This is a genomic window from Bacillus cereus group sp. BceL062, assembly GCF_051780025.1.
Taxonomy (GTDB): Bacteria; Bacillota; Bacilli; order Bacillales; family Bacillaceae_G; genus Bacillus_A; species Bacillus_A toyonensis.
Genome location: NZ_JBPWGY010000004.1, coordinates 115,343 through 230,685, shown reverse-complemented (window position 1 = coordinate 230,685; position 115,343 = coordinate 115,343). Strand labels below are relative to the sequence as shown.

Below are 115,343 nucleotides of genomic sequence, written 5' to 3'. Positions count from 1 at the left end.
GTTCATTCATAAAGATTTGCGAATTATTGTTTCGCTCCAAATTATATTCAGAAACGGAATCCACAATACTTTCTGTAGTTTTTAATAGTACGTTTAAGTAATATTGATTTTTTAAAAGAATCATTTTTACATTCTCTTCTAATTCAACTAAGTTTTTTTGTATTTTTTCCATTTTTTCAATTTCTTCATGGGAAAAATACGAAAATAATGCACTCACGCGAGATGGCTCAACGCCCTTTTCTTTACAAAACTGAACAACCATTTCTTCAAATGCGCTCGATAATCCTTTTAAACCATCAATGTACTGCAATTGCTCTACTTGCAACTTTTGAACTGCATTTACATTTTTATGTTTTAAATTCTCATATATTTGTTCTCCAAGCGTTTGAATGTTTTCATATGCTTTTTGAATAATAACGAGCTTCTCATATAATTGCATGTACATATAGCTTCCTTCCTTTTACAAGACTAAATTTACAATTAAACCGTGGATTTCTCCAATTTGATTTAACATTTCTAAATGTCCAGTTTTTGTATTAATTAAGTTCATCACATCTTCTAATTCATTTAATCCCATTTCTGCTTGTTTTACAATCGTCATTTTCTGTGAATATCCGTAACGCGGATGACGAGACATAACGTCTTTATATTGCAATACATTATCTACGTAAAAATTCAAAAATGATTTCACTGTATTTTTGTATTCCATGACATTATCAAGCGTTAATTCCATTTCAATTTTCTCTTTTATTTCTCCAATATTATCGACAAACGCTTCCATTTGTTCTAGCAATTTATCTTTTTTCGGATCTGCATGCAAATTATCCGAAAATGCAAGTCCTGTCCTGACATTTGCTTCTTTCGGCATTTGAGTAGCAGGCGGTATATGCGATAAAATTGGATTATGCGAGATAGAACGTAGCATATATATCACCTATTTATTTTTTTATTTCTTCCTAAACTTAATCGTAAAATCCAGTTATTTATAATTATACTCTGAACAGTAATATTTTGCAGTTATTTTTTATAAAAGATATGTTACAATTTAGCATGAGGTGGCACAATTCTATGAATATTTTTCTTTGTGGTTCAAATCAATTAACAGCATTAGATCAAGATGAAATTAAAAAATTTCTAACTGACTATGCTCACAAACATAAAATTTACATATTATGTTATAAATCTATCGAAAATGAAGTTCTTCGTTTTTTCATTGAAAACGAAAGACTCGCTCAAAATTTATGCCTTTACACGCTACAACCGTTACAAGCATTAACAGATGAATTTCAAGAAGTCGTTCATTACTTAAAAAAACACGGAGCCGAGTATGTTGCTTTTGATCATCCTTCCGACTCCATTTATCGATCAGATTTTATGTTTTTTGTAAAACAAATTATTGAAGATACCGATTTAGTTCTCTGTTTTTATAACGGGGACAAACATACATCTGTCATTCCCATTGACGTTGCAAAAGAAGCAGGTATTGATGCTGTTATTTATGATTTACCGGGTTTACATGAAAAACAGATGAAAAAAAGCTTTGAACAAAAAATTCGTATGATGTAAAGGGGGAGGCACAATATCGTTATTGTGCCCATTGTAAATATGATAATTGAACAAGATTATGATCATTTTATCGCGAGTTTTAAACAACAATACAATATGGATATCGCTTCGTATAAACAGGATAGAATGCGCCGTAGAATCGATGCTTTCATTTCAAGAAAAGGATTTGACAACTACGCAAATTTCTTAAATCATTTACGTGCTGATCAAAATTTATTTTTAAGTTTTATTGACTATATTACAATTAACGTTTCAGAGTTTTTCAGAAATAAAGAACGTTGGCAAACGTTAGAGACGAAAGCACTGCCAAAATTACTTGAACAAAATAACGGGAAATTAAAAGTATGGAGTGCTGCTTGCGCTGCTGGTGAAGAACCATATACACTCTCTTTAATTTTATCGAAACATCTTTCTCCATTTCGCTATGAAATTCAAGCAACAGATCTTGATTTTCATATTTTAGAAACTGCGAAACGCGGTCAATATACAGAACGTTCTTTAAAAGAATTACCTATCGATTTGAAAGAGCGTCATTTCACAAAAGAGAATGATACATATTCATTGCATCAAAACATTAAGCAAAACGTTTCGTTCAAACAACACGACCTCTTAATGCAGTCATTCGATACAAATTACGATTTAATTATATGTCGTAATGTAATGATATACTTTACAGAAGAAGCAAGAGTAAAGCTTTATGAAAAGTTTAGTCGTTCTTTACGAAAAGGCGGTGTACTATTTGTTGGTAGTACAGAACAAATTTTAACACCCGAACGTTACAACCTTCAGCGGTTTGATACATTCTTCTATGAAAAAATATAAAGTGAAACTTTAATCAGCACATACCAATCGGGCTTTTACGGGATTAAAAAGGTCGTCACAATGAAGTGACGACCTTTTTATATAACTCGAATTAAAATGATACCAACAATCCATATAAAAAGAAAAAGAAACGTCATAGACCATTTATGTTCTTGCATTGTATGTTTCAACGCCTGTGACAATTGTGTCATATTCATTTCTGCGAGCGCCCTCCATACACTGACATCCCGATCTTTTGCCGTGCGGTCTGTAACGCTAATTAAAATGGTTTCGTTAGACAATTTCGTTATATAAGCAGTAATAACCGTTACCATTAAATTTATATTTCCTTCTGAAGAATCACTCTCCACTCTAGAGATAAGTGCACTTACATCTAATAACGGAATATGTACCTTTCTACCAAATGATAGTTGTACTTCAGCGAAATCATACGTTCCATCTAATAAAGGAAGATCTTTTATATGCGCCTGCTTGACAAGTCCTTGTAAACTTCTAATTACTTGTTCAAATATTTTTTCTGTTTGCTTACCTTCTCCAGATAACGTATGTAACTTTTTAAAGAGTTGTAACACTGTATCCATCTCTTTAGAAAGTATTTCCTTCATAATCTTTCCATCGCCTAAACTTGCAAGTAAAATGCCTATTTCATTATTTTTCGAAATGATTTTAGACTGCCCACTAAACACTAAATTACTATGCTTTCGTTCTTTCTGAATTTCATGTTCCGAAATAGCTGCAGGCTGTTTTAATGGTTGTAGCGTCTTATTTTCAACTGTCGTACGGTTAATTTCCATTTAAATGCCTCCACTACTACGAAATGATTAGCCCCATTCTTTATTACTCTTTAAAACTAAAAATAGTACAAATAAACCTGACATAATAGTAAACACATTAGAAGCTTGTACTCCTTGTTCACTTCTTTCTTCTTTCTTATCTTCTGGCTCTGTTTTCTTTTTCGAAACGTCTTGCTTGTCATTTTTACCTGTTTTCTCTTTTTGAGCCTTTACATTACTTACTTCCTTATTATCTGCCAATGGGTCTTTTATAACGTGAGGGAATTCCTCTTTCTCTTTCAATGTTTCTTGTATAAACTCATTTACTTTCTCGTCTTGCTTCGGAATTTGAACAACTGGAAGTTTTTCTTCTGGAAGCACGATCTCTACTTTCGAATCTTCTTGCTTACTAATTTCTTGCTTACTAATTTCTTTCTTATCTTCTACTTTATTTTCATTCTCTTGCTCTTCTGTTTTTTTATCATCTTCCATTTTTTGTCCCAAAACAGAAACGATATATTCACTTTCCGCAACAAGTTTATTGCCTGCAGCATCCACTATTTCTACAAATAGTTTATACTGTCCATTTGGCAAGGCATCAGTTAGTTCAAATACTTTTTGCCAATCCATGTCACGCTTGTTGTAGTCTAATAAAAAGGGAATTTCTTTATCATCTTTCCCTTTTAATGTAACGCGCACTTCTTTCACAGCAGATTCTACATCGGCAGCTTTCACTCGTATATGTATAGAATCTCCCTGTTTCCGTTCAATTAAGTTCTCTTTTGCTTCATCAATAGTAACTTTATGTAACTTCGGCAATTCTTTATCTATAGTTGGTGTTTCATTTCCAATACGAACGAGCGGGACTTTCACTTCATTTTCTATGAGCTCTTCCTTCTCATTTTCTTTGTAACTTTGAACGAGATGAAGATTCCAATCACCTTGTAAATCAAAACTCTCGACTTTATAGTTAGCAATCCATCGCTTCGTTTCTTCATCATACTCAAAAGATAGCATTCTTTCTTGTGCATACTGCTCGCCATTTCTTTGTAACTGCAATATACCTTTCATACTTTGAATGTCTTTCTCGTTTGGTTCTACAGTAATCCGCATTTCTTCGCCAACTTTTAGCTCTGGCTTATTTACTGTAATAACACCTTGATCCGTTTCTATCTTTCTTTCGCTCTTTTGTTCATTCGTCACTTCTTTTTGTTCATCTTCACCTTGATTTATTTCTACTTGCTCTGGCTGTTCTTGAAGTTTCTTATTTTCTTCTATTACTTCCAATTTATTTATTTTTTGCTCTGGCTCAATTTGTTCTTCCGCCTGACTTTGCAGGGGGAAGAACAAGCACACATGTATACATAGCCAACTCATTAGAAAAAACTTTACGTTTTTCATCTACTCGTTCAAACTCCTATTTCAACGCCTTATAGCGATTTCGTCACTTTTACTCCGAAAAACCCATCTACATTTACAAGTTCACCATATGCCACTAATACATCATTCACATAAATTCGAATCGGTTCATCAATATCTTCATCTAGTACAACCGCTTCATTTTCTTGTAAACTTAATATATCTTGAATGGTTTTCACAGTACTTCCAAATACAAATTTCACATTCATTTCTACATTTTGTAGAATGGATGTATCCATATATACTGGTTCAATCTGTTTTACTTCTTTAAATTCAATAGGTTGTACAACTGGTGCCGCAATTTCTTCCTCTTCAATTTCTTCCGGGGTAATCTCTTCTTGCTCTTCCACCATTGGATACAGAAGTCTTCTTACCATTTCTTTCGCTTCGGAAATGGGTAAAATTTGATACATTTTCGATTGAAGAAGATCGCCAATTTCAAGATTGAACGTAATTTGAACGAGTTCGTCCACTTCCATTGACTCTCCCAAGTATTCCATTTCTTCTTTTAACGTTACAAATTTGACATTTGGCGGCGTCATGTCCATTTTTTCTTGAAACATTTCCGACATCGCTGTTGCAGCATGCCCCATCATTTGGTTCATGATCTCTTTAATACCGCTTAGTTCTAATTCACTAAGCTCTTTTTCAGGATCAACTTCCCCTGTTCCCATCATCATTAAATCTACCATTGTTAAGGCAACATCTTTCGTAAATACGAATACGTTCTCATTCTTTAGCCCTTCAACAAAGTCGACATTTAAAATGACAAATGGCACTGGTACTCCATCATAATGACGAACATTAATCGCCTCTACATTTGGTGTACTAATCGTGACTGGCTGATTTAAAAGCGTTGATAATACCGTTGAAGCTGAACCGATTGAAATGTTCGCAATTTCACCGAGTACATCTTTCTCTTCTTGTGTTAAATACTCTTTTTCAACATGTTCCTCTACAATCTCAGTTTCAACCAGTTCCGCCGGTTCATCTCTTTCTTCTACTTCACCAGATAATTGTAGTAATTTATTTATCATTCGTTTCGCATGTTCCACCGAAACAATTTGTACAAGTTTAGAGTTTACAAGATTATCTATTTTTAGATCAAACGATACTTTAACTATTGTGTTATTTCCAGTTATTTCAGAGATTTTCTCCATCTCTTCTGATAGCTTTACGACTTTAATTGTCGGCGGAGACATATCTACTGTATCTTGAAAGAATTCCGACATAGATGTAGCTGCGAATCCCATCATTTGATTCATCGCTTCTTGTACAGCACTTAGCTCTAATTCACCAAGTTCTTTTCCTTCTTCCACTTCACCTGTCCCCATCATCATTAAATCAGCAATTGATAATGCAACATCTTGCTTAAGAACAAGAAGGTTTTCCATATCTAATCCTTTTGTAAAATGAATATTTAACACAACATGTGGAACTTCAACATCACTTGTATCATATAAATCTACCAATTCTACACGAGGAGCAGTAATGTTTACTTGCCTATTTAAAATTGTTGATAATACAGTCGAAGCTGAACCAAATGATATATTTGCGATTTCGCCAAGAATATCGCATTCTTGAGGTGTTAAATGCTCATTTTCTTTTTCTAGCACAATTGTGCTCGTTTCCCCGTTTGTGTGTTGCTCAGGCATTTTCCCTGCCTCCTCATTTCTGTTTTTCTATCAAATGATATAAAGTGACACTTTAATCATTGGGACTTCTATCCATTCCTCACTGATTATTAACCCGCAACTAGCAGGATAAACTCTCAACTTATTACACTCATTATATTTTAACAAACTGATTATACAAATCGTTACTCTGTATTTATTTCCAGTTATATAATTATTTTTATACATTCATAATAATTAACCAAAAAGCTCCCCAATTGTATACAAGTGGGGAGCTTTCCTTCATTCCTATTATAAACCTTCTGGGTTTAAAATGAGGACCACTCGTCCATCACCGAGAATCGTCGCACCAGAGAAATAGTTAGAACTCTCTGCAAAGAAGTCACCTAATGACTTTAAGACGATTTCTCTTTGACCGATAATTGTGTTTACAATAAGCCCATAGCTACGATGTGTATTACGAACAATTAACACAGGAACCATTTGACCATCATATGACGCAAACGCCTCATCTACTGTTTTTTCACCAAATACTGTACTTAAATGTTTCACTTCAATAATTTGGTTACGATAATTTAACACATCTTTTCCTTGTAAGGATTGGATGTCTTCTCTCTTAATTCGAATTGCTTCCACAATATTTCCAAGAGGTAAAGCATAACGCTTATCGTTCGTTTGAACAAGCATAGATTGAATAATAGACAAAGTTAACGGAAGTTCAATTCTGAATGTACTTCCCTTTCCTTCCTCAGAATCAATAATTAAATGCCCACCTAAACTATGAATCGTATGTTTTACAACATCTAATCCAACACCACGCCCAGAAAGATCCGATACAACTTCAGCTGTACTAAAGCCTGGTTGGAATATAAGATCAAACACTTCACGATCTGTTAATCTATTCGCATCTGCTTCTGTTACAACACCATTTTTAATCGCTTTTTCTAATACTTTCCCTTTATTAATACCGTTTCCATCATCCGTAATTTGAATAACGACATGATTTCCACTATGAAACGCCTCTAATTTAATCGTTCCTGTCTCATTTTTACCTGCATCACGTCGTTTTTCAACAGTCTCAACACCGTGATCAATTGCATTTCGAATTAAATGAACAAGCGGATCACCGATTTCATCAATTACAATTTTATCAACTTCAGTAGTTTCTCCTGTAATTTGTAAATCGATTTTTTTACCTAAATCTTTCGCTAACATTCGTACCATACGTGGGAAACGATTGAAGACCGTTTCAATTGGAACCATGCGCATGTTTAAAAGTACATTTTGAATATCTTTTGAAATATCTCCTAATCGATTTAAATGCTCAATTAATTCCTTGTTTTGAATCGTTTGTGCCAATTCATCAATGCGCCCACGCTCAATTACACTTTCTTCAAACATATTCATTAATGTTTCGATTTTCTCTAATTGAACACGAATGGAGCGATTCTCCACTTTAGCATTTTTCGTTTTTACTGTGCTTTTAGCTGGTGTAGTATTAGCTGGTTGTTTCGGTGCTTCTACAGGTGATACAACCTGCGCAACTGCAGAAGATTGTATCATTTTCTCTATTTGCACAGCTTCTTGTGATGTATGTCCTTGCTTCACTTCTACTTTCTCAATTTCAGAAATATGAAGCACTACTTGTTTCAATTCTTCTACATTATAATCACTATCCATAAATACGGTGAACTCAAATCCGAAAGCATCCGCTTCAATTTCTTCAATACTCGGAACAGTTTTTTGTATATTACCTACATTTTGCAATGCTTCTATACACATAATGGCACGTACTGCTTTTAAAATAGCTTGCTGTTCTACCGTTATATGTACTTCATGCGAAACTCCACCATCGTTACCTATATGATCTTGCTCTATATGTTCTGTAGGCGTTACTACATTACCGTGCAATAATGCTTCTAATTTCTGTTTAGTAGAAACTACATCAATATTACCCATTCCGCCTTGTTGTACATCTGCAACCATCTTCTCTAAATTATCAATGCACTCAAAAATCACATCAATAATATCCGCATTGACCACGATATTCCCATGACGGATTTCATCTAACACATTTTCCATCTTATGCGTTAAATCCGCCATTTCCGCAAATTCCATACTTGCAGACATACCTTTAAATGTATGGGCTGAGCGGAATATTTCTCCTACAACATCCATATCAGCTGGATTTTGTTCTAAAGTTAGCACATTTTCATTTAGCGATTGTAAATGTTCTTCTGATTCCTCAAAAAATATATTCAATAGATCTGTTTGCATTTTAATCCCCTACCTGTCTAACAAACATTTCATTTATGTATAACAATTTAGTGTTTTAAAAAGAGAAAAAAGGGGGCCACACGTGTATCCTCTATCACTGTTTTGATTCCTTGTGGCACCCCTTTTATATTAGCTATTTGCTACTTTTGTTAAAGCTTCGATTACACGATCCGCTTGGAATGGCTTTACAATAAAGTCTTTCGCCCCACCCTTAATTGCATCTAATACCATACCTTGTTGTCCCATTGCCGAACAAATAACAACCTTTGCACTTGAATCAATTTTAATGATTTCTTTTAATGCTTCAAGTCCGTCCATTTCTGGCATAGTAATATCTAATGTTACAATATCAGGTTGAAGTTCTTTATACTTTTGAATTGCTTCTACTCCATTCTCCGCCTCACCGATAATTTCAAATTCAGAATTACTTTTTAATAAGTTTTTAATCATCGTTCGCATGAACATCGCATCGTCTACAACTAAAATTTTATGTGCCATTCTTTTTGATTCTCTCCTTCTATGTATAAATATATCTTAATATTTCACCTTATCATTCTCACTCATTATACAAAATAAAATGATAAAATTTAATATTTTTTTAAAAGAATTTTCGTATTTTTATTATTTTATTATTAAAATAACAATATACTATTCTTTTATATAAATAACAACGCGACGATTTTTCTCCCAGTTTTGCGGTGAATCATTTGGTACAACTGGCTTTGTGTCTGCATATCCTACCGCAGCTAACCTCTTATCGTCCACATTATACACTTCGATTAAGTGGTGAATCATATTAGCTGCTCGTGCTGAAGATAACTCCCAGTTAGAAGGGAATTTCTCATTATGAATAGGTCTACTATCTGTATGTCCTTCCACAACGATTGGATTTGGTACTGATTGGAAAAACCCGACTAATTGACTCATTATCTCTTTTGCTTCTGGTTTAACGTTCGCATCACCCGTATCAAATATTAAATTATCTACGATAACGACACTTACCCCTGTATCTTCTCGATATACATTCACTTGACTAATACCGTTATTATCTACATATGCTTTTAACTTTTTATATAATTCATCCATTCTCTTTTTTGAGATCATTTTTTCATCATTTTTTTCATGTGTTATATCTGGTATTGTATTTTCCATTACTTTTGCATCTACTTGCTCCGCATCGCTAAACTTTTCAAGCATCTTTGACAATTTTACTGCATCCTGCTTTGATGTAGCAACTAGTAATACAAAGAAAGTTAATAATAACATCGTTAAATCTGTAAAAGTCGTCATCCAACGAGGCGATCCCTTTTGCGGTCGTTTTATCATCATACCACTCCTTGCAATATTAGGCTGCTCGTTTTTCTTTTTTTATCTTCGTTTCGTACACATACGTATCAAGTTTCAACTTTAATTTAGAAGGAATTTGCCCACGATACAATTCTGAAATTGCTTCAATTACAAACTTCTTCTCTGTATATAAATCCTCAATACCACGATACACCTTTTCCGCAAGAGGTATTGCAATCATATTCGCAAGTACTGATCCATATAATGTCGTTAGCATCGCCACTGCCATTCCTGTACCAATTTGTGATGTATCTTGCAGATTTTGAAGCATAATGATAAGACCAATTAAAGTCCCTATCATACCCCAAGCTGGAGCGAAATCACCAATTTTATCTAATAATGTTGCCCCTTTTCTTAGCTCATACACTTCTGTTTCTATATCTTTCATTAACACTTCTTTTAATTCATCTTCATCGTAGCCACTTAACATTAAACGAATCCCCTTTTGAATAAAAGGGTTGTCTACTTGTTCTCCATCAACTTCTAAAGAAAGTAAACCGTTCTTTTTAGACTTTTTCGAAAAATCAACGAACAAATCCGTTAACTGTTCTAAATCTTCTTCTCTTCTATGTAAAACAGTAAAAATACTTTTCGTATATTTTTTTATTTCTCCAAATCGATACGCCACAACAATTGTCGCTGCCGTTCCCCCTATGACAATTAAAATAGATGGAATATCTAAGAAGTTTTTAAAAGCTTTTATTCCACCGCCACTAAGTACGATCGCCGCTATTACAATAGCGAAGCCTACTATAATGCCCATTGGACTAGAAATATCAAACTTCCTTTTTTTTCTTTCTGGTCTAGCAAATACTTGTTTTTCGTCTCCCATATTCCTGCCCTTTCCTTTTCATTTTTATAAAACATTTTTTTATTTTAATAATGCGTTTTCACATATAACGTTCATTATACGCTTATCATCTATTTATCGCAATATACTCATAAAATTGACACATTTCATTTCCATATTAGAATTATGGTATGGAAATAAGAGGAGGATCACGATGGAACATAACATTTTACAAGTCATTGCATTAGCAGAAAAACTAAAATACGAAATGCGACATAGCTGGCTTTCTAACGGACGCCAAGAAAGTGTTGCCGAACATACATGGCGCATGTCTCTAATGGCCATTTTAGTTGAGCCTTATTTAGATCAAAAAGTAAATATTGAAAAGTTACTTAAAATGGTTATTATTCACGACCTAGTCGAAGCTGAAGCTGGCGATATCCCTGCTTTTGATACAATGAATAGTCACGAATTACAATTACAAAAACAAAAAAATGAACTTGAAGCAATTTTAAATATTAAACAAACATTAAAAGGTTCTCTCGGTGAGGAATTATATAATTTATGGATGGAGTTTGAAGCGAAAGAAACGTACGAAGCAAAAGTTGCTAATGCGCTTGATAAATTGGAAGTCAAAATTCAGCATAACGAGGCTGACATTAATACGTGGCTACCAATTGAACATAAAATGACATTCCAAGTCGCAAAACATACAAACTTTGACTCTTTCCTATCTAAATTACAAAAAATTATTGAACAAGATGGAGAAAAGAAATTATTAGCTGCTGGCATTGACGTTGAAGCTTGTAAGAAATAATGAAATAAGACACTCTACTAGAGTGTCTTATTTCATTATTGTTGATACTGCCTGCTTGTAAATCAGCTGTTGCTTTCCATCTACTAACATTAAAACTGTAAATTTGTCTACGCCAGCAACTTCTCCGACTATTCTCACACCACTCTTTAAGAAAACTGTAACAGTACCTTTTTCTTCTTTTATTTGCTTATAAAGCTCATCTTGTAAATGTTCCAATAACGTTTCTCCCCTTTCTTCCGTGGAATATCTTAATATAAAAAACTATAAATTATTCATTTATGGACCTTATCTTTTACATTCATAAACTTATTAATTAGTATATCTAAATCTCGGCTAAATAACAAAACTTTATCATGATCCAATCCGTGTCTCGCAACTAGTTGAATTAACTCTTTCTTTTTGTTTTCTATTTTATTTTGTAATCGTCCCATCTCCATCTCTAAACTAAAACTCCCTTTTCCCATAATATTACTTGTAAAATTATAGTACATATTCCTTCATAAAAAAATATAAAAATGGTTTTTTTTACAATTTTTACGTTTTTAACATACTCTTAATCCGTAAACGCTTTATTTAGTAAGATTTCCCGCACATGTAATATAGAAAAACCTGAATCACACAGACATTTGTCTAATTCAAATACAGACTGGCTCCTTTTCCACATGAAAAACATATTGTATATAGTAGTCCATGAATTATATAGATTAATTTACAAAAAGGAGGAAAACACATGAGCTATGGTGGTAGTTGTGCTGGTTTCGGCGGTGGATTTGCTTTGCTTATCGTACTATTCATCCTTCTAATCATTATCGGATGTAGCTGCTGGGGTGGCGGCGGATACGGATATTAATCATCCTATCCTTACCAAATGAATTAAAAACTATACGAAAACAGCTCATATTTGAGCTGTTTTTTCATACTTTCGTATGAATTTATATCCCTCTTATTTCTGATTTGATCTAACAAAATATCGTTTACTATGAAATAAGAAACATTTTTACTAAGGGGGATTACAGTGATTAAAGGTCTTTATGAGGCACATTTACCCGTCCGTAACTTAGAAGTATCAATACCTTTTTATGAATCACTAGGGCTAAAATTATATAAAAGAGGTGACGATATTGCTTTCTTTTGGATTAAAGAAAATGAGAGTTGGCTCGGACTTTGGGAAGGAACAGAATACAAAGTTACTTATCACCCATCTTTGCGACATATTGCCTTCCAAGTAAGCTTGCTTGATTTAGAAAATGCAATACATTGGCTAAGTCAAAAAGGAATTTCAGCAAGAAAAGACTTTGGAATGGAGCCAATTGAACCGATCGTTTTTCCAGAATTGGCACACGCCTCCGTATACTTTAACGATCCTGATGAAAATAGTTTAGAATTGATTGCACAATTACCTGTTGAACTTTCTGCAGCAGAGAACATGTATTTAAGTGAATGGAAAAGACAAGTTCAAGCATCATTAATACATAAGGATTAATCTTTTATGTCAGTTTCTTATTCCACACTGCTTAAAACAAATACAAACTTTAGAAAGCTGTTTTATGGCCAAACATTAAGTGTACTGGGAGATTGGTTTCATACTGTAGCTTTATTAACATTCGTTTATAGCGTAACAGAATCTCCGTTTATTATCGCACTAACTTTTATGAGTAAAGGGTTACCTCAACTTCTTCTTAGTCCTTTTATTGGAGGGTTTGTGGATCGATTTCCAACAAAGAAGATTATGATTTCCACCGATGTTTTAAGAGGAGTTATTGTACTCACTTACTTATTAGCAACCTATAAGATTGAAATTATTTTCGTAGCTAATATATGTTTGTCGGTCCTCTCTTGCTTATTTGAGCCTGCTAAACAATCAACTTTAAAAATGATTATTAGGCAAAAACATTTAGTAACTGCAAATACACTTTCTAGTACAGTTAATGGCTTTATGTCAATTATGGGCGCCTCATTAGGTGGGATTATCGCCCAGGCTTTAAGTATAGAAATCGCTTTTATCATTAATAGCCTATCATACTTTGTTTCCGCTTTAATCATTTATAAGTTGAATATCCCTTCTTACAAAAAATTTAACATAAAAAAGTCATTTTTTGTGGATATAAAAGATGGATACACGTACATATTACAGAAAAAAATTATATTAGCATTAATTCTTGTCGGAGTTTCATGGGGGATTATTGGTGGTGCTTATCAACTTCTTTTAACAATTCATGCCGAAAGAATCTTCCATTCTAATATTGGAATTTTATATACTGTTCAAGGATTAGGTCTTATTATTGGTAGTCTATTCGTTAATCTATATGTATGTAAAAATAAGGAGACAATGAAAAAAGCATTTGGCTTGGCGTACTTACTACAAGGATTTTTCTTTCTCGGATTCGTTCTATCCAATCAGCTTATTATCGGTATTATTACTTTACTCTGCATGCGTATCGCAGGGGGCATTATCGTCCCTTTAGACACAACCTTATTACAAATGTATACCGAAGAAAACATGATTGGTAAAGTTTTTTCATTTCATTATTCCATATATGGTTCTCTCATTCAGCTATCTATGTTTATTACAGGCTGGCTTTTAGAAACCCTTTCTCCGCAAGTAATTGGTTGCCTGTTAGCTATATGTTGTATTTTTGTTAGTTTTATATGGCTTTTCTTATTTTATCGCGGGAAGCTTAGTGAAGATCCTACCGATACTATATAGCTCACTGCTAATTTTTATTTACTCTCATTTGTTATTGTTATATAACAATCAAATTAAATAAAATACAAGTCATTTCATTTCATGAAAAGGCCCTTTACTTGAACACCGTTTGAGAGGAAATCAAATATTTATGTTAAAATAAAAGTAAGATTGTGAAAGATTGCACTTATTCTATAGGCTCCAAACAGCTACATTCGATTTTCGTAGTAATAAAATAATTGAATTTGATTAAATAGGAGGGCTATTTTGGAGATTACATTAATTTTCATATGTATAATATTGGTGGCTTCTGTTTTGCAAGCCAGTACAGGTTTTGGCTTTTCTATAATGGCAACACCTTTCTTACTCATGTTATTTCTACCGCAAGAAGCTATACAAATAAACATTATTTTATCATTAATTATTTCAATATCACTCATTTGGAAAATAAGAATGGACGTTGATTTTATTTTACTGAAACGGTTTATTTTTGGAAGTATAGCCGGTGTACCTTTTGGAATTTTAATCTTCATTTCCGTTAACATAAACACTTTTAAATTAACAATTAGCATCCTACTCTTACTATTAACATTGTTGCTAATATGCAATGTTAAAGTTAGATCAACACCGTTTAGAGATTTCGTAGTTGGTGGATTATCAGGACTTTTAACGACGAGTATCGGTATGCCCGGACCTCCTTTGTTACTTTACTTTACAGGAACTGATACTGAAAAAGAGAAGTTGAGAGCAACTACTTTGGCTTTTTATCTGTTTATATATTTCATTAGTCTACTAACTCAAATACTCTTTACTGGAACGGACATAACAATTTGGAAATCAAGTTTTTATGCAATTCCAATTGTATTTTTAGGTTTGTTTATAGGTCAAATTATTTTCAAATGGCTTAATCAACAAGTTTTTAAAATATTTACATATATCCTTTTGAGCTGTACAGGTATTTATCTTCTTATTGATAGTTTGCATTTGTTATAGAAAATGCTTTAGATTGCGCAATAACAGCTTGGTTTAAATGAAATTATTGTTGTATTTTTAAGCTACAAAATCATCCGATAAAAAGCGGCTATTATGCCGCCTTTTACATTAAATATTTTATAAAGCAAAGACCTGAACTTACTATCACGAGTATATTAAAGAATAAGAAAAAACCTTTTTCGAAATCTGTATACTTTTCTACTTTTACTCCGCGTTTTTCCAACTCCATAATAATCATCGCAACTTCATGTGCATACGCAATACTTCCAAACTGTATATAATTGTTATTATATTTAATCTCAAAAACGTTTTTCATTTTTTTATGTTGCGAAATAGATTGTATATCTCCTATTGGCATGCTATGTTCATTTGTTTTTCCGAAATAACAATCTAACCCTTTCATTATCATTCTTTTATTCGTTAAAACGATATAATAATAAAAAGTAGCTCCTACGTAATATATATTCGGTATAACTTTGTTATTTGCCATATATCCTTCATCTACTAATAGTTCCTTCTGAATTTCTTCACCAGCTTGTAATTCGTTGCGAATTGATTCTTCTAACATTTGTAAAGTTAATTTTTTTAATAACTCTCCATTTCTCACATAATACTTATCTATATTTATAGACTCATTCGCTTCTTTCTCTAAACGTGTAATTTCTTCTTCTGAATATTGGAGCTCATTTAGCATCGATAATAATCTTTTATCCATATTACACACTCCCTTTCCACAGTTTTTGAAGTTTTTTCTTTCCACGAGAGATTCGATTGTATATATAGTCAGCCGTTACTTTTAATTCTTTTGCAATATCGTCAATGGAATATCCATCAATATACCTCTTTAAAAAGATATATCGATCCTTTGTATTTAAATCTTGTACGATTTCCATAATCTCTTCTTCTTGTTCTATTTCATACTTATCATGGATACCTGCATCTATTTCTACGTCTTTATCAATTTTATTCTCTTTATATACTTTCTTTTTATATTCCAATGCCTTTAATTTAGTAATACCAATCATCCAAGATTTTAAGTTGCCCTTTTCTATATCAAATTGTTCGATTTGAAACCAAATGATAGTAAATACATTATTATAACAATCATCCACATATTGTTTTTCAATAGGGGTACTTAATGATTTATGAATAATGTACAAAACTAATTTTCCATATTGATCAATCACTTCTTTCAAAGCATCTTAATCGCGTTTTTTCATTGCTATAATTAAATCCTCTTCAGAATCGAAAATCATAAACATCATCCTTCCTCAGTTCCCCTTTAGCAACTGCTTTTACTTACTATTGGCATTTCATTCTCATTTTCTATCACTTTTGTAAAAATTTATTAATTTTTATTTTCACTTTATATAATAACAAATAAAAAACCGAAGTTAAAAAAGTGAATCCCACTTTCTCAGCTTCGGTTTTACAAGTAATGTTATAACGTAAACTAACGTCTCAGGTTTGTCTTTTTACTCATTTTTTATTTAACCCTTTCTCACTTAAAAACTCTTTCATATGCATTCTTTTCTCTTTGGACATAAATGAGCTCATTGATTCCGTCCATGTTATGTTTTTTTGATTTGATGATCTTTCTTTGTAATATGCGCTCATCGTTTCATCATATTCGTTTAATAATTCATCATATTTCTTTTCATCATATCCATTTTCATGAAGAATTGCTGCTACCGGTAAACGTGGTTTCACTCCATGTTCTTCATCTGGCACACCGACTGTCATTCCAAACACAGGATATACTTTATCCGGTAAATGAAGCAATTCACTCACTTCTTTCGGGTTATTACGAATACCACCAATATAACAAATACCGTATCCTAATGATTCCACTGCTAGTGCTAAGTTTTGCGCAAAAAGTGAAGCATCTACCGTTGCAACGATAAAATCTTCCACCCCTTCATGCTTTATCTCTGTACCATGCTTTTCACACGCCATTTCAAGTCGCTTTAAGTCTGCACAACAAACAAAGAATGCTGCACACTCTTTCACGTGACGATTTCCAGATAGTTCTGCTAGTTTAGCCTTTAGGTCTTGATCGGTTACATATACAACAGAATAGGCCTGTACAAAATGCGAGGAAGCGGCATGCTGCGCAGCTTGAACCATTCTTTCTACTACATCTTTCGGAATGGATTCTTCTTTATATTTACGAACTGAAACGTGTTGCTCCATTTTATGTATGATCTCATTCATGAAAAACACTCCTTTTTTCTCTTCATAATGAAAAATTAACATATCTTTTTCAATATTCACAACTTATAAGCACAAAAAGAGCAATTCTTTTTGAATTGCTCTTTTTAAAATGTCTATCGATACGGTAAATGAAATTATATCAACGATAATTTAAATATATCAACGATTCCTTGCACTATATCAACGATTTTTCGAATATATCGACGATTCGACAAGAAATATCGATTTACCGACAAATAACGACAAAATTACCCCAATTTATTTCTTGTCTTATTACGCTGCTTTCAAAACTTTAATACCTTTTACGATATTCCAAATGAAGTAGTAAATTCCTACAAGAATGAATACTGCATATGTTATAGCCATCCCAATTCCCGCGCCATCAGATTGATCGAAGCCTAAACCGTATACGCCTGATACTGCTAATCCAGCAAATAAGATTGCGTACGGAAAAACATGTGACCAAAATGCTTTTTTCGCGTGATATTTCACTTCATCTTCCGCAACGAAGTACACGATAATTGGCAGTAAAAATGGTGCAAAAAAGATACTAAAGTAACATAGTGAAGATAGAATATTATTTCCTTTCATCCGATTCACCTCTAAATAGTTTTTGTTATCTTCATTATGTCAGGAATCTACTCCAGAAACTATCGCTTTACCTTTCATGAACATGACATATTTGTAAGATTTCCCTCAAAAAATCCCGCCTGGAATGCTGGCGGGATCACTTTCACTATATTCGATTCATAAACCAATATTGCGTAATCGCTAAATATTCTCGGACATTTGATGAAATGATAATGGGCTTCGGTGTTTTGGCAGGAAGCCCTTCTAATTGCAAACCTTGTTTTGCTGCTATTTTTTTCGCTCTAAACATATGGAAATCGTTCGTTACAATCATACCTTTTTTCATATTGGCTGGAATTAACGGTTTTGAGAATGTAATATTCTCATCTGTACTCGTTGATTTATCCTCCATTATAATACGGTCTTCTGCAATATTTTGTTTCATTAATCCTTGTTTCATCGCTAATGCTTCTGAAATATCTTCACCTTTTCCTTGTCCGCCAGATACGATAGCGATTGTTTTCTCATGTGATTTTAAATATTCAGCTGCTTTATCAATACGATATTGTAATGAGTACGATGGTTTCGTCCCATTTACTTTCGAGCCTAATACAATGATATAATCAGCATCGTCGGTAGCTTTCATATGCCCATGCTTATAAATGTTATATTGTAAAAAAACCGCGTACACAGCGCAAACCGTTATAATTGCTATAATATACTTAATTATTTTCTTCTTTCTCATATCCATATACTCCTATGTTCTTTGCTTCTTTCATCATAATATCCATTTATTCGTTTGTATACAGACAAATTCCAAATAACCCTTATTTATCCTCTAAAAGGTAATATTTCTATTATTTTTGGGAATAGTAAGTACAACTTCGCACGAAGGAGTGTCCCTATTGCTTCTCTTTTTATGTAACGTATCATTCTTTTTTATTTTATTTTTACTATCGCTTAAGTTACTTGGTAAATCTGCATTGGCACAACTAACTCCTCATGATTTTGGGGCTATTATCTTTTTATCTTATTTAGCTTTTCAAGCCATACCAGTCGCTGGTGCTTTACAAGCATTTCTCGGTATGGTCGTTATTACATGTTTGCACTTACTTCTTACAAAATTAAGCTTACTCAACAAACTAAATCGTTTCATTCTCGGACACCCCATTATTTTAATTAAACATGGTGATATTATTTTTGAGAACTTACAAAAAAGTAGATATCCGATACCCGAATTGCTTTCTAACCTTCGCGTCGCCGGATATCCAAGTGTTCATGAAATTGAATACGCTATTTTAGAAGCGAATGGAGCCATTAGCATTTTACCAAAGCGAGAACTTGTACCATTGACTCCAAAGGATATGAATATACATGTTAAGTATGCTGGATTACCAATAGCCCTTATTGTCGATTCTCAAATTCAATACGATAACTTAAAGTTGATCCATAAAGACGAAAAGTGGTTATATAAAGAGTTAAAAGAAAAAGGCATCACAAATATTAAAAATGTGGCTTTTGCGTCTGTTCAAGAAACGGATGGATCTTTTGCGATTAGTTTAAAAGAATGAAAAAATCCCCTTACTTGCTCAAGGGGATTTTCTTCATTATATTGGTTCTTTCTTTCCTGCCATATGTAATGGAACAGGATGTTTCATACGATTCATCGTAAATACGATAATTGCTGTCAATACTTCCGCAACCGGCATAACGAGCCAAATTCCGTTTATTCCAAATAACTTTGGCATAATCCATAACAACGGAATAATAAATAGTAACCCTCGGCTCATTATAATAAGTACTGATTTCTTCGTTTGTCGCACTGATTGGAAGTACTCTCCATACACAATGTTGTAGCCTAAAAATACGTATTGGATAAAGAACAAGCTAATACCTGTTAACGTTAACTCCAATAGTTCTGGCGATTGGACATCAAATAGACCAATGATATATTTCCCGAAGAATAATCCGACAATTATCGCAATGCCTCCGAGTACAACCGCAATCTTCACAGCAAACTGTAATCCTTCACGCAATCTTTCTGATAAATTTGCACCGTAATGGAAACTTGCGATTGGTTGTAATGCTGCTCCAACACCAAAGAATAATAGTAATGCCATCGCATGAATGCTATTCACCATTGCATAGGAAGCGACTCCTACTTCTCCTGCATATTGAACGAATGCGATGTTAAAACCAATCGTTACGATTGCTACTGTACTTTCTGCTGTAAAACTCGGGAAACCAATCACCATTATTTGTTTAACCGTATCCCATTCAAAATGGAATTTCGTCCACTTTAAAATACTACTCTTTCTAAAGAAGTGAGTTAATAATACAAGGAAACCAATTGCTGCCGAAAGAATAGTCGCTGAAGCAGCACCTGTTACACCCCATCCAAAGATGAAAATAAAGATATAGTCAAACACTATGTTTAATACAGCCGTTACAACAAGACCTGCCATTGCTAAATTAGGATTTCCATCATTTCGTATAAATGTACTTAAAATATTTTCTAACACGTATATCATTCCAAATGTTAATAACACGTGTAAATAGTCTAACGCATACGGTAAAATCACTTCATTTGCACCGAATAAGTATGCTAAATCTTCTATTCTCCATACGCAAATAGCCGCTAAAACGCCTACGATAATAACTGCTACAGTCATAGATTGCGTAAAAATAGACCTTGCTCTTTCAAGTTTATTTTCGCCTAGTGCAATCGAATATAATGTTGCTCCGCCCATTCCAATCCATAATGAAATGGAGAAGAAAATCGAAAATGCTGGAATAGCGACGTTTACTCCCGCTAAACCGTTCGCTCCAACTCCCCTACTAATCATGACCGCGTCAATCACAATATTAACTGACATTAATACCATTCCGAGAACTGCTGGTATTAAATATGAAATAAATAAACTTTTTATCGGTTTTTCTCTTAATTTTTCTGTTGCTTCCATACTAATATGCTCCTTTTTTCAACGCTCTGTTCACAGTTTAAACCTTCAAGTAACTTGAAGGTCAAGAGAGAATTTAAAAATAGGTAACTTAATTATCGTCATTGATGCCGATTTGTAATTAGTACGAGTCTTACACCTTATTTCATTGTTTTTTCATTATAGGGATTTGAATTTCCGTTACTTGCTCCTCTGGATTTTCTGTTACAGACCAATCAATTAATGCAATCTCAATCGAGTCTCCACTCACTTCATATCCCTCTTGAGAGATGTATTTCATTAACTCCTTGTATGTTTCATCTGTTTCTTCATATGGTCCATGATGATAAGCACACGCAAATTTACCTGCTTTAATTTCATCTGAACTATGTACTTGAAAAGGCATATAATCCAAAAGAATAAAAACACTATTGTATGATTGAAATTCATTTTGAATTAATGCTTTTTTGGCAACCGTTACACCGATATCTCCAGAGAATAAGCTATTATCTATTTGTTTCATATTTTTCTGCAACGAATGGATATAATACTCAAACATATCATCTGTTGTATTTGGTGCAACCGCAATCGCTGTAATCTTTCGCTGCGGGATTTCTTTAACTATGATTTTTTCAGCTTTTACTTTCGTCGCTTCCTTAATTACATAAATTCTATGTTCCATTTTTGCTAAAGCATACTCAATTTCTCTTTGCTTCTTTAACATCATTTCTTGTTGCTTTTCAAGTAAATTAAGCGCATAAGATGGGTTCCGCTCATCAATATATTTCTTAATTTCCTTTAACGGAATATTTAACTGTCGTAAAAATTTAATCGTATCTAACAGTGAAAACTGATCAATTGTGTAATAACGATAATTCGTTTGCGGATCGACAATAGACGGGTGAAAAATTCCTTTTTCATCATAATACCTTAATGTAGATTCTGCGATATTATGCATTTTTGCCATTTCTCCAATTGTAAAGCGTTTGTTTATTAACATATTCCATTCTCCAATTCATTAAAAATGTTTCCTTATTTCTTCTTATTATATATTGATTCCCTCTATACCTAAATCGAATCTCATCATGAAAATCTGCTATTTTTTCATTGATTTTTTATAAATTTTATTATATATTGATTACAGGTTCAAATTACAAGTTCAAAAGAACTTGTAATCAGACCCTTTGTTTAATGGGTTTTACATATTTTCATTAGGCAAATTCCGAGAAATCGTTTAATAAAAATACAAAGTGATAAGGAGAGGATCAAATGGAATTCGAATTTTTCTTTCAAATTGCACTTATTTTATTAAGTACAAAGCTTGCTGGTGACCTTAGTGTTAGATTAGGTCAACCTTCTGTACTCGGTAAATTAATTGTCGGTATCGTTATCGGTCCAGCTGTATTAGGTTGGATTGAAAACTCAGAACTTCTAACACAATTAAGTAATGTTGGTGTTATTCTTTTAATGTTTATGGCTGGACTTGAAACAGACTTAGAAGAATTAAATGCAAATCGTAACTCTTCTTTAGCAGTTGCACTCGGAGGTATCATTCTTCCATTCGTAGGTGGTTATGTTTCCGGTCTTGTTATGGGAATGGAACAAGGGAATGCTGTATTTTTAGGATTACTTCTATGTGCGACAAGTGTTAGTATTTCCGTTCAAACACTTCGCGATTTAGGTAAGATGAAAACACGTGAAAGTACAACGATGCTTGGAGCAGCTGTATTTGATGACATTCTTGTTGTTATTTTATTAGCATTCGCAATGAGCTTCTTAGGTACAGACGATGTTAACTTAGCAATGGTTATCTTGAAGAAGGTCGTATTCTTCGCTTCTATTATTTTAATCGGATGGAAAGGTGTTCCAGCGATTATGCGTTGGTTATCACCACTACGCGTATCTGAGTCTATCGTGAGCGCGGCTCTTATTATCTGTTTCTCATTCGCATATTTCGGCGAATTATTAGGAATTGCTGGTATTATCGGTGCTTTCGCAGCTGGTATCGCAATTTCTCAAACGAACTACAAACATGAAGTAGAAAAGAAAGTAGAACCGATTGCTTACGCAATGTTCGTTCCAGTATTCTTTGTTAGTATCGGTATGAATATTACATTTGAGGGTATTGGTAATCAAATTTGGTTCATCTTAGCATTAACAGTTATCGCTGTCTTCACAAAACTAATCGGTTGTGGATTTGGTGCACGCATGACTGGATTTGATGCAAAGTCTTCTGCAATTATCGGTGCTGGAATGGTTTCACGTGGTGAAGTTGCACTTATCATCGCAGGAACAGGTCTTTCTTCTGGACTATTAGCACAAGATTACTTTACAGCTATCGTTATTGTCGTTATTTTAACTACAATGATTACACCACCAATGTTAAAATACACTTTTGGTGCCAAAGATAAAGCAATGAAAGCAAGTAAATAAGTTTACTATAATAAAAGGAGATTACTATTTTATAAAATAGTAATCTCCTTTTTCATTTTCCCTTTAAACAATCTCATTCGTCTTTAACCATTTTTCAAAAATAGTCCTTGCTTCTTCATCATCAATATTATCACGAAATGAATATACTTTAATGCCATAGTCATCGATATATTCACCTAGCTTCATTTCCTCCACTTTCTTATAAAAATCGTCTACCTCATAGTGCGGAATATAAGCATCCCAAACTGGTTCCTTTATTCTTTTGTACGCTGTCACTTCTAAATCATATCCATCTTCATAATATCCGATGTGATAATGTTGACTAGGATCATATTTCTCCATTCATATCCCCTCCCTTTAAAAAACTACCATATTTCACGTAATAAACAAAAGCGAGCCTTATATTACAGCTCACTTTTGCTCTTTTATTTGATTAAATACGCTCCATCGCTGTCTTCAACGTACCAACAACGAAAGCAATTTCTTCACTTGAAATAACAAGAGGCGGCGCTAATGTTAAAACATTATTATACCCTGCTGTTGTCATACCGTTTCGTCCTATAATTAAACCTTTTTCTTTACAAGCATTTACAACAGTCGCGATTTTGTCGTTATCAATCGGTTCTTTCTTCTCTTTATCATTTACAAGTTCAATTCCTACTAATAGACCTTTCCCTCTAATATTTCCAACTAGCGGATGTTCCCCGATTTCTTCTTTTAATTGCTCTAATAAAAGTGAGCCCATTTGTGCAGAGCGTCCAATTAAATCTTCATTTTCCATAATCTCTAAGTTTTTAAGTGCTAATGCACAAGCCGCCGGGTTTCCACCAAATGTATTAATATGGCGGAAAAATTCATATTCCCCAGTTCCTTTAAATGCTTCATAAATTTCTTTTTTCACAGCTGTTGCTGATAATGGTAAGTATGCACTCGTAATACCTTTCGCCATCGTAACGATATCAGGCTTAACATCATAGTTCATAAATCCAAATGCTTTTCCTGTACGCCCGAAACCACAAATCACTTCATCACTAATGAGTAGCGCACCGTGTTTTTGACATGTTTCATGAACAGCTTTCATATAGTCTTGTGGTGGCATTAAAATACCTCCGCCTGTAATGATCGGCTCCATAATAAATGCGGCTATCGTTTCACTTAATTCCCATGTCATAACACGATCTACTTCTTTCACACACTCTACATCATAAATATTTTGTGATTCCATTTCTGGCATACGATAACAATCTGGCGGTGTTACGTGTAAAAATCCTGAGGCAAAAGGCTCATATTGATATCTACGCTGCGCTTGTCCCGTCGCTGCCATTGTCGCCATTGTATTTCCATGATATCCTCGGTAACGTGACATAAATTTATAACGATGTGGTTCACCTTTATGTGCATAGTATTGCCTTGCTATTTTAAAAGCTGTTTCATTCGCTTCTGACCCACTATTTGAGAAGAAAATAACATATTCTCCTCCAAGCCACTCATTTAACTTTTCAGCAAGCTTTATTGCTGGCTCATGTGATTGCGACATCGGAAAGTACGATAATGTTTGTAATTGTTCATAAGCCGCTTCTGCGAGTTCTTTTCTTCCGTACCCACTATTCACACACCAAAGACCACTCATACCATCTAAATATCTTTTTCCATGTATATCTTCAACCCAGCACCCTTCTGCTTTTGCCCCTACCATTGTACTACTTGGACTAAAGGGACGCATGCCGTGCCAAACATATTGCTCATCTTTTGCTAATAATTCGTCAGTTTGTTTCGTTTTCATCATTTCTTCCACCTTCCATAACAACTTATTTTTCACAAAAGCTGCGCTGGTGCCATGATGATTTAAATTTCTCCCTGCTTATTTTCATTCCACAAAATTATGACAAATCCTACTTACAACACAGTAATATTTATCCCGCATTAACGGGCAGTAAAACTCCCACCCCAAAATTCAGCTGGAGCAAAGAAGTTAGGTGGGAGATTAACTGCCCGTAAAAGCCCGATTGGTGCGGGCTAATAATCAGTGAGCATGACCCCCCCCTACTGATTAAAGTTTCACTTTATAAGAAAATGACAAAAGAAAAAGAGCTTTTCTTTTAATACGAAAAGCTCCTCTTTTTTAATGTGAAGATGCGTCGCTAATACCATGACCAGTATTCGATTTCACAAGAATTTCATCAAACTTCGCTACATCTTCTTTCTTACTAGAGAAAATAGTTCCTAAATATGCTGCTAGGAAACCAAGCGGAATCGAAATAATGCCAGGTGTCGTATATGGGAATAAGGCTTCTCCAACAAAAATAGCTTTTCCAGCTACAGGGTTCCAGACGTTTGGACTTAACGCTACAAGAACAATTGCTGATACGAGTCCAACGACCATACCAGAAATGGCACCCGTTGTATTAAAACGCTTCCAATAGATTGTAAATAATATAACTGGTAAGTTTGCACTAGCCGCGACTGCAAATGCTAATGAAACTAAAAATGCTACGTTTAAGGTTTGCGCAAATAACGCAAGTATAATAGATACTACAGCTACTCCAATCGAAGCATAACGAGCCATTGACACTTGCTCTTTTTCCGTAGACTTTCCTTTACGGATAATCTCGTTATAAAAATCATGCGCAAATGCTGATGCTGCTGTTAATACAAGTCCTGCTACTACAGCTAAAATGGTTGCAAAGGCAATGGCTGATACGAAAGCAAATAAGAAGTCCCCACCTAATGCTTTAGCTAATAAAGGTGCTGCCATATTACCAGCAGGATTTGCTTTAATAATCGCCTCATTTCCTACAAACGCTGCTGCTCCAAATCCTAAGAAAATTGTCATAATATAAAATGCGCCAATTAACCATGTCGCATACACAACAGATTGACGTGCCGTTTTTGCATCTCGCACTGTAAAAAAGCGCACAAGAATATGTGGTAATCCAGCTGTACCAAGTACTAGTCCTAAATTTAAAGAAAGTGTATCAAGACCATCTTTATACTTTACTCCTGGATTTAAAAACGAATCTTTTAATGGCGTAGCTGTTTTCATTTGAGCAAACATTTCAGTCACACTAAAATTAAATTTTGCAAAAACGATAACAGAAATAATAAATGTACCAGCCATTAGTAATACAGCTTTAACAATTTGTACCCAACTCGTAGCAGTCATACCACCAAAAATAACATACACTGTCATTAATGTGCCAACGATTAAAACTGCTGTCGTATATTCTATTCCTAATAATAATTTAATAAGTGCACCCGCACCGACTAATTGGGCAATCATATAAAAAATTGAAATTGTCATCGTATTCAGGGCAGCAATACCGCGAACTTTTTTCGCATCAAAACGCGCTGCAATCATATCCGCCAATGTGTACTTCCCTAAATTTCTAAGCGGTTCTGCAACTAGGTATAATACGACTAAATACGCAACTAAAAATCCAATACTATAAAAAAATCCATCAAATCCAGTTAACGCTATCGCTCCAGCAATACCGAGGAATGACGCAGCAGACATATAATCCCCAGCGATGGCCAGACCATTTTGCCAACCCGTTAATCCCCCTCCAGCCGTATAAAACTCACTCGCATTTTTCGTTTTTTTCGATGCAAAATAGGTTATGACGAGCGTACCAAGAACAATAATTAAAAATAGTGCAAACGCAGTAGTATTCAAATTCAACTCCTCCCTTTTTGCATATCTTGTAGAATTTTCCGCGAAATTTCATCAAAGGATTGAGCTTTCTTACTATAAATCATACATAATGACCATGTCATAATAAATTGCGCAAAAGCAAATACCCATGCCCATGTCACATCACCGAATGCTGGTGTATTAAGCACTTTCGAATACGATGTTAAAATAGGTAGCGCAATAAAAAAACTGAAAAAGAAAATACTCATTGGAACGATAAACTTCTTCTTCGTATTTAATAACAATTGAAATTCTTCTGACTGAACAACCTCTGTATAATTCACTTCATTTTGCAACTTACGTGCTGACGTATCATCTCGTTTCATACCCTACTCCCCTCTCCAACTCGAAATACACTTCCCCTTCGAATACACAAAGACTAAATTTTATAAATATTCAGAAACTTATTTTCATTTTAGACAATCCATACATTCCTGCAAAGATTTTTCGGTAGACATTTTTCGTCAATTTTCTCTAAATTTTTAATATACTTTTTCACAATAAAGTGCAACTTAAATCCGTATGGGTTTCGTACACCCCACACCGATTATTAGCCCGATTCTAACAAATACCTGTACACATTTTTTCCTCTTCTAAATTACGAGCTGTTTCGCTTAATTCAACGTCTTTTCCATCTTTAAGCGTTCCAAATATAAAATCGAATACTGGATTTGAAACACCAAATCAAAACTTTTCGTTTTTATAATGGTGTAATATATGCTGTTTTTTTAGCCACCTTCCAAACTTAGTGACGGGACGAATCGGCTTATGTGCAATATAATGTTTCCATTCATAAACAAGGAGCATGATAATCATTCCGATTCCAAATGAAAGTGTAACGGTAACACTTTTTGTAATACTATATGATATAAGTAAATATATAGTAAAGCTAGGTACACTAAACCATACAGGCAAAAATAAAAGTTTCAAATCATCTGGGTATACGTGATGATCATAATGTAATCTTCTTAACATTTTTAATAAAAATACGTTTTTAGGCGGCTTTAAATGGAATAAAAAACGATGGGTCATATATTCGTTAAGCGTATTAAAAACAATACCAAACAGACACGCTAACATACCGATCCATGTGAAAAATTGCATTTTTAAAATAATGATGAAAATAAATAAAATACTATACATAATAACAATATCATGCTGTAAAAAGAACTCTTTCCCTACTCTCTTCATCTTACTTCCCCTTTTTCAAAAAAAACAGCCGCAACGTATCGTTACGACTATTTCTTTTCTATTCACTTTACAAATTTGCCCGCTGTTCTATTGTCGAGAAAAAATTGTTTGTTCCAAATATATTTTGCTTCGGAATAATGTGTTCTACTGCAAACACTGTTACTTCTCCCCTTTGTACCTCTCCAATAATGAGTCCAAATACTTCATGATTTACTGCAAACGTTGGTTGTTTCGTTTGTAGCAATCTGGCTGCAGTATTAAATACCGCTTCATATAATGGATCCCTATCAGTAATTTCTTTTCGGATTTTTGGTGCTAACGTAATAATAATTTCTTTTCCGTCAATAGTGGTTCGATACATAAAAATCTCCCCTTCAATCTTATGTGAACAACTGTAAAGCTTTGTATGCAAAATGGATAGAATATCCTACTAAAATAATACCTGCTCCGGCTGTTATGTAGCCAAGTGCTTTCTGTTTTAATAAAGTCCTTCCAAAATGTACAGAAAAAGCAATATTTAAATTCCATAAAATAATACCAACAATAATGCATAGACTGTACAAGAAAGCTTCTTGTTTCGTTACCTTCGTAAGCAATGAGCTAAGTGTGCTTCCATATATACCAAACCAAAAAACAAGATTTAATGGATTGGATATAGCAATTAAAAATCCTGCCATAAACGATTGTTTAAGGCCACCTACCTCTTCTTTTTTATATTCCATATTCGAGTGGGAAATTCCTTGTTTTACACTTTGAAATCCTAAATAAAATAATAAAAAAAACCCCGTGCAATACATAAGAGCTTGTACGTATGTATACATAAACACAGAAGATAAACCGAAATAAATGAGAAGCATAAACAAAACATCTGCAGTCATTCCACCAATTCCAACAACCCACGCATGCCAAAACCCGCGTTCAATTCCTCGTTTTAACATTTCAATATTAATTGGACCTACTGGTGCCGCTAATGAAATACCTAATACAATTTGCTGTATAATTGCTCCAAACATCGCTCTATCCTTTCTACTTCCTTTACTATTAAGTAATGATGTAACCTTTAAAAATAGACTAGCTTTCATAATAAAATACCCTTTTTTATCCAAAATATACAAAAGAGCCATCTAGATGATGGCTCTTATTTCTCTACCTTATGATGAAAAGGACATTTCCCTTTTATTGGCTCAATATCGTCTCCAATAAAATATTGTTTCCATTCTCGATGGTCAAGATCACCGTAATGACTAATGTTAGGATGTTTCGGCAGCTGATCCCACTTTTCAACTCGTTCACGAACCATTTGCCTTGAATAGGCCCCTTTAGGACGATCACCTTCTAATCCATCGAAAATGGTACGTGGCTGAAACCCAATAACGAGTGAATTCCCTAAATGCCTAGTCTTTCTCTGTTTATAAGCGGGTGCATTCCCAAATGCAAATATCGGTTCACCACCGAATGAAAATTCCCATAAATAATGATCTGGATCTTCAGGAATTTGCTGCGGCCATGTTTGATTATCATGTTCATGTAAATACTGTAGTACTTTCCAAAAGTAATCACGATAACATTCAAGTGATTGTTCTTCCCATTCTGGTTCCACAAAAAGAAAAAATCCTCTTCTTACAATTGGACGCTCTTTCATTAATTCTAAAAAAGATAACATTGTATGTGGCAAATGACTCCAATCATTATGAGAAAGAAATGAATAACGAAGTTCATTCTTTTTCAATGCTGTTAAACCGAAATAACATGGGAAAGTTGCTTCTAACACGATGCTTGAAAAATTTTGAAATTCTTTTGCAACCCAATTCGGTATATCCGTTCTCATTCTCATTCCTTCATTATCTAATAAGTACGACTCGTTCATTCTTTCACCTCATTATGTATAGCATTCAATAAAGAATATTACATAACCAGCCTGTCCTATACCTTTTTGAACATTTGACCAGAAAATTATTTAAAAATACAAAAAAATAAAATCGCTTACTTGACTAATTTCTACCAATTCGTGTATATTTAAATTAATCATTTAGCAGAATATTCAAGATTATAGCATTTTTAGTTTATATTATCTTTTCAAATGAATTTCACTAAATGAAAAAAGCAAATGTTTTTAGGAGGAATTGTAACATGCAAGGAAAAGTAAAATGGTTTAACAACGAAAAAGGTTTTGGATTTATCGAAATGGACGGCGCTGACGATGTATTCGTACATTTCTCTGCTATTCAAGGTGACGGCTACAAAGCTTTAGAAGAAGGTCAAGAAGTATCTTTCGATATCACTGAAGGAAACCGTGGACCTCAAGCTGCTAACGTAGTAAAACTTTAATCCAACATATGACAGGAGGTTACCTTACTTGGTAACCTCCTTTGTTATTCCTTTGTATATTTCCGTTTTACAGAGCGAAAACTATGTGAAATGCGCAATTCACAAAGGAGGCAATTACAATGGGTTCAGAAGTAAATGATTTTGAAGAAGTGAAATTCCGTGTAGAAACAGCACAAAAAATGGTAGGTTCTGCAACAATATCAATGGATCCAGACACACTGGAGCATGCCACTACTGCAGTAGAAGCAGCTCGCTCTCAACTTGAGATTATGAAATCTGTTGCAACAGATTTAGATGAGCCATTTTTAATGAATGAGGAAAAGAAATTAAGTAAGTGCGAGCATCAATTACATGAAGCGAAGCACTAAAAAAACATCCAGAGAGTTTTCTCTGGATGTTTTTTATGACAACTGTTCTCCATATTTTTTCAACGTTTCTCCAACTGTACATTGCCTAATACAAAATGAATGGGCATAATATTTACTATTCGTTTTCCGATTATGTTCTCGCAAAAAACATCCTTCACAATACGTTTCTAATAAGTCATTTACCTCTGTAATGAGTTGCTTTTTATCCACCTTTGCACCTCTCTATTCGGTTATTTCTTTATGACTATCAATGACTGTCCCTTCTAATGCTTGCGTTGCTAATTGATGTGCTTCTTTATTTTGTTTTCTAGATATTGGCTCACATACAAGCTTTAATTTCATTTGCTTCGCCTTTCGTTCAATTTGATCTAAGTAATGATTTAAATGCTCATCATAGCAAGGCCATTCTCCAGCCAATTGCTGCAGTACAACTTGAGAGTCTCCACGAAGCGTAACTGCTTCATACTTAATCCCTAATTCTTCGAGTATATTTATACCGTATAATAATGATGCATATTCGGCTTCATTATTATCATATATACCTTCTATATATGCGTTGCGGCGAATTCGGTAGTTTGTATTTCCTTTTTTATAATACACACATATACCTACTCCAGCTTCTTTCGTCTGAAGATCATACCCACCATCAAAATAAACATGTATTTCTTGAATCTCTTCCTCCACTTGTTTACTCAGCTTCTTCATTTCTTTTAATGACCATTCTGCATCCATTTCATCGTAAAATAAAAGTTCTTTCGCTCTTCCTGTTTTCTCAAAATCCTCCGCAAATTGAAGTACTTCCTCTATGTTCATATAATCTGTCGTTAATTCCGTCTGCAATCCGCGTTTTGTTTTATATAACCAATGAATTTTATATTTCATGCTAAATTCCCCTTATATAAGAATTCTTATTTATATTTTATTATATTTTATCAAGAGTCACAGTATTATATTCAATATAATCACATACAAAAAGAGCTATCCCTATAGGAATAGCTTTTTCATCTATTACATAAATCTTTCAAATTGTACTCGCTTATTAATCCAGTACATTACAGGCATACCAATCGCCATTACTACGAATTCACCTGCTGCACATGTTAACCAAGTCCACATAAATGGTAAATCAAATGCAAGATGAAGTTCAATTGCAATCATAAACATTGTAATCGTAAAGATAACTGTATTAAAAATCATACGAGCCCAAACACCTTTAATGAATCGCATAGAAATAATCGTTGCAACTAATGCAAGAATAGATTGCCCTACTCCAAATACTAAATCATAAGCGACCATAGGTGAGAAAAAGAGATTCGTTAAAAATACACCTAATACAATTCCGTAACTTGCTTTCTTATTAAATACAACGAGATGATTAAACATCTCTGAAATACGAAACTGTACACCTGTAAAGCCAAATGGCTGAATAAGCATAGAAACAGCAATATATAATGCCGCTATAATACCATTACCGACTATTGTTCTTATATTCATGACAAAATCTCCTTAGTTTTTTTACGTGGGATGGTTTCGAACCACGTTATTCGTTTTTTAAGCAACAAGATTATATTTTACGCATTAGACACTCTTTCGTCAATAGATTCCTATCATCAACTACCTTTTTTCTTTTAGACAACGTATAATGAAACATATGAAAGATTTAGGAGGTTTCACTTCATGACAGCAACAATACAAAATGAAAAAGTGATCGTTTCCATTTCTGACAAAGGTGCAGAATTGCAAAGCGTTCGCTTAAAAGAAGATAACACAGAATATTTATGGCAAGGTGATTCTACTTATTGGGGACGTCGCGCACCAATTTTATTCCCAATTGTCGGCCGATTAGTAGATAATACATACTACGTAGATGGTAAACCATATTCTTTAACTCAACACGGTTTCGCTCGTGATCTTACGTTCTCTGTAAAAGAACAAAGTGAAACAAAAATCACTTATATCGTTACTAGTAATGAAGAAACATTAAAAAAATATCCTTACGAATTTGAACTACTCATTTCTTATGAGGTAGAAGAACAAAATATACATGTTACATATGAAGTAAACAATCCTGCTTCAAAAGAGATGTTCTTCTCAATCGGAGCGCACCCTGGATTCAACTTCCCACTATTAGACGGCGAATCATTTACAGATTATCATCTATCATTTAACGGTTCTGAACGCTTAGAAACAAGTGTATTAGAAGGACCTTATCTTTCAAGTAAAAAACAATTAATCGCTGAAAATACGAATGAATTGCCACTTACATACGATTTATTCAAAAATGATGCACTTATTTTTGAAAATATGAATACGAATGAAATTTCTATTCGTTCTCATAAACATAATAAATTTGTAAAAGTAGAATTTGCAGGATTTCCATTTGTCGGCGTATGGACACCAGGAGATAACGCACCTTTCTTATGTATTGAACCCTGGTATGGAATCGCTGATGAAATAAATCCAGCAAAAGATTTCAAAGAAAAAAAAGGAATTCAATCTTTACAAGCGAACGAAACATTTACATGCCGTTATAGCATCACAATCGGATAAGTACTCTATCCCCTACTTCAAAGAAACATTTAAGTAGGGGATAATCTTATAATTTGGAGGTTTCTCATTTTGATTGAAGTGTATATTGATGGTGCATCAAAAGGAAATCCTGGTCCTTCTGGTGCGGGAGTATTTATTAAAGGCATACAGCCACCTGTACAATTATCATTACCACTTGGAACAATGTCCAATCATGAAGCGGAATATCATGCTTTACTTGCAGCATTAAAGTATTGCACGGAGCATAATTATAACATTGTCTCTTTTCGTACAGATTCGCAACTTGTCGAGCGAGCTGTTGAAAAAGAATACGCAAAAAATAAAATGTTTGCACCACTATTAGAGGAAGCACTACAGTACATAAAAAGTTTCGATCTCTTTTTTATTAAATGGATTCCAAGTAGTCAAAATAAAGTCGCTGATGAATTAGCTAGAAAAGCTATCTTACAAAATTAACGGGGGTATGAGTGTGAAAAAAGAGTGGCTTGCTCCTCTCGCTTTATTATTTGTCTCTTTTATTTGGGGAGCTACGTTTGTTGTCGTTCAAAATGCTATGTCTTTCGTTGGTCCATTTACTTTTAATGGCCTTCGCTTTTTATTCGCCGGAATTATTTTATTATTTGTTCAAATGATTTTCTCACAAAAAACTTCGAAACAAGATATAAAGCAGAGTAGTTTTGCCGGATTAATTGTTGGATTCTTTTTATGCGTTGGCTATTTATTACAAACATTCGGCTTACTCTATACAACTTCTTCAAAAGCAGGTTTCTTAACAGGACTAAGCATTGTTATGGTTCCAATCTTATCTTTTATCTTTTTAAAACAAAAGGCTACCATTTTCGTCGTACTCGGTATCACTGTGGCAACAGCCGGTTTATATTTATTAACAGCTGCTGATTCTTTTCGATTAAATATAGGAGATATACTTGTTCTCGGTTGCGCAATCGCATTCGCTGCCCATATTCTCATTAACGGTTTCTATTCTAAGAAAATATCACCTTTATTACTAAGCACATCCCAAGTATTAACTGTTGGTATATTTTCTTCTATTTGCGCTTTTTTATATGAAGATTGGGAAATTTTTTTTTCAATATCGCTATGGACGAATCATTCCTTTTTATTCGCCCTATTTCTAACTTCCTTATTTGCGACATCCATTGCTTTTTTCATTCAAACATCGGCTCAGAAACATACTTCTCCAACGAGAGTAGCAATTATTTTCGCAATGGAGCCCGTTTTTGCTGCATTAACAGGTGTTCTCGTTGCTAACGAACAACTTTCTATGTCTGCTATTTTCGGATGTCTATGTATTTTTCTAGGCATGATTTTTGTTGAACTACCTTCCAAAACAAAAAAAGAAGCGCAGGCCGCGTGAAGTTACGCTTGTAACTTCCGCATAAAAGCCTTAGCGCTTTTTTTATCTGTAATTTCTTCTTCTTTCAATCGTTCTAATAACGCAACAAAATAACTGCCATCAAACTGTAATTGATGTTTAATTGTCGCTTCTATTGCTGCGTTCACAATTCCATCAGATGCACCAGTATATCCTTGCCCGAACATAATAAACCCTTGTGCTTCCTCTGATAATTTAAATCCTTTCGTATGTAAGAATGAAAGATAATCTTCTACTGTTTGCATGATATTCCCACCTACTCAAAAATTCTCCACTTCCTATCATACATGTTTTTACACACTATGAGAATGAAATTTCTTTGACAACTTTGTAAATCAATTGTTTACTTCGCTTGCAATAGAGGATTTCCTAACAATCTGAAGGAATATGTACAGTGGAACTTATTTCATATTAAAGGGGAGACACGATGAAACAAGCACTATTAATTATCGATGCTCAACAAGAATTAATTGATGGAAATGAGCAAGAAAATGAAGTTTTTCGTAAAACTGAGTTATTAGCTACACTAAATACAGCTGTACAGAAAGCAATTGATTCAAATGCCCTTATTGTTTTCGTAAGAGATATCGATGTTGCTTCTGGTAGCGGCGTGGGATTTGAAGTACATAATCAAATTCAAGTACCTCAGTCTGCAATCCTTATTAATAAAGCAGCAACGAATTCATTCTATGGCACTTCTTTACTTGAACTTTTAAAAGAAGAAAAAATTAATCATATTGTGATAGGTGGATGTAAAACTGAACATTGTATTGACACAGCTGTTAGGACAGCAACTGTACAAGGATTTGACGTTACATTAATTAAAAACGGTCATTCCACAACTGATTCTAACATATTGTCTGCAGAGCAAATTATTGGTCATCACAATAAAATTTTACACGGTCATTATAACGTTGATCATTTTTCTATGGTGAGAGATATCGAGGAAGATCTCTTCCAACCAACTCACGACCAATATCGTGATTAATAAACAAAGAATCCTTCATTCAGAAGGATTCTTTGTTACCCAAAAATTTGTGCTGCAATACTATATAGTTCTCCATTTCTTTTCAAAAATTGATCACTATTTTTCATCATAATTGGTGGTGTATTCACCTTTTTAAAACCAGTAACCTCTAATTCTTTCATAAAATCTTTCTTTCCTTCTGGTACATCTATTCTTAATTTCCCATTATGCCCTTTTGCTAAATAATGAACAATATTTATTGCCATCTCATCATTTTTAGCAACTACCGGTCCTAATATTTTATTTTCCGGCGTTTGTATACTCAAACCATATCCTATTATATTTTGTTCCTTATCCTTCACAACAGTGCACTGTTCACTTTGCATCATTCTTTTCTTTAAAAACTCTTTTCTATTTGTTCCGAACGCATATTCATCTATTTTTATTATTTCTTCTAAATTACCTTCTTCATAATCCATCATATATTCTTCATTTCTTGCACATTTATGATTCGGATTGTACGAGTTACATATGTATTTAGAAACATAGCTTGCCACCCTAAATCCTAGCTTTTCGTATAAATGCTTCCCCTCATCCGTTGCAATAAGCATAATTGGTGTTCGAGCTGATACGCTATTCATGCATGAATGCGTTATCGCCTTTCCAATTCCTCTTCCCTTATAATCTGGATGTACAATTACCATTCCGATAGACGCTACTTTCTCCCCATATAATATTATTGCCGCGCTAGCAATAAGTTTCTTTCTCTCATTCCACACACCGTATACAATGCCTGCGTTAAAAATCGTCTCAATTTCTTCTCTGCTATAATCCCAACCAATATAAGAAGATAACGCAACAATATCGTCTATTTTTTCTTTTCTAATACGCTCCACTCTCATTTCCAATTCAATCATTCTCCATCTCCTTATCTAGACATTTAAATCATTATTACTAAATCAACTTGTACATGTTTCCCTTTATTTGTCACACACATATCCTATTTTGACCAAGACTATATTGTAAATGAGGTGACAACATGCCCATTACGAATCGATTTTCTACCACCACTAACGGCGCACTCGCTATTACAGGAAACACTTTAGGCTTAAGTAAAATTAGTAACCAAAACCGTGCTGGTACAATCGGGGCAATTGGTGCATTCGCAACTACGAATACTGCTTTACAAGTAACTACTTTTCCTGCTGGTACAACGTTAAACTATACACAAAATAGTTCTACCGCTATTTTAAATATCCCTGCTGGCAGTACGATTCTTTACGCAGAACTCGTTTGGGGTGGAAACTATTTATCTCGTGATCAAAACATTACGAGTGTATTGGGAAATCCAGTTTCTTTCACAACACCTGTGTCAACACACTCCATTACTCCTTCAGCTGTTACAGCTTCAAATCAAACTTTCGTTTCTGGATCTGTCACATTTGGATTTTATACACGATCAGCAGATGTAACGTCACTCGTTCAAGCCGCTGGATCTGGATCTTATACAACAGGTTCTGTCCCTGGACTTGTAGATCCTATAGATGCTTCTAATGGAACAATCAATTCGGCTGGATGGACGCTTATCGTCGCTTATCAAAATGGGACATTACCTGCAAGAAACTTAACCATTTACGTAGCTGGTAACCGTGTTTCTGCAGAAACTGGTAGTGCCGATGTTTCTGTTTCAGGATTTTTAACACCTTCAGGAGGACCTGTAAGCGGGAGGTTATTTTTAAGCTCTACCGAAGGAGATGCTGATTTAACCGGGGATCAAGCTTTATTCGGACCAAATTTCAGTTCATTAAATGCTTTATCTGGACCAAACAATGCTATAAATAATTTCTTCGGTTCTCAAATTAATAATGCCGCAGGGAACTTAGATACAACGGGGACATTTGGAACGCGAAATCAAAGCGCTTCTACAAGTACAAATATCTCCGCAGGAAGGCAAGGTTGGGATATTACTTCCATCGATATTTCCTCTTATTTAACAAACTCACAAGTTTCCGCCGCAATCCGTTTAACTACTAACGGAGATGCATATATGTTAAATACAGTCGGTTTACAAATTAATATAAATTCACCTAACATACAAGCAACAAAAACTGTGAATAAAAGTGTTGCTGCCATTGGAGATATTCTCACTTATACCGTTACTATCCCTAACACCGGACTTCTTCCCGCCAATAACGTTATTTTTATAGATAGTCTCCCTAATGGGACTTCCTTTATACCTGGCACTGTAACGGTAGATAACGTACCACAAACTAATGCAAATCCTGCCGCTGGTATATCTCTTGGAACAATTAACAATAGTGCCTCTCGTACAGTAACTTTCCAAGCGACTGTCGTTTCTCTTCCAAATCAAAACCCGATTTCTAACACTGCGAATATTACATTTCAATATACACCAATTGCCGGGGGAACGACTTTTAACGGTCTTGCAACAAGTAACTCTGCAGGAACACAAATTAACCTCGCAGATATTAATGGCACAAAATCAGCTAACAAACTTTTTACCGATATTGGTGAAACATTAACTTACAGTATTGCCTTAGCTAATGTAGGAAATATCGCTGCAACGAACGTTATATATACGGATCCGATTCCTAACGGGACTACTTTCATTCCAGGGAGCGTAACTGTTAACGGGGTTACTCAAGCGGGAGCAAATCCGGCTAATGGTATATCAATTGGATCGATTGCTGCAAATTCCACTACTACTATTTCATTTCAAGTATTCGTTCCTTCTATCCCTCAAACAAATCCAATATTAAATAGTGGTACAACAACATATCAATACATTCCTGTACCAAATCAACCGGCAGTAAGTGGGACTGATACGACCAATATCGTATCTACTCAAGTGAATAACGCTACTGTAACTATGGCAAAAGCAGTGGATAAAAATTTTGCAGATATTGGTGATACACTAACGTACACCGTTTCCTTTACAGGTACAGGTAATACGAATGCGAACAATGTTATTTTTACAGATGTCATTCCTACAGGAACAACTTTTGTCCTAAACAGTTTAACAATAGATGGCACGACACAAGTTGGAGCAAATCCGGCTAACGGTGTGAATATAGGATCCATCCCAACTGGCACAACCAAAAATGTTTCATTTCAAGTAGTAGTAAGTGCAATACCCGCATCAAATGTCGTATCTAACGGATCAAGCGCTTCTTATCAGTACACCGTCAACCCTAGCCAATCACCCGTTACAAAAAATATTTCCTCTAATCTTGTTTCCACTCAAATTAACAATGCGAATTTAACATTAACAAAATCAACAAACAAACAATTTGCTACAATTGGCGAAACGATAAGTTATACAATCCTTATTACAAACAGTGGAAATACGGCGGCTAATAACGTTCAACTAACAGATCCACTTCCAAATGGAACGATTTTAACATTAGGTTCTGTAACGCTCAATGGCGTTTTACAAAATGTAGATTCTCTCGTTGCTTTACCTATCGGCACAATTCCTGGCGGTGCTACTTTCACCTTATCCTTCCAAGTAACAGTCATTAACATTACTGCACAAAACCCTATCATTAATAATGCTTTCGCCTCTTATATTTACACTGTAAATCCAATCCTACCACCAACTTCAAAAACTGCAAATTCTAATTCTGTTACATCAACAATTAGACTAGCAAACCTTCATGCTAATAAATCTGTAAGTCAAACGTTTGCCGAAGTTGGAGATGTATTAACTTATACCTTTTCTCTTACAAACGATGGAAATGTTGCCGCGAATAATGTATTACTATCCGATTCAATTGCGAATGGTACTGCCTTTGTACCGAACAGTGTTATAGTTAACGGTGTTTCTCAACCGGGCGCAACACCAGCTAGCATCACTATTGGTACCATCAATGCTAATGCTACAATTACAGCTTCATTCCAAGTATTAATAACTAGCATTCCAAACCCAAATCCTATTTCGAATAGTGCCTCCATTTCCTATAACTTTATCGTTGATCCAAACGCTTCACCTGTAAGTAAAAATACAACTTCAACCACTACATTTACTCAAGTAAACGATGCAAATGTCATTTCAGCAAAAACAGTAGATCGAGAGTTCGCTACCGTAGGGGATATATTAACTTATACCGTTATTTTGACAAATGCAGGAAGTGTTTCTGCTGATAGTCCAACTTTCGTAGATACAAATCCAGATGGCACTACCTTTATTCCAAACACTTTCCTTATTAACGGTGTACTTCAAAATAATGCAGATCCAAATATAGGTGTTCCGTTACCTGCCATTCCTGCTAACGGCTCACTTACCGTCTCTTATCAAGTAACTGTCACCTCTTTACCAACACAAAATCCAACAATAAATTCATCTAGTACACAATATAGCTTTATTCTAAATCCGGGCGATCCACCAACTATAGAAACATCTTTAAGTAACACTGTAAGTACACAAATTAATGTAGCAAATGTAATTATTTTCAAAGATGTAGACTTAACTATCGCAGATGTTGGGCAACCAATCACATATACAATTGCCTTAGCTAATCCTGGAAATACTCCAGCGAATAGTGTAGTTGTTACCGATATACTTCCTCCTGGTACGACTCTCGTACCAAATAGTATTTTTATAGGTGGTGCTTTACAGCTAGGTGCGGATCCAAGTGTTGGTCTTCAAGTTGGTACTATTCCAGCAGGTGGTATTACAACAATTGTCTTCCAAATTAGTGCAAATAGTTTACCTTTACCAAATCCAGTTCAAAACAGCGCTGCACTTCAATATAGCTTTATCGCCGATCCAAATTTACCTGCTGTTGTAAGAAACGCTACTAGTAATATAGTAACTACACAAATTAATACTGCTAATATTGTTGCTACGAAGCTAACAAGCACAAATTTTGCTGATGTTGGTGATGTCATATTATATGCAACTATTTTAACGAATAACGGGAATATCCCTGCTTCTAACATAATGTTTACAGATATCATTCCAGCTGGTACCATCTTCCTTCCTAATACTGTAACGATTAACGGTGTCCCTATAGCTAATGCAAACCCTGCTAATGGCATTCTAATTGGTACGATAGGAGCGAATTCATCACGTACTGTTTCATTCCAAGTTTCTGTACCAACTATTCCTAGTACAAATCCGATAACGAATCAATCGAGCACTACATTCCAATACACGTACGATCCATCCAAACCAGTTGTAATGCAGATGGTTGCTTCTAACACTGTACAGACAACTATTAATAATGCAACGATTACCGCTGCAAAATCTGCAGATAAACAGTTTGCGAACGTAAATGATATTATTACGTACACGACTACCTTAACGAATGGCGGGAACACACTTGCATCAAATGTAGTATTTACAGATGTCATTCCAAGCGGGACGTCATTTATTCCAAATAGTGTAACAGTAAATGGTACGACACTCCCTAATGTAAATCCAGCAAGCGGAATTGCAATTGATTCAATAAACCCGAATACAAATACAATCATCTCGTTCCAAGTGCAAGTAAATTCTATCCCGAATCCGAATCCAATCCCGAATCAAAGTAATACAGCGTACCAATATGTCGTAAATCCTAGCTTACCTCCAGCATCCGCCAATGCGTTAAGTAACGTAATAACAACTCAAATTAATAACGCTACTATTGTCGCTACTAAGTCTGTGAATACACCAACAGCTGCAATTGGTGATATCGTTACCTATACGATTGCAGTAACAAATACAGGTAATACCCCTGCTAGTGCGACTGTTTTAACGGATGGGCTTGGCGCAGGAGCTTCATTTATCCAAAACTCCGTAACTATCAATAATGTTCCACAACCAGGATTAGATCCATCACTTGGTATTCACTTGGCAGATATTTCGCCAGGAGATACTGTATTCATTACTTTTCAAGCACAAATTTTAGCGATACCACCTAGTGGCACATTAACAAATAATGCTCTTGTAAATTATGAATATACCGTGAATCCAAACCAATCTCCTGCTGTTGGTAGCACAATTACAAATACGACGGTTACCCCAATTATTGATGCTACTCTATCTATAAACAAAACTGTCAATTCAACATTTGCTACTATTGGAGATACACTTACTTTCACTTCAACCATTACTAATTCCGGTAATACTACCGCAAACAATGTTATTTTTACAGATTTAATTCCAAATGGAACAACTTTTATTCCAAATAGTTTTACGATAAATGGAACAACCATTCCTAATGCAAATCCACAAAATGGCATCAATATTGGTAACATGAATTCAAATGCATCTGTTACACTCAGTTTTCAAGTAAACATTACAACACTTCCAAACCCTAATCCAATCCCGAACAAATCATCGCTTCAATATAGCTTTATTGTAGATATAAATGAACCGCCAGTTTCACGAACAGTTAAATCTAATAAAACTTTTACACAAGTAAATACTGCTTCTGTTATCGCAACAAAAACTGCAAGCAGTGCTTTTGCTGCTGTTGAAGATACAATTACGTATACAACTACCCTTACCAATAGCGGAAATACTACCGCAAACACACCTGTTTTTATCGATATATTACCACCCGAACTTTCATTCGTTCCTGATAGCGTACAAATTAATACCATCCCACAACTTGGATTTAGACCAGATAGCGGGATTTCTTTAGACTCAATTCCAGTTGGAGGAACGACAACAATTAGCTTTCAAGCTATCGTTGGCTCAATTCCAGCTACTAACCCAACGTTGAACCAATCTAGCACAACATACTCAATCATTGTTGATCCTACCCAGCCGCCGGTGACAGAAACAGCTACAAGTAATCCAACTTTAGTTCAAATTAACGAAGCGATTATTCAAGCAAAGAAAAGTGTAGATCGACTATTTTCTGACGTAGCACCTGGAAATTCATTTTTAACGTATACTGTTTTATTAGAGAATATAGGAAACACAACTGCTACGAATATCATTTTTACAGATCCGATTCCAAATAACGCAGTATTTATAGAAGATAGCGTTCGAGTAGGCGGAGTTTTATTACCTGGGGTAAATCCAGCGAATGGGATACCGATTGGGGATATTATTGCAGGAGATTTTATAAACGTTACCTTCCGTGTGCAAGTAGTTAGCATTCCAAATCCAATTTTCACAATTGGACCAGGCGGACCAAACTCACCGGTTGTCAACGGCGCTTCCATTAATTATCAATTTATGACAGGACCTAATTTACCACTTGTTTCACGAAGTACGACATCTAATTCTGTTTCGACACAAATAAATTCTGGGGAAATTGTGGCAATCAAATCTGTAGATAAAACTTTCGCTACGATTGGCGATACAATTTCTTATACAATTACATTAAGTAACCCTGGAAATGTCACTTCACAAAATATAATTTTCACGGATACTTTACCTGATGGAACGACATTCATATCTGGCACTCTTACAAACGATTCTGGTACACAGCAAATCGGAAATCCAGGTAACGGGATTCAGATTGGAAATATAAACCCAAGTGGAACGGCCATTATTGCTCTCAACGTACTTGTTACAAACATTCCAAGTATAAATCCAATTTCTAATTTTAGTTCTGTACAATTTGCACATGTAGTCGATCCTAGCCAACCTGCCGTAACACAAACGAATATATCTAATGCTGTTTCGACAACAATTAATAGTGCGATATTAACAACCCAAAAAAGTGCTGATAAATCTATCATTTCTGTTGGAGATACGATTACGTATACAACTACTATTACAAATACAGGAAATACGGTAGCAACGAATATAACGTTCACGAGCGCAATTCCAGCTAACACTACCTTTATACCAAACTCAGTCACAATAAATGGGATTCAGCAATCTGGTGCGCAACCAGCACTTGGAGTAAATATAACCAATATCGCTTCTGGTGAAACCGTAACCGTTACTTTCCAAGTAAATGTTATTTCTGTACCACCTTCAGGTTCAATTATGGGTAATGATACCATTTTATATTCTTATATTGTTGATCCAAACGGGACTCCTGTTACCACTTCTACTTCAACGAATATTGCTACAAACCCTGTACTAGATGCTATGATAACGATGGTGAAATCTGTAGATCAAACACTTGTAACACTAGGTGATACCATCACCTATACGACACTTTTGACAAATACCGGTAATACAAGTGCTACTAATATCACTTTCACTGATCTTATACCAAATGGTACAACGTTTATTACTGATAGCGTTACAATAGATGGCATCACGCAAATTGGTCTTAATCCTAATACAGGTATTACGATTGGAGCAATTGCTCCTAGCAGCTCAATATCTATAGCATTTCAAGTGACCGCTACTTCTACACCAGTTCAAAATCCTATTGCAAATTCCGCTACTGCTTCGTACACATTCATCGCTGATCCAAATGCACCGATTGTTTCAAGAAATGTTACTTCAAATACAACGTTGACTACAATTAATACAGCTACCATTCTTTCACTAAAACAAGTCGATAAGTCCTTTAGTCGTATTGGAGACACACTCACCTATACTGTCACTTTAACAAACAACGGAAACTCATCCGCACAAAATGTTATTTTCACAGATACAATACCGAGCGGAACTACATTTATTGCAAACACATTTTCTATTAATGGAATTCCGCAAAGTGGTGCGAATCCATCGAACGGTGTAAATATTGGTCCTATAACAGCCGGGACTACAGTAAATGTTTCCTTCCAAGTAAACGTAATCTCATTACCAACCGAAAACCCAATTGTAAATTTCTCATCGACATCGTATCAATTAGTCTCACCACCTGATGCAGAAACTTCAATTAGTAATCCTGTTTCAACGCAAATTAAAGAAGCCATATTATCCATGGCGAAAAATGAAAGTGTATCCTTTGCAGATATCGGGCAAACTGCTTTTTATACCACTTCTATTTCGAATGTAGGCAATACGGATGCAACGAATATTGTATTCACAGATGTATTACCAAGTGGGCTCACGTTTGTTCCTAACACATTAACTGTCGATGGTATTTTACAACCTGATGCAAACCCAAATACAGGTGTATTACTTGCAACACTTCCACCAAATGAAATATATAGTATTGTTTTTCAAGTTACAGTGAACAGTATTCCACCTAGTAATCCGACACCCAATACAGCATCTACTAATTATGAGTTTACTGTTGATCCAAATAATCCTCCTGTTTCAAGTACAGCTAATTCTAACACGACGCTTCTTCAAATAAACAACGCGACTATTATTAGTACAAAAACAGCGAATCTTACTTTTGCGGATATTGGTAATATAATAACGTTTACACTTAACCTTCCTAATACAGGGAATGTGGCTGCAACTGATGTAACGATTATCGATATTCTTGATAGCAATTTAAGTTTCGTTCCAAACAGTTTCACAGTTAATGGGCAAACCATTCCAAACGCTGATTTATCCACTGGTGTAAATATAGGCTCCATTAATGGTAGTAATGCGGCAATCGTCACATTCCAAGCAACTGTTACTACACTTCCAACACTTAATCCCATTTCTAATTCTGCTTCTACCACATATCATTACGTCGTTGACCCTAGCCAGCCAGCTATTACAACTTCCAATCAATCTAATACAACGACAACACAAATTAATAGTGCTATCCTTACTGCACAAAAAAATTCAAATGTATCTACGGTAGATATCGGGCAGGATATTACCTACACCGTTACAATTACAAATAGCGGAAATGTTAGTGCAACGAATGTTATTTTTATCGACCTTATTCCAGACGGAACTTCCTTTGAACCGAATAGTTTTACACTTAACGGAACTAGCATCCCAAATGCGGATATCGTTACAGGCGTTCCAATTGGTGATATCGCGCCAAACGAATCTGCCGTTGTAGCATTTCATATTAATGCCAATGAAATTCCGCCTATAAATCCTATTACCAATCAAGCTAGCGTTAGCTTTCAACATATCGTTAATCCAGCCAATCCTCCAGTTTCAAAAAACATTACTTCCAATAGTGTTACAACAAAAATTGAAAGTGCTATTTTAAACACTATGAAAATAGGAGATAAAGCATTTGCAACGATTGGTGATACGATTACGTATACAACGACTATTACGAACACAGGAAATATTCCAGCTAACAACGTTGTTTTCTCAGACCCTTTACCGACATGGACACAATTTGTTGCAGGATCCGTTGTTGTTGATGGCACTCCATTACCATCTGCTTCCATTATTGACGGTGTTGGCATAAATACAATCAATCCAAATCAAACTGTTACAATCATATTCCAAGTACAAATCGTAAGTAATCCAACAACATTCACACCTGAACTCCAAAACTTAGGATTTGTTAACTTCCAATATAACGTAGGCAATGCATTATTAGCTCAGCCTGGCAATGTAGAAACGAATGTCTTCGTTACTTCTATTAATTCAGCAATACTTTCAGCTGTAAAAACTGCTAATACAGCCTTTGCAAATATTGGAGATACAATCACTTATACAGTTTTGATTCAAAATAACGGCAATACAAACGCTATGAATGTAAATTTCTCAGACCCAGTTCCAACAGGAACAACCTTTGTTGAAAATAGTTTTGCTGTAAATGGAAATACCATTCCAGGCGCAAATCCAAATAACGGAGTGAATATCGGAACAGTTAACTCGGATAGTTCCTTAACCGTTACTTTCCAAGTCATAGTTACATCAACTCCACCTTCAAATCCGATTACAAACGTAGCATCTATTCAATACGCATTCATCGTTGATCCGGCCTCTCCTCCTGTTACAGGCACGATAAATTCTAATAGCGCTTCAACACAAATTAATAACGCGACTGTTACAACTGTTTTACAAGCAAATCGTTCAATTGTATCTATCGGGGATATAATTACGTATACAGCAACATTAACGAATACTGGAAACTTCCCTGCAAACTCTGTATTACTCATTAACGGAGTTCCTGAAGGAGCATTATTTGTTCCAAATAGTGTTACGCTCAACGGGATTTCACTTCCAGATGCAAGTCCAACTCTCGGTATTCCAGTTGGTATTATCGCACCAGGTGATTCCGCTACTATTACGTTCCAATTTCTTGCAAGTTCTATTCCACCGCAAGGAGCGATTATCAATCAAGCACTTACAAGTTACACGTATATTGTCGATCCAAGTCAACCTCCCGTTACAGCAACATCCTCGTCTAATACGGTTAATACAGCTGTTGTTGATGCATCGTTATCCGTAATTAAAAGTACAGATTCTCTCGTACAATCTACTGACGGTACAATCACTTACACAGTAGTCGTTCAAAATAACGGAAATACTACTGCAAATACAGTTACTTTAACAGATTTGGTCCCCGAAGGAACTGCCTTTATTCCGAATAGCGTAACTATTAATAGCGTTTCCGTTCCAGATGCTGATCCTAATGTAGGAATACCATTAAACTCCATCACACCGTCAGAAATCGTCACTGTAACATTCCAAGTTATCGTTCAATCTATTCCAAGCGTGAACCCAATTTCTAATACAGCCCGTATTGACTATACTTTTATCGCCGATCCAACTACTCCTATCATCTCTCGAACCATTACGTCTAATCCTGCTTTCACACAAATTTCGGATGCGACTATCCTTTCTTTAAAAGCAGTCAATGCACAACAAGCAACAACAGGTGATATTTTGACTTACACAATAACACTAGAAAATACCGGAAATATTCCAGCTACGAATCTCATATTTTCAGATACGATCCCCCAAGATACTACATTCGTAGAAAATAGTTTTACACTTAACGGAACAACTATACTTGATGCCAATCCAAATGTAGGTGTTACTTTACCTACCTTAGCAGCAAACGCTACTCACCTTATTTCGTTCCAAATTCTTATTAACGATTCATTCTCGCAAGAATCGATTACAAATCAATCCAATACAACATATACAATTCAACCAGACCCAGGGCAACCACCTATTACTGAAACATCTACTAGTAATATCGTCATTACAAATTTCGTGCAAGCACAATTGACAATTACAAAAACATCCAATCCAACAACTGTAGATATTGGTGGAACTATACTTTATATTTCTGAAGTGAAAAATATCGGTAATGTTGACGCAATAAATATTAATTTCACAGATTCTATTCCAGCTGGGACTACATTCGTTCCCGATAGTGTCACAATTAACGGTGTCCTTCAGCCAGGTGTAAATCCTGAAAACGGAATACCGATCGGAACAATTCCAGCAAACAGTTCCAAAACGATACTATTTCAAGTGCAAACAAATAATCCACCTACTGAAACCGAAATTGTAAATCAATCTTCAGCAACTTATCAATATGTAAGTATTCCTACAGCCCCACCAGTAAATCGCTCTGCAAATTCTAACATCATTACAACATCGCTTCAAAATGCAAATATTATTTCTGTTAAAAGCGCGGATGTAACTTTCGTATCAATCGGGCAAATTATTACCTACACAAATACACTACAAAATATAGGAACCGTTCCAGCTAACAATACCTTGTTCATTGATAACATTCCAGAAGGTACTTTATTCATTGAAGATAGCTTAGCAATAAATAATGTAATTCAGCCTGGCGCTAATCCTGAAAATGGAGTAACTCTCGGCACGGTACAACCAAATGAAACAGTCACTATTTCATTCCAAGTACAACTTACAAATATACCAGAGGGCAATACAGTCATTAATATTTCAGACACTTCGTATGAATACCAAATTGATCCTAGTTCTCCAATTATTCAGCGTAGGTCGTTATCAAATGCAGTAAATACTGAAGTGCGGACGGCAAATGTTAGTGCAATTAAATCTGCTAACAGATCTATTACACGCATCGGTCAAATCATCACATATACAGTCGCAGTTACAAACGCTGGTACAATACCTATTACAAATACTCTCCTAATTGACGCAATTGCTGCCGGCACCACATTCGTTCCAAATAGCATTCTTGTAGATGGCGTACCTAGACCTAACGAAAATCCAATTACCGGTATCAATATCGATATAATTCTTCCAAATAATACAATTATCGTTACTTTCCAAGTAAGCGTAGTCTCTATACCGCCACAAAATAATATTAATAATATCGCCGTCATTCATTATGAGTATCGCCCAGACCCAAGCGCACCGCCAATTTCAGAAACGACCTCTTCCAATGCTACAAATATACAATTTATTGATGCTATTCTTATTGCTACAAAATCCGCTAATACTGTATTAGCTAACATTGATGAAACCATTGAATATACAGTATTCATTCAAAATAATGGATCGACTACAACTAACTCCATCTTTTTTACAGATATTATAGCGGATGGAACAGTATTTATTCCAGGAAGTGTAATAGTTAACAATACTGTACTTCCTGCAGCAGATCCGAATATAGGCTTTTCCATTCCTAATGTCGCAGCAGGTCAAATAGCTACAATAATATTCCAAGTTTCCGTTACGAATTTACCTGTTGTAAATCCAGCACCTAATACTGCAAACATCGTCTACGACTTTATTTTCAATCCTGACTTTGCACCAATTCAAAAATCTACTACTTCCAATACTACTTTCGTTCAAATTAATGATGCTGATATCGTTTCACTTAAAACCGTTGATTTAACCTCTGTAACAATTGGTGACATTTTAACTTATACAACAACTTTAACGAATACAGAGAATACGGATGCCACTGCTGTTGTATTTACAGACAATATACCTGATGGAACAACTTTTATTGACGGTAGCGTTTTAGTAAATAACATTCCTCAGCTTAACGCCAATCCAGGTGCAGGTATACTTGTAGGAACGATTGCTCCTAATATTTCTATCCCTGTCACATTTTCTGTTACCGTCGTAGCTCTCCCAGCTAGCGGTCATATTCAAAATCAATCAACTTCTCGTTATACAATAAACGTGGAGGAACAAATATCGACTAGCAATATTACCTTCACTGAAGTTATTTCTGCTAATGTAATTGCGACAAAAACAACACCTATCCAATATGCTGACTTACAAACTATTATCCCTTACACCATTTCCATCACCAACAATGGGAATATACAAGTGGAAAACATTATTGTTACAGATATCATCCCAGCAAATACGAGCTTTATAGAGAATAGTGTTATTGTGAATGGCAACGCTCGTCCAAATGATAATCCACTTAACGGTATACAAATTGATAACATTCCGCCTAATACGACAGCAACTGTTCTATTCCAAGTACGGGTTACTTCGATTCCGCAAACAAATCCAATCTCTAACACGAGTACAATTGAATATGAATACACGGTACCAGATCGACCACCTATTACCGAAACTATTATTTCATCAGCTGCCGCAACAGAAATTAATCACGCGAATTTGAATAGTAATAAAGCTGTTGACCTTGCATTTGCAACGGTCGGTGATACGTTAACGTATACGATTATCCTAAATCAAACTGGTAATGTTGCAGCAAATGATGTAGTTATTCAAGATATTATTCCTCAAGGTACTACGTTTATTGAAAATAGCGTCATTGTAAACGGAGAAACTCTTCCAGGAGTGAATCCAGTAAGCGGCATACCAATTGGCACTATAATGGTAGGTGGAAATGCTATCGTTTCATTCCAAGTAACTGTGACTTCTATTCCAACACCAAACGAACTAAACAACAACGCAATTACTACTTTTAACTATATAGTCAACCCAAATAACGTCCCTGTTACAAATACGACTACAACAAATACCGTCACAACTACTGTCCAAAATGATAATGTCATTGCCATAAAATCTGTTGATGTAACAAATGCCTTACCTGGTCAAACTTTAACGTATACAATTACGATTACGAATAGCGGTAATGTAACGATTGAAGACCTTCTTGCCAGAGACACCTTACCAATAGATACGACTTTTGTTGCTGGTAGTGTTACGATTAACGGAATCAATCAGCCTAATGAGAATCCTGAAAATGGTATTACATTAGGAAATCTTGCTCCTAATGAATCTGTTATTATTACGTTCCAAGTGACAATATCTTCTTCTACTCTTCAATCTACAATTAATAATAATGCTTCTGTTTCCTATACCGTTATCATCGATCCAACAAAACCACCTATTACAATTACAAAACAAACAAATACCGTTACAACGACAGTCATTGATCCGATGGTTCGCATTGAAAAAACAGCAGACAAATCTATCGCCGTTATAGGAGATATCATTACATTCACATTAGCGGTATTTAATCACTCCCCAATCCCGACAATCAGTACTTCTGTTATAGACAGTATTCCAGCTGGTACAACATTTATAGAAAACAGCGTAACAATTAACGGTGCTCCGGTTCAAAATGTTCGTCCAGACACTGGTATTAATATTGGTTCTTTATCTGCAGATGCAGTAGCAACTATAACATTTCAAGTTCTCGTAACTTCTATTCCTTCAAACAGTACGATTATCAATTTTGCAACCGTTACAGCCGCTTTTCAATTAACACCACAGGATCCGATTATTACTTTCATTGTTAATTCGAATATTGTTCGTATACCTGTTCAATTTATTACTGCGACAGTCACGAAAAACGCTTCCGTCAGCTCAGCTTATTTAAATCAATATTTTGATTACACGGTGCGTATTACGAATACTTCCGAGATTTCACTTTCAAATATCTCGTTACAAGACACCATTCCAGCAGGTTTACAATTTATAAACGGCACTGTCTTCATTAATGGGGAACGCTCGCCATTAGCGAACCCGAATATCGGTTTCCTAGTCGCTACTAATTTGGAACCGAACGAAACAATTATCGTGTTATTCACAGTACAAGTGATAAGTCCACCTATTCATAATGAATTTAAAAACACAGCAAACGTTTCTTTACAACTTCAAGTCTCGCCTACCGATCCACCAATTACAGTAACCGTTACAAGTAACGAAAACATCGTCACCTTTATTCCAGAAAATCCAGATGAAACACTACCAAATTTTAATTGTTTCTTTGACGGTGAACGTTTCATACGCATTACTCCTCGAAATATACGAAATTACTTTTGGACTTGGGTTTGGTGGCGTTAATCAAAAAGAAAAAGCTTGTAGTTCGGATAATATCCAACCTACAAGCTTTTTTCATAAACAAATTTATCAATTGCTAGCAGCACTATATGCTACATGTCGTTTCTCAATCCGTTCTTCAATTTCTTTCATATTCTCTTTATTAGTTAGTAGGGATTGTTTATTTTCTATTAATAATTGTTTAAAGGATTTTCTCACTTTTTTTCGCATGTTTATTTTCCTCCTTGGGGGATGGTTTATATAAAAGATAACTTGAAACTTTAATCAATGAAAGGATGTACCCTCACTAATTATTAGCCTACATCAATCGGGTCTTTACAGGGAGTTACTCTTCCATCATCACTCTTTATTCAGCGATAATATTGATATAGAAGTCCCACCGCCCGTTAATGCGGGATAAGGATTTATCTGTGTAGACTTATAATAATTGATTGTTGTGAAATCCATTTGAACTTCACATGAAAATTCCGTTTATTTTCTGACAACTTTGTGAACAAAAAAAGAAAGACCGATTCATTCTAAATCGGTCTTTCTAGTATTTATAACATGTTTATTAATATTTCAGGTCTTCCCCAATTCATTTCGTTACATACAAAGCGTAGTTTTTCTTCGTCCATTGTGTGTAACCCTTCTTCTAACGAACACGAAATTGGAACTTCACAATGAATTTGCGCTAATTGTAAAGAGATATTTAAATTCTCTAAATCACTTTCAATTTTTGTACGCTGCGCTTTCGTTAATGATGCTATATTTTCTAGTACTGCCGATACTGTGCCGTATTCTTGAATAAGCTTATACGCTGTTTTTTCACCAATACCTTTTACGCCTGGATAGTTATCACTCGTATCTCCCATGAAAGCTTTCGCATGGACAATTTGCCAAGGTTCTACACCTTTCTCTTCCATGATTTTTTCCGGTGTGTAATACTCGTAATTTCCAATTCCTTTACGAAGAAGCATAACTGTAACATTCGTATCAACAAGTTGAAGTAAATCTGTATCACCTGTCAAAACATAAACTTCTGCCTCATTGCAATATTGTTTTGCAAGCGTACCAATACAATCATCCGCTTCATAACCTTTCATGCCTATTACAGGCATAGATAATTTCGCAGTCATTTCTTGCACTAAATCAAATTGCGGAATTAATTCTTCTGGCGGTGCTGCACGATTTGCTTTATAATTCGAGAAAGATTCCGTTCTAAATGTCGTACTTCCCATATCCCAGCACGTTACAATGTGCGTTGGTTCGATTGCTTGTGTTGCTGTTAATAAATGCTTCATATAACCATGAATCCCGTTCGTCGGGGTACCATCTTGTCGTTTCATAAATTGTCCGTAGACACTTGTTGCGTAAAAAGCACGAAATAATAGTGCCATACCATCAACTAATAATACTTTTTTCATAATTCCTCTCCTACTAACAAAAAATAATAACCCCACGTTATCACGTAAGGTTATATAAATAGATTACCATTCTACGTTTTTTCAACTTTGTCTATTATACATTGTTTTTATATATTTAGCATCATTAACACATTAAGACGTTCTACTGCAACAAGTATGAAGTATTCCTGAATACGTATTTTTACCTGTTGAAACAACTACAGCCTTTGCATTTCCACCAATAATATTAGTACCTTTAAAACATACATTTTCAAGTTCAAGTGGATTATAGTCTTTCATCCGTTTTAATGGAATAAATCTTTTACGTTCAAGGTGGTAGCAACTTTCAAATTTCTCAACATTTGCATCGTTCCCTGTCAATACAGATTCATTTACTAATAAATCATTTGCATAAATGATACGTACATCTGCCGGTACTATATCACCTTCTGAAAGAAAAATCATATCTCCTGGTACAAGTTCTTGTACTGGTAACTTCATCATTTTCAGTTCGTTATTTAGCCCTGTACTACTAGCACATTCTACTCTAGACACAGTAATTGTTTCACATTGCAATTGATCACGCACATGTTGTTTTGAAAAACCTGGAATCATTCCACTTAACTTCATTATTACTTCTGCAATACGCGCTCTTTTTGAAGTTAATTCATTTCGACCGTATACTTGAATACGTTTTTGCGCCTCTTTCATAGATAATCCGTCTCTTGTTGTTTTAAAATACGCAAATACAGATTTTACATCTCTTGTTGCAATTTCAATTAATAAATCTTTATTTTTTTGAAGCATTGTTTGTTCTTTCATTGATTTTTTACTTTGTTTATATGACGTGTTACCCACAGTTTTGTTTACATATAACATATTATCGTCTCCTCCTTTACAACATAGGAAGAAACGCTTTGTTTCTCAATTTATCCACTTTACCGTGAAAGTGTCTAGCGCTTCATTATGTATATAAACGCTACATTATGATAAATATAGAGGGAGGAACAAGTCGTTTCCTGCCTACATCATATATTTTTGATTTGAAGTATATGGGTAACGGAACCGAGTCAGAATTTGACATGCTCCTCACCTCCTCGTTTATTTTTATAGTTTATACTATGAAATGACTCATAGATTGGTAACAAAAAAGACCCTTACTCATAAGAGAGCAAAGGTCATTGCATACACAAATAAACGATTCCTAATATAATTAGAAATCTACGGACCTCTCCCTCGCCGAGTTTTAGCACTGTATAGCATAGGTTCATTACCAGCTACGTTAAGAAAAACCTTAATTCGATCATTCCTGTTGACCCATTGGCGTCTCTCGACATTTTTGGGCAGTAGCATTTCTCTATACAGGAGCCTCACCTAACAGAGACTTATTTTAATTACATAGAAAATGTTACTCTTATTTAAAATAGATGTCAACACTTTGTATGGAAACTTTTCCTTATTACAGAAAAGCCCTCTCTGTTGTTAGCCTATTTTCTCATATACAGTACAAGTTAGCGAACGAAAAAAACTTACGTATAAAACGTAAGTTTTTAGTAAGTTACACAACCAGCAATTACAATACCAATTGAAAGTGATAAAAACATAAGAAACAGGCCGACTGCTTGATTATCTTCTTCAAGGCTTTTATTTATATTAAAGCGTGGTGTAAGCCACTCAGCTAAATAATAAACAATAATTTGGGCCAAAATACCAACCGCTCCCCACGAAACCATATCCAAAAGTGAAATGGAATTAGCGGCCGTTGAATATAAAACGATAGCTAGCCCGAGTACCCTTCCTCCAAGTACATAACTGACCGCTTTGTTACCCTGAGCCATTAACTTAAATTCTTTCACTTTCGTTGTCACTTCCATAAGGAACAAACCTATACATAAAAGTGCGAGTGATACTGCTAAATATAGTAAAAAATTAATCATTTATTTTCCCCCTTCTTAATACCTACTGGTAAATAATAAGATTCATTTCCTGTAATCTTTTCCCCAGCACGTATACCGATACTGCTCGCTTTTCCAGCAATTAAAAACGCCCCAAACACATACGATAGTTTCTCCACTCCTTTTTCAGTTTCCAAACATACAACTGGAAGCTCTATATACTTTTGAAATATCGGCAATGACGTTTTATATGTTTCATGTGCATTTCGAATCATAATGTTCGTGTCTTTATCGCGAATTGTAATTGTGTCACCTTCCCTACCAAACGAAGGTTTTTGAACGAAAGAACCTTTTCCTAAAAACAAATCTGGTTCTAAATATGTAGGTAACATATATTCTTTAATCCACTGTTGTTCCTCATTTGTATAAAAAGCCCCTTCTTCTGCTAATCCCCAAATAAGACACTGAATTGATTTTGGTTGAAGTAAAAAGGCAGACAAAGGATTTATAATAAAGAGATTTCCGTCTTTTACAAGTTGTAAAAGTTCGACACCTACAAAATCTCCAGTTTCAGGATCTTGATCCTCAATCAAATCTTCTATCGGATACGTTTGGCGGTACAACACATCAATTTTCACACCGTCATTATCTACTAATGCATCCTTTGTAATTCTAAGTTCTGACATTGGAATCACTTTATTTTCAACATGACATAGCTGACTCAAATACATAGTCGTATTCCAATCCTCTATATGTTCATGATGTGCTGTAAAAACGACATTTGGATTATCTATTCCCTTTACAGCCTCCATTACAGCTTTCGTAATACCAGAAGATAGTAACCGCTCTTGATTTATATTTGGATCATCGTAACCGAATTCTTCACAAACCTTTCCATTCATTTGAAAGCATTCCATAATAAAAGTTGGTGTATCACTATTAAATTCAAGCATTTTAATTTGATTATCATCAGTTAAGACAAAATCAAATCTTGAAATGATAGATTCAGGATACAATTCTTTCATTCTAATAAAAGGTAAACTTGCAGGTGGAAATCCAAGTTCAAGAAGCTGTTCGTCACATAAATTGCGCAGAAGTCTAGCAGTTTTAAAAAATATTTTCCCCATTCGTTCAGTCGCTATTTGTATTTGTTTCATAGTGCGAAACGTTATTGGAAACATATGAAACAAACTATATTCACCTTCATATAAATCCGCCCAAAAATTCGGATATTTCGAATAAAACTCATTTCGCTTTCTTTTGTATTGCGACATATTTTAGCCCCCAAATCCTCCCTTTGAACCGCTTCCAATTCCACCTTTAAATTCCGCAGACGATTGATACGATTTAAACGCCGATGAATTTTTAAAAGTGGATTTATTTTGATAGTATCTCCCACCATAGAAGTAATGTCCACGATAACCTGAACTACTATCATCACACTGCCATACCCCAAGTTCATCATCCCAATCCCAATCTGAACAACTATTATCATTCGGTTTTGGGGGAAGATCTTGTGCGCAGCCAAATAAGGTGCCCGTCATTAAAGACGTGACGACACCACCTACTAGCCATTTCGTTTTTGTCACCTTCGCACTCCCCTTTTTAAATTCTATTCCTATTATATAGGATGGCATGATAAAGTAGAAGAAAAAGGAAGAAGAGGGTAACTAACTGTTACGATTTATTTAACCGATTATAACCAATGTTAATTAAATATATCAGTAAGCCCTGCTAGTCAAGTGATTGGCTAGTAGTGAGGGTTAACTGCGGGCAATCCCTAAAGCTGATTGAACTACAACGTGGCTAGAAATAGCGAGCGTGAATGTCGCGAAAGCAGAAAAAATCAATCAGATGATGCAAGGTTAAATCCTAAACATTAGAACAATGGGTCTTCCGCCTCGAATCATCTAAGTCAAAAGTGATAAGATGAACGTTCAACGACTATCTCGTATAACTGACGAGAGTACATCACAAGCCTATGGTGCTGGAAAAATCCTCTATCTCTAAAGAGATAAACATATAGTCTGCGCTCATGTGAAAACATGAGAAGTTCATAAGAGAACTGGCTAAGGAATTGCGCCCTTAGTTGAACGAGATAAATTTAATTAAATCTATCAAACCTCATTGAATACATCGAACATACGTGCCATTGTAGGTTCAATGAGGTAAGAATAATAATGAAATTTTTACGAGTTAGTCAAGTATCAGAATTAACAGGTTTGCATCCGAGTGGTCTTACGAGAATGCTGGTGGAACACGCTACTATTCAGAGGAATCCATCTTTCATTATCTAAAAGGTGAGTGTCCGAATAATCGCACAGTAAAGGAGTAGGCTTCTAATGATATTGGCGAAGAAAGTCAGACTAATTCCAACGCCTGAACAAGAAAAAGTGCTTAGAAACCATGCTGGCGCTGCAAGATTCGCTTATAACTATTGTAAAAGAATGAGTGATAGATACTATAAGCTATTTGGAAAATCTGTTTCACAGTTAGCTTTACAGAAACGATTTACAAAGATCAAGAAGCGAAAGAGATATGAGTGGTTAAATGACATCAACGCACAAGTTCCTAAACAGGCTTCAAAAGATTTTGATACGGCGAGGAAAAATTCGTTCAAAAAGTACAAAAATGGTTTTCACACTTCTTATAAATCTAAAAAAGATTTAACCCAGGGATTTTATGCCAATTATGAAAGACTGATTATAGGAAAAAAAGTAGTTCATATTCAGTCTATTGGAGAAGTGAAAACAAGCCAACAACTACCAAGGAACAAAAAAACATCAAATCCAAGAGTTACCTTTGATGGTCGTCACTGGTGGATTAGTGTAGGGTTTGAAGAATCCTTTGAATTCCAAGAACTAACCGATGAGTCGATTGGTGTGGATGTTGGTTTAAAAGAGCTTTTTGTAGCTTCTAATGGTATGAAAGAACGAAATATAAACAAAGATGCTAAGGTTTAAAAACTTTTGAAAAGGAAAAAGTCAGCACAAAGAGATATGTCTAGGAGATTTAAAAATGGGGTAAAAATTCAGTCTGCCGGATATGAAAAAGCGAAAGCTGAGCACCTGCGGTTATCTAGGAAAATTACGAATATCCGAAATAACCATATCCATCAAGCAACAGCTACATTGGTGAAAACCAAACCAATGAGGATTGTTGTGGAAGACTTATCTATCTCAAACCTGTTAAAAAACAAAAAACTATCGAAGGCACTTTCCTTTCAAAAATTAAACTTCTTCTTTCAATGTTTGTCATACAAGTACGAGAAGTATGGCATTGAGTATGTAAAAGCTGATAAATGGTTCGCTTCAAGCAAGATTTGCTCATGTTGCGGAGTTAAATACGACCATTCAGTTCAACCAGAAGGACAGTGGAGTTTAAAGATTCGTGAGTGGCGTTGTGTTCCATGCAATAGCCATCACGATAGGGATGTAAATGCTTCGATAAATTTATCAAGATGGGTAAAATAAATGCTTGATAATAGGAGGTAACGATACTGCCTCGTGTTCTCGCAACCCCTCGTCCCTTCGGGGTTGCGAGAACACGATGAAGCACTAACTTGTGTAAATTTGATTGAATTATATAGATTTAGTTAAGTTTATCGTATCGGATAAAATGCGCTTAGAATATCGACTTAATGATGAAACGAAAGGGTATCCTGCTTTATGGAACTACGCCAATATTTCTAATTCTGAAATTATCGCACGCATGACTTGTGAATATTTTATTAAAGAGAAAAATACTTATGTTGTTACTGCAACTTCGGTTGATCCAGACGGAACAGCAGTTATTTATATTCAAAAAGAAGTTTTCGCCAATGACCCTTCAGACCCTACATACTCCCACATCGGTTTTGAAATTAGAGAACTAAGTGAAACGAGTTCAAGCTTAGTAGATAGTCAAGATGTATGGAACTACGAAGAAATTTTACCATCTCTTCATTCAGATATTATATATATTCAGCGAGACGGCATGTCTATGGAATTCTCCTTGGATTCAAGAGAGATTGATGAAGACAGAAAGTGCTACATTTATTACGGAAACTTCACAGGTGAATCAAGATAATATTGATATATCTATGCAACAAAAAAAACCTTACGTATAAAACGTAAGGTTTTTATATAGCCCCACATATGCCGTTCTCTCTAGATGTCCATAAACCTGCTCTCACAGGTGGATGCTCTCACAAATGTTTGTAACTTCCTTCTTAAAAAGATGGCATGTTAGCTACATTTAAATATTGAACTTCCATATTAAACTTATTGGTTTAAGACATGCATAAGCTACGTACACCGTAGGAATTTTATATAAGGTTAGTTGAAATAAGACCCCCGCACGTGCCGCTCCTCGTAAATGTCCAAAAACCCGCTACTCGCAGGTGGATGCCCTCACAGTTACCGTACATCTTCCTCCACAAGGAAGGCTTGATGATGGTCGCTAAATATTGAGCTTCCGTATAACTAACATCGGTTTTAGACATAAATAAGTTACGTACACCGCAGGATGTATTATTTACTTGTCGTTATATTATCACATTGTTTCCAATGTGTAAAATACAAAGTTTTTCGAGCAATCTCTTGCTTGTGACCTTATTTTAATACAAATTATTTTTGCATGCAAGTGATTAATCTTCTTCTTTTGCAATTTGATTTTCTGGATAAGAAATCCAATCACTCCAGCTACCTGCATACAATTTAACATTTTGGAATCCAGCCAATTTTAACGTAATGATATTTGGACATGCCGTAACACCAGAACCACAATATACAATGGTTTCCTTATCTTTCGACAGATTTTGGAATCGTTCTTGTTGCTCAGCTTCATTCTTAAATTGTCCTGATTGCAACATTCCATCCTTCCAAAAATAGTTTGCTGCTGTCGGAATATGTCCTGCTTTATAATCGACAAGTTCCTCTACACCAGCATAACGTTTCGGCTCTCTTGAATCAATTAACGTAACATCTGCACCTGCCTGGATATTCTCTCTTACTGTTTCCATCGATACAAGCATATGATCTTGTATGTTTGTTTTGAATGTTTTTCGTATAACAACAGGAATTTCCGTTGTTGTCAGTAGTCCATTCTCTTTCCAAACCGGGAAACCACCATCTAATATATATACTTTCTCATGTCCTACATAGTTACATAACCACCATAAACGAGCAGCATTTGCACCAGCTTGACTGTCATACGCAATTACTGTCGTATGTTCATCAATACCAACCTCCGAAAGCTTGTCTGCAAACTCTTCAATGCTTGGCAACGGATGGCGGCCACCATGTTCTACTATAGGACTTGATAAATCTAAATTCAAATCAAAATATAACGCATGAGGAATATGTTCTTCTTCATACTTTTCTCTACCCCAATTAGGATTCGCTAAATCAAAACGACAATCGATTACACGGACGTTCTCATCTTCTATATGCTCACGTAACCATTCGACTGTAACTATCATCTTTAACGACCTTCTTTCTCTTGTAAACGACTTACATACTCCATAACCATTTCTTCTGTAACATATTTACGCTGTAAGGTAACACCATTTTTTGCAAGATCATTAATTTGCTTTGTTACAACATTAATGACATCAACCGAAAATTCTTTCCCATTTGACGCAAGAGATACGGCTGCTTCAATAGCTGCTTCACGCTGCGCATCTAATTGTAAACATGCTTTTACACTTTCATTTTGTTTACGAGAATGTGCTGTAATTGCTTTATGTACTTCCATCTTCTCTTCCCCCTAAATAAGTTATACGTTCTAATTCAATTCCATTGCAAGCCGAATCATATCACGGCATACAATGCCATTTTCAATAATCTCTTCTTCATAATGCTTCGAAAAGTAATCAAAATCAATAGAAAAAATACGAAATCCACATTTTTGATATAAAGCAAGTTGTGAAACACTAGAATTGCCTGTACCAATTTCAAGTTTTGACATACCATATCCTTTAGCAGTTTCTACGGCATGCCTTAATAGCTTCTTCCCAATCCCTTTTCCTTGCAAATGCTCTGCAACCGCAATATTCATGATTTCCATCGTCTTCGGCCTTGTTTCCAAAAGAACATACACACCGATGACGCTGCCCCCTTGCTTTGCTACGTATGTTAACCCTCTTTGTACATATATAGCTATTTGCCGTTCACTTGGATCAGCAAGTAGCAATAAAGACTTCGGTATAGCCTCTTTTAAAATACGTTCTATTACAAAAGACATAAAAAATCCCCCCATCTCTATTGTTCTAAACCCTCCTTGTCTACCATAAATAATAGAAAGGAGGGATTCACCATGGACAACAATGAGAAAAAATGCAACGTCATCTCTATTGATGGAAAGAAGAAGAAAAGCGACACGTATTCCTATCCAAAATTAGTAGTTGAAAATAAAACATACGAATTTTCTTCATTCGTCTTATGCGGTGAAACACCAGATGGCAGACGACTCGTTCTTACTCATATGATTTCTACCGATGAATTTGCTGGATTTGTCAAATCTTTAGATACTGTACTGCAAAAGAAAATTGAACGAATCTTTTTCTCATAACGACTATATAACATAAATTTCTTTTTCAATCTCTACTAACTGCTTGTGCAATTGTTCTTTACTTTGTTCATATAGAAATACATCGATCGTTTCAGCCAATGCAAACAATATACTTTCATAATAGTTCATCACATCTTGTTGCATCACTTTTTGGAATAAGTTCCACTTCATATCCCATTCTTGCTTATAATGATGAACAAATAAATCTTTTTCATCGGCTACATAGTTTGATACAAGCGGTTCTAATACAGATTTAGCGTCTTCTTGCATAAAAGCTTTGTCATTCTTTTCAAAAAAGCTTTTCTCATTTTTAAAATGCGCTACTGCTTTTTTGAAATCTTTTATTTCAACTGAAGGAAACGGTTCTTTATGTGTAATATCTTTATATTCATAATCCGCTGTTCCATTCATAGAAATTGATTCATTTTCTACTTTACAGTTCACTACAATTTCTTTCTTTGCACGCTTCATCGCTTCATCTATCCATTTTTCAAGGCGTAATGATGTCGCACGCATTTCTTGTAATAAATCATGTTGAATAAATGCCACTAATTCCATAACGCACTGTTGCAACTGCGCTTTTACATTTCCATCCGTTCGAAGTGACGCTGGATTAATAAATTCAGTAAACACATCGTTATAGCGTAGGAATAGACGCTGATGCACGTAATAAAGCAATTCTTTCACTTCATTTTGCATCGCTTGTTCTTCCGCAAGCACACTATATGATGAAATAATATGAAGTAGTTGATCACGCTCTGCTTCATATTTTTTTGTTTGCTTCTCTTTCTCGTCATTCCCCTGCTTTGCACCAGTTATCATATTTACTAAAAGCTGATCTGCCCCTTGCAATGCACCGTATAAAGCATGCACAGATACGAGCATTAAATCTCTCATCATAAAGGACGTAAACGATTCTTCAAACTTAGCAATCCCAGAGTTTTGTAAAATACCGTACTTCTCTTTTTCAACACTCTTTCCTTGCTTCTCTTCAAGCGCACATAAACTTGAAATTGCAAATAAACGCGGATTTCTAATACCATATTGTAGTAACTGGTCTGCAATATAACCTTTTACCATTTCAAGTTCTTCTTCGGACTCTGCTAAATCGGCCGCATTAATCAAGAAGAACATTTTATCAAGAGCAAAAGTATCCTTTACACGTCCAAGCTGAATTAAAAATTCACGATCAGCGCGAGAGAATACATGGTTATAATATGTTACAAATAAAATAGCATCTGCGTTTTTAATATACTGGAATGCAACGTCCGTATGGCGGGCGTTAATAGAATCCGCTCCAGGTGTGTCTACAAGCGCTACTCCCTGCCTTGTTAAAGCACAATCATAATAAAGCTCCATATACTCAACGAAACATGATTTCTCTTCATTCGCTACATAATCAGCGAACTCTTCTAATGTAACTTGTACTTGTTCCCCTAAATGAGCAGAAACGGCATCGTACCCTTTTTGTACCGCTCGTAAAAAGCTAAATGTTGTTTTTTGCTTTCCACTTGGCGAAGGGTATTTCATAACTTTATCAATTTGCGCTAACGCTTCATCTAGCGTAGTAATCTCATAATGAAACAGCTTATAAACAGCTTTCATATCATCTAATAATGCTTGCTTTGATTTAAACTGAACAATGACTGTTCCGTGCGGTTTTTCCTCTGTAACAGGCAAAATTTGATTAATCGTTGCCGTCGTCGGATTTGGTGATACAGGAAGTACTTTCTCACCAAGCAATGCATTGGCAAATGATGATTTCCCAGCACTAAATGCTCCGAATAACGCGACTGTAAATTGTTTCGTTTCCACACGTCGCCTTTTTTCTATTACCTCTTGCTGTACATGTTTCAGCGCTGGCAATGGCTCTAGTATCGTTTCAGCTTTTTTCACTTTTTCTAATATGCGCTGAATATTTAATACTGCCGTACCTTTCATCTCTTCCTCACGAACCATTACATTCTCGTTTATAATTTCTTGCTCTTGTAGTGTGAATTTCTCACTAACAATTTGTGTTTTACGTTGCAATATCTCATCTATTTGCATTCCTTCAGGCGTAGCAACACGATCGTGCCAAACATTTTGTAAATAACCTTCATATCCCTCAAAATTTTTACTGTATTGTAATTGCATTTCTTTCGCTGTTTGCAACATCGTATATGTTTCAATTTCTTCTTCAATACGAGCAACTGCTTCTTTCACCTTTTGCTTTAAAACGACAGCACTCTTATCAAAAATTTGTTGCGATTTTATAAAATAACGTTTCTTTAGTTCGTTCGCTACATCCGCTGTATACAGCAGTAAGTAATCCCCTGTAAAACCCGCACCTTGTTTAATTACCTCGCCTAACAATTCTGGTCCGAAAGCAATTTCTAAAGCATATATGTCTTTCCCAATTTCCTCTGTGAACAGTCCTTCTTCTTTTAAGAAAGCTACAATAAATTCTTTCACATGAAAATCAATTTGTGTTTCAACAGTCTTTTGCAAAGCAGAATAAAAAGCATCTACACGTCTCTGTTTTTCTTGCTCCGTCTTTCCTTTCGCAAATAATAAACCAACTTTAAATTTTGTTAATTTCGTTTCTAAATACGCATTTGCCAATTCTCTCATTTCAAATGGCATTAAATACGCATTATCTAATATAGCTTGTAATCCTTTTATAAATTCGTTTTTCACATGAGATTCTTTGCTAGCCTCACGCTTTTTCGTTTCAGTTAATTCTTCCTTTTTTTCAACCACCTCTAAAATGGAAAGCGTTGATGCTAGCTCTTCCTCATATTTCAAAAGATCTTTTTCATTTTCAGAAAGAATAAACGAGAAATGTTCCCCTAATAAATATTCTGTTTCCCGCTCCATTCCAGTTCTTACATACTGCTCTTTTTCTTCCATAATAGAAGAAATTAACGATTCTAAATTTCCAATTTCATTATGTGGATGGTTCATCATTCGTAATGACGTATAATAAACACCATCTACTTCAATATCCCAGTTAGAGAACGATTGTTTTACGCTATCTTTATAATTCTCAAACGATAATTCATTTTCTTTATGTTTATCTATTTGATTTACAACGAGATAAACCGTTTTATTACGTTGTTTCAATTCTTTAACAAATTGTAAGTTCACTTCCGATTGGACGTGATTATAATCCATCATATAAAAAATTACGTCTGCTAGATGAAGTGTCGATTCTGTCGCTAGTTGATGGGCATCATCTGTCGAATCAATTCCTGGTGTATCAACTAACATAACTCCCTCAGGAATTGGCGCATCATTTCGATAAATATGAACACCAATTACCTCATCGCCATCTTTACAAATCTGTTTTAATTCTTCTGCTGAATATGCACCGTCATATTCGTACTGTTCTCCAGATTTGACCGTTACAACAACACGATCTAATCCCTTTTCAATTTTGACGACGTTAGCGCTTGTCGGAATCGGACTTGTTGGTAACAACTGCGCTTTATATAGATGATTCATCATCGTTGATTTCCCTGCCGAAAAGTGGCCGCAGAATGCTATCATAAGCTGCTCTTGTTTATATTTTTGAATCACTTCAAACAACTTTAAGCTATTCTCTGCATCGCCGTGTTTTTGCCACTCTTCATAAAAACAAACAAGTTTTTTCATACCGTTTGTCTGTACTATGTTTGTCATCCCCTTGTTCCCCTTTATCCAAGATGTATATACTTTTCCCCGCTATTTGCGAGCTCTTAATCAGTGAGAGATGCATCTCCCCATTGATTACAGTTTCACTTTACTATCATACTAAATTTTCAGCATATTCTCATTAAAAATAAAAAATCCCTTTCATTCTTTTTACAAATGAAAGGGATTTTATGTCATTTTATTCATTTTGCTGTTCCTACTCCATTTAAAACATATTTCGCAATAACTGCATATACAGCGACTGTACCTGCTACTAATGCATATACCATACTCGCGCACCAACCTTTTTTGATAATGATTATCACTTTTGAATATATTTTATCATTAAAGAGAATCATTATCAACAAATTTCTAAAAAAGAAAGCTCCTTCGGGAAAAGGAGCTTTACTGCCTGTTTTAAAGAAGTTTAAAACTTGCTGTGCACTCTTATTATATCTCATAATACACATCTTAACAGTTTTAAAAATTGGAAATCCCCTCTACCCCCTCCCCCTTACATTTTGTATAATAAAAGAGAATTACTTAGTAAGGAGGAAAATAATGACACAAAATCTCACGCAAGGCGAGAGGATACACTCAATTGATATCATTAGGGGAATAGCTGTACTAGGTATTTTTCTTGTTAACTGGCCTATTATTGCTGGAATTGACTCACGTGATCTTTCAGGAGTTTATGAGGGACTAGATAGTTATATCCGTCTAATTTACGATATGTTTATTCAAACAAAGTTTTATACTATCTTTTCGTTTTTATTCGGACTAGGCTTTTATATTTTTATGACTCGTGCTGAAGCGAAAACAGATCGACCGAAAACTTTATTTGTTCGTCGCTTACTTATTTTATTATTATTTGGTTTCTTACATTATGTGCTTTTATGGGACGGAGACATTTTACATACTTATGCAATCGCTGGATTTTTCTTATTTTTATTTTATAAGAGAGAACCTCGTACCATTTTAATATGGGCGATTGCTTTATTAAGTATTTTTCAATTTCTTATACTAATTGCTAGTATTAGTGTTGCCTTAATGTCAAAGGCTGAACTTGGATTCTCCTTACCAGTCATGCCACTTGAAGACTGGGTGTCACAAATACAAAATCGTTTCCATGCATTTTATGCTGATGGAATAGTATTAAATATTACAATGCTCCCAGAAACAGTTGGGCTATTTTTACTTGGTTTATACGCCGGTAAAAAGGATATTTTCCGCCGCACGAAAGAGTTAGATACAAAACTTAAAAAATGGCAAATTATTACGTTCATTTTAACATTACCAATGTGGTTCTTCATGGTCCGTTACTTCTTATCAAAACCATTTTATGAACCAATTTATATGCAGGCCTTTACAATGTTCAGTGGAAAAACATTATTCATCTTCTACATTTTCACGCTAATGCGTTTATTACAAAAAGAAAAATGGCAAACATTATTACGCCCATTCCAATACGTTGGACGAATGGCGTTAACAAATTACATCTCACATACAATTGTTACATTACTTGTATTCGGACTATTGTTCAAAAACGATTATCTTGCTCCATTATGGGTAGGACCTCTATTTTGCATCAGTTTTTATACGTTACAAATCTTTATTAGCCGCTGGTGGCTTTCACATTATCAATACGGGCCACTTGAGTACATTTGGCGGCTTGGTACGTATGGGAAAATGATGCCACTTAAAAAGAAAAGCAAGGTCTCATAATGAGACCTTGCTTTTCTATGCTTCTCTTACTGCATTTTGCATCGAAACTGGCTCTTCTTTTACTTTCCCTTTTCGCTGCGGCACCATATTAAATACAATATTTAAAAGTACTGCTGATGCACTTCCTAGCACAATTCCGTTATCTGTTAAAATACGAATATTTTCTGGAAGTTGTGAGAATAATGTAGGAACGACTGTAACCCCAAGCCCAATTCCGACAGAGCATGCAACAATTAATAAGTTTTCTTGCTTTCCAAAATCAACGCTACTTAACATTTTAATACCATATGCCATAACCATACCGAACATCGCTAACATCGCACCGCCAAGTACTGATTTCGGAATGATTGTTGTAATAGCTGCGATTTTTGGAATGAACCCAAGAACGATTAACATACCACCACAAGTATAAATAATAACGCGATTTCTTACTCCTGTTAATTGAACAAGTCCTACGTTTTGAGAGTAAGTTGTATATGGAAATGCGTTAAAAATACCACCTAACACCATCGCTAACCCTTCTGCGCGATAGCCTTTTGTTAATTCTTTTTCACCAATCTTTTTATTACAAATATCAGATAACGCAAAGTATACACCTGTTGCTTCTACAATCCCTACACAAGCAACGAGAATCATCGTAATAATTGGCGTTAATTCAAATGTCGGTGTACCGAAGTAAAACGGCTGAATACCGTGGAACCAATCTGCTTCTCCAACAGCTTGCAAGCTTACTTTCCCCATAAACGCTGCAACGATTGTACCGAACAAAAGACCTAATAAAATAGAAATAGAACGGATAAATCCATCAAAGAAACGATACATAATGATGATAAATAATAATACGCCAAATGCTAACGCTAAGTTTTCAAGACTTCCGAAATCTTTGCTTCCTACTCCGCCAGCCATATCATTAATCGCTGCTGGAACAAGTGTAACTCCAATTACAGTAACAACAGACCCTGTTACGACAGGGGGAAATAATTTTACAAGCTTTCCAAATAATTTCGCAAAAATAACAACAAACAAACCGGCAGCAATAATTGCTCCATAAATAGAAGACACGCCGTATTGTTTCCCAATTGCAATCATCGGCCCAACCGCTGTAAATGTACAACCTAGTACAACTGGAAGTCCAATACCGAAAAAGCGATTTGATAATGCTTGTAAAATTGTTGCAACGCCGCACATTAATAAATCAATTGAGACTAAATATGTTAACTCTTTTTGATTTAAGCCAAGTCCGCCTCCCACAATAAGTGGAACGATAATTGCACCGGCATACATAGCAAGCATATGCTGCATACCTAGCGATGCGATTTTAAATGGATGTTGCTTCATCGCTTATTTCACCTCCGCAGTTTCTTGCTGTACAAATGTAACTGTGCCGTTATCAAGTGATGCAATTTCTGCTAGTGACTCAACACGAACGCCTTGTTCACGAAGCTTCTTTCCTCCATCTTGAAATGCTTTTTCAATAACAATTCCAATTCCCGCAATGCTTGCTCCAGCTTGCTCTACTAAACTCATTAAACCCAAAGCAGCCTGACCGTTTGCTAAAAAGTCATCAATGATTAATACACGATCATTTTCATCAATATGAGTGCGAGATAGTGAAATTTCATTTGTTTCTTGTTTTGTAAATGAATATACGTTTGCAACATACATATTATCTTGTAACGTTAACGATTTACGTTTTCTTGCAAAAATTACTTTTACACCCAGCTCTAATGCAGCCATAACCGCTGGTGCAATGCCAGAAGATTCAATCGTCACGATTTTTGTAATGTTCTCTTCTTTAAAACGTTTAGCAAATTCTTTTCCAATCTCTTGCATAAGTACCGGATCAATTTGGTGATTTAAAAATGCATCTACCTTTAATACGTCACCAGATAAAACCTTTCCTTCGTTCAAAATCTTTTCTTGTAATACTTTCATGTTTGTTCCTCCTCTTATGCAATAAAAAAACTCCAAAAGCCGCCACCACTCGTTACAAGTGAGAGACGTGCTTTTGGAGTTTCGCAAAAAAGAATGCTTAACAAGCAAATATATTCGTCCTCACTCATAGTCAAAGTATTTACGGTACTTCGGTAGAAACTTGCAGGCCATATCCCCGCGATTATATGAGTGTAGCTAACTATTTATTTTATAGAAGGATTATAACGCAATTTTTATACTTTGAAAAGTATTTATTAATAAAACACGTACAAATTTTATAAAAACACTATTTTCGTTCGATTTTTGCAAACTCTTACATTCTCTATTACAACTTCGTTAAAATGACTGGCCCATCTTTTGTAATCGCAATTGTATGCTCGTATTGAGCAGATAATTTCCCATCCATCGTTCTTGCAGTCCATCCATTTAAATCAACTTTAGAATAGCGCATACCTACATTTACAATCGGCTCAATTGTAATTACCATGCCTTCTTGCAGCTTAGGTCCTTGTCCCGGTTTACCAAAATGAAAAATTGCTGGTTCTTCATGAATCTCTTTACCAATCCCATGCCCCGTAAAATCTCTTGCAACAGAAAAACCTTCAGCATTTGCATAACTTTCAATTGCAAAACCAATATCCCCTACATGATTACCGATTATCGCCTGATCAATTCCTTTATATAAAGCACTCTCAGCCACTAGCAATAACCTTTTTGTTTCGTCAGAAACATCCCCTACTATATATGTCCATGCAGAATCTGATAGCGCACCATTTAAGTTTACTACCATATCAATTGTGACAACATCTCCCTCATTTAAAGGAACCTCGGCCGGAAACCCATGACACATTTCATCGTTTACAGACGCACATATCGCATATGGATACCCGTTATAACCTTTCTGCTCAGATGTTGCACCATACTTTTCTAAATACACTTCAACAAACGTCTCAATTTCTTGTGTTGTTATTCCTGGTTTTATCATTTTTCCAATTTCTCTATGACATGAAGCAAGTAATTTCCCAGATTCATGCATCAAATCTATTTCACTTTTCGTTTTAATTGTAATCATTCTACCTCTCCTTGCTAAGCTTGCTATTTGCTACTAAAGTTCAATCATACACACCCTCTAGCAAAAATTCCAATTACAAAAGCAAACATCATTTATTTTTATTTTTTAATATACATTTTTTTCGGATGTTTATTTAGTGTTTTTTATTCATATTCACTTATAAACAACGTATAGTGTTACTATACTATTAAAAGGAGGGTTTTTAAAAATGATGCATGCAGGAAGACTACGTCAGCAAACTTTGAACACTAAGTAACTTAATATGTTCAAAGGCTTTGTTTTCATAAAGCAGAGTAAACGGGATTAGTCTGCACATTTTTAATAATCTTCAACGGAAAAGTACATTTTCTACATGGAGAAAGACAGATATACATCTGTCTTTTTGTCGTATGTTTTTTCATACAAAGAGAGACCTCTATTTCTTATATCCTCGTTTACTCTTAACCACAGACAGAAGCCCGTCTGTGGTTTTTTTATGATTACATCTTCTTATATCTCACTAATTTGATCCTATTGGTGTAGTTAGGGGAAAATGGTAACAGAAAACGTACTCAAGCATTAAGATTAAAATAAGCATTTGGAGGAAATAAAAATGAACACACTTAAAATTAAACAATTAGCAACTAAGGAAGGCCTAAATATCTTAGAAGATTCAATAAAAATCAATGAATCTGGTGTTGACTTTCAAGTAGCACACGCTAAAGAACAAAACGGAGATAAATGGATACTAAGAATTCCTCGTAGACCAGAATCTATGAGACATGTCCTACAAGAAAAAAAGGCATTGGAAATCATAAAAAACCATGCAGGATTCCAAGTTCCTGATTGGTCTATATTCACTGAAGACTTAATTGCCTATAAGCAACTAAGTGGCGTTCCTGCCGCCACTATTGATATAGAACAACAAGGATATATATGGAGCTTTAATGAAAAAAACGCACCATCTGAATACCATATTTCATTAGGAAAAGTTCTAGCGAATTTACACTCATTACCTCAACAAGAATTTAATAATATCGGTATTGAAATTCTTACTGCTAATGAATTAAGAGCTTCTATGGAACAAAGGATGAATCGAGTGAAGGAACAATACTATGTCAATCAAAAATTATGGGATCGTTGGCAAGCATGGCTAACTGAAGATTCTTTTTGGCCATCTCATGTAGGAGTAACGCATGGGGATATACATCCAGGTCATATCCTGATTGATAAGAAAAATAATGTAACTGGCTTAATCGATTGGACAGAAGTAGGGATAGCTGATGTTTCTATAGATTTCACATCACATTATCTGCTCTTTGGGAAAGATGGACTAACAAAGTTAATTAGCTCTTATGACAATGCTGGTGGTAAAACTTGGTCAAGAATGGATGAACATATTATCGAACTTCTAACAACAAGTAGTATCACTGTTGCTGAATATGCTCAAGTGTCAGGTTTGAAAGAGATGCATGAAGCAGCTGTACACATGCTAGCAACTGAAAGTTAATGTAGTTACAAAAAAAACTTTAAACTAAAAAACAGAAGAACTCTCTTCTGTTTTTTAGTCATTTTTACATATATAATTCATTTTCAAAAACTCAAAACAACTACCGTTCGTCTCCTGGATAAACGTTCCAACTGCTTCAAATCCTGCCCTTTTATATACTTTAATCGCTCTCTCATTAAATGTCGCTACTGATAGTGTTATATAGTTGCAGCCGTATTTTTCTTCACTAAAATCTAGTCCAGCCTTCACGAACTTTAACCCTAATCCATTGCCAGCTATATCAGGTCTCATTCCAAGTCCTATATCAACCGTTTGATTATTCATTTTAGAAAAACTCCAGTAACCAATGAGAGTACCATTTTCCTTCACAGCAAACGTATCGTCTCCTCTCATTTCAGTACTTAAAAACTCTGCTAAATCTTCTTGATCTGCCTCTATATCATAAAAGGAATATTTCCCTTCATAATGCCAGTTGTATGCAATTTCCTCTGCTTCCTTTTGGTTCATTACTGTAAATGTATAATCCATTCTCCCATCCCCTTTAAAAAAAGAGCTGCAATTAAGCAGCTCTTTTTTATAACTCGTAAATCTCTCTATACTTCGCTTCTAAATAATCAGCTAAGTAGTTTGCATTTAGCCCTTCACTTGTTACATCTTCTAAAATTTCAAGTGGCTTTTTCGTTTTGCCATATTGATGAATGTTTTCTGTTAACCATTCACGAATTGGCGTCACGTTACCTTCTTCTAATAATGCATCAAAGTTTGGAATATCTTTTAGCATTCTTTGCTGAAATTGCGCTGCATACATGTAACCAAGCGCATAAGATGGGAAGTATCCAAATGAGCCACCAGCCCAGTGAACATCTTGTAATACACCTTGTGCATCATTTTCTGGACGAATTCCTAAATAGGCTTCCATCTTATCATTCCAAGCCGCTGGTAAGTCCTTCACTTGTAGTGTACCATCAAATAATTCTTTCTCAAGCTCATAACGAACCATAACATGAAGCGGATATGTAAGCTCATCTGCTTCTATACGAATGAATGAAGGCTTCGATTCGTTAATCGCATCATAAAACTCATCGACTGATATATCGTTAAATTGACCGTCACTATACTCTTTTAATAAATCATAATTTTTCTTCCAGAATGATTTATTACGACCGATAAAGTTTTCAAAGAATAATGATTGCGATTCATGAATACCCATAGATGTTCCACTACATAGCGGTGTACCCTCAAATTTTTCTGCAATATTTTGTTCATATACAGCATGACCACATTCATGAATTGTTCCAAACACAGCCATACGGAAATCTTTCTCATCATAGCGTGTTGTAATACGAACATCCCCTCTATTTAATGTAATTTCGAAAGGATGTACCGTTTCATCAAGACGCCCTGCTTCAAAGTCATAATTCAATTGCTTTAATAGCTCTAATGTAAAGTTCTTTTGTTTTTCTTTCGAAAAGTGTTCCGATAAAGCACTTGTTTTTAATCCCTTTTTAGACTCTGAGATTTCTTTTACAAGCGGCACGATACGCTCACGAAGTTGACCAAATACGTGATCTAACACTTCTACTGTAATACCAGGCTCATACATGTCTAATAATGTATTATATTTATATGTTTCGTAACCCCAATATGCAATAAATTTCTTTTTGAATTCAACAATTTTTTCTAAATACGGACGGAACATTTCGAAATCAGATTTTTCGCGTGCTTCTTCCCACACACTTTCCGCTTTCGCTTCTAATTTCACATACGCTTCGTATTCAGCTTGTGGAATTTTCTTATTTCTATCATATTCTTTACGACACTCTTCAACCATTTTCTTCGTCGTTTCAGAAAGTTTATCTTCAGATATTAAAGCTTCAAGCTCAGTTAAGTAGTTCCCCATCTCATCTGAAGTCGACATAGCAAACACTTCTGACGAAAGCATCCCTATGACTTCTGAACGCTGATCCACACCTTTTTTTGGTGCACCCGTTCTTAAATCCCAAAACATTAAGCTTAATGCTTCTCCGTAATTTTCTATCTTCTTCACATATGTTAAAAATTGTTTTTCTACTTCATATGTAGCAACTGTCATCGTATAAAAGACCTCCTTTTTCTACCTCAAACTTATTTCGACACGAAAACATAAATTCCTTTTATAATAGAAAAAAAGCTTGGCAAGCGCCAAGCTTTTCCTTATAATTCTTTACCTTCTACCGGAAGTACTTTTTTCACTGCTTCTATCACTTTTTCATCTTCCGTATCTGATAGGAAGATTGATATAGCACCTTTATCGTCGGTCGTACGAATTAAACGTCCAATCCCTTGACGAAGGCGTAAAATCATATATGGCACATCTACATCCCAGAATGGATTATTTACGTGCTTACGTTTCGCTTCAAACACAGGATCGTTTGGAGGGAATGGTAATGACCAAATTATTACATGTGATAATGATGAACCCGGAATATCTAAACCTTCCCATAAATGAACGGCACAAAGTACAGTCTCTTCTTCATTTTGGAAACGAGAAACGAGCTGACTAATTTCTTGATCCCCTTCATATAAGAACGGAACTGACATTTGCTCTTTACTTACATATTCTTTGAACGCTGCAAGTTCTTGCGTTGTACGGAATAATACAAGCGTACGTCCATTCGTTTTCTGTATATTTTCAAGTGTATATTGACACTTTCTTTCCCATTCATTTTCTTTCGTATGCGATAGTAAGTTTACTGCCATTTGCTCTTCATAATTAAACGGTGAGGCAACTGAGAATGATAAGTAATCTTTTACCCCTAAGCTATTTGCAGTAAATGCGAACGAATCGTTGTCCGATAATGTCGCAGAAGAGAAAATGTATGGAATTTTCTTCGAGAATACTTTTTCTTGTAACACTTCTTCAACTGCACGCGGCATAATAACTAACGTGAAGGCACCATCACCTTCTTCACCCCACGTAATTACATTTTTCTCATGCATGAAAAGACGAAGTGAATGTTCTAACACATCTAAATGTTCATCAACGATATTTAAATCGTATGTGTTTACTGTATGCATTTCACTTTCAAATACTAGTGCATCACCGACTTCACCGATTTTTGCATAAAGTCTTTTCGCTTCTGCGGTTACTTTTTCTGTCACAGTAATTTCTAAACGATCAGAACCTTCAATTTCCTTTTTATTCTCTTGTAACACATCAAAGAATCGCTCTGTTTGCCAAATTGTTTCTTCTACTAAATGCGCAAACTCTTCACGAATATCGTTCTGTAACAATCTCGTTAAAAGCTGCTCCATCATCGTTTGCTTTAAACGGTACGTTAAAGCTTTTTGAGCTGCATATTCTACAAGATGTCCTTCATCGAATACAACGCAGCTACTTTCAGGTAATAATGGAATTTGTCCTTCACGTTTACGAGCATCGTACGTCCAAATATGATCCATATAAAAATCTTGAGAACAAATGATTAAATCTGCCGCTTTACGATAATGTTCACGAGAAAGAGTTTGTCCACAACGATGACGTGAATCACAAGTGAAGCAATCTTGGAAGTAATCCCAGTTTACTTTTGACCATTCCTCATCATTTAAAAGTGGAAATTCTTTTCTGTCACCATAGTGAGTAAAGTTTTGCATCGTACCATGATCAAATACAAACTGTGGTAATTCATAATATACGTCTTCAATTACTTCTGGAGCTCGTCCACTCATAACATCTTCAAGTTTACGTAAACATAAATAGTTATCCATCGATTTCGCAAGTCTTACGTCAACAGATAGTTCTAATGCTTCTGATAACTTAGCAATGTCCCCTTCTTCTTTCACAAGCTGCTCAATTAATGTTTCATCTGCACAAGCGATAATAGCAGGTTTTCCTGTATAACGCGCATAACAAATTGCATATAAAAGGTATACAATCGTTTTCCCTGTTCCTACACCCGCTTCTGCGAACATAACTTTTTTCTCTTGGAAAGCACGCTCTAATTGAAACGCCATAAAGATTTGTTCATCACGCTCTTCAAAGCCTTTTTCCGGAAGGATGTCGTAAAATACATCTCCAATCCACTCATTCAACTTATCATAAAAATTATCTTGTTTTCCTACTTCAAATGGTAATCTCTTCTCAGTAAACATCCTTAGCCTCCAACCAAAAAGTTTTTCTATAAAACGATATAGTAACTGCTACTCATATGTGTGCAGCCACTTTCCCCTGTTGCAATACTTAGAAATACACGAAAAAAAATTTTCCTTTCGAAAAAGGAAAATTTTCTTCTATATTAATGACTTTAAATACCGTTTATCAATCGCTGTTTCATGTGAAAGAGCTGATAAATATTCTTCTTGCGCTTTTTGTATCTCATCTACAATTACGCCTTGACTATCCACTTCTTTTCCGAGCTCATCATACGTACGGTGAATAGCTTTTTGAATCATTGATAATTGAAAACTATCCATATCACTGCCTCCTTTACGCATTACATAATAGCCAGTATATGCGTGCTGGAGGAGTTTTATACTATGAATTACGCGGTGGACGTTTTCCGAAGTATTGGTAGTAATCTGTACGGATAAATCCGTTAAATAGTTTACGTTTCTTCGATGCATCTTTTCCGTAACACTTCTCAAATGCTTCGTAACTTGTTAATACATACGCTGACCACGTATCTAATGGGCGGAATACTTGTCCCATTTCTTTATACAATTGTTCAACGAGTGCTTTTTCACTTAAACGTTCTCCGTATGGAGGATTCGTTACGACGTAGCCATAATCCTCTTTTGTTGTAAAATCTTTTACTTGCATTTGTTTAAATGTGATTAAATCACCTAAACCTACTTCTTCTGCGTTTTCTTGTGCAACTCGAATCATACGATGGTCAATATCAGATCCAATGATTTGTAATGGTTGATTATAATTTGCTAAATCTTCAGCTTCTTGACGAGCTTCGCGCCAATTTTGTTTCCCAACCCAGCCCCATTCATCCGATGCAAAGCCTCGGTTAAATCCTGGTGCGATATTTTGTCCAATTAATGCGGCTTCAATCGGAATTGTTCCAGATCCACAGAAAGGATCCACGAAAGGACGATCTGGCTTCCAGTTCGTTAATTTAATTAAAGACGCAGCTAATGTTTCTTTTAAAGGAGCTTCCCCTTGATCCATGCGGTACCCACGTTTATGAAGTCCAACACCACTCGCATCAATTGTTAATGTTGCAATGTCTTTCAACATTGCAATCTCAATACGGAATAATGGACCATCTTCTTCAAACCAAGTTGTACGTTTATATGTTGTTTTTAATTTTTCAACGACAGCTTTTTTAACGATACGTTGGCAATCCGAAACACTGAATAACTCAGATTTTAGAGATTTACCGATAACAGGGAATTCTCCGTTCTCTGGAATATAATCTCCCCAGTTTAATGCTTTCGTTTTTTCAAATAGCTCATCAAATGTTGTTGCTTTAAATTCGCCAACTTTAATTTTCACACGGTCCGCAGTACGTAACCATAAATTCGTGCGACAAATCGCCTTTTCATCTGCTTCAAATGTTACTTTGCTGTTTTCTACTTGACATTCATAACCAAGATCGCGAACTTCTCGGGCAACTAACGCTTCAATACCCATTGCCGCTGTTGCAATTAAAGTAACTTTTCCCATTTGCATTCACCTCTTATGTATATTCAAACAATAATTAATAGCAATTTGTCCTATTAATCATTACATTTTACGAAAATTTTTCTCATTAACCATTGTAACTCATAATTTATAACTTCATACAAATAAAAAGCCCTCCTCTAACAAAGGAGAGCTGAGTTATTTCATAGTTGGTTCATAACGTTCTGTAAGCCATGTTCTGTTCCTTTGTACTGCAAACGGCCCACGCCTCGTACTCCGGTAGCAATCATCTATCTACAGGTTATGAAAACCTGTCCTTTTCCGTCGTTCATTTCCTTGGAAAAGATTCCCCTACCATTATTTGGGTTTCTCGCTCGTGGGGTTTACCTCGTTCCACTCCTATCATTTCTTCAAGGACTTCGTCACTGTGGCACTTTAAAGGTAGTCAAACCATATCCGAAAGGACTTAGGTTTTTTCCCTGCCGTTAAACCAGCCTTACAGCCAGAATACCCTAGCTTATGAATTGGCTAGGCACGAACACTACAGCCATCTCAGACCGTGCGAGCATGGACTTTCCTCTACAACGTTGGCGTTGCAGCGATTGCCCAAACGTTATGACATCCATTAGTATAGTGGAAACAAAAAGATTTTGCAATGTTTTTTTCTATGTACAATGCCTCAACCTTGTTGCCACCTTATTTTATTCGTATAACTTACTTCCAAATACAGCTTTTTCTAAGTTGGATAAACGTTTTAAAATATCCGTATTCGTGTTGTTATATACCGGTTGTGCAACTGGTGTTTGTACAGGTTGTTGTGGAGCTTGTGTTGCAGCTAGTTTTTGTTCTTCTAATTCTCGTTTTAAACGAACATTTTGTTGCTTCAATTGATCAAATTCTTTGTGGAAAGCTTCATAGTCTTTAATAATCATATCAAGAAACTTGTCTACTTCTTCTTGTTGATAACCTCTCATACCTGTTTTAAATTCTTTTTCCAAAATATCTTTCGCCGTTAATTTAATTTTATCCGAAATCATTTTCTTCACCTCAAATTTTTGCCAAAACTTTCATTAACTAAATTTTTTCAGAAACAATGCCTTTTGTCAATCATATATACGAGTACAATATTACATATTACTCTGCATTATTCCACTGTTCCTCTTCTATTATATCTTGTAAATCAGAAAAAAGAATGAAATAACTGTGATAATTTTCTATTTCTCCTTTTTTCTTAGCTACTTCTACAATATATTTAGGACTCCCAGGCTTTTCTTCATCATATACAGCTAACAGAGCATCACTTTTTTCAATAAAAAATTGATTCTTTAATTTAAATTGCTCTGGGCTTTCGTACTTCCGTTTCGTAATACTATCAATGTGATCTGCTTGTGAAAGAATAAATTCGTAATATTCACGGTTATCTTCTTTCCAATTTTCTTCTTGTTCTAAAAAAGGAGTAAATACCGCTAATTTTAAATCTGGATATTCTACTTGAATTTCAAAAACAACTTCAGCAGCCCACAATTCTACACCTAGCTGGCCGCTTATAATAACCCACTCCAAACCATCTTCTACAAAAGCAGTTAATTTACGATGCAGCGCTTTTTTTATGCAGTCTACTCCTGGATGATCCTTTTTAAATATTCCAAGTTCAAATGGCTTATATCCTGTTACAGCAACAACTTTCATATCAACACTCCAATTACAAAAAAAGAACTAGCATTTTGCTAGTTCTAACATATCATTTACTTTTTAAATATTCCACCAACGTTTGGTCCAACATTTGGTCCTACATTCGGTCCTGGTCCAAACGGGGATACATTCGGTCCTGGTCCAAATGGGGATACATTCGGTCCTGGTCCAAATGGAGATACATTCGGCCCTGGTCCAAATGGAGATATTTGATGACCGTGGTGATGGTGACCATGACCACATGGTCCACATCCACCGCCAAATCCTGGATCGATTGGATCTACAACATTTACATTTGAGTTTGTTTGCGGGAAGAAGTTTTGGTTTTTAATTTGTTGATGGTGTACATGTGTCGTATGCGTTGGGAAAATGTGTGGCACCACCGTTGTTGAAAAAGAATGTGTTACACACTGTTTCGTCGGATGAATGACAGGAGCAGTCGTACAAATAGGTCCTACAGGCTTATGCCCTCCAAAACAAGGATGACAATGATGCATAGTTTTTTCTCTCCTCTCTCGTTAAGAAAATCTGATTACACTTTACAATATGAGAAAAGAGGTGAAGCCGTTTGTTATATATACCCATTTGTTTCATGGAAATTTGTCTAGTGCTACACTTCATTCATACTATTTCATTATGGACAACAATCCATCATCACTTACCAAAGAACCCTCCAACCTGCTTAACAATCCCCGTCACTTGATTCATCGCATTCATCATTTGTCCAGCTGTATTCATCATTTTATTCACATCATAGTTACCATCTGAATTTTTAAATTGGGAAACAAAGCTCGAAAACTGACTTGGTTGCTGTTGTTGCTTTTGTTTATTCATCGTCGGATACGGTTGTTTTGGCGGATAAAACATCGCTTGTTGATTTCCATAGGGAGATGATGGTGGTGGCATATAATATTGTGAGTTCATATAAGGTTGCTGCTGATTCATATAGGATTGTTGCTCTTGTTGCGATTGATTCATATAGGGTTGCTGTTGTTGCTGTTGATTCATAAAAGATACTTCAAATGGCTGGTAATAATTTTGATTTCCATAATGAGGCTCGAAAGGATACATATTATACCGTAAATATGTATCCGTATTATATTGGTACATATTTTGCTGTGCATATGGATTTGGTTGCTGATATACGTTAGATTGTTGAAACATGCATTCTCTCCTCCTTCACATAAGTTTCTACATATATAATATGTACTTGTAAAATAATTTGTGTGACGGAGTATCTGTCTATTTTTGTCGGAAGTTTAAATTTTTAAAAAATTAAAAAAGAAAACCCTTCCATGCTATGATAATTAAGAAGAAGATTCTCATGGGGGAGGAATCAACATGGTATTAGGGGATTTAAAACAAGCGTTTTCTCAAAAGAAGGGGTATTACACAGAGAATGTAAATGAATTATTAGACTTTGCGAGACATTGTTATCTCGAAGGAAAAATATGTATATCGGATTACCGAACATTAATAAAAGAATTAGAAATAAACGGTGCAACAAAACCTACAACAATGACAGAAGCTTAAAAAAACAAGAGGGTTTCCCCTCTTGTTATTTACATTGCTCAACTATATTTTGCAAAGTATACGAAATGGCTTGATGTGTTTCAAAAAAACGTTTACCTTTTCCTTTATTTACAAAACATTGTAACACATTCGTTTGTAAATTATCGTACACTTGATCAATTTGCTGTACATGTATATACTTCGGTTTTTCTTCCTTAATCCACGTATAAGCTAATTCTTTCCACACCTTTAATTCCTCATCTACTATGTCTACAAACGGCTTCATATCCTTATAAAAGTCATATTCAATTATTTCTCTTTTTTTTACATTCGCTTCATTATTATACTGCATGAGTTTTTCTGAAGACTGTATTAATGCTTCATACTCCATTCCATTCCCACCTTATTATGCACTCACTACGATGTTTTGAAACGTCTTCACCCAATTCCCTTTTTCTTCGTGATGCACTAATTTATTTTCCATATGCTCAATATGCATTTCTGTTATTTCTATCTTATTACATATTTTTTCGCTCTTATCCTTCAATGCATGATTTATTCTAATTCCTATATTCATTTCCAGCAAATCGAGAGAACTTAACATTTGATCCATTTTTTTCATTACATCTACTTTCTGAACCATCGCCATATACAAAACGCCCCCTTCTTTGCTTTTCCTTTGTCATGTAATTTCGCCGGATAATTCTTCACTCCTGCACACATGACAAAACTAGTTGTTATTCGTCAAAGAAATCATTTTGAATGTCATTTATAGAAATGGTAACAATACAAAAAGGAGGTGTATGAAGATGGCAAAGAACAAAAACGAAAAAAAGAAAAAACAAAACAAACAACAAAATAAACCCGAGACTGGTAATCCAAAGCTTGATGGCCCAAACTTCCCTGCTACATAAAGTGAAAGTTTAATTAATGGGGCTTTTCCAAACTACTAATTTCTAAATCCCCCTTAATCTTCTACTTTCATTCAGTTTTGAGATTAAAATCTTAACACACTTAGCAGGATTTCTTCACATTAAGAAGTCCCATCTTCATTTATAAAGATGGGACTTCTTTTTTATTATATCATGAACTCGTCTATTCTTTTAACAAAACGATTCACGATAGAAACAGCATAGATCTGCTCCCTCTTTCTTCTATACCATTCCTTTATATTAACTTCATCCTTCGGTTCTTCAAATAAAAACAATGCATTCATTTTCGAATCTTCACAAAACCAATCCCTCATTGTTATTTCCTCATGTGCAACAAGAGAATACACATCTCTTAGTGCAGGTGTATAGGATTTTCTAGTTCCCCTTAAGTAATATTCATAATCTTCTCTAGAGCCAGTATGTGTAGTTTGTAGTGCAAAATTATAAAATAAACGTTTATAAGTCGGATGAAACAATAACCACGCTAATTTTTTCCCAAGCTCTATACGCTTTTGCAACGTTTCAAATTGATAAACTGAAAACCCATACATCCCCCCTTCAATGGTTGGAAAAATAACTGCACTAATATGCAACATGTCTTGAACTTTAAAAAGCGCCGTATGAAATACATGTTTTTTAAAGTAGCTATTCTCAATAACTGGTTTTTGAATTTTATTTTGCTCATTTATAATAAGCGCTGTCATAAGCCTATTCATATCTTTTTTCTCCCAGAAAAATGTCCATTCTTTTTCCATGAAAAGTGATACGTTGAAAAATTGCAACAAATGAAAGAGAGGTATACGTCTCCTCTTGCTTTCTTCATATAGTAGTAACTGAGGAAATGCATCTAAGAAAATAATCCAATTAGCCTGTTCATATATGAGAAACAAATGTTTTTTTACTAATCGAGGCAAAACAGTAGCGTAAGATCTTCCTTCTAAATCAGTCATATTCCAGCCTGCATTTCTCGAAACCATACTCGCTAAAAAAGACCACCTGATTTCACTATTTCTTACATAAAATTTTTGATACGATTGTGTCCGAGAAATGTTGTCCATATTAGCTATTTCTGTTTTCTTTTTAATAGTGTGAATGATTGCTTTTTCTTCTTTTGTACAAACCATATTTTTACGATATTGTTTCATTTTTTCGTAATCATTCCATGTAAACATAAATAAGTCATCATACCTTTCTTCAAAAAGGTCACATCTTTTTTCATTTTTTGATATAATCACCTTTGTAAGTAATTCTTAACAAGTTGGGAGTGGACACACTATGACCATTCGTTACCCAAATGGAAAAAGGTACAATCAAGCTTCACTACCTCCTAAAACACCAATAAAAAAACATACTTATAGTAATAGAGGTATGTCCCTTGAAGAGGAATTGAATGAAACAAATCAATATTACTTAACCCATAATATTGCATGTGTACATAAAAAACCTACACCTCTTCAAATTGTAAAAGTAGATTACCCCGCTCGAAGTGCTGCAGTGGTAAAAGAAGCGTATTTTAAACAACCTTCTACAACGGATTACAACGGTGTATACAAAGGGAAATACATCGATTTTGAAGCGAAGGAAACAAAAAACAAAACTAGTTTCCCACTTCAAAACTTCCACCTTCATCAAATTGAACATATGAAGCAAGTAATTGCTCATAATGGAGTTGCATTTGTTATTATTAAATTTACACTTTTTGATGAATTTTATTTACTCGATGCGAAACATATTATTGCATTTTGGAACCGTCAAAATAATGGTGGGCGTAAGTCAATTACTAAAGAAGAAATAGAAGTGCATGGATCATTGTTATCATGCGGTTATCACCCTCGGATTGATTATATCCGTGTACTAGACACGGTTTATTTTTCGTGATAGAGTCATCACTAAGGCTCTTTTTTCGACTTTTGAGGGAGAGAATGAAAGGTAGGAGAAAGTATAATGTCAGATAATTATCGTTCTCGTACAGAACGAAATCATGCGAAAAATCAAACGGAAGAAACAAATAAAGAAAAAAAACCAAAGAAAAAAGGCTCCTTTTTCAAGAAGTTCCTTATAGGTTGTCTACTTCTTGGTATCGTTGGTCTCGTAGCTGGCGTTTCCGCTTTCTTTGTTATGGTAAAGGACGCTCCAAAATTAGACAAATCAAAACTTGTCAATCCTTTATCAACAAAATTTCTTGATAAGAACGGAGATTTCTTCTATGAATATGGTGCGGAAAAACGAACCCATGTTACTTACGATCAAATTCCAAAAGTAGTTGAAAATGCATTCCTTGCAACTGAGGATTCACGTTTCTATGACCATAATGGAATTGATTTTAAACGAACTACAAAAGCAGTTATGGAAAATGTCACTGGTGGTTTCGGTTCCCAAGGTGGTAGTACGATTACACAACAAGTAGTTAAAAACTATTTTCTAACGATGGAAAAAACCGCAAAACGAAAAGTGCAAGAATGGTACTTATCTTACAAATTAGAGCAACAATACTCTAAACATGAGATTTTAGAAATGTACTTAAATAAGATTAATCTAGGTAATCGCTCTTACGGTATTGCAACAGCGGCTCAAAAATATTATCAAAAAGATTTAAAGGACTTACAATTACATGAAGCTGCTATGCTCGCTGGCTTACCTCAAGGTCCTAACATTTATGATCCAACAAAACCAGAAAATGTTGAACGAGCAACAAATCGTCGTAATATTGTATTAACATTAATGAATCGACACGGCTATATAACAAAAGAAGAAATGAATAACGCAATAAAGATCCCTGTAACTGAGGGTCTAAAAAAATCAGAACTAACTGAAATGAAGTTTCAAGCATTTTTAGATGCTGTCGTAAAAGAAGTTGAAAAAGAATACCCTGATGTAAATATCGGTTCAGATGGTTTAACGATTCATACAACCCTTGATCAAGGTGCTCAAGAGTACGCTGAACAAATTATGGATGGCAATCTCATTAAGTATCCAAACGATCAGTTCCAAGGATCATTTGTATTTATGGATACACAGTCTGGAGAAGTTCGAGCAATTGGTGCTGGGCGTAAAGAAAGTAAGTCTACTTTCAAAGGTCATAATATGGCTGTTGATTTAAAACGCCAAGTTGGTTCAACAATGAAACCAATTTTCGATTATGGTCCTGCAATTGAAAACCTTCAATGGTCTACTTATCATCAATTAAATGACTCTGAATATACTTACTCTGATGGCACAAAGATTAAAAATGCTACCGGTAATTTTAAAGGTGACGTTTCACTTCGTGAAGCATTGAAGAAGTCATTAAACATCCCGGCTTTAAAAACAGCTCAAGCAGTCGGTATTCCTAAGGCAAAAGAGTTTGCTGAAGGTTTAGGCATGACGTTTAAAGATGGGATAGCACATGAATCTACTGCAATCGGTAGTAATGAAAGCTCTCCGTTAGATGTCGCTGGGGCTTATGCAGCATTTGGAAATGACGGTGTATACAATAAACCTCATTTCGTTAAAGAAGTTATTTTCCCAGACGGAAAAAAGAAAAGCTTTAAACCGAAAGAACAACGTGCAATGCACGACCATACAGCTTACATGGTTACTGACGTTCTTCGTGACGTAGTAAAACCTGGTTCCGGCGGTACAGGGCCAACAGCATATGTTTCTGGCTTTGACGTTGCTGGTAAAACAGGAACACAAAACTTTGATGCAAGAGATGTAAAAAAATATGGCATCCCAGCTGATGCTAACAGAGATAGCTGGTTCGCTGGATATACACCACAATATACGATGGCTGTGTGGACTGGTTACGAAAAGAATGGGCCAGAAAATTACATTAGCGATCGTTATACTAAAATTGCGCAACAAATGTTCCAAGTAATGATGAGCAAATTCGCTACAGATAAATCTCGTTTCGAACGCCCTTCTTCTGTACAAGAAATAAACGGCGAGTTATACGTAAAAGGTGCGAAAAAAGATGCAATTAAAGAAATTAAAGTAGATCCACCTAGTGGCCTTAATGTCGCTTTCGATGGTGCTAGTACAGTTACACTAAACTGGTCTGGCCCAACAGCAGTTGATGCTTATGCGGCAACTTATAAAGCTACAGATGGTTCTAGCGGTAGCTTATCAGTTAGCGGTACAACAGCTACTCTTGGTGGTATTAAGCCTGGTGTTACTTACAGCTTCTCTGTAGTAGCGAAAAAAGGTACTGGAACAAGTCCTGCAGTTGGTGCATCCTTCACTGCCCCTGGTGGAACTCCAGACGCTAAGAAAGCTGAGGAAGAGGCAGCCAAAAAGAAAGCCGAAGAAGAAGCTCAGAAAAAAGCTGATGAGGAAGCTCAGAAAAAAGCTAATGAAGATAAACTAAAACAAGAAGAAGCTCAGAAAAAGGCTTCTGAAGAACAGCGTAAACAACAAGAACAACAACATAAACAACAAGAAGAGGCTCAAAAGAAAGCTGAAGAAGAAGCTAAGAAAAAAGCCGAAGAAGAAGCTAAGAAAAAAGCCGAAGAAGAAGCTAAGAAAAAAGCTGAAGAAGAGGCTCAAAAGAAAGCTGAAGAAGAGGCTAAGAAACAACAAAATACAGGTGAAGATACACCTCACGCAGACGGAAATGTTGTTACAACAGAGTCTTAATACAAAAAAAGAAGTCCTTTCTCTTAACGAGGAAAGGACTTCTTTTTTGTTATCATTTTCTTTACATATAACTTTTCTATTTCAATATACAACTGTGCTAACTGAATATAAGAATGATAATTATTTGGTTTCTTTATAATGAACGAATATCGCTCCATAAAATTAACTGGTTGTACTTCCAATTCACTCGTGTAATCTTCCATTTCATTCAAACTATGAACAGGTTGCTCATTTAGCCAATATACAATTGATAACAAATGTGCTGCAAAAAGAATCATCGGGCCTTCAGCTTCTTGTTTCTTTCTGTTTCGAAATAATGTGGCAATGTCTTCATGCTTATTTTTCCATACATTCAACATTACCGGAATACTGTTTTCAATTTCATTCCACGGCTCATATTGTCTTTCTATATCAAATATAAAGTAAGTATTTTGTATGATTTCTTCAAAAGATTGGTCTGTATGATACTTAATCGAATTTGCGTTTTTTTGAAAAAATGGTAAGTACCGAAATTCTTTCGGTACTCCTATAACTCGCTCCATCCTTTATTTCCCCTTCATTCGCTTCTTTCCTTCGCGACACACTTCTAGCAATCGACACTCTTCACATTGTGGTCGTTGCGCTTTACAGTGATAACGTCCAAAGAAAATCAAACGGTGATGTGTAACGCCCCATTCATCCATCGGAATTTTCTTCATTAATGTTTTTTCGACTTCTAATACAGAGTCTTTCCATCTACAAATCGCTAATCGTTTGCTCACCCGCTCTACATGCGTATCGACAGCAATTGCCGGTATCCCAAATGCTACCGATACTACAACATTTGCTGTCTTCCGTCCTACACCAGGTAACTTCGTAAGCTCATCTCGATCTTTCGGCACTTCTCCATTGTAATCATCTAATAACATTCGGCACAATTTTTGAATATTTTTTGCTTTATTTCTATACAATCCAATAGAACGTATATCTTGTTGTAACTCTTCTAGAGAAACACTTAAATAATCTTCTGGTGTTTTATATTTTTGAAATAAATTTTTCGTCACTTTATTTACAAGTGCATCTGTACATTGTGCAGATAATGCCACTGCAATTACAAGTTCGAATGGATTATCATGAATCAATTCACAATGTGCTTCTGGATACATATCCGCCATTGTGTCTAAACAATAACGAATTTGCGTTTTATTTAACATAGACTTCCTCCTACATTACTGCTCCAACCAATTATAAAAAGGCACTTTCCCAGTAAATTTCGTCTCTTGTGTTGTTACTTGTTGCGCTCGTTGCTGATTTGCTCTAAATTTCCGTCCTTGATTTTGAGCTTGATCTACTGTTTTAATTCCATTCTTTTTCCACTCAAATAAAATACGATCAATATATCGGAAGTTCAGCTTACCGCTCATCACAGCTTCTCGTAGAGCCGCTTGAATTAAATTCGGATGATGTTGATCTTGATCCTCCCACATTCCCAATGTTTCACATTCAAATGGAGAAAGTGGTCTTCCGAATTCTTTTTCAAATACTGTATATAAATTTACTTGCAGTTGTTTTTTTTCTTTTTGTTCTTCCTCTATTGATTCATTCATTAAGAAATGCAATATTTTTTCCCATAGCGGTTGTAAAGAATAACTTTCACACATCATCGCTTCTGATCTTTGTCCACCTTCTAGTGATAAAAAACCTTTTTGAATCAATGTTTGAATTACTTCCATACATTTCATTTCCGCTATTGTCATTCGTTCGGAAATCTCCGACGGAGTCGGAAACGAATTTCCCGATTCTAAAAATGTATGCACATGAAGTAAAACCATAAATTCCGTTTCATTTAACCCTAATTTTTTATAATGCATCATAAGTAATTTTGGAATCGCAATGCTTCCCTGTTCAAACCACTGTAACATCATTTTCTTTTTCATCACCAAACACCTCGTTCTCTAGTATAACACACCTTTCGCTATTTCTTTTTGCCACAATTCGTCAAAAAAACCTCCCTATTATATAGAGAGGTTTTTTATTGTATTAACGAAATATACAATTAAGCTTTCACTTTGCTTTTCATAAACGTATGAATGCGTTCTAATGCTTTCTCTACTTGTTCAAGAGATGTCGCATATGATAAACGAACGTTATTTGGAGCCCCAAATCCTGTACCTGGCACAAGAGCAACTTTTTCCTCTTCTAATAAAGCTTTCGCCCACTCATCAACTGTATCATATCCTGATAAAGCTACAGCCTCTTTTACATTAGGAAATAAGTAAAAGGCGCCTTGCGGTTTAATACAAGTAAAGCCAGGGATTTGAATTAATTTATCATAAATAATATTTAATCTTTCTTCAAATGCTTGGCGCATTGTTTCTACAGGTTCTTGTGAGCCTGCATATGCTGCAATTGCGCCGTATTGAGCGATTGAAGTAGGGTTTGACGTACTATGACTCGCTAAGTTCGTCATCGCTTTAATCAGCTGCTTATTTCCAGCTGCATATCCAATACGCCATCCTGTCATAGAATGAGATTTAGATACACCATTAATAATTAGGGTTTGTTCTTTTAATGCATTAGAAAGCTGGGCAATTGAAGTATATTCCGCATCACCATAAATTAACTTCTCATAAATTTCATCTGAAACGATTAAAATGTTATGTTCTAAACATACTTCTCCAAGCTGTTGTAATTCTTCTTTGCTATAAATCATTCCTGTTGGATTGCTCGGTGAATTAATAATAACTGCTTTCGTTTTCTCTGTAATTGCCTCACGCAACTGCTTTGCTGTAATTTTGTACTCATTGTCTTCTAAACCTTCTACATAAACCGGATTACCGCCAGCAAGCTTTACTTGTTCTGGATAGCTTACCCAATAAGGAGTTGGGATAATAACTTCATCTCCTTCATCAAGCAACACTTGGAATAATGTATATAATGCATGTTTTGCACCATTACATACAATAATTTCAGATGGATCATACTGAATGCCTTGATCGCGCGTAAATTTCTTCACAATTTCCTGCTTTAACGCTTGCAAGCCACCTGTTGGTGTATACTTCGTATGCCCTTCTAACATCGCTTTATGCGCAGCTTCCATAATATGCTCTGGTGTATTAAAGTCAGGTTCTCCTGCTCCTAATCCAATTACATCATGACCTTCTGCCTTTAACGCTTGTGCCTTTGCTGTAATTTCTAAAGTTGAAGACGGTGTTAAAGCAGCTACTCGCTTTGCTAATTTCATTTGTAGTTCCCCCTACATCTATTTTTGAGCGCTATATCGTCTTAAAAACGACCCATCTTTAAATTCAAGATAGTAGTAATTATAACGATTGTCATAATCAATATATGTAACTTCCCATAATGGTACTTCTACTGGTACACCATCTTTAAGACCTTTTTCAAAGCCTAATTTCACTTTCAGAATTTCTTTCGGCTTTCTTTTTGATTCTTTATCGCCGACTTGTTCTATTGTTCTTTGTATAGCCTCTTTTTCGGAAATACCTTCACTCTTTTTCCTTACTACGGTATCCCCTTTTTTCTCAGGCACCCAAACGATAAGATGTTCTCCCTTTTCATCTGTACCTTGTACGACTGTATATGCAACTTTTCCGTTGTAGTAATCAACAGATGTCACTTTTGTAAGCTTTGCTTTTTCTTTAGCAATTTCTACAGATTTCGACTCTTTGGGAATTTTCTTATCCATCGCTTTATTATAAACATACGCCCCATATATTCCGCTAGCAACGATAACGATAATGATTGCAAAGATCCACTTTTTCATTGTATCACTACGTTCTGTAAATCGTAAATACAGCTGTTTCTTTGTCTTTTTCGTCTAATGCTAATCCGAACATGAGGTCCTGCTCTTTTAACGTACGATTCAAACTATCAACAATTTTATACAAATCTGACGAATATTTAATACGCGTCGTTGATAGTACTTCGATTTTCTTCTCCATGAAAAAACTCCTCCGTTACACAAAAATTTCTAATTATAGAAGAACGCAATGCGGTTACAATAAGAGTACATTCTTTACAACCCCTGCTTCATCACCCATCTATTATAGCAGGACATGTACAGCAAAAAAAGGTTTCAAGTCGAAAACCAATACATTTTGTATACAAGAAGTAAGAAAAATAAAATTCCTCCTACCCACATTTTTTACGCCTGAAGTTTATAAGTATTTCAGGCGTATTTTTCTTCCAATTTTTATTCATTTGACGGTTCTTCTAATTGCACCAACAACTCTTCTAACGGTCCTTCATAAAGAGGTACGTTAGGAATTGATTGTAAAAATCTTTTTCCATAGGAAGAACTCGTCAATCGACGGTCTAACACTACTACCGTCCCCGTATCAGTATTCGTTCGAATTAAACGCCCAAATCCTTGTTTGAAACGTAATATTGCTTGCGGGAGCGCTAATTTTGCGAATACGTCCTCACCTTGATTTTTTAGCCATTCACCTTTCGCTTCCATCATCGGCTGATGAGGAGGTGTAAAAGGAAGACGGACAATGACAAGGCAACTCAAGGCATCTCCTGGAATATCGATTCCTTCCCAAAAACTGCTCGTGCCTAACAATATTGACTTGTCGAACTCTTGAAACTTTCGAATTAAGCGACTTCGACTCCTATTGTTTACACTTTGTGTTAATAATAGATAGCCTTCTAATTCATCATTGCTTTTCAAATTCATATACGCTTCTTTCAGCATTTCATACGAAGTGAATAAAACGAGCATTCTCCCTTTTGTAACTTTTGCTATCTTGGCAATATGTTCCGATACAGATTCAATATATTCCTCATTACTTACTCGCTTAATAAACGGTACATCCGTTGAAACCATTAATTTCATTTGTTTCTCATAATGGAATGGCGATTGAACCTGTAAAGTATTTGGAGCAAAATCATGTAAGCCAAGCTCTTCTTTTATATAGTCAAATGTATCGTTAACTGTTAATGTTGCAGATGTAAAGATAACACTCTTTTTTTCTGTTAAAAATTCATCAGCAAACCTTTCACCAATATGAACTGGTTGCGCGTATAAAATGGTTGAATGAATCGTTCCTTTCGTCTCCGTCTCCATCCAAGTTACATATGCATTTTTTTCCAATATGAGCAACTGTAATGATTCTGCCATCTTTCTCAGTAACCCACTTAAATGCATAAATTCACCCGTAACAACATGCATTTCCCACTCTAACTTACTTTGCAATATATCTACTTGTTTCTCAAGTATGGTCACTATTCTTCTTAATTCATATACAAAACGATTTGTTAACTCAACAATACTATCCCACAACTTACCTTGCTCTACTTCCGTGTTATATCGATAAATGAGCGGCATATTGTTTGTTCCTTGTTCTTGCTTTGTTTGTTTAAATATAAAAGTACGTAACATTTGGAATAGTTCATCCGCATCAAATTTAAGTTCCTTCAAACTATGGCTTATCATACGGAAAGTAGAACGGGATGCTTGCTCTGATTTTTTCATCATTTTATATACTTTAGAAAGCACATCATCCGTTTCTAGTGTACCAAGTCGAGATAAAATCAATTGAAAATACATACAAGAGAACTGTTCACCTAGTGTTCTACTCGCAGCTTCTTCAATATGATGAGCTTCATCAAAAATTATATGTTCACATGAAGAAAACAGTGGTTCTTCACTTGAAAAATCTTGAAATAATAATGCATGATTTGTAATAACGATATCTGCAAATAAAGCTTTATTTTTCGCTCGCTGATAAAAGCATCGACTAAACCAATTACTTTGCATACCGCCCGGACTATACGCATCACTACAAATACGATTCCAAAGTAACTTTCCGCCCTCTGGAATATTTAATTCATCTCGGTCACCTGTTTCAGTTTTTAATAACCAAACTAAAATTTTCGCCTTCGTAAGTGCCATATCGTAATTTTTTTCTTCCTCTTGCAAAGCATATTCAAATTTATGTAAACAAAGATAATGCTTTCTCCCTTTTAGAAGAGCTGTCTCAAATGAAAATGGCATTATTTTTTGCAATAACGGAATTTCTTTTTCAAGTATTTGTTGTTGAAGTTGTACCGTTTGTGTACTGATAACGACAGGTTCTTCTTTTTTATTCGCAAAATAAAGACTAGGAAGTAAATAAGCAAGAGTCTTTCCCGTCCCTGTACCTGCTTCAATAAGAGAAAAACGAGAATCTCTTAACGCCGTATATATCTCTTTCATCATCATTTGCTGACTTTCTCTTCTTTCAAACTTCGGCATATGTAATTCCAGTTTATCCATCGTTTTATTCAAGAAAGCATCAAATTTTAATGAATATGTTTCTCCAAGACTTAGGGAATAGTTCCGTTTTCTCAGTGCAATATTGCGATACACTTCATATTCCGCTTTTATTTCTTTACCATGCATTACTTTCTTTAAAATATTTTCAGAAAGCACATCAGCTATATCACTTTGGAAAACATCACTCAATTCATAAAGTGATTGTAATGTAACAAGTGGTAATTTTTCAATTTCATTTAAAAATTGTAAAAACAACTCTGCTGTCGCAAGAGCATCACTATCCGCACGATGTGGTTGATCGTGTTCGAGTTCATGTTTCTTAGCTAAATCACGTAATTTATAACTATCGGCTGTTGGCAAAAGAATTTGTGCCAATTCAACCGTATCGATTTTAGGACAATGTATTTCTGTATATCCAGCCTGCCTTAATTCTTCGTTTAAAAAATTCCAATCAAAGTGAACATTATGCGCAACGAAAGCGGCACCTTGTAATAGCTCAACAATCATCGGGGCTACATCTTGAAATAACGGGGCTTGTTTTACAAGACTTTCATCAATCCCTGTTAATTCTGTAATAAATACGGGAATCTCTCTCTTTGGGTTAACAAAAGATGAAAAAATCTCCAATATCTCTCCATCTTCTACTACAACAGCTGCAATTTGGGTAATTTTATCTTTCCCGTCTTTCCAGGAGTTTCCTGTCGTCTCTAAATCAACAACGACATAACGTTTACTCATATATGTAACACCTCAATTTCTTACCTTTCAAACAACAATAATTCATATAATGTTACTATACCACGTTTTATCTCATCTTAATGAAAAGATGCACAAAAAAGCTATCTCCTGATATAGAGATAGCTTTCCTCTTTTATAATATTGTGCCAGCCTTTTCAGCACCTAACATTTCAACAATTTGATTTTGATCGTCTAACACTGCAATTTTTGGTTCTTGTTTATGAACCTCTTCTTCCGTAACTAAGCCATAACAAATTATAATTACTTTATCTCCCGGTTGTACAAGCCTTGCTGCAGCACCGTTTAAACAAATAACACCGCTACCGCGTTCGCCTTTAATAACATATGTCTCTAAGCGCGCACCGTTATTATTATTTACAATTTGAACTTTTTCGTTCTCTACAATATTTACTGCATCCATTAAATCTTCATCTATTGTAATACTACCTACATAGTTTAAATTTGCCTCCGTTACAGTTGCACGATGTAACTTTGCTCTCATCATTGTGCGAAACATAGATGCTCCCCCTTATTTAACCGTTAATGTTATATTGTCAATTAATCTTACATTTTCAAACTTAACTGCAATAGCTAAAATGATTCTTCCTTCCATTTCCCCTACTATTGCCAATGACGGATATGCATATAAATCCGCATAATCTACAGTACCTTTCGTATACGTCTCAATATGTTCTTTCACAAGATTTGTAATGATTTCTGAATTACGTTCGCCTGCCTCAATTCTTTCTTTCGCTATACATAGACTGCGGTATAAATGAGAAGCCTCTTCACGTTCTTCTTGTGATAAATACACATTACGAGAACTTTTTGCTAATCCATCTTCTTCTCTTACAATATCAACTGGTACGATCGTTACTGGAATATTGAAATCAGTTACAAATCCTTCAATTACAGCAACTTGTTGTGCGTCTTTCATACCGAAATAAGCACGATTTGGCATTACAATATTAAATAATTTCATTAGTACAGTCGCAACTCCAGAAAAGTGACCAGGTCTTTGTTTTCCACATAATACGTCAGTACGCTTTACAACTTCTACTGTTGTTGTTTGTTCTGCCGGATACATTTCTTCTACACTCGGATAAAATAAATAATCCACACCGTTTTCTTTTGCTACACTTTCATCTCTCTCAATATCACGAGGGTATCGCTCTAAATCTTCGTTCGGCCCAAACTGTAGTGGGTTTACAAACACACTTAAAACTACAATTTCATTTTCTTCTCTTGCCTTGCGTAATAAAGTAGCATGCCCTTCATGTAAATAACCCATCGTTGGAACAAAACCAATATTTTTTCCACTTGTACGAAGTTCGCTCGTAATTTGCTGCATCTCTTGCACTGTAGTTATGATTTTCATTACTGTTTTCCCCCGTATAACGCTAAGCATTCTTCTTCTTTCATTGTGAACGAATGTTTCTCTTCAGGAAATTGCCCTGTCTTCACTTCAGCAACATATTGAGAAATCCCACGTACAATTTCCTCTTGAACAGACGTATACTGTTTTACGAATTTCGGAACACGATTTACCCCATATGAGATGAGATCATGATATACAAGAACTTGCCCATCTACTTTTTGTCCCGCTCCAATCCCGATTATCGGAATTGTTAATTGCTTCGAAATTAATTCTGCTAACTGCATTGGCACACATTCTAACACAAGTGCTATCGCACCAGCTTCCTCACATTTCTTTGCATCGTCTATTAATTTCTTTGCACTTTCAGCATCTTTTCCTTGCACTTTATATCCACCCAATACTCCCACAGATTGAGGAGTTAAACCTAAATGTGCTACGACAGGAATTCCTGCATTCGTTAAATAATGAATCGTCGATATAACTTCTCCAGCACCTTCTACTTTCAGTGCATGTGCTCCGCTCTCTTGAACGATGCGGCGTGCATTCACCATCGTTTCTTGTAACGATATGTGATAAGACATAAACGGCATATCAGTTACAATAAATGTTTCTTTCGCTCCGCGGCGTACAGCTTTCGTATGATGAATCATATCCTCTACTGTTACAGGTACTGTTGAATCATATCCGAGTACAACCATCCCAAGAGAATCTCCAACTAAAATCATATCGACTTCAGCTTCTTCTGCTAATTTAGCAGAAGGATAATCATACGCCGTTAGCATCGTAATCGGCTCACCTTGCTCTTTCATCTTCAAAAAATCTGTCTTTGTTTTCAAAAACTACTCCTCCTTTATACAGGAGAGAGGCGATGGCCGAAATCATATAAAAAACCCCTCTGGCCATAAAAGGGCAGAAGGGTTGTGTGTTAGTCGGCATTATTCATCCCTCTGTCCCAGTCCGTTATTGGATCAAGGCAGAATCCAAGTCATTATTTTTTTGTACTGCTTCGAATCATGGTGCAGTTCGCTCTGATACTGCCCACATTCGAACTAATTATAGCAAACTACAAAAAGAAATTACTACATTTTTTTGAAAAAATAATTTTTTATTTCCATTACGGTATGTGAAATTTAATTAGATAGTGTATATGCTATATAGTTTTCACAGAGAATTCAGTCCTAAAAAATAAGTGGGTGTGTTTCTCATACATACCTTACAACTCCAAGTTAATTTCTTTTGTAATCCATTTAAATGCAAAAAATTGATTTAAAGATACTGATATTTTATTTGACTGTATAAGTATAAGCCTAAAACTAATGATGCAGGTTAATTGAAGAAAAGCACTTAGAAAAGGAGAATTGCGAATGTCTATGAACAAGTGGTTATTTCCATTACTCGGTTTGTTTGTAATGATTGTGAGTGTGATAGCTTTAGACTCCATCAACGTAGTTGCCTCAGCTAACGTCGTAACACAACCTATTGAGTCAACGAAAGTGATTGAAGTCGAACTGAACGATGATTACTTTAATCCGAATGTCATCACTATTCAGATTGAAGAAACAACAACATTGTTATTAAAAAATAAAGGTAAGAACGAGCACACCTTTACAGTGAAAAAACTCGGAATTGACGTCGTAGTTGAGTCAGGAAAAGAAAAAAACATTACCATAAAACCTAAAAATACTGGTACATATGAATTAATATGTAGATACCATCTCCTTAAAGGAATGGAAGGAAAAGTAATAATCAAATAATAAGCAGTGCTAATCGAACGTTACTCTACATACAACTTAAGTTGTAAAAAGTATATTGTCACATTACAAAACCTACTCAAAAATATTGAAATAAAAAAGAAGTTCCAAAAAAGGAACTTCTTTTACTTCATTTCGATATCCGCAGAATGAATATGATGTATTTTCCCTTCATGGTCCTCCAGAAGCAATACACCCTCTTCTGTAATCCCTTTTGCTAGCCCCGTAATCGTCTGTCTCATCGTTCGGGCAGTAATTTCTTTCCCGATGCTCACAGCGTAACTTTCCCAAAGAATTTTAATTACAGAGAAACCATTTTGTAAATACTCTTCATATAATTTTTCTAGTTGTAAAAAGATTTGTTGCATAAGTTCCGCACGAACAATTGGCTTACCTGATTCAATCGCTAAAGAAGTGGCAATTTGCTGAATTTCCTCATCAAAATGTTCTTGTTTTTGATTCGCATTAATACCAATTCCCATAATAACAGCATTGATTTTATCAGGATCCGCTTGCATTTCTGTTAATATACCTACAGCCTTTTTACCTTGAATTAAAATATCATTCGGCCATTTAATTCCTACATTTACACCTGTGCATTTTTCAATTGCTTGTGCAACGCTAACAGCCGCTAGCAGAGTGAGCTGCGGGGCATGATGAACCGGGATCGATGGACGCAAAATAATACTCATCCAAATTCCTGTTCCTTTTGGCGAATGCCACTTTCTACTTAAACGGCCTCTACCTGCAGTTTGCTCTTCCGCAACGACAATTGTTCCCTCTTCTACTCCTTCATAAGCAAGTTTTGCTGCAATATGCTGAGTAGATTCAACTGATTCTTCAAAATAAACCGTTCTACCGATACGCTCTGTTTGTAATCCTAACTGAATTTCATTAGCAGTTACTTTGTCTGGCTTACCCGCGATGCGGTAACCTAATCGACGCACAGCTTCAAGTTCATATCCCTCATTCCGAAGGTCCTCCATATGTTTCCACACAGCGGTTCTTGAACAACCAAGTTTATCACTAATCGTTTGGCCAGATACAAACTCTCCATCCGCTTCAGAAAAAACTTGCAACAACTGCTTTCTTATAGTAGATTGCATCTTTGCAGCCACTCCCTTATACTCTCTTTCTCATTAACTACATTTCCTTGTACGATCGCTTCTTCGATTTTTTGAAGCATTTCAGCAACCCACGGACCAGGCTTTTTATTCGCCCAGTTTAATAGATCATTCCCACTCACATTCATTTCTTGACGACCCTTGATTGGCAATGCATGAAACATTGATTGTACTCGTTTAACAGATGTAGGGTTATAGTTTTCAATCATCGCTTCATATACTCTCTCTGCCATTTCAGCGATATGAATTCCCGTTTTATAAAGAAGGACTGTATCCCAATCCTTCTCCTTTCTCGTACGAATTGTTAATAAAACTGCGACAATATCTTTTATTTTTTTATTCGAAAACTTCCATTGACGTAAAAATACAGATGGATGCTCTTCTCCGATACAATATAAGAAAAATGCCCATGCCTCAATGTCTGTTTCAAAAGAATCCCATTTATACTGCGTAGCTTTTAACAGTCTCTCTTCTGACATTTGTAAATAGGGCAAATGAGAAAATAGCTTCGTCTCTACTAATTCTTTGAGGCCCTTCACACAATAGGTACCAGTTAACAGTTTCTCAAACTCTACTGTGATGCGCTCAATTGCTATATGTTCTAGCAAGTGTCCATACGTTTCAATCGCTTGCTTCGTTTTCGTTTCTAAAGAAAACCCTAACGTACTTACAAACCGAATGCCACGCATCATTCTTAGTGCGTCTTCTTGAAAACGATTCGCTGCATTTCCAACTGTCACAATTTCTCTCTTTTGAATCGCTTCCTGCCCAGCAAATAAATCCACCATTTCGCCTTCTTCTGTCATGGCAATCGCATTCATTGTGAAATCACGACGTTTTAAATCCTCTTCTAATGAACGAACAAATTGAACACTACTAGGTCTTCGAAAATCTTCATATTCGCTTTCTGTTCGAAAAGTGGTTACCTCATAAGGTTCACCATTTTCTACAACAATTACAGTTCCATGCTCAAGACCAACAGGAACATGTCTTGGGAATATATCCATTACTTCTTCTGGTAAAGCAGATGTCGCAATATCAATATCTCCAATCGGCCTATCGATAATAAGATCTCGTACGCTCCCACCAACAAAATAAGCCTCATGTCCTTGTTGTTTTAATATCTCAATAATAGAACTAGCTTTTTTAAATCTTTCCATTTTTGTCATCCCTTAGTATGTCATAGTAAATTGCTTCATATTGTGAGACGATTTTTTCTGAGCGGAACTGCTCATAAACACTTTCTCTTGCTCGCTCTCCCATATTACGGTGAAGCTCTTCATTCTTTAATAGCTGAATGGCTTGATTGGCCACACCTGTTGTATCGCCAACTTCACATAAATATCCTGTTTCACCATGTTGAATGACTTCTGGAATACCTCCAACCCTTGTTCCGATACAAGGTACACCACACGCCATCGCTTCTAATAAAACAAGACCAAAACTTTCCTTCTCTGATAGAAGCAACATTAAATCACTCATCGCAAGCAGTTCTGCAACATTATCTTGCTTCCCTAGGAATAAAACGCGATCTTCAATATGTAAATTCTTCACTATCTGTAAAATTGTACAAAATTCTGGTCCGTCTCCAACAAGAAGTAATTTCGCATCAACTTCTTTAGCAACTTTAGCAAATGCCTGAACAACATCCTGCACACGTTTCACTTTACGGAAATTTGAAATGTGAATAAGTACCTTTTCACTCTCACTTATACCGTATTCTTTCTTTAATTGAGACATATTACGCTTGAAATATACACGTTCGTCTATAAAGTTATATACCGTTTGAATGTCTTTATTTGGTTTTACAAGCTCATGCGTTTCGTCAATTAATGAATGCGAGACAGCAGTAACAACATCAGACTGCTCAATACCAAAACGAATTAAATTATTTAACGAAGGGTCGGAACCTAACACAGTAATATCTGTTCCATGCAAGGTTGTAACAATTTTAATACGCTCACCAATCATTTGTTTCGCTAAATAAGCACAAATTGCATGCGGTATTGCGTAATGCACATGTAAAATATCAAGACTTTCTCTTTGTGCAACCTCTGCCATTTTACTCGCTAACGCTAAATCATATGGTGGATATTGAAATACAGAGTATTGATTCACCGTCACTTCATGAAAATAAATGTTTGGATACACTTTATTTAATCGAAATGGTAAACCCGATGTAATAAAATGAATTTCATGCCCGCGTTCCGCCAATTGCTTTCCTAATTCTGTTCCAACAACTCCAGAACCACCTACAGAAGGATAACATGTAATACCTATTTTTAATTTCATTTACATCCCCCTATTAAATCAGCATGTAATAAAACCGGTTTCTTACTCATAAATCCTTCGGCATACAAGACTCCAACTTCTTTCCCAAACATCTTCTCACGAGCGACCACAGTTTCAACGTAACCTTCTGTTAACGGCGTCTTAACACCATCACTCCCTGTTGAAAACTGACTTTCATACGCTTCTAATGCTTCCACTTTTTGCGATAGGTACTCACTAATATCTATACAAAAATTCGGTTTATGAAAACCATTAATCATATAATTATAAAAAGACTCCACACGATGTGGTGGAAGTTCTGGCATATATTTACGGATTCCTGCTGAAAAAATAGCCTCTTCCACAAGCTTTGCACAATTTGCATGATCTGGATGACGATCTTCATCGTATGGTGCAAAAACGAGTTTGGGTTTATATGTACGGATCACCTTTACAATTTCACGTATAAACTCTTCTTTCATATACAAACCACGATCTGGCATCGCTAAATTCAGTCTCGTTTTTACTCCCATTATACGAGCTGCGATCTTTGCTTCTTCTTTTCTCAACTCTATCGTTCCATTTGAAGAAAGGTCAGCTTCTGTTAAATCACAAATACCTACTTCAAACCCTTGCTTCGTATATTTTGCAATGGTACCCGCCATGCCGATTTCAACATCATCGGCATGAGCACCAAACGCTAATATATGTAATCCACTCATAATTGTTCCCCTCATTTTCTTAACTTGCGATAATCTAAATCCCCTCGTTCTAATGCGTGCATTAACATTTCAGCACTTGCCATGTTCGTTGCAAGTGGAATCGCATATACATCACATAAACGAAGTAATGCATTTACATCTGGCTCATGCGGCTGAGCAGTTAGTGGATCTCGGAAAAAAATCACCATATCCATATCGTTTTTTGCAATCATGGCACCGATTTCTTGATCGCCACCAAGAGGACCCGACTGATATCTTGTTATAACTAAGCCAGTTGCCTCCATAATGCGAAGTCCTGTCGTTCCTGTTGCAAACAATTCATGTTTTTCAAAAATTGGTTTATATGCGTACGCAAACGAAACCATGTCATTTTTCTTTTTGTCATGTGCGATTAAGGCAATTTTCATCCGTTGTCTCCCCTTTAGTCGATAATGTTTTCTAAACCGTACACAAGATGATCAATGTTCATTACTGTTTCAATTGATAATTTTACACCTGACATAAATGATGCACGATTGAATGAATCATGGCGAACCGTTAACATTTGTCCATCCCCGCCGAACATTACTTCTTGGTGTGCAATAAGTCCCGGTAAACGTACACTATGAATGTGAATACCGTCTACATTTGCACCACGAGCACCTTCTAGTTGCTCTACTTCGTTTGGATGACCTTGCTGCTTTGATTCACGATTTTGACGAATTAATTCTACTGTTTTGACAGCTGTACCAGATGGTGCATCTAATTTTTGATCATGGTGTAATTCAATTACTTCAACATCTTGGAAGTACTTCGCTGCCATTTGTGAAAATTTCATCATAAGAACTGCACCAATTGCAAAGTTTGGAGCGATAATTGTTCCTACTTTATTATCTTTTGCATTTTCTGTTAATTGCTTTAGTTCTTCTTCCGTAAATCCAGTTGTACCAATAACAGATCGAAGTCCACGTTCAACTGCAAGTGTCACATGTTTCTTTCCAACTTCTGGTGTTGTTAAATCTAATAATACATCTGCTTCCACTTCATCTAAACAAGTATGTAAATCTGCGTAAATCGGTGTATCTAACATCGGCATACCAGGTAAGTCTGAAATCTTTTCTCCACCGTGCTTATAGTCTACTGCTGCTACTAAATTGAAATGTTCTGTTCTTTCCATAAGAAGGACTGCTTCATGTCCCATACGTCCTCTTGGTCCAGCGATAATTACTTTAATTTCTTTCATTATTCTTTCTCTCCCTCATCAATGCGTGTCCAGCGATCTTTATCACGTGTATTAAATTTTTCCATTACAATGTTATGCGCTGTTTCTAAATCAATATTTAAACTATTTGCCATACAAATCATAACAAACAATACATCTCCAAGCTCTTCTTCAATACTACGTTCTGTTTCAGTTGTTTTCTTCGGTTTCTCACCGTAGTAATGGTTTACTTCCCTCGCAAGCTCTCCCATTTCTTCCGTTAAACGAGCCATCATTGCAAGCGGACTGAAATAACCTTCTTTAAACTGACCAATATATGCATCTACTTCTTTCTGCATATCTTTCATCGTTTTTGCTTCCATACTAATCACCTCTAATCCTTCCTCTTTCATGTTAGCCAATTCATCGCGATTTGACAAATATTATTCCCCGCCAAACACCTATTTGCGACCCTTTTTTGGATAGACTATAATGAAGTGAAACTTTCTTTTGCGGTTTTGGCAAAAGATCAGCTAAAATCAATTATTTTTTTATAGCCTTCACTATTTTTATTAACAACTAGAAATTACTTATCATTATGTTTTACCGTTTCAGCGGAGCAATGCAATCTACATAATTAGGGGGATTTCTATATGACATCAAGTTTGAAGATTCGAAATATCATTTTCATTTTAATCGGTTCCGCTATTTTTTCTTTCGGTATTGTGAATATCAATATTGAAAATCACCTTGCAGAAGGTGGATTTACCGGTATTACACTATTATTGTATTTTCTATTTAAGTTTGACCCTTCTTATTCAAACTTAATTTTAAATATCCCTATATTTTTTATTGGTTGGAAGTTACTTGGAAGAACGACATTTATCTATACACTAATCGGCACATTCAGCGTATCTTTATTTCTATGGATTTTTCAGCGTTACGACGTTCTTAACTTACATTTAAACTTACAAAATGATATGACACTCGCGGCTTTATTCGCCGGGGCATTTATCGGTATCGGTCTTGGCATAATATTTAAATATGGGGGGACTACTGGCGGTGTAGATATTATCGCAAGACTCGCTCATAAATATGTTGGCTGGAGTATGGGGAAAACAATGTTTATGTTTGATGCTATCGTCATTATCGTCTCTATTCTTACCTATTTATCATACCGCGAAGGCATGTATACGTTAGTTGCTGTTTTTATCGGAGCGAAAGTCATTGACTTTATGCAAGAAGGAGCCTATGCGGCAAAAGGAGCAACTATTATCTCAGATAAAAACGATGAAATTGCTGCCCAAATTTTATCTGACATGGAGCGCGGAGCAACCTTTTTAAAAGCTGTTGGATCGTATACGAAAGTGGAACGGAACGTATTGTATTGCGTTGTCGCTAAAAATGAAATCGTGAAATTAAAAAATATTATTACTTCTGTAGATCCTCATGCCTTTGTTGCTGTAAGTGACGTACATGATGTAGTTGGTGAAGGTTTTACATTAGATGAAAATAAAAATCCGTTACATAATTAAATTCAACTAGAAAAGCTCTTTAGCTTTTCTAGTTTTTTATTACATATCTTTTAAGCTTCTCCCAATCCTCATAAATAAGCTCCAACAAACTCCGATTATAAAAAATAGAAGCTGGATGAAAGGTCGGAAAAATAGAATATTCTTTTTCTGTCCATACAAATTCTGTACAGCAACTATCTTTCAATTGTTGCACGGGTTGTTTTAACAATTCTCCATGAACATCTGTAATTTTATGATTTTTACCGACTAAACGCTGTAATGCAATATTACCAAGCGTAACGATAACAGGAGGGTCTATATGTTCCAACTCATAATCTAATAAAGGTGCATGAGCGAGTATTTCTCCTTGATTTGGTGTTCTATTATACTTTTTCTGTATTTTTTCGCCATTTCGTTCTTTTTTCTCTCGCCATTTATATGGCCTACTCCGGACCGCACTCGTAATATATACTTCTTCCCTTGTAACATGTATACGTTCTAAAAACTCCATTAAATGTTTTCCAGCTCTACCGCTAAACGGAATCCCATTATGAATTTCTGTTTCACCAGGTGCTTCACCAACGAGCATAATTTTTGGGTTTCCAGGGCCTTGTCCACTTAGAAAACCTTCTAGCTGATACGAAGCACTATGCTCTTTCACTTGCTTTACTATATAATCTGGATATTCCATTATCTCCCCCCTCATCGTATGCTACTTAATGATGATTTCCCTACAATATTTCTTTCATTTTATCCTCTCCATTTATTACAGATAATAAAAAAAGACTATCAAAATTGATAGTCTTTAGTCGTCGCTACGCTGCATACCAGTATATATTAATACAAGACGTAATAATTCAAATACCGCTACAGCTGCAGCTGCTACATATGTTAATGCTGCCGCATTTAATACTTTACGAGCTTGGCCGTACTCATCTGTCGATACGATACCAAGTGCTTCAATTTGTTGCATTGCGCGTTTTGATGCATCAAACTCAACTGGTAATGTAACAAGTTGAAAAACAACACCTGCTGCCATCAAAATAATTCCTAGCAACAATAAACCAGACATTTGTGCAAACACACCAATTAAGACGAAAACCCAAGACATATTCGAGCCAAAATTAGCAACTGGCACTAATGAATGACGAACACGCATGAAATTATAATCTTTTGCATCTTGAATCGCATGCCCTACTTCGTGTGCTGCTACTGCTGTACCAGCAACTGAATGGCCATAGTAGTTATCTGTTGATAATCGAACTGTTTTGGCAGTTGGATCATAATGGTCTGATAAATGACCTGGCGTTTCTTCTACAGCTACGTTGTATAATCCGTTTTCATCTAAAATTTTCCGAGCCACTTCTGCTCCTGTCATACCTGATGTTGAATAAACTTGTGAATACTTGCTATAGGCACTACGTACTTTTGACTGTGCATACAACGGTATGATCAAAATGATCGCGAAGTAAATTAAATAAAACATCATGAACCTCCATTGAAGTTTTAATTATAGTACTTCTCATTCTATTTTTTTCTGCCACCATTGTCAATGAATAAACCTTACAATCCGTATCTTTATTTATCCCGCTATTTGTAGACAGTTAGACTCCCACCTCAAAATTCTGCTGGAGCAAAGAAGTTAGGCGGTATATTCACTGCCCGTAAACGCCCGATTGATGAGGGCTAATAATCAATGAGGTATGAACCTCCCCACTGATTAAAGTTTCACTTTATCGCATTATCTATTTTTAGAATGTACATTACTTTTTCTTTTCTCTCGCTCGCCTTTATACTTTCTCCATCCAACATAAGTTAATGTGAATAAAATAAGTCCTCCAGTAATTGTCATAAACCAAATGAGAGAGGGGGCAATTTCATCTTTTTTTACTGTGTGAAATATCTTTTGCAAATCTCCTTTAATGATTCCTAATTGCATTTGCCCACCTTTCGTTTTTAACATAACGTTACGAAATTCATCCAAATAAGATAAATGAGCATTTACACGTTGCACCTCGTTTTCTGGCAAAGCAATCATTAGGCTTGGGTAAATAATATTAAATTCATTTAAGAATGTATTTAACGTTTGCTGAAACTGTCCAGTATCTTCTTTTTTCATCGCTTTTTCCATTTGAGAAAAAGCATCCATTACTTTCCCTTCTCTTTCCATCCAAAGCGGTTGATATTTCGATACTTGCGCATCAACAGCAAGTTGTAATGCTATCACATTATCAATTTTAACTTGCTTACCTAAATCTTCTTCCGAGAGAGATTGTTTCGCTTTGTCGTAAGCTAAAGAAATGACTCTAATTTGATCTGGTGTTACTTCTTGCTTCTTTTCATTCCCCTTCACTAAAAACTGCTCCGAGAAATATTGTAATACTTGTACTGCTTTTTCATCTTCATTACGCTTCACTAACTGTAACGAGTCGTCTAGCAACCCCGTTAGTTCACTCCACTCTTCAGCATATATACGTAACGGAAACATTATAATTAGAAATGCTATCAATCCAATTAATGTTCTCTTCATCCCGGTCCCCCCTATAACTACTAGTACAAAATATGTGGAATTGGACAAGAATAGAACAGAACTGTCCCGAAAAATATATTATCGTTTTACAAACAAAAAAATTCTCTTTAAGCAGAGAATTTTTCCTTTGAAATCCTTTTCTTTTTTACGAAATATCTATACAAGCTGTAACAAAGTATACTACCACCTAAAATGAATAATAAAATAGCACACGCCGCATGCATAAAAAATTCTTCTGGTAGCATTAAAATAATCGGATCCGATTCAATATCAAACATCCAATAATCGTTACTGAATAACAGCTTATGGAATAATACAAAACTCTTTTCAAAATTAATAGCGATTGGCAACACCAGTGCTATCGGAAATATAATTGTTACAATCGATCCATGCAGTAAAAATTTTTCGTTTTTTCTTTTTAATAAATAAACGCCGCCTATCACTACAATCATAATTGTCGCATACATCACATATTGAATCTTTACTATAATATTTTTAACATCTACAAAATGAATACGACCATTTGTAGACATATCTAATGTCGGTAAATGTAATGCTCCGTCATAAAACGGAGATAAATATGTAATTAGCACATCATAATTTCTCTTAATTTCATCTTTTGTCATATCCGCTAAATCTGGAATGTTTAAAAAATCAATTTCAAAATAATACAGCCATTTTCCATATATAACTGCCATTGTTGCAAGTGCAAAAATAGAAAATGCTATGCTATATGAAACAACTAACGTAATCAATCGATCCAATATTTTTCCACTCTTACTTCTCTTCATTTTCTCCCCCTAAATGTTCACACCATCATAAAGAAAACTGTTTTCGGCGCTCACGTAAGCAATAATAGTATGTGATGCACAGTACGACAATACTTAACCAAAATGTAAAATAACCAATTTTCTCTACAAACAAATGCATAATTCCATATCTCGGCATTTGCCAAAATAAATAATCAATTGCGTCATTATGTAATGTCCATATACCTGCTACTACAAAATGCCATTTTTTTATACGGTAAAACGGAGCATATAACACTCCCTGCACTGCCATTGCAAAATGCGATAGCATTAACATATACCCCATCAAGCCAATAGGACCTTTTACATAAATCATAACCACATTTACAACAACAGCCCATATACCATATTTTATTAAAGTTACAATTGCCAGCGCCTCTATTAATCCCCAGTTTCGCTTTACCAAGAAAGCAATTAAAACAAAGACAAAAAAGAGAGTCGCCATAGGACTATCTGGTACAAACGGCCAAAATATAGGTGACGTTTCTTTTAATTGATTTCCATACCATATAAATCCGTAAATTGTACCTAGTATGTTAACAATCAATAAAAATAATAATACTGAGCGTTGTCTTAACATTGCATACAAGTAAACCAAGCTGTATGTCCAACACCTTTCATTCTTTCCTCAAACTCTACTCTATTATATAGTAAACTTTCTGTCATCAAAATAAAAAGCTGACCACAAAATTTGTAGTCAGCTTTTCTATTATTTTTTATTATACTTTGCAACGAATTCCGAAAGCTTTTTCAGTTCTTCATCCGTACCTTTAAATACACCTTTAGGCATGGAACCTTTTCCATCTTTCGCAATTTTAGCGATTTCTTCAGGTTTTAAAGTTAAGTTCTGCAAAGCTGGTGCTGCCGCCCCGCCTTGTAAATTATCACCATGACACGTTAAACAAGTATTTTTTTGCATTAACTTGTAGCCGTCATCATTTTTATCAACTGGTGCTGTTTTTACAATTGCGCCTTGTTTCTTTGCAGCTTCCCAGTCGTGGTGTGCTACAGATTCCCAAGTTAAAAAGATAATCGATGCAATTGCTAAAAGCATAAATCCAGTGGCTACAGGACGCTTCAACGGGCGTCTTTCTGGACCTCGATCGAGAAATGGAGCTAACAGCAATGCTCCGAACGCAATCCCTGGCATAATAAACGCTCCAATTACAGTAAATGAACCAGAAGCATAAGAATACTTTAGTAACTGATACAAAAATAAGAAATACCAATCTGGAAGTGGTATATATCCGGCATCTGTCGGATCCGCCATTCTCTCAAGCGGTGACGGATGTGCCACTGTTAAACATAAATAACCGATTAAAAAAACTGCACCAACCATCCATTCTTTTAACAAGAAGTTCGGCCAAAATGCTTCTGTTTTTCCTGGGTATTCAGAATAATCTTTTGGAATATTTGGTTTCCGAGCTACTGGTACTCGAGAATCTCCTACAAATTTCATTCCTTTGCCGCGATGCATAATCTCCCTCCTTTAGTTCTTTCCCCTTTAATTTAGCAATCTCTTATAGTGGACCGGAAATACCTTGTTTGCGAATCATGATGAAGTGGAAGGCCATTAAACCTAGAAGTGCTGCTGGTAAGAAGAAGACATGAATAGCAAAGAAGCGAGTTAATGTTTGAGCGCCAACAATTTCGGAATGACCAGCGAGTAATGTTTTAATATAAGGACCAATGAGCGGCGTTTGCTCTGCGATTTGAATCCCTACTTTCGTAGCAAATAACGCTTTCATATCCCACGGTAATAAATATCCGGTAAAACCTAGACCTAACATAACAAAGAAAATAAGAACACCAACAATCCAGTTTAACTCACGAGGTTTTTTATACGCACCTTGGAAGAAAACTCTGAGTGTATGTAAAAACATCATTACAATTACGAGACTAGCACCCCAGTGGTGCATACCACGAACAATTTGCCCGTACGCAACTTCATTTTGTAAATAGTAAACAGATTCCCACGCATTTTTAATATCAGGCACATAATACATCGTCAAAAACATTCCAGATAAAATTTGAATTACAGTAACGAAAAAGGTAAGTCCTCCAAAGCAATAAACGAATGCAGAAAAGTGATGTGCCGGGTTTACATGTTCAGGTACTTCATGATCAGCGATATCGCGCCATATCGGTGTAATATCTAAACGTTCATCTACCCAATCATAAATTTTATTTAGCATCTACTTTGCACCCCCTTTTGGCTTCGCTTTTCCTAAATACAGCGTTCCATCTTTCACTTTAGACTCGTACACATCAAGCGGAGCAAGTGGCGGTGTGCCTTTAATATTCATACCATCTTTTGTATAACGTCCTCCGTGACAAGGGCAAAAGAATTGATTCGGATGTGCTTTGTCCGAATTCCAGTTCACTGTACACCCTAAATGTTTACACACTGGAGAAAATGCAACGATGTCTCCGCTTTCATCTTTATGCACCCAAGCAGATTTTGGCTCTTCAGACTTGTACCATCCGTCAACCTGTTTCACCTTAAAGTCGAAACGCTTCGGCTCTGTTGTAATATCCTTTACTTGCGCAACAGCAACCATATCTGTTCCCGCTTCTTTTCTTAACACCGGATCAAGCGCAAATCGCGTCATCGGCATTAAAATACCCGCTGCCATAAAGCCTCCTACTCCTGTAAGTGTGTAATTTAAAAACTGTCTTCTTGACACACGATGTTCTTTCTCGCTCACGAAAATTTCCCCCCTCTATCAGAAATTGTCCCCTCGTGAAAAATAATATAAAAAATAAATACTAGGACACTATCATGATATAATACCCTCATGCACAGGTCAATATCATACTACTCATAATAATAAGAACTTTCTGTTTATTGCTATTTTCCCCATTTTTCTTCTAACATTACCATTATATTTTTTATATGAGCTTGAATGACTTCTCTCTTCGCTTGATCACTAAATTGTTCTAACGCTAATGAGGGTAACCAAAATAAATCCCCCTGTAACTCTTGCATATCTTCTTTCCATGAAAAATCACTTGTAACATAAGCAATATGTTTAAAGCCTTGACTTTGTAAATGATCTGTCCATTCTTGCAAACGAGCTTTTTCATTCTTTTGACTTTCTACTAAATACGTAAATGCAGGTAGTAAAAGCACTCTTCCTTTATATTCTCTTTCCAACTCCATACTCAACAATTCAATAAATTCACCTTGTTCTACTACCGTTTTCATTTCTTTTGCTGCTGAAATTGACAAAAGAGGTATTACCCCTGTATCTACATACTCCCTTGCTTGCTCAAACTGTTCCACGTCTTTTACAATCCATTTCACATTTCTTCCCTCCCTCCAGTTAAAATGACAGAACTTTCACTTTATATATATTAAACCATACTAAAAGGGGTAAAAAAAGAAAAACTACCCAAGATAGGTAGTTTTTCTTAAAAAAGTCCGAAATTTGTAAAAATTCAATAATTCAAATAAATCCTATAAAGTCTTTAACTCCGCCGTTAACCTATGAAACGCTTCCTTATCTTGCTTATCCAACGCTTCATCAATTTGTTTCAAAAGACGTTCTCTTCTAAATGAAAATACACTCTCTTCTAAAAATCTCTCTGCAAGTAAACGATCTTTTTCATTTACTTCAATATGCTTTGGTAAATATGGATTGTCTTCTAATACAGCTACATAGTTTGCGTTTTGGAACGATGATTTAAAGTTGAGTTGAATATAAATATCCTCATCTCGATTTAAACGAATATCATGAAACGATTTTTCAGCATCTGTTGTCATAACATTTTGTTTAAAAAAGTGAAACGGTGTGTCTTTCACGCAATTTGCTGACATCACTAAGCCACGCGGACAATATTTTGCATGCTCTACGAAGTGGACTTTATGCATTAATTGGTCGTGACTCATTAAATAATTCAAAATCCATACACATTCACGCTGTTTCAGTTGGTAATTATTCAAAAACCATTTCACAAAATCCTTCTTCTCGTTTACAGAAACAGGGGTATTCATAGCAATTAAGTCCCTCCTCTGTCTTTCTCTTTTCTTTTTAGATTCAAGAAGCGGCATTCAGTTTCCTTCCAACTTATGAAAAATCCTCTAAATTATATAACAACTCTTCAATATGAATTTGTGTCGGGTCTAGTTGTAATAACTGAGTAAACACTTCTTTGGCCTCTTTTCGCATTCCTTCTTCCAATAAGAAATAACCGTACTCTTCCAAGAAGTCTGGATGATTCTTAAAAGAAGTATATGCACTTTCATAGTGCTTTAATGCATCCGAATACATTTCTAATTGTTTTTTTGCAAACGCAAGATCCCAAAGTAGTTGTGTATCTGGCTCTCCGCTATCAATAGCACGCTCTACAACTGTGATTAACTCTTCATACTTTTCTTGTCCTTTTAAAATATATGCATATTTTAATATTGCACCTAAATGTCCTGGATCTAACTCAAGCGCTTTTTGAAGCACTTCCTCTGCCTCTGCTACTTTTCCTAATTTAGCTGCAATGCTCGCTAATTCTACATAAAACGGAACAGCAAGCTCATCTACTTTAATTCCTTCTTGAAGTGTTTCATAGCTTTCTTGCAGCATTCCTTCTTTTTCATAGCTTTTCGCTAAATACATGTATAGTGATGCGTACTCAGGATCTAATTCTTTTAGTTCTTGCCAAGCACCAATTGCTCTTTGATATTCTTCTCCTTGATATAATGTGAAAGCATATCCAAATAAGGAGTGAATATCTTTTTGCTCCTCTAAGCCTGCTTCATAGTAAGAGATCGCTTCTTCCCAGTTTCCAATTGCACTTAACGTTTCTGCGAGACGAAGTGCAATGACAACACCCCCCATTACTTTATGTTCCGCTAATAGCGACTCGTAATAAGTTATTGCCTTTTGTTCTTCACCTTTACTACTATATAATTCTGCTAATCCAAACGTAATAACAGGTTCGTCAGGCATCAATTCTTTCGCCTTTAATAGTTTTTGCTCTGCTACATCATCAAAACCTTGCATTTGGAATAAATCTGCAACAAGCAATAACGATTGAACATATAAATCATCATTTTCTGGAATATCATGAAGTACTTCAATCGCTTCATCTTCTTTATCTAAATCAATATATAATTCTGCTAAAAATACCGTAAATTCACTCTCTTCCGGATATAGCAAGCGTAAATCTTCTGTTATTACTAGCGCCTCATCCGTAAACCCAAGTGTATGATAGTAGCGAGCGATATCATACTTCTCTTCATCATTCGCAACTTGTAATTGTTCTTTTAATAATTGTAATCCTTTTTCCGCTTCACCATTTTCAATATATGACACAGCTTGTTCAAACTTTTGCATAAACGTCTCCTTTAATTCTAAAAAATATTCTCTTCTGTTCATTTATCCCGCTATTAACGGGCAGTCAGACCCCCACCTCAAAATTCAGCTAAGGCAAAGAAGTTAGTTTGGGGATCAACTGCCCGTAAAAGCCCGATTGGTTCAACTAATAATTAGCGGGGGATAAACATCCCCCCACTGATTAAAGTTTCACTTTATCATAAGCAACGCACTGTTATAACGCAACCTTTAGAATGAGCATGCTCCTTCTTGTACTTTTTCTTATAGCGTAGCTACTTGTTCAAAAAGTTCGGATGTGACACCGATCCCTCACTACTTTCTATTGTACCGTTTTCTTTCATAACCGTGCAAATAACTTCCCTTATTAATTATGAAGCAACACCAACCAAGCTTTTAGGAGCTGTTCATGCAGGATAAAAAAGACTCCTATAAAAGGAGCCTTCACAATTTCTTAAGAATAGGTTTCTTCTTTCTTAACTTGCTCATTTACAAGCTCTTTCAGTAATTCTATAATTTCATCATTTTCTTCTTTCAATCCGACGGTAATACGAATGCCATCATGTATTCCAAATGCAGCACCAGAACGAACAATATATCCTTTCTTCATTAATCGTTCGAAAGCTTCATTACCAGAAATACCAAGTTTTAAGAAAATGAAATTTGTTTGAGACGGATAATAGAATACGTTATATTCCTTACAAAATGCATAGTATTGATTTAACCCTTCAGCATTTTTTTGCACACAGTCTTGTAAAAATGTTTGATCTTCTAATGCAGCTATTGCTACAGCTTGGGCTACAGTCGATGTATTGAACGGTAACCTTGCTACTTCCAACTGCCCGATTAACTTCGCATCACCAATCGCATATCCAATTCGAAAAGCAGCTAAGCCATATGCTTTTGAAAATGTACGTAATACCATAAGATTTTCATATTTTTCAAGAAGTGGCAATGTTTGCGGATAGTCTTTTGCTTCCGCATATTCATAATATGCTTCATCCATAATAACGAGCGCTGACTTAGGTACTAATTCTAAAAATGAAAGTAATTTTTGTTTCTCTACATATGTACCTGTCGGGTTATTCGGATTACAAATCCACACAATCTTCGTTTTATCATCTACTTGTTGTAACATTGCATCTAAATCGTGAATGCCATCTTTAAGTGATACTTCACGAACTTCTGCCCCTTCAATAACAGCATGGTGATGGTATTGCGAGAATGTAGGATTCGCCATTACAACATTTGTTCCTTCATGTAGTAAGGCACGGCTAATCATTTGAATAACTTCATCTAACCCACTACCGAATAACAGTTGTTCCGCTTTTACACCTAAATGATCAGCTACTTTTGTCCGAAGTTCAAAAGCATATCCATCTGGATAAAGAGCGTATTGACTCACTAATGATGTTAACGCTTCTGTCACATTTGTAGAACAACCGAATGGATTTTCGTTCGATGCTAATTTCACAATTTTTGATAATCCATATTCTCTTTTTACTTCTTCAATATTTTTCCCAGGTACATATGCTCTCAAAGTTAACAATTGCTCTTTCACTCTCATTTTTCTTCCCCCAGTCATTTTATTGAATTCGATTACAGTAAGGGATTATAATCCCTTACTGTAATCTTTTATCATAACCGTCACTATTACGAAAACACCTCTAAATAAGCACTTCATAACTGTTCCCTATATTTTTAAGCCATATCCTTTTGAAATGCTTCTAACGCAATATGAACAGTCTCATCAGGAATAGATACGACGTTCACCACCCCATATTCCTGCATAAGTACCATATGAATTGTTCCAGCATTCGCTTTCTTATCTTGTTTCATCAGTTGAACGAGGCGCTCTACATTCAAATCGCTTGGCATTTTTGGATAGCCGTATTGCAAGAACCACTGCTTTATCTCTTCATAAGCAAGATCAACTTTATACACTTGCTCACTTAAAAATAAAGCAAATAACATCCCAACTGCTACTCCGTCACCGTGAGTAATATTTCCATATCCAATCTCTTTTTCAAGAGCATGCCCTAGCGTATGTCCAAAGTTCAAATGAGCACGTACACCTTTTTCTGTTTCATCTTGCGATACAATATTTGCTTTTACAGGAATCGCCTTCATTAATATGTGAATTAACTTCTCATCACGAAGATCCGCCAATGTTTGCACTTCTTCTTTTAACCAATGATACAGTTCAACATCACCAATCAAAGCATGTTTTATCACTTCTGCAAAACCTGAACGCCATTCTTTTTCAGGAAGAGAGTATAAAAATGGTGTATGATATACAACCGCTTCTGGCTGATGGAATGCACCAATCATATTCTTCCCTAACGGATGGTTAATTGCTACTTTCCCGCCTACTGCACTATCGTGAGCTAATAAAGTCGTTGGAACTTGGACAAAGCGAATGCCACGCATAAACGACGCAGCAACAAAACCAGCCAAATCTCCAATCATTCCGCCTCCAAGTGCGATAATTAAAGAATTTCTATCTAATTTATTTTCAAGAGCTGACGTATGAGCCGCATAGAAATTTTCAAAAGACTTCTCTTTTTCACCACTCGGTACAACGAATGAAAATACTTCTTGCTCTACTTGCAATGCATTCACAACTGTCTGTAAATGTAAAGATGCAACAACTTCATCTGAAATGATCATTACGTTAGATACAACTGGCTGCATATTTTGAACAAATGTTGTCAAATGTAATAATGCCTCTTTCCCAACATGTACATCATATTCTTTTGATTTCGTTTGAATATGTATGTTTTCCATTAAAATCCCCTCGCATATTCATTATGTTTCTCCATATTTTCACGAATAAGATCCATACGATCTAATCCAAATTGTTCTATTAAAGCAGTCGCTAATTCCCAAGCCACAACAGCTTCTGCAACGACACTAGCTGCTGGTACAGCACAACTATCTGAACGTTCAATGCTTGCTGTAAAAGGTTCTTTCGTATCAATATCCACACTTTGAAGAGGTTTATATAGTGTAGGTATCGGTTTCATCACACCGCGCACAACAATTGGCATTCCAGTCGTCATACCGCCTTCTAATCCACCTGCATGATTCGTTCTTCGTGTATATCCACGTGCTTCATTCCACAGAATTTCATCATGAACTTCACTTCCGGGTCTATGGGCTGCTTCAAAACCAATTCCAATCTCAACACCTTTAAAGGCATTAATGCTCATAATCGCGGCTGCTAATTTCGCATCCAGTTTTCGATCATAATGCACATAACTTCCTACTCCAATTGGCATTCCTTCCACAATTACTTCAACGATGCCACCGATTGAATCACCATTTGCTTTCGCATCATCAATTGCTTTTATCATTTGGTTGCCAGCTTCTTCATCTAAACAACGTACAGGTGATGCTTCTGTAATACTTTTTAATTCTTCAATTGAACGATACATAATCTCCTTAGCTTGTACACCGCCAATTTCAATTACATGGCCTGCCACTGTAATACCAAGTTCCGCTAACACTTTTTTAGCAACCGCACCAGCAGCAACACGCACTGTCGTTTCGCGTGCTGAAGAACGTTCAAGTACATTTCTCATATCTCTATGACCATATTTAATCGCACCATTTAAATCAGCATGTCCAGGTCTTGGTTTTGTTACTTTCCTCTTCATTTCTTTTTCTTCTTGTTCCGTTAACGACTCTGCACCCATAATTTTTGTCCAGTGTGCAAAATCACGATTTTCAACAACAAGTGCAATTGGAGAACCTAATGTCTCTCCATGTCTAACACCACTTGCAATTTGCACTTGATCTGTTTCAATTTGCATGCGTCTACCACGCCCAT

112 protein-coding genes, 3 other RNA genes, 2 pseudogenes and 3 riboswitches (2 of these 120 running past the window's edge) are annotated in these 115,343 nt (G+C 35.5%); of the genes and pseudogenes, 26 read left to right on the top strand and 91 right to left on the bottom strand.

Features of this window, described 5'->3' with window-relative positions; all coding sequences use genetic code 11:
* Both flgN and ACS2MN_RS12185 read right to left on the bottom strand, forming a co-directional pair.
* Positions 1-445: the 5' portion of a flagellar export chaperone FlgN gene (gene flgN / locus ACS2MN_RS12190; protein ID WP_098806166.1), read on the bottom strand. 8 nt of this gene lie to the left of the window's left edge; only the first 445 of its 453 coding nucleotides appear in the window; its start codon is at positions 443-445; its stop codon lies off the left edge, out of view.
* A gap of 15 nt (positions 446-460) precedes the next feature.
* Positions 461-925 (bottom strand): YaaR family protein, encoded by a 465-nt coding sequence (locus ACS2MN_RS12185; protein WP_000946323.1) that lies wholly within the window; start codon positions 923-925, stop codon positions 461-463.
* A gap of 143 nt (positions 926-1,068) precedes the next feature.
* Here ACS2MN_RS12185 and ACS2MN_RS12180 point away from each other — a divergent pair, with 143 nt between their 5' ends.
* Positions 1,069-1,566, top strand: a complete 498-nt coding sequence (locus ACS2MN_RS12180; protein WP_001020087.1) for a hypothetical protein — start codon at positions 1,069-1,071, stop codon at positions 1,564-1,566.
* A gap of 39 nt (positions 1,567-1,605) precedes the next feature.
* Positions 1,606-2,388 (top strand): CheR family methyltransferase, encoded by a 783-nt coding sequence (locus tag ACS2MN_RS12175; protein WP_000582904.1) that lies wholly within the window; start codon positions 1,606-1,608, stop codon positions 2,386-2,388.
* 77 nt (positions 2,389-2,465) lie between these two features.
* Here ACS2MN_RS12175 and ACS2MN_RS12170 read toward each other — a convergent pair whose 3' ends face one another.
* From ACS2MN_RS12170 to ACS2MN_RS12140, 7 genes are all read right to left on the bottom strand, one after another.
* The gene (locus ACS2MN_RS12170) at positions 2,466-3,182 is read right to left on the bottom strand and encodes a hypothetical protein (protein WP_000405178.1); all 717 of its coding nucleotides are present in this window, start codon (positions 3,180-3,182) and stop codon (positions 2,466-2,468) included.
* Between the two features lie 27 nt (positions 3,183-3,209).
* Complete coding sequence (locus tag ACS2MN_RS12165) at positions 3,210-4,562, bottom strand: transglycosylase (protein ID WP_098806165.1); 1,353 nt, start codon at positions 4,560-4,562, stop codon at positions 3,210-3,212.
* 29 nt (positions 4,563-4,591) lie between these two features.
* Complete coding sequence (locus tag ACS2MN_RS12160; RefSeq protein WP_001115038.1) at positions 4,592-6,235, bottom strand: flagellar motor switch protein; 1,644 nt, start codon at positions 6,233-6,235, stop codon at positions 4,592-4,594.
* Positions 6,236-6,505: 270 nt separating this feature from the next.
* Complete coding sequence (locus ACS2MN_RS12155) at positions 6,506-8,491, bottom strand: chemotaxis protein CheA (protein ID WP_001192579.1); 1,986 nt, start codon at positions 8,489-8,491, stop codon at positions 6,506-6,508.
* A gap of 129 nt (positions 8,492-8,620) precedes the next feature.
* Entirely contained in the window at positions 8,621-8,989 is a 369-nt protein-coding gene (locus ACS2MN_RS12150) for a response regulator (protein WP_000940571.1), read from the bottom strand.
* 150 nt (positions 8,990-9,139) lie between these two features.
* Complete coding sequence (locus ACS2MN_RS12145; protein WP_000596044.1) at positions 9,140-9,817, bottom strand: OmpA family protein; 678 nt, start codon at positions 9,815-9,817, stop codon at positions 9,140-9,142.
* Positions 9,818-9,836: 19 nt separating this feature from the next.
* On the bottom strand, positions 9,837-10,670 hold the full coding sequence (locus ACS2MN_RS12140; RefSeq protein WP_000502107.1) for a flagellar motor protein MotP: 834 nt from the start codon (positions 10,668-10,670) through the stop codon (positions 9,837-9,839).
* A gap of 172 nt (positions 10,671-10,842) precedes the next feature.
* Here ACS2MN_RS12140 and ACS2MN_RS12135 point away from each other — a divergent pair, with 172 nt between their 5' ends.
* Positions 10,843-11,445, top strand: coding sequence for an HD domain-containing protein (locus ACS2MN_RS12135; RefSeq protein WP_000400764.1), 603 nt, complete (start codon positions 10,843-10,845; stop codon positions 11,443-11,445).
* A gap of 27 nt (positions 11,446-11,472) precedes the next feature.
* On the opposite strand, the gene hfq is transcribed toward ACS2MN_RS12135, so the two are convergent.
* Positions 11,473-11,661 carry an RNA chaperone Hfq gene (hfq, locus tag ACS2MN_RS12130; protein WP_000400654.1) on the bottom strand — a complete coding sequence of 63 codons (189 nt, stop codon included), beginning with the start codon at positions 11,659-11,661 and terminating at the stop codon, positions 11,473-11,475.
* Between the two features lie 56 nt (positions 11,662-11,717).
* A complete protein-coding gene (locus ACS2MN_RS12125) occupies positions 11,718-11,936 on the bottom strand; it encodes an aspartyl-phosphate phosphatase Spo0E family protein (protein WP_000291696.1) in 219 nt (72 codons plus the stop codon).
* Between the two features lie 239 nt (positions 11,937-12,175).
* Here ACS2MN_RS12125 and ACS2MN_RS12120 point away from each other — a divergent pair, with 239 nt between their 5' ends.
* The 4 genes from ACS2MN_RS12120 to ACS2MN_RS12105 all read left to right on the top strand — a co-directional run bounded on the left by ACS2MN_RS12120 (position 12,176) and on the right by ACS2MN_RS12105 (position 15,124).
* On the top strand, positions 12,176-12,295 hold the full coding sequence (locus ACS2MN_RS12120) for a YjcZ family sporulation protein (protein ID WP_000120179.1): 120 nt from the start codon (positions 12,176-12,178) through the stop codon (positions 12,293-12,295).
* A 165-nt stretch (positions 12,296-12,460) separates the two neighbouring features.
* Complete coding sequence (locus tag ACS2MN_RS12115; protein ID WP_098806164.1) at positions 12,461-12,928, top strand: VOC family protein; 468 nt, start codon at positions 12,461-12,463, stop codon at positions 12,926-12,928.
* 6 nt (positions 12,929-12,934) lie between these two features.
* Entirely contained in the window at positions 12,935-14,152 is a 1,218-nt protein-coding gene (locus tag ACS2MN_RS12110) for an MFS transporter (RefSeq protein WP_098806163.1), read from the top strand.
* Positions 14,153-14,398: 246 nt separating this feature from the next.
* The gene (locus tag ACS2MN_RS12105) at positions 14,399-15,124 is read left to right on the top strand and encodes a sulfite exporter TauE/SafE family protein (RefSeq protein WP_000406807.1); all 726 of its coding nucleotides are present in this window, start codon (positions 14,399-14,401) and stop codon (positions 15,122-15,124) included.
* A 103-nt stretch (positions 15,125-15,227) separates the two neighbouring features.
* On the opposite strand, the gene ACS2MN_RS12100 is transcribed toward ACS2MN_RS12105, so the two are convergent.
* From ACS2MN_RS12100 to ACS2MN_RS12080, 5 genes are all read right to left on the bottom strand, one after another.
* The gene (locus ACS2MN_RS12100) at positions 15,228-15,839 is read right to left on the bottom strand and encodes a PH domain-containing protein (RefSeq protein WP_088055364.1); all 612 of its coding nucleotides are present in this window, start codon (positions 15,837-15,839) and stop codon (positions 15,228-15,230) included.
* A gap of 1 nt (position 15,840) precedes the next feature.
* Complete coding sequence (locus tag ACS2MN_RS12095) at positions 15,841-16,320, bottom strand: sigma-70 family RNA polymerase sigma factor (protein ID WP_098806162.1); 480 nt, start codon at positions 16,318-16,320, stop codon at positions 15,841-15,843.
* Positions 16,321-16,603: 283 nt separating this feature from the next.
* Positions 16,604-17,338, bottom strand: coding sequence for an oxygen-insensitive NADPH nitroreductase (nfsA, locus tag ACS2MN_RS12090; protein ID WP_438894701.1), 735 nt, complete (start codon positions 17,336-17,338; stop codon positions 16,604-16,606).
* A gap of 273 nt (positions 17,339-17,611) precedes the next feature.
* Positions 17,612-17,929, bottom strand: a complete 318-nt coding sequence (locus ACS2MN_RS12085; protein WP_000678050.1) for a DUF4870 domain-containing protein — start codon at positions 17,927-17,929, stop codon at positions 17,612-17,614.
* A gap of 145 nt (positions 17,930-18,074) precedes the next feature.
* A complete protein-coding gene (locus ACS2MN_RS12080; protein ID WP_001227662.1) occupies positions 18,075-18,653 on the bottom strand; it encodes a YdcF family protein in 579 nt (192 codons plus the stop codon).
* A gap of 160 nt (positions 18,654-18,813) precedes the next feature.
* On the opposite strand from ACS2MN_RS12080, the gene ACS2MN_RS12075 reads away from it, so the two are divergent.
* Entirely contained in the window at positions 18,814-19,479 is a 666-nt protein-coding gene (locus tag ACS2MN_RS12075; protein WP_000923918.1) for a DUF421 domain-containing protein, read from the top strand.
* Positions 19,480-19,515: 36 nt separating this feature from the next.
* Here the strand turns inward: ACS2MN_RS12075 and ACS2MN_RS12070 are convergent, their stop codons facing one another.
* Both ACS2MN_RS12070 and ACS2MN_RS12065 read right to left on the bottom strand, forming a co-directional pair.
* Positions 19,516-20,871, bottom strand: a complete 1,356-nt coding sequence (locus ACS2MN_RS12070; RefSeq protein ID WP_000388384.1) for an MATE family efflux transporter — start codon at positions 20,869-20,871, stop codon at positions 19,516-19,518.
* A 142-nt stretch (positions 20,872-21,013) separates the two neighbouring features.
* Positions 21,014-21,847, bottom strand: coding sequence for a MerR family transcriptional regulator (locus tag ACS2MN_RS12065; protein WP_087950305.1), 834 nt, complete (start codon positions 21,845-21,847; stop codon positions 21,014-21,016).
* A gap of 269 nt (positions 21,848-22,116) precedes the next feature.
* On the opposite strand from ACS2MN_RS12065, the gene ACS2MN_RS12060 reads away from it, so the two are divergent.
* Positions 22,117-23,280, top strand: a complete 1,164-nt coding sequence (locus ACS2MN_RS12060; protein WP_346994121.1) for a cation:proton antiporter — start codon at positions 22,117-22,119, stop codon at positions 23,278-23,280.
* Between the two features lie 63 nt (positions 23,281-23,343).
* Here ACS2MN_RS12060 and ACS2MN_RS12055 read toward each other — a convergent pair whose 3' ends face one another.
* The 8 genes and pseudogenes from ACS2MN_RS12055 to ACS2MN_RS12020 all read right to left on the bottom strand — a co-directional run bounded on the left by ACS2MN_RS12055 (position 23,344) and on the right by ACS2MN_RS12020 (position 30,029).
* A complete protein-coding gene (locus ACS2MN_RS12055) occupies positions 23,344-23,622 on the bottom strand; it encodes a DUF3986 family protein (protein ID WP_000417075.1) in 279 nt (92 codons plus the stop codon).
* A gap of 91 nt (positions 23,623-23,713) precedes the next feature.
* Complete coding sequence (locus ACS2MN_RS12050) at positions 23,714-25,063, bottom strand: aspartate aminotransferase family protein (RefSeq protein ID WP_000850991.1); 1,350 nt, start codon at positions 25,061-25,063, stop codon at positions 23,714-23,716.
* Between the two features lie 339 nt (positions 25,064-25,402).
* Positions 25,403-26,953 carry a solute symporter family protein gene (locus ACS2MN_RS12045; RefSeq protein WP_001098226.1) on the bottom strand — a complete coding sequence of 517 codons (1,551 nt, stop codon included), beginning with the start codon at positions 26,951-26,953 and terminating at the stop codon, positions 25,403-25,405.
* A gap of 2 nt (positions 26,954-26,955) precedes the next feature.
* Positions 26,956-27,297 carry a DUF485 domain-containing protein gene (locus ACS2MN_RS12040; protein WP_000817371.1) on the bottom strand — a complete coding sequence of 114 codons (342 nt, stop codon included), beginning with the start codon at positions 27,295-27,297 and terminating at the stop codon, positions 26,956-26,958.
* A gap of 235 nt (positions 27,298-27,532) precedes the next feature.
* Positions 27,533-28,162: pseudogene (locus ACS2MN_RS12035) on the bottom strand (sterol desaturase family protein).
* 67 nt (positions 28,163-28,229) lie between these two features.
* The gene (locus ACS2MN_RS12030; RefSeq protein WP_000286358.1) at positions 28,230-28,523 is read right to left on the bottom strand and encodes a hypothetical protein; all 294 of its coding nucleotides are present in this window, start codon (positions 28,521-28,523) and stop codon (positions 28,230-28,232) included.
* 19 nt (positions 28,524-28,542) lie between these two features.
* The gene (locus ACS2MN_RS12025; protein ID WP_001196845.1) at positions 28,543-29,286 is read right to left on the bottom strand and encodes a LysE family transporter; all 744 of its coding nucleotides are present in this window, start codon (positions 29,284-29,286) and stop codon (positions 28,543-28,545) included.
* 14 nt (positions 29,287-29,300) lie between these two features.
* The gene (locus ACS2MN_RS12020; protein WP_098806160.1) at positions 29,301-30,029 is read right to left on the bottom strand and encodes a YqcI/YcgG family protein; all 729 of its coding nucleotides are present in this window, start codon (positions 30,027-30,029) and stop codon (positions 29,301-29,303) included.
* Positions 30,030-30,292: 263 nt separating this feature from the next.
* On the opposite strand from ACS2MN_RS12020, the gene cspB reads away from it, so the two are divergent.
* Together cspB and ACS2MN_RS12010 are read left to right on the top strand one after the other, a co-directional pair.
* Complete coding sequence (cspB, locus tag ACS2MN_RS12015; RefSeq protein ID WP_001161728.1) at positions 30,293-30,490, top strand: cold shock-like protein CspB; 198 nt, start codon at positions 30,293-30,295, stop codon at positions 30,488-30,490.
* 119 nt (positions 30,491-30,609) lie between these two features.
* Complete coding sequence (locus tag ACS2MN_RS12010; RefSeq protein ID WP_000534393.1) at positions 30,610-30,858, top strand: DUF2564 family protein; 249 nt, start codon at positions 30,610-30,612, stop codon at positions 30,856-30,858.
* 33 nt (positions 30,859-30,891) lie between these two features.
* Here ACS2MN_RS12010 and ACS2MN_RS12005 read toward each other — a convergent pair whose 3' ends face one another.
* From ACS2MN_RS12005 to ACS2MN_RS11995, 3 genes are all read right to left on the bottom strand, one after another.
* Positions 30,892-31,068, bottom strand: a complete 177-nt coding sequence (locus ACS2MN_RS12005; protein ID WP_000358801.1) for a zinc-finger domain-containing protein — start codon at positions 31,066-31,068, stop codon at positions 30,892-30,894.
* A gap of 12 nt (positions 31,069-31,080) precedes the next feature.
* Positions 31,081-31,740 (bottom strand): ribonuclease H family protein, encoded by a 660-nt coding sequence (locus tag ACS2MN_RS12000; RefSeq protein WP_000875537.1) that lies wholly within the window; start codon positions 31,738-31,740, stop codon positions 31,081-31,083.
* Positions 31,741-31,866: 126 nt separating this feature from the next.
* Positions 31,867-32,352 (bottom strand): QueT transporter family protein, encoded by a 486-nt coding sequence (locus ACS2MN_RS11995; protein ID WP_001026463.1) that lies wholly within the window; start codon positions 32,350-32,352, stop codon positions 31,867-31,869.
* 6 nt (positions 32,353-32,358) lie between these two features.
* Positions 32,359-32,403: riboswitch (PreQ1 riboswitch) on the bottom strand.
* A 132-nt stretch (positions 32,404-32,535) separates the two neighbouring features.
* On the opposite strand from ACS2MN_RS11995, the gene ACS2MN_RS11990 reads away from it, so the two are divergent.
* The 3 genes from ACS2MN_RS11990 to ACS2MN_RS11980 all read left to right on the top strand — a co-directional run bounded on the left by ACS2MN_RS11990 (position 32,536) and on the right by ACS2MN_RS11980 (position 34,783).
* Positions 32,536-33,408, top strand: a complete 873-nt coding sequence (locus tag ACS2MN_RS11990; protein WP_000127408.1) for an aldose 1-epimerase family protein — start codon at positions 32,536-32,538, stop codon at positions 33,406-33,408.
* Between the two features lie 69 nt (positions 33,409-33,477).
* A complete protein-coding gene (locus ACS2MN_RS11985) occupies positions 33,478-33,864 on the top strand; it encodes a reverse transcriptase-like protein (protein WP_000573867.1) in 387 nt (128 codons plus the stop codon).
* A 13-nt stretch (positions 33,865-33,877) separates the two neighbouring features.
* Positions 33,878-34,783 (top strand): DMT family transporter, encoded by a 906-nt coding sequence (locus ACS2MN_RS11980; protein WP_142285945.1) that lies wholly within the window; start codon positions 33,878-33,880, stop codon positions 34,781-34,783.
* Positions 34,784-34,785: 2 nt separating this feature from the next.
* Here the strand turns inward: ACS2MN_RS11980 and ACS2MN_RS11975 are convergent, their stop codons facing one another.
* On the bottom strand, positions 34,786-35,046 hold the full coding sequence (locus ACS2MN_RS11975; protein WP_001195212.1) for a DUF6123 family protein: 261 nt from the start codon (positions 35,044-35,046) through the stop codon (positions 34,786-34,788).
* Positions 35,047-35,228: 182 nt separating this feature from the next.
* On the opposite strand from ACS2MN_RS11975, the gene ACS2MN_RS11970 reads away from it, so the two are divergent.
* Complete coding sequence (locus ACS2MN_RS11970) at positions 35,229-35,789, top strand: cysteine hydrolase family protein (protein WP_088055359.1); 561 nt, start codon at positions 35,229-35,231, stop codon at positions 35,787-35,789.
* Between the two features lie 35 nt (positions 35,790-35,824).
* On the opposite strand, the gene ACS2MN_RS11965 is transcribed toward ACS2MN_RS11970, so the two are convergent.
* Positions 35,825-36,685, bottom strand: a complete 861-nt coding sequence (locus tag ACS2MN_RS11965; protein ID WP_088055358.1) for a GNAT family N-acetyltransferase — start codon at positions 36,683-36,685, stop codon at positions 35,825-35,827.
* A 122-nt stretch (positions 36,686-36,807) separates the two neighbouring features.
* Between ACS2MN_RS11965 and ACS2MN_RS11960 the strand changes: the two genes are divergently transcribed.
* Positions 36,808-51,840: a DUF11 domain-containing protein gene (locus tag ACS2MN_RS11960; protein ID WP_098806159.1), complete on the top strand. Its 15,033-nt coding sequence runs from the start codon at positions 36,808-36,810 to the stop codon at positions 51,838-51,840.
* 66 nt (positions 51,841-51,906) lie between these two features.
* Here the strand turns inward: ACS2MN_RS11960 and ACS2MN_RS11955 are convergent, their stop codons facing one another.
* The 6 genes from ACS2MN_RS11955 to ACS2MN_RS11930 all read right to left on the bottom strand — a co-directional run bounded on the left by ACS2MN_RS11955 (position 51,907) and on the right by ACS2MN_RS11930 (position 56,706).
* Positions 51,907-52,047 carry an FbpB family small basic protein gene (locus ACS2MN_RS11955; protein WP_001228051.1) on the bottom strand — a complete coding sequence of 47 codons (141 nt, stop codon included), beginning with the start codon at positions 52,045-52,047 and terminating at the stop codon, positions 51,907-51,909.
* 329 nt (positions 52,048-52,376) lie between these two features.
* Positions 52,377-53,243: a 5'-3' exonuclease gene (locus ACS2MN_RS11950; RefSeq protein ID WP_000757079.1), complete on the bottom strand. Its 867-nt coding sequence runs from the start codon at positions 53,241-53,243 to the stop codon at positions 52,377-52,379.
* Positions 53,244-53,375: 132 nt separating this feature from the next.
* Positions 53,376-54,101, bottom strand: coding sequence for a P-type ATPase (locus ACS2MN_RS11945; RefSeq protein WP_000967618.1), 726 nt, complete (start codon positions 54,099-54,101; stop codon positions 53,376-53,378).
* A 344-nt stretch (positions 54,102-54,445) separates the two neighbouring features.
* Positions 54,446-54,611: riboswitch (M-box (ykoK) riboswitch) on the bottom strand.
* Positions 54,612-54,772: 161 nt separating this feature from the next.
* Positions 54,773-55,159, bottom strand: coding sequence for a DUF350 domain-containing protein (locus ACS2MN_RS11940; RefSeq protein ID WP_000606849.1), 387 nt, complete (start codon positions 55,157-55,159; stop codon positions 54,773-54,775).
* The gene (locus ACS2MN_RS11935; RefSeq protein ID WP_088055356.1) at positions 55,156-56,391 is read right to left on the bottom strand and encodes a glutathionylspermidine synthase family protein; all 1,236 of its coding nucleotides are present in this window, start codon (positions 56,389-56,391) and stop codon (positions 55,156-55,158) included. Before ACS2MN_RS11935 ends, ACS2MN_RS11940 begins: the two co-directional genes overlap by 4 nt.
* 3 nt (positions 56,392-56,394) lie before the next feature.
* Complete coding sequence (locus tag ACS2MN_RS11930) at positions 56,395-56,706, bottom strand: hypothetical protein (RefSeq protein WP_000169030.1); 312 nt, start codon at positions 56,704-56,706, stop codon at positions 56,395-56,397.
* A 753-nt stretch (positions 56,707-57,459) separates the two neighbouring features.
* Between ACS2MN_RS11930 and ACS2MN_RS11925 the strand changes: the two are divergent.
* Positions 57,460-58,590: pseudogene (locus ACS2MN_RS11925) on the top strand (RNA-guided endonuclease InsQ/TnpB family protein).
* Between the two features lie 145 nt (positions 58,591-58,735).
* Complete coding sequence (locus ACS2MN_RS11920; RefSeq protein ID WP_001235522.1) at positions 58,736-59,185, top strand: hypothetical protein; 450 nt, start codon at positions 58,736-58,738, stop codon at positions 59,183-59,185.
* Positions 59,186-59,240: 55 nt separating this feature from the next.
* Here ACS2MN_RS11920 and ssrS (ACS2MN_RS11915) read toward each other — a convergent pair.
* The 5 genes from ssrS (ACS2MN_RS11915) to ACS2MN_RS11895 form a co-directional block, all read right to left on the bottom strand.
* Positions 59,241-59,424, bottom strand: a non-coding RNA gene (gene ssrS / locus ACS2MN_RS11915) — 6S RNA.
* 21 nt (positions 59,425-59,445) lie between these two features.
* A non-coding RNA gene (ssrS, locus tag ACS2MN_RS11910) (6S RNA) lies at positions 59,446-59,628 on the bottom strand.
* Between the two features lie 116 nt (positions 59,629-59,744).
* The gene (locus tag ACS2MN_RS11905; protein ID WP_088055408.1) at positions 59,745-60,578 is read right to left on the bottom strand and encodes a sulfurtransferase; all 834 of its coding nucleotides are present in this window, start codon (positions 60,576-60,578) and stop codon (positions 59,745-59,747) included.
* A gap of 2 nt (positions 60,579-60,580) precedes the next feature.
* Positions 60,581-60,853, bottom strand: coding sequence for a YpbS family protein (locus ACS2MN_RS11900; protein ID WP_000451820.1), 273 nt, complete (start codon positions 60,851-60,853; stop codon positions 60,581-60,583).
* A gap of 30 nt (positions 60,854-60,883) precedes the next feature.
* On the bottom strand, positions 60,884-61,342 hold the full coding sequence (locus ACS2MN_RS11895) for a GNAT family N-acetyltransferase (RefSeq protein ID WP_000011414.1): 459 nt from the start codon (positions 61,340-61,342) through the stop codon (positions 60,884-60,886).
* A gap of 72 nt (positions 61,343-61,414) precedes the next feature.
* On the opposite strand from ACS2MN_RS11895, the gene ACS2MN_RS11890 reads away from it, so the two are divergent.
* On the top strand, positions 61,415-61,669 hold the full coding sequence (locus ACS2MN_RS11890; protein ID WP_000369740.1) for a DUF3931 domain-containing protein: 255 nt from the start codon (positions 61,415-61,417) through the stop codon (positions 61,667-61,669).
* 3 nt (positions 61,670-61,672) lie between these two features.
* Here ACS2MN_RS11890 and ACS2MN_RS11885 read toward each other — a convergent pair whose 3' ends face one another.
* Positions 61,673-65,332 (bottom strand): dynamin family protein, encoded by a 3,660-nt coding sequence (locus tag ACS2MN_RS11885; protein WP_088055409.1) that lies wholly within the window; start codon positions 65,330-65,332, stop codon positions 61,673-61,675.
* Between the two features lie 194 nt (positions 65,333-65,526).
* Positions 65,527-65,784, bottom strand: coding sequence for a hypothetical protein (locus tag ACS2MN_RS11880; RefSeq protein ID WP_429794076.1), 258 nt, complete (start codon positions 65,782-65,784; stop codon positions 65,527-65,529).
* A 100-nt stretch (positions 65,785-65,884) separates the two neighbouring features.
* On the opposite strand from ACS2MN_RS11880, the gene ACS2MN_RS11875 reads away from it, so the two are divergent.
* Entirely contained in the window at positions 65,885-67,048 is a 1,164-nt protein-coding gene (locus ACS2MN_RS11875) for a DUF418 domain-containing protein (RefSeq protein WP_000193176.1), read from the top strand.
* 15 nt (positions 67,049-67,063) lie between these two features.
* On the opposite strand, the gene pbuX is transcribed toward ACS2MN_RS11875, so the two are convergent.
* The 3 genes from pbuX to ACS2MN_RS11860 all read right to left on the bottom strand — a co-directional run bounded on the left by pbuX (position 67,064) and on the right by ACS2MN_RS11860 (position 70,055).
* Positions 67,064-68,386: a xanthine permease PbuX gene (pbuX, locus tag ACS2MN_RS11870; protein WP_000809217.1), complete on the bottom strand. Its 1,323-nt coding sequence runs from the start codon at positions 68,384-68,386 to the stop codon at positions 67,064-67,066.
* 3 nt (positions 68,387-68,389) lie between these two features.
* Positions 68,390-68,983 (bottom strand): xanthine phosphoribosyltransferase, encoded by a 594-nt coding sequence (locus ACS2MN_RS11865; protein WP_000866492.1) that lies wholly within the window; start codon positions 68,981-68,983, stop codon positions 68,390-68,392.
* A 107-nt stretch (positions 68,984-69,090) separates the two neighbouring features.
* A riboswitch (purine riboswitch) is annotated at positions 69,091-69,192 on the bottom strand.
* Between the two features lie 116 nt (positions 69,193-69,308).
* On the bottom strand, positions 69,309-70,055 hold the full coding sequence (locus tag ACS2MN_RS11860; RefSeq protein ID WP_088055410.1) for a type I methionyl aminopeptidase: 747 nt from the start codon (positions 70,053-70,055) through the stop codon (positions 69,309-69,311).
* Positions 70,056-70,647: 592 nt separating this feature from the next.
* On the opposite strand from ACS2MN_RS11860, the gene mphL reads away from it, so the two are divergent.
* Positions 70,648-71,544, top strand: a complete 897-nt coding sequence (gene mphL, locus ACS2MN_RS11855) for a macrolide 2'-phosphotransferase MphL (protein ID WP_001094126.1) — start codon at positions 70,648-70,650, stop codon at positions 71,542-71,544.
* A 54-nt stretch (positions 71,545-71,598) separates the two neighbouring features.
* Here mphL and ACS2MN_RS11850 read toward each other — a convergent pair whose 3' ends face one another.
* The 10 genes from ACS2MN_RS11850 to ACS2MN_RS11805 all read right to left on the bottom strand — a co-directional run bounded on the left by ACS2MN_RS11850 (position 71,599) and on the right by ACS2MN_RS11805 (position 80,011).
* Complete coding sequence (locus ACS2MN_RS11850; RefSeq protein WP_000386700.1) at positions 71,599-72,072, bottom strand: GNAT family N-acetyltransferase; 474 nt, start codon at positions 72,070-72,072, stop codon at positions 71,599-71,601.
* 46 nt (positions 72,073-72,118) lie between these two features.
* The gene (gene ypwA / locus ACS2MN_RS11845; RefSeq protein WP_346994119.1) at positions 72,119-73,636 is read right to left on the bottom strand and encodes a carboxypeptidase; all 1,518 of its coding nucleotides are present in this window, start codon (positions 73,634-73,636) and stop codon (positions 72,119-72,121) included.
* Between the two features lie 101 nt (positions 73,637-73,737).
* Positions 73,738-75,675: an ATP-dependent DNA helicase gene (locus tag ACS2MN_RS11840; protein WP_000493686.1), complete on the bottom strand. Its 1,938-nt coding sequence runs from the start codon at positions 75,673-75,675 to the stop codon at positions 73,738-73,740.
* Between the two features lie 138 nt (positions 75,676-75,813).
* Positions 75,814-75,996 (bottom strand): DUF3921 domain-containing protein, encoded by a 183-nt coding sequence (locus tag ACS2MN_RS11835; protein WP_000376898.1) that lies wholly within the window; start codon positions 75,994-75,996, stop codon positions 75,814-75,816.
* A 61-nt stretch (positions 75,997-76,057) separates the two neighbouring features.
* Positions 76,058-77,197, bottom strand: coding sequence for a THUMP domain-containing class I SAM-dependent RNA methyltransferase (locus ACS2MN_RS11830; RefSeq protein WP_000521231.1), 1,140 nt, complete (start codon positions 77,195-77,197; stop codon positions 76,058-76,060).
* A gap of 180 nt (positions 77,198-77,377) precedes the next feature.
* Positions 77,378-77,769, bottom strand: an RNA gene (gene rnpB / locus ACS2MN_RS11825) — RNase P RNA component class B.
* An 87-nt stretch (positions 77,770-77,856) separates the two neighbouring features.
* Complete coding sequence (gene gpsB / locus ACS2MN_RS11820; RefSeq protein ID WP_000622427.1) at positions 77,857-78,192, bottom strand: cell division regulator GpsB; 336 nt, start codon at positions 78,190-78,192, stop codon at positions 77,857-77,859.
* Between the two features lie 97 nt (positions 78,193-78,289).
* Positions 78,290-78,844 carry a DUF1273 domain-containing protein gene (locus ACS2MN_RS11815; RefSeq protein WP_000869384.1) on the bottom strand — a complete coding sequence of 185 codons (555 nt, stop codon included), beginning with the start codon at positions 78,842-78,844 and terminating at the stop codon, positions 78,290-78,292.
* Between the two features lie 56 nt (positions 78,845-78,900).
* Positions 78,901-79,344 (bottom strand): spore coat protein, encoded by a 444-nt coding sequence (locus ACS2MN_RS11810; protein ID WP_000546286.1) that lies wholly within the window; start codon positions 79,342-79,344, stop codon positions 78,901-78,903.
* A gap of 157 nt (positions 79,345-79,501) precedes the next feature.
* Complete coding sequence (locus ACS2MN_RS11805; protein WP_000487695.1) at positions 79,502-80,011, bottom strand: YppG family protein; 510 nt, start codon at positions 80,009-80,011, stop codon at positions 79,502-79,504.
* Between the two features lie 177 nt (positions 80,012-80,188).
* On the opposite strand from ACS2MN_RS11805, the gene ACS2MN_RS11800 reads away from it, so the two are divergent.
* The gene (locus ACS2MN_RS11800; RefSeq protein ID WP_000242658.1) at positions 80,189-80,380 is read left to right on the top strand and encodes a YppF family protein; all 192 of its coding nucleotides are present in this window, start codon (positions 80,189-80,191) and stop codon (positions 80,378-80,380) included.
* A 25-nt stretch (positions 80,381-80,405) separates the two neighbouring features.
* Here ACS2MN_RS11800 and ACS2MN_RS11795 read toward each other — a convergent pair whose 3' ends face one another.
* From ACS2MN_RS11795 to ACS2MN_RS11785, 3 genes are all read right to left on the bottom strand, one after another.
* The gene (locus ACS2MN_RS11795) at positions 80,406-80,750 is read right to left on the bottom strand and encodes a YppE family protein (protein ID WP_000455491.1); all 345 of its coding nucleotides are present in this window, start codon (positions 80,748-80,750) and stop codon (positions 80,406-80,408) included.
* Positions 80,751-80,765: 15 nt separating this feature from the next.
* Entirely contained in the window at positions 80,766-81,008 is a 243-nt protein-coding gene (locus tag ACS2MN_RS11790; RefSeq protein WP_001252045.1) for a hypothetical protein, read from the bottom strand.
* A 429-nt stretch (positions 81,009-81,437) separates the two neighbouring features.
* Positions 81,438-82,463: a DUF2515 domain-containing protein gene (locus ACS2MN_RS11785; protein ID WP_043322869.1), complete on the bottom strand. Its 1,026-nt coding sequence runs from the start codon at positions 82,461-82,463 to the stop codon at positions 81,438-81,440.
* 103 nt (positions 82,464-82,566) lie between these two features.
* On the opposite strand from ACS2MN_RS11785, the gene recU reads away from it, so the two are divergent.
* Positions 82,567-83,169: a Holliday junction resolvase RecU gene (recU, locus tag ACS2MN_RS11780; RefSeq protein WP_000155588.1), complete on the top strand. Its 603-nt coding sequence runs from the start codon at positions 82,567-82,569 to the stop codon at positions 83,167-83,169.
* A gap of 66 nt (positions 83,170-83,235) precedes the next feature.
* A complete protein-coding gene (locus tag ACS2MN_RS11775; RefSeq protein WP_346994118.1) occupies positions 83,236-85,905 on the top strand; it encodes a PBP1A family penicillin-binding protein in 2,670 nt (889 codons plus the stop codon).
* A gap of 23 nt (positions 85,906-85,928) precedes the next feature.
* Here the strand turns inward: ACS2MN_RS11775 and ACS2MN_RS11770 are convergent, their stop codons facing one another.
* The 10 genes from ACS2MN_RS11770 to panB form a co-directional block, all read right to left on the bottom strand.
* The gene (locus ACS2MN_RS11770) at positions 85,929-86,447 is read right to left on the bottom strand and encodes a YpoC family protein (protein ID WP_000442696.1); all 519 of its coding nucleotides are present in this window, start codon (positions 86,445-86,447) and stop codon (positions 85,929-85,931) included.
* Positions 86,448-86,450: 3 nt separating this feature from the next.
* The gene (nth, locus tag ACS2MN_RS11765; RefSeq protein WP_000933024.1) at positions 86,451-87,098 is read right to left on the bottom strand and encodes an endonuclease III; all 648 of its coding nucleotides are present in this window, start codon (positions 87,096-87,098) and stop codon (positions 86,451-86,453) included.
* A gap of 15 nt (positions 87,099-87,113) precedes the next feature.
* Positions 87,114-87,821, bottom strand: a complete 708-nt coding sequence (gene dnaD / locus ACS2MN_RS11760; protein WP_000728536.1) for a DNA replication protein DnaD — start codon at positions 87,819-87,821, stop codon at positions 87,114-87,116.
* 119 nt (positions 87,822-87,940) lie between these two features.
* The gene (gene aspB / locus ACS2MN_RS11755) at positions 87,941-89,128 is read right to left on the bottom strand and encodes an aspartate transaminase AspB (RefSeq protein ID WP_000761574.1); all 1,188 of its coding nucleotides are present in this window, start codon (positions 89,126-89,128) and stop codon (positions 87,941-87,943) included.
* Positions 89,129-89,146: 18 nt separating this feature from the next.
* Positions 89,147-89,668 (bottom strand): cell wall elongation regulator TseB-like domain-containing protein, encoded by a 522-nt coding sequence (locus tag ACS2MN_RS11750; RefSeq protein WP_000758737.1) that lies wholly within the window; start codon positions 89,666-89,668, stop codon positions 89,147-89,149.
* 7 nt (positions 89,669-89,675) lie between these two features.
* Positions 89,676-89,846, bottom strand: a complete 171-nt coding sequence (locus ACS2MN_RS11745; RefSeq protein ID WP_000412179.1) for a YpmA family protein — start codon at positions 89,844-89,846, stop codon at positions 89,676-89,678.
* A gap of 251 nt (positions 89,847-90,097) precedes the next feature.
* A complete protein-coding gene (dinG, locus tag ACS2MN_RS11740) occupies positions 90,098-92,902 on the bottom strand; it encodes an ATP-dependent DNA helicase DinG (protein WP_098709251.1) in 2,805 nt (934 codons plus the stop codon).
* A 133-nt stretch (positions 92,903-93,035) separates the two neighbouring features.
* Positions 93,036-93,419, bottom strand: a complete 384-nt coding sequence (panD, locus tag ACS2MN_RS11735; protein ID WP_000490175.1) for an aspartate 1-decarboxylase — start codon at positions 93,417-93,419, stop codon at positions 93,036-93,038.
* Between the two features lie 12 nt (positions 93,420-93,431).
* Positions 93,432-94,280 carry a pantoate--beta-alanine ligase gene (gene panC / locus ACS2MN_RS11730; RefSeq protein WP_000692376.1) on the bottom strand — a complete coding sequence of 283 codons (849 nt, stop codon included), beginning with the start codon at positions 94,278-94,280 and terminating at the stop codon, positions 93,432-93,434.
* Positions 94,280-95,116: a 3-methyl-2-oxobutanoate hydroxymethyltransferase gene (panB, locus tag ACS2MN_RS11725; protein ID WP_000851101.1), complete on the bottom strand. Its 837-nt coding sequence runs from the start codon at positions 95,114-95,116 to the stop codon at positions 94,280-94,282. The genes panC and panB overlap by 1 nt, the downstream gene beginning before the upstream one ends.
* Positions 95,117-95,644: 528 nt before the next feature.
* Here panB and ACS2MN_RS11720 point away from each other — a divergent pair.
* A complete protein-coding gene (locus ACS2MN_RS11720; protein WP_098709252.1) occupies positions 95,645-96,034 on the top strand; it encodes a cupredoxin domain-containing protein in 390 nt (129 codons plus the stop codon).
* Between the two features lie 122 nt (positions 96,035-96,156).
* On the opposite strand, the gene ACS2MN_RS11715 is transcribed toward ACS2MN_RS11720, so the two are convergent.
* The 7 genes from ACS2MN_RS11715 to ACS2MN_RS11685 are packed head-to-tail and all read right to left on the bottom strand — an operon-like array spanning position 96,157 to position 101,711.
* The gene (locus tag ACS2MN_RS11715; RefSeq protein WP_001192037.1) at positions 96,157-97,137 is read right to left on the bottom strand and encodes a biotin--[acetyl-CoA-carboxylase] ligase; all 981 of its coding nucleotides are present in this window, start codon (positions 97,135-97,137) and stop codon (positions 96,157-96,159) included.
* Positions 97,122-98,315 carry a CCA tRNA nucleotidyltransferase gene (locus ACS2MN_RS11710; RefSeq protein ID WP_000439298.1) on the bottom strand — a complete coding sequence of 398 codons (1,194 nt, stop codon included), beginning with the start codon at positions 98,313-98,315 and terminating at the stop codon, positions 97,122-97,124. Before ACS2MN_RS11710 ends, ACS2MN_RS11715 begins: the two co-directional genes overlap by 16 nt.
* On the bottom strand, positions 98,302-99,447 hold the full coding sequence (gene bshA / locus ACS2MN_RS11705; protein ID WP_000768312.1) for an N-acetyl-alpha-D-glucosaminyl L-malate synthase BshA: 1,146 nt from the start codon (positions 99,445-99,447) through the stop codon (positions 98,302-98,304). The genes ACS2MN_RS11710 and bshA overlap by 14 nt, the downstream gene beginning before the upstream one ends.
* Positions 99,444-100,148, bottom strand: coding sequence for a bacillithiol biosynthesis deacetylase BshB1 (gene bshB1 / locus ACS2MN_RS11700; protein ID WP_000015657.1), 705 nt, complete (start codon positions 100,146-100,148; stop codon positions 99,444-99,446). Before bshB1 ends, bshA begins: the two co-directional genes overlap by 4 nt.
* Before the next feature lie 11 nt (positions 100,149-100,159).
* Positions 100,160-100,555 carry a methylglyoxal synthase gene (mgsA, locus tag ACS2MN_RS11695; protein ID WP_000684759.1) on the bottom strand — a complete coding sequence of 132 codons (396 nt, stop codon included), beginning with the start codon at positions 100,553-100,555 and terminating at the stop codon, positions 100,160-100,162.
* A gap of 14 nt (positions 100,556-100,569) precedes the next feature.
* Complete coding sequence (gene dapB, locus ACS2MN_RS11690) at positions 100,570-101,370, bottom strand: dihydrodipicolinate reductase (protein WP_000658815.1); 801 nt, start codon at positions 101,368-101,370, stop codon at positions 100,570-100,572.
* On the bottom strand, positions 101,370-101,711 hold the full coding sequence (locus ACS2MN_RS11685) for a nucleotide pyrophosphohydrolase (RefSeq protein ID WP_044810165.1): 342 nt from the start codon (positions 101,709-101,711) through the stop codon (positions 101,370-101,372). Before ACS2MN_RS11685 ends, dapB begins: the two co-directional genes overlap by 1 nt.
* A gap of 270 nt (positions 101,712-101,981) precedes the next feature.
* Between ACS2MN_RS11685 and ACS2MN_RS11680 the strand changes: the two genes are divergently transcribed.
* Positions 101,982-102,863: a YitT family protein gene (locus ACS2MN_RS11680; RefSeq protein WP_000204285.1), complete on the top strand. Its 882-nt coding sequence runs from the start codon at positions 101,982-101,984 to the stop codon at positions 102,861-102,863.
* Between the two features lie 28 nt (positions 102,864-102,891).
* Here ACS2MN_RS11680 and ACS2MN_RS11675 read toward each other — a convergent pair whose 3' ends face one another.
* The 14 genes from ACS2MN_RS11675 to aroC form a co-directional block, all read right to left on the bottom strand.
* Positions 102,892-103,533 carry a uracil-DNA glycosylase gene (locus ACS2MN_RS11675; RefSeq protein WP_000456304.1) on the bottom strand — a complete coding sequence of 214 codons (642 nt, stop codon included), beginning with the start codon at positions 103,531-103,533 and terminating at the stop codon, positions 102,892-102,894.
* A gap of 114 nt (positions 103,534-103,647) precedes the next feature.
* Positions 103,648-104,328, bottom strand: a complete 681-nt coding sequence (locus ACS2MN_RS11670; protein ID WP_000499539.1) for a zinc metallopeptidase — start codon at positions 104,326-104,328, stop codon at positions 103,648-103,650.
* Positions 104,329-104,583: 255 nt separating this feature from the next.
* On the bottom strand, positions 104,584-105,372 hold the full coding sequence (gene ypjB, locus ACS2MN_RS11665) for a sporulation protein YpjB (protein ID WP_000831603.1): 789 nt from the start codon (positions 105,370-105,372) through the stop codon (positions 104,584-104,586).
* A 107-nt stretch (positions 105,373-105,479) separates the two neighbouring features.
* A complete protein-coding gene (lit, locus tag ACS2MN_RS11660; RefSeq protein ID WP_000830607.1) occupies positions 105,480-106,163 on the bottom strand; it encodes a lipoprotein intramolecular transacylase Lit in 684 nt (227 codons plus the stop codon).
* Positions 106,164-106,188: 25 nt separating this feature from the next.
* Entirely contained in the window at positions 106,189-106,779 is a 591-nt protein-coding gene (locus ACS2MN_RS11655) for a DUF1405 domain-containing protein (RefSeq protein ID WP_000262817.1), read from the bottom strand.
* Between the two features lie 111 nt (positions 106,780-106,890).
* Positions 106,891-107,658, bottom strand: a complete 768-nt coding sequence (gene qcrC, locus ACS2MN_RS11650) for a menaquinol-cytochrome c reductase cytochrome b/c subunit (RefSeq protein WP_000554601.1) — start codon at positions 107,656-107,658, stop codon at positions 106,891-106,893.
* Between the two features lie 43 nt (positions 107,659-107,701).
* Entirely contained in the window at positions 107,702-108,376 is a 675-nt protein-coding gene (gene qcrB / locus ACS2MN_RS11645; protein WP_000932700.1) for a menaquinol-cytochrome c reductase cytochrome b subunit, read from the bottom strand.
* Complete coding sequence (qcrA, locus tag ACS2MN_RS11640; RefSeq protein WP_001290419.1) at positions 108,377-108,889, bottom strand: menaquinol-cytochrome c reductase iron-sulfur subunit; 513 nt, start codon at positions 108,887-108,889, stop codon at positions 108,377-108,379.
* A 143-nt stretch (positions 108,890-109,032) separates the two neighbouring features.
* Positions 109,033-109,488: a YpiF family protein gene (locus tag ACS2MN_RS11635; protein ID WP_000871317.1), complete on the bottom strand. Its 456-nt coding sequence runs from the start codon at positions 109,486-109,488 to the stop codon at positions 109,033-109,035.
* Positions 109,489-109,641: 153 nt separating this feature from the next.
* Positions 109,642-110,178, bottom strand: a complete 537-nt coding sequence (locus ACS2MN_RS11630; RefSeq protein ID WP_001095919.1) for a ReoY family proteolytic degradation factor — start codon at positions 110,176-110,178, stop codon at positions 109,642-109,644.
* Positions 110,179-110,251: 73 nt separating this feature from the next.
* Complete coding sequence (locus ACS2MN_RS11625) at positions 110,252-111,514, bottom strand: tetratricopeptide repeat protein (protein WP_001168690.1); 1,263 nt, start codon at positions 111,512-111,514, stop codon at positions 110,252-110,254.
* A gap of 451 nt (positions 111,515-111,965) precedes the next feature.
* Positions 111,966-113,078 carry a histidinol-phosphate transaminase gene (hisC, locus tag ACS2MN_RS11620; protein WP_001264039.1) on the bottom strand — a complete coding sequence of 371 codons (1,113 nt, stop codon included), beginning with the start codon at positions 113,076-113,078 and terminating at the stop codon, positions 111,966-111,968.
* 134 nt (positions 113,079-113,212) lie between these two features.
* Positions 113,213-114,298 (bottom strand): 3-dehydroquinate synthase, encoded by a 1,086-nt coding sequence (gene aroB / locus ACS2MN_RS11615; RefSeq protein WP_000427689.1) that lies wholly within the window; start codon positions 114,296-114,298, stop codon positions 113,213-113,215.
* Positions 114,298-115,343: the 3' portion of a chorismate synthase gene (gene aroC / locus ACS2MN_RS11610; RefSeq protein ID WP_001269352.1), read on the bottom strand. The gene runs 127 nt beyond the window's last position; only the last 1,046 of its 1,173 coding nucleotides appear in the window; the start codon falls outside the window, past its right edge — the gene reads right to left on this strand; the stop codon is at positions 114,298-114,300. Before aroC ends, aroB begins: the two co-directional genes overlap by 1 nt.

Bases quoted from the DNA above. Each gene is read 5' to 3' on its own strand.
- ACS2MN_RS12040 (WP_000817371.1), bottom strand. From the start codon at position 27,297: ATGAAACGAGATGATACGTCAGCACGTAAGTTGCAAAATGAAGTGAAT.
- dinG (WP_098709251.1), bottom strand. From the start codon at position 92,902: ATGAGTAAACGTTATGTCGTTGTTGATTTAGAGACGACAGGAAACTCC.
- ACS2MN_RS11935 (WP_088055356.1), bottom strand. From the start codon at position 56,391: ATGTCGCAATACAAAAGAAAGCGAAATGAGTTTTATTCGAAATATCCG.
- ACS2MN_RS12020 (WP_098806160.1), bottom strand. From the start codon at position 30,029: ATGAACGAGTCGTACTTATTAGATAATGAAGGAATGAGAATGAGAACG.
- ACS2MN_RS11775 (WP_346994118.1), top strand. From the start codon at position 83,236: ATGTCAGATAATTATCGTTCTCGTACAGAACGAAATCATGCGAAAAAT.
- ACS2MN_RS12085 (WP_000678050.1), bottom strand. From the start codon at position 17,929: ATGAAAGGAAATAATATTCTATCTTCACTATGTTACTTTAGTATCTTT.
- ACS2MN_RS12180 (WP_001020087.1), top strand. From the start codon at position 1,069: ATGAATATTTTTCTTTGTGGTTCAAATCAATTAACAGCATTAGATCAA.
- ACS2MN_RS12120 (WP_000120179.1), top strand. From the start codon at position 12,176: ATGAGCTATGGTGGTAGTTGTGCTGGTTTCGGCGGTGGATTTGCTTTG.
- ACS2MN_RS11960 (WP_098806159.1), top strand. From the start codon at position 36,808: ATGCCCATTACGAATCGATTTTCTACCACCACTAACGGCGCACTCGCT.
- ACS2MN_RS11790 (WP_001252045.1), bottom strand. From the start codon at position 81,008: ATGGCGATGGTTCAGAAAGTAGATGTAATGAAAAAAATGGATCAAATG.
- ACS2MN_RS11940 (WP_000606849.1), bottom strand. From the start codon at position 55,159: ATGATTAATTTTTTACTATATTTAGCAGTATCACTCGCACTTTTATGT.
- ACS2MN_RS12135 (WP_000400764.1), top strand. From the start codon at position 10,843: ATGGAACATAACATTTTACAAGTCATTGCATTAGCAGAAAAACTAAAA.
- pbuX (WP_000809217.1), bottom strand. From the start codon at position 68,386: ATGAAGCAACATCCATTTAAAATCGCATCGCTAGGTATGCAGCATATG.
- dapB (WP_000658815.1), bottom strand. From the start codon at position 101,370: ATGAAAGAAATTAAAGTAATTATCGCTGGACCAAGAGGACGTATGGGA.
- ACS2MN_RS11770 (WP_000442696.1), bottom strand. From the start codon at position 86,447: ATGGAGCGAGTTATAGGAGTACCGAAAGAATTTCGGTACTTACCATTT.
- aroB (WP_000427689.1), bottom strand. From the start codon at position 114,298: ATGGAAAACATACATATTCAAACGAAATCAAAAGAATATGATGTACAT.
- ACS2MN_RS11670 (WP_000499539.1), bottom strand. From the start codon at position 104,328: ATGTTTTATTTAATTTACTTCGCGATCATTTTGATCATACCGTTGTAT.
- ACS2MN_RS11625 (WP_001168690.1), bottom strand. From the start codon at position 111,514: ATGCAAAAGTTTGAACAAGCTGTGTCATATATTGAAAATGGTGAAGCG.
- qcrB (WP_000932700.1), bottom strand. From the start codon at position 108,376: ATGCTAAATAAAATTTATGATTGGGTAGATGAACGTTTAGATATTACA.
- ACS2MN_RS12150 (WP_000940571.1), bottom strand. From the start codon at position 8,989: ATGGCACATAAAATTTTAGTTGTAGACGATGCGATGTTCATGCGAACG.
- ACS2MN_RS12160 (WP_001115038.1), bottom strand. From the start codon at position 6,235: ATGCCTGAGCAACACACAAACGGGGAAACGAGCACAATTGTGCTAGAA.
- ACS2MN_RS12060 (WP_346994121.1), top strand. From the start codon at position 22,117: ATGGAATTCGAATTTTTCTTTCAAATTGCACTTATTTTATTAAGTACA.
- ACS2MN_RS12155 (WP_001192579.1), bottom strand. From the start codon at position 8,491: ATGCAAACAGATCTATTGAATATATTTTTTGAGGAATCAGAAGAACAT.
- ACS2MN_RS11905 (WP_088055408.1), bottom strand. From the start codon at position 60,578: ATGATAGTTACAGTCGAATGGTTACGTGAGCATATAGAAGATGAGAAC.
- ACS2MN_RS11805 (WP_000487695.1), bottom strand. From the start codon at position 80,011: ATGTTTCAACAATCTAACGTATATCAGCAACCAAATCCATATGCACAG.
- ACS2MN_RS12050 (WP_000850991.1), bottom strand. From the start codon at position 25,063: ATGAAAACGAAACAAACTGACGAATTATTAGCAAAAGATGAGCAATAT.
- recU (WP_000155588.1), top strand. From the start codon at position 82,567: ATGACCATTCGTTACCCAAATGGAAAAAGGTACAATCAAGCTTCACTA.
- dnaD (WP_000728536.1), bottom strand. From the start codon at position 87,821: ATGAAAAAGAAAATGATGTTACAGTGGTTTGAACAGGGAAGCATTGCG.
- ACS2MN_RS11795 (WP_000455491.1), bottom strand. From the start codon at position 80,750: ATGGAGTATGAAGCATTAATACAGTCTTCAGAAAAACTCATGCAGTAT.
- ACS2MN_RS11875 (WP_000193176.1), top strand. From the start codon at position 65,885: ATGACACAAAATCTCACGCAAGGCGAGAGGATACACTCAATTGATATC.
- ACS2MN_RS11890 (WP_000369740.1), top strand. From the start codon at position 61,415: ATGGACAACAATGAGAAAAAATGCAACGTCATCTCTATTGATGGAAAG.
- ACS2MN_RS11860 (WP_088055410.1), bottom strand. From the start codon at position 70,055: ATGATTACAATTAAAACGAAAAGTGAAATAGATTTGATGCATGAATCT.
- ACS2MN_RS11880 (WP_429794076.1), bottom strand. From the start codon at position 65,784: ATGAGATATAATAAGAGTGCACAGCAAGTTTTAAACTTCTTTAAAACA.
- ACS2MN_RS11675 (WP_000456304.1), bottom strand. From the start codon at position 103,533: ATGGAATATCCAGATTATATAGTAAAGCAAGTGAAAGAGCATAGTGCT.
- ACS2MN_RS11945 (WP_000967618.1), bottom strand. From the start codon at position 54,101: ATGTTATATGTAAACAAAACTGTGGGTAACACGTCATATAAACAAAGT.
- ACS2MN_RS11750 (WP_000758737.1), bottom strand. From the start codon at position 89,668: ATGAAAAAGTGGATCTTTGCAATCATTATCGTTATCGTTGCTAGCGGA.
- ACS2MN_RS12065 (WP_087950305.1), bottom strand. From the start codon at position 21,847: ATGTTAATAAACAAACGCTTTACAATTGGAGAAATGGCAAAAATGCAT.
- ACS2MN_RS11975 (WP_001195212.1), bottom strand. From the start codon at position 35,046: ATGCAAACAGTAGAAGATTATCTTTCATTCTTACATACGAAAGGATTT.
- ACS2MN_RS11815 (WP_000869384.1), bottom strand. From the start codon at position 78,844: ATGAAAGTTGTTGCTGTAACAGGATATAAGCCATTTGAACTTGGAATA.
- ACS2MN_RS11810 (WP_000546286.1), bottom strand. From the start codon at position 79,344: ATGCATCATTGTCATCCTTGTTTTGGAGGGCATAAGCCTGTAGGACCT.
- ACS2MN_RS11950 (WP_000757079.1), bottom strand. From the start codon at position 53,243: ATGAAAAAAGTATTATTAGTTGATGGTATGGCACTATTATTTCGTGCT.
- nfsA (WP_438894701.1), bottom strand. From the start codon at position 17,338: ATGAATGAGATCATACATAAAATGGAGCAACACGTTTCAGTTCGTAAA.
- ACS2MN_RS11920 (WP_001235522.1), top strand. From the start codon at position 58,736: ATGCGCTTAGAATATCGACTTAATGATGAAACGAAAGGGTATCCTGCT.
- ACS2MN_RS11720 (WP_098709252.1), top strand. From the start codon at position 95,645: ATGTCTATGAACAAGTGGTTATTTCCATTACTCGGTTTGTTTGTAATG.
- ACS2MN_RS11840 (WP_000493686.1), bottom strand. From the start codon at position 75,675: ATGTTTACTGAGAAGAGATTACCATTTGAAGTAGGAAAACAAGATAAT.
- mphL (WP_001094126.1), top strand. From the start codon at position 70,648: ATGAACACACTTAAAATTAAACAATTAGCAACTAAGGAAGGCCTAAAT.
- ACS2MN_RS12170 (WP_000405178.1), bottom strand. From the start codon at position 3,182: ATGGAAATTAACCGTACGACAGTTGAAAATAAGACGCTACAACCATTA.
- ACS2MN_RS11685 (WP_044810165.1), bottom strand. From the start codon at position 101,711: ATGGAAGCAAAAACGATGAAAGATATGCAGAAAGAAGTAGATGCATAT.
- ACS2MN_RS11990 (WP_000127408.1), top strand. From the start codon at position 32,536: ATGACAGCAACAATACAAAATGAAAAAGTGATCGTTTCCATTTCTGAC.
- panD (WP_000490175.1), bottom strand. From the start codon at position 93,419: ATGTTTCGCACAATGATGAGAGCAAAGTTACATCGTGCAACTGTAACG.
- ypwA (WP_346994119.1), bottom strand. From the start codon at position 73,636: ATGACAGTTGCTACATATGAAGTAGAAAAACAATTTTTAACATATGTG.
- nth (WP_000933024.1), bottom strand. From the start codon at position 87,098: ATGTTAAATAAAACGCAAATTCGTTATTGTTTAGACACAATGGCGGAT.
- ACS2MN_RS12080 (WP_001227662.1), bottom strand. From the start codon at position 18,653: ATGAGAAAGAAGAAAATAATTAAGTATATTATAGCAATTATAACGGTT.
- aspB (WP_000761574.1), bottom strand. From the start codon at position 89,128: ATGAAATTAGCAAAGCGAGTAGCTGCTTTAACACCGTCTTCAACTTTA.
- lit (WP_000830607.1), bottom strand. From the start codon at position 106,163: ATGAAGAGAAGTAAGAGTGGAAAAATATTGGATCGATTGATTACGTTA.
- ACS2MN_RS12145 (WP_000596044.1), bottom strand. From the start codon at position 9,817: ATGATAAAACGACCGCAAAAGGGATCGCCTCGTTGGATGACGACTTTT.
- ACS2MN_RS12165 (WP_098806165.1), bottom strand. From the start codon at position 4,562: ATGAAAAACGTAAAGTTTTTTCTAATGAGTTGGCTATGTATACATGTG.
- ACS2MN_RS12185 (WP_000946323.1), bottom strand. From the start codon at position 925: ATGCTACGTTCTATCTCGCATAATCCAATTTTATCGCATATACCGCCT.
- bshA (WP_000768312.1), bottom strand. From the start codon at position 99,447: ATGAAATTAAAAATAGGTATTACATGTTATCCTTCTGTAGGTGGTTCT.
- ACS2MN_RS12070 (WP_000388384.1), bottom strand. From the start codon at position 20,871: ATGGAAGCAACAGAAAAATTAAGAGAAAAACCGATAAAAAGTTTATTT.
- ACS2MN_RS11830 (WP_000521231.1), bottom strand. From the start codon at position 77,197: ATGGGAAAAGTTACTTTAATTGCAACAGCGGCAATGGGTATTGAAGCG.
- gpsB (WP_000622427.1), bottom strand. From the start codon at position 78,192: ATGATTTCGGATAAAATTAAATTAACGGCGAAAGATATTTTGGAAAAA.
- ACS2MN_RS12030 (WP_000286358.1), bottom strand. From the start codon at position 28,523: ATGTATCGAACCACTATTGACGGAAAAGAAATTATTATTACGTTAGCA.
- ACS2MN_RS12055 (WP_000417075.1), bottom strand. From the start codon at position 23,622: ATGGAGAAATATGATCCTAGTCAACATTATCACATCGGATATTATGAA.
- ACS2MN_RS12140 (WP_000502107.1), bottom strand. From the start codon at position 10,670: ATGGGAGACGAAAAACAAGTATTTGCTAGACCAGAAAGAAAAAAAAGG.
- ACS2MN_RS11710 (WP_000439298.1), bottom strand. From the start codon at position 98,315: ATGGAAAGATTTAAAAAAGCTAGTTCTATTATTGAGATATTAAAACAA.
- ACS2MN_RS11955 (WP_001228051.1), bottom strand. From the start codon at position 52,047: ATGCGAAAAAAAGTGAGAAAATCCTTTAAACAATTATTAATAGAAAAT.
- bshB1 (WP_000015657.1), bottom strand. From the start codon at position 100,148: ATGAGTGGATTACATATATTAGCGTTTGGTGCTCATGCCGATGATGTT.
- ACS2MN_RS11745 (WP_000412179.1), bottom strand. From the start codon at position 89,846: ATGGAGAAGAAAATCGAAGTACTATCAACGACGCGTATTAAATATTCG.
- ACS2MN_RS11835 (WP_000376898.1), bottom strand. From the start codon at position 75,996: ATGGATAGTTTTCAATTATCAATGATTCAAAAAGCTATTCACCGTACG.
- ACS2MN_RS12010 (WP_000534393.1), top strand. From the start codon at position 30,610: ATGGGTTCAGAAGTAAATGATTTTGAAGAAGTGAAATTCCGTGTAGAA.
- ACS2MN_RS11680 (WP_000204285.1), top strand. From the start codon at position 101,982: ATGACATCAAGTTTGAAGATTCGAAATATCATTTTCATTTTAATCGGT.
- ACS2MN_RS11865 (WP_000866492.1), bottom strand. From the start codon at position 68,983: ATGAAAGTATTACAAGAAAAGATTTTGAACGAAGGAAAGGTTTTATCT.
- ACS2MN_RS11800 (WP_000242658.1), top strand. From the start codon at position 80,189: ATGGTATTAGGGGATTTAAAACAAGCGTTTTCTCAAAAGAAGGGGTAT.
- ypjB (WP_000831603.1), bottom strand. From the start codon at position 105,372: ATGAAGAGAACATTAATTGGATTGATAGCATTTCTAATTATAATGTTT.
- ACS2MN_RS11895 (WP_000011414.1), bottom strand. From the start codon at position 61,342: ATGTCTTTTGTAATAGAACGTATTTTAAAAGAGGCTATACCGAAGTCT.
- ACS2MN_RS11785 (WP_043322869.1), bottom strand. From the start codon at position 82,463: ATGTTTACATGGAATGATTACGAAAAAATGAAACAATATCGTAAAAAT.
- qcrC (WP_000554601.1), bottom strand. From the start codon at position 107,658: ATGCATCGCGGCAAAGGAATGAAATTTGTAGGAGATTCTCGAGTACCA.
- ACS2MN_RS11970 (WP_088055359.1), top strand. From the start codon at position 35,229: ATGAAACAAGCACTATTAATTATCGATGCTCAACAAGAATTAATTGAT.
- hisC (WP_001264039.1), bottom strand. From the start codon at position 113,078: ATGAGAGTGAAAGAGCAATTGTTAACTTTGAGAGCATATGTACCTGGG.
- mgsA (WP_000684759.1), bottom strand. From the start codon at position 100,555: ATGAAAATTGCCTTAATCGCACATGACAAAAAGAAAAATGACATGGTT.
- ACS2MN_RS11965 (WP_088055358.1), bottom strand. From the start codon at position 36,685: ATGATTGAATTGGAAATGAGAGTGGAGCGTATTAGAAAAGAAAAAATA.
- ACS2MN_RS12100 (WP_088055364.1), bottom strand. From the start codon at position 15,839: ATGGATAAAAGATTATTATCGATGCTAAATGAGCTCCAATATTCAGAA.
- ACS2MN_RS11630 (WP_001095919.1), bottom strand. From the start codon at position 110,178: ATGAATACCCCTGTTTCTGTAAACGAGAAGAAGGATTTTGTGAAATGG.
- ACS2MN_RS11995 (WP_001026463.1), bottom strand. From the start codon at position 32,352: ATGAATATAAGAACAATAGTCGGTAATGGTATTATAGCGGCATTATAT.
- ACS2MN_RS12025 (WP_001196845.1), bottom strand. From the start codon at position 29,286: ATGGCTCTTTTGTATATTTTGGATAAAAAAGGGTATTTTATTATGAAA.
- ACS2MN_RS11850 (WP_000386700.1), bottom strand. From the start codon at position 72,072: ATGGATTATACATTTACAGTAATGAACCAAAAGGAAGCAGAGGAAATT.
- ACS2MN_RS12110 (WP_098806163.1), top strand. From the start codon at position 12,935: ATGTCAGTTTCTTATTCCACACTGCTTAAAACAAATACAAACTTTAGA.
- panC (WP_000692376.1), bottom strand. From the start codon at position 94,280: ATGAAAATCATAACTACAGTGCAAGAGATGCAGCAAATTACGAGCGAA.
- ACS2MN_RS11900 (WP_000451820.1), bottom strand. From the start codon at position 60,853: ATGGAAGTACATAAAGCAATTACAGCACATTCTCGTAAACAAAATGAA.
- ACS2MN_RS11885 (WP_088055409.1), bottom strand. From the start codon at position 65,332: ATGACAAACATAGTACAGACAAACGGTATGAAAAAACTTGTTTGTTTT.
- ACS2MN_RS12125 (WP_000291696.1), bottom strand. From the start codon at position 11,936: ATGTACTATAATTTTACAAGTAATATTATGGGAAAAGGGAGTTTTAGT.
- ACS2MN_RS12000 (WP_000875537.1), bottom strand. From the start codon at position 31,740: ATGAAATATAAAATTCATTGGTTATATAAAACAAAACGCGGATTGCAG.
- ACS2MN_RS11715 (WP_001192037.1), bottom strand. From the start codon at position 97,137: ATGCAATCTACTATAAGAAAGCAGTTGTTGCAAGTTTTTTCTGAAGCG.
- cspB (WP_001161728.1), top strand. From the start codon at position 30,293: ATGCAAGGAAAAGTAAAATGGTTTAACAACGAAAAAGGTTTTGGATTT.
- ACS2MN_RS12175 (WP_000582904.1), top strand. From the start codon at position 1,606: ATGATAATTGAACAAGATTATGATCATTTTATCGCGAGTTTTAAACAA.